The sequence below is a fragment of the Kitasatospora sp. NPDC056184 genome (assembly GCF_042268405.1).
Classification (GTDB): domain Bacteria; phylum Actinomycetota; class Actinomycetes; order Streptomycetales; family Streptomycetaceae; genus Kitasatospora.
Map to the genome: position 1 here is coordinate 101760 of NZ_JBHJUI010000009.1, position 110169 is coordinate 211928.

General features: G+C 70.2%; 123 protein-coding genes and 1 tRNA gene (2 of these 124 running past the window's edge). 82 read left to right on the forward strand and 42 right to left on the reverse strand.

Annotated elements, in window-relative coordinates:
• The 8 genes from ACFC0B_RS19495 to ACFC0B_RS19530 form a co-directional block, all read left to right on the forward strand.
• Nucleotides 1-470: the 3' portion of an MFS transporter gene (locus ACFC0B_RS19495; RefSeq protein ID WP_376087063.1), read on the forward strand. It extends 739 nt beyond the left edge of the window; only the last 470 of its 1209 coding nucleotides appear in the window; the start codon falls outside the window, past its left edge; its stop codon occupies nt 468-470.
• Nucleotides 467-1315, forward strand: a complete 849-nt coding sequence (locus tag ACFC0B_RS19500; RefSeq protein WP_376087064.1) for a class I SAM-dependent DNA methyltransferase — start codon at nt 467-469, stop codon at nt 1313-1315. Before ACFC0B_RS19495 ends, ACFC0B_RS19500 begins: the two co-directional genes overlap by 4 nt.
• Before the next feature lie 5 nt (nt 1316-1320).
• Nucleotides 1321-2874 (forward strand): ABC transporter substrate-binding protein, encoded by a 1554-nt coding sequence (locus ACFC0B_RS19505; protein ID WP_376087065.1) that lies wholly within the window; start codon nt 1321-1323, stop codon nt 2872-2874.
• The gene (locus ACFC0B_RS19510; RefSeq protein WP_376087066.1) at nt 2871-3818 is read left to right on the forward strand and encodes an ABC transporter permease; all 948 of its coding nucleotides are present in this window, start codon (nt 2871-2873) and stop codon (nt 3816-3818) included. Before ACFC0B_RS19505 ends, ACFC0B_RS19510 begins: the two co-directional genes overlap by 4 nt.
• A 565-nt stretch (nt 3819-4383) precedes the next feature.
• On the forward strand, nt 4384-5175 hold the full coding sequence (locus tag ACFC0B_RS19515) for an ABC transporter permease subunit (protein ID WP_376087067.1): 792 nt from the start codon (nt 4384-4386) through the stop codon (nt 5173-5175).
• Complete coding sequence (locus ACFC0B_RS19520; protein WP_376087068.1) at nt 5172-6596, forward strand: ABC transporter ATP-binding protein; 1425 nt, start codon at nt 5172-5174, stop codon at nt 6594-6596. Before ACFC0B_RS19515 ends, ACFC0B_RS19520 begins: the two co-directional genes overlap by 4 nt.
• Before the next feature lie 34 nt (nt 6597-6630).
• Nucleotides 6631-7026, forward strand: coding sequence for a hypothetical protein (locus ACFC0B_RS19525; protein ID WP_376087069.1), 396 nt, complete (start codon nt 6631-6633; stop codon nt 7024-7026).
• A 200-nt stretch (nt 7027-7226) separates the two neighbouring features.
• A complete protein-coding gene (locus tag ACFC0B_RS19530; RefSeq protein ID WP_376087070.1) occupies nt 7227-7982 on the forward strand; it encodes a VOC family protein in 756 nt (251 codons plus the stop codon).
• A gap of 27 nt (nt 7983-8009) precedes the next feature.
• Here the strand turns inward: ACFC0B_RS19530 and ACFC0B_RS19535 are convergent, their stop codons facing one another.
• Both ACFC0B_RS19535 and ACFC0B_RS19540 read right to left on the reverse strand, forming a co-directional pair.
• Entirely contained in the window at nt 8010-8570 is a 561-nt protein-coding gene (locus ACFC0B_RS19535; protein WP_376087071.1) for a hemerythrin domain-containing protein, read from the reverse strand.
• 144 nt (nt 8571-8714) lie between these two features.
• Nucleotides 8715-9311 (reverse strand): TIGR03086 family metal-binding protein, encoded by a 597-nt coding sequence (locus ACFC0B_RS19540; RefSeq protein ID WP_376087072.1) that lies wholly within the window; start codon nt 9309-9311, stop codon nt 8715-8717.
• Between the two features lie 192 nt (nt 9312-9503).
• Here ACFC0B_RS19540 and ACFC0B_RS19545 point away from each other — a divergent pair, with 192 nt between their 5' ends.
• Both ACFC0B_RS19545 and ACFC0B_RS19550 read left to right on the forward strand, forming a co-directional pair.
• The gene (locus ACFC0B_RS19545) at nt 9504-10076 is read left to right on the forward strand and encodes a DoxX family membrane protein (RefSeq protein WP_376087073.1); all 573 of its coding nucleotides are present in this window, start codon (nt 9504-9506) and stop codon (nt 10074-10076) included.
• Between the two features lie 336 nt (nt 10077-10412).
• Nucleotides 10413-12926 (forward strand): collagenase, encoded by a 2514-nt coding sequence (locus tag ACFC0B_RS19550; protein ID WP_376087443.1) that lies wholly within the window; start codon nt 10413-10415, stop codon nt 12924-12926.
• Nucleotides 12927-12991: 65 nt separating this feature from the next.
• Here the strand turns inward: ACFC0B_RS19550 and ACFC0B_RS19555 are convergent, their stop codons facing one another.
• Complete coding sequence (locus tag ACFC0B_RS19555) at nt 12992-13753, reverse strand: PP2C family protein-serine/threonine phosphatase (RefSeq protein ID WP_376087074.1); 762 nt, start codon at nt 13751-13753, stop codon at nt 12992-12994.
• Nucleotides 13754-13890: 137 nt separating this feature from the next.
• On the opposite strand from ACFC0B_RS19555, the gene ACFC0B_RS19560 reads away from it, so the two are divergent.
• From ACFC0B_RS19560 to ACFC0B_RS19575, 4 genes are all read left to right on the forward strand, one after another.
• Nucleotides 13891-14487, forward strand: a complete 597-nt coding sequence (locus ACFC0B_RS19560) for a TetR/AcrR family transcriptional regulator (protein WP_376087075.1) — start codon at nt 13891-13893, stop codon at nt 14485-14487.
• 95 nt (nt 14488-14582) lie between these two features.
• Nucleotides 14583-15827, forward strand: coding sequence for an MFS transporter (locus ACFC0B_RS19565; protein ID WP_376087076.1), 1245 nt, complete (start codon nt 14583-14585; stop codon nt 15825-15827).
• Between the two features lie 45 nt (nt 15828-15872).
• A complete protein-coding gene (locus ACFC0B_RS19570; protein WP_376087077.1) occupies nt 15873-16997 on the forward strand; it encodes an LLM class flavin-dependent oxidoreductase in 1125 nt (374 codons plus the stop codon).
• On the forward strand, nt 16994-17638 hold the full coding sequence (locus ACFC0B_RS19575) for an FMN reductase (RefSeq protein WP_376087078.1): 645 nt from the start codon (nt 16994-16996) through the stop codon (nt 17636-17638). Before ACFC0B_RS19570 ends, ACFC0B_RS19575 begins: the two co-directional genes overlap by 4 nt.
• A gap of 68 nt (nt 17639-17706) precedes the next feature.
• On the opposite strand, the gene ACFC0B_RS19580 is transcribed toward ACFC0B_RS19575, so the two are convergent.
• A complete protein-coding gene (locus ACFC0B_RS19580; RefSeq protein ID WP_376087079.1) occupies nt 17707-18126 on the reverse strand; it encodes a winged helix-turn-helix transcriptional regulator in 420 nt (139 codons plus the stop codon).
• A 227-nt stretch (nt 18127-18353) separates the two neighbouring features.
• Here ACFC0B_RS19580 and ACFC0B_RS19585 point away from each other — a divergent pair, with 227 nt between their 5' ends.
• The 5 genes from ACFC0B_RS19585 to ACFC0B_RS19605 all read left to right on the forward strand — a co-directional run bounded on the left by ACFC0B_RS19585 (nt 18354) and on the right by ACFC0B_RS19605 (nt 23792).
• Nucleotides 18354-19700 (forward strand): MFS transporter, encoded by a 1347-nt coding sequence (locus ACFC0B_RS19585; RefSeq protein WP_376087445.1) that lies wholly within the window; start codon nt 18354-18356, stop codon nt 19698-19700.
• A 182-nt stretch (nt 19701-19882) separates the two neighbouring features.
• On the forward strand, nt 19883-20923 hold the full coding sequence (locus tag ACFC0B_RS19590) for a Dyp-type peroxidase (RefSeq protein WP_376087080.1): 1041 nt from the start codon (nt 19883-19885) through the stop codon (nt 20921-20923).
• A complete protein-coding gene (locus ACFC0B_RS19595) occupies nt 20920-21720 on the forward strand; it encodes a family 1 encapsulin nanocompartment shell protein (RefSeq protein WP_376087081.1) in 801 nt (266 codons plus the stop codon). Before ACFC0B_RS19590 ends, ACFC0B_RS19595 begins: the two co-directional genes overlap by 4 nt.
• Before the next feature lie 250 nt (nt 21721-21970).
• Complete coding sequence (locus tag ACFC0B_RS19600) at nt 21971-22756, forward strand: electron transfer flavoprotein subunit beta/FixA family protein (protein ID WP_376087082.1); 786 nt, start codon at nt 21971-21973, stop codon at nt 22754-22756.
• A 73-nt stretch (nt 22757-22829) separates the two neighbouring features.
• Nucleotides 22830-23792: an electron transfer flavoprotein subunit alpha/FixB family protein gene (locus tag ACFC0B_RS19605; RefSeq protein ID WP_376087083.1), complete on the forward strand. Its 963-nt coding sequence runs from the start codon at nt 22830-22832 to the stop codon at nt 23790-23792.
• An 88-nt stretch (nt 23793-23880) separates the two neighbouring features.
• Here the strand turns inward: ACFC0B_RS19605 and ACFC0B_RS19610 are convergent, their stop codons facing one another.
• Complete coding sequence (locus tag ACFC0B_RS19610; RefSeq protein ID WP_376087084.1) at nt 23881-24315, reverse strand: hypothetical protein; 435 nt, start codon at nt 24313-24315, stop codon at nt 23881-23883.
• A 155-nt stretch (nt 24316-24470) separates the two neighbouring features.
• Between ACFC0B_RS19610 and ACFC0B_RS19615 the strand changes: the two genes are divergently transcribed.
• From ACFC0B_RS19615 to ACFC0B_RS19655, 9 genes are all read left to right on the forward strand, one after another.
• Nucleotides 24471-25622 carry an acyl-CoA dehydrogenase family protein gene (locus tag ACFC0B_RS19615; protein ID WP_376087085.1) on the forward strand — a complete coding sequence of 384 codons (1152 nt, stop codon included), beginning with the start codon at nt 24471-24473 and terminating at the stop codon, nt 25620-25622.
• 78 nt (nt 25623-25700) lie between these two features.
• The gene (locus tag ACFC0B_RS19620) at nt 25701-26465 is read left to right on the forward strand and encodes a TetR family transcriptional regulator (RefSeq protein ID WP_376087086.1); all 765 of its coding nucleotides are present in this window, start codon (nt 25701-25703) and stop codon (nt 26463-26465) included.
• A 179-nt stretch (nt 26466-26644) separates the two neighbouring features.
• A complete protein-coding gene (locus ACFC0B_RS19625) occupies nt 26645-28129 on the forward strand; it encodes a chloride channel protein (protein WP_376087087.1) in 1485 nt (494 codons plus the stop codon).
• Nucleotides 28130-28490: 361 nt separating this feature from the next.
• On the forward strand, nt 28491-29750 hold the full coding sequence (locus ACFC0B_RS19630) for an ATP-binding protein (protein ID WP_376087088.1): 1260 nt from the start codon (nt 28491-28493) through the stop codon (nt 29748-29750).
• Entirely contained in the window at nt 29747-30148 is a 402-nt protein-coding gene (locus ACFC0B_RS19635; RefSeq protein ID WP_376087089.1) for a roadblock/LC7 domain-containing protein, read from the forward strand. The genes ACFC0B_RS19630 and ACFC0B_RS19635 overlap by 4 nt, the downstream gene beginning before the upstream one ends.
• Complete coding sequence (locus ACFC0B_RS19640; RefSeq protein ID WP_376087090.1) at nt 30145-30528, forward strand: DUF742 domain-containing protein; 384 nt, start codon at nt 30145-30147, stop codon at nt 30526-30528. Before ACFC0B_RS19635 ends, ACFC0B_RS19640 begins: the two co-directional genes overlap by 4 nt.
• Entirely contained in the window at nt 30503-31096 is a 594-nt protein-coding gene (locus ACFC0B_RS19645) for an ATP/GTP-binding protein (RefSeq protein ID WP_376087091.1), read from the forward strand. The genes ACFC0B_RS19640 and ACFC0B_RS19645 overlap by 26 nt, the downstream gene beginning before the upstream one ends.
• An 8-nt stretch (nt 31097-31104) precedes the next feature.
• Nucleotides 31105-32427 (forward strand): cytochrome P450, encoded by a 1323-nt coding sequence (locus ACFC0B_RS19650; RefSeq protein ID WP_376087092.1) that lies wholly within the window; start codon nt 31105-31107, stop codon nt 32425-32427.
• Nucleotides 32394-33512 carry a tryptophan dimethylallyltransferase family protein gene (locus ACFC0B_RS19655; RefSeq protein WP_376087093.1) on the forward strand — a complete coding sequence of 373 codons (1119 nt, stop codon included), beginning with the start codon at nt 32394-32396 and terminating at the stop codon, nt 33510-33512. Before ACFC0B_RS19650 ends, ACFC0B_RS19655 begins: the two co-directional genes overlap by 34 nt.
• 28 nt (nt 33513-33540) lie before the next feature.
• Here the strand turns inward: ACFC0B_RS19655 and ACFC0B_RS19660 are convergent, their stop codons facing one another.
• Nucleotides 33541-34839 (reverse strand): flavin-containing monooxygenase, encoded by a 1299-nt coding sequence (locus ACFC0B_RS19660; RefSeq protein ID WP_376087095.1) that lies wholly within the window; start codon nt 34837-34839, stop codon nt 33541-33543.
• A 649-nt stretch (nt 34840-35488) separates the two neighbouring features.
• Here ACFC0B_RS19660 and ACFC0B_RS19665 point away from each other — a divergent pair.
• On the forward strand, nt 35489-36739 hold the full coding sequence (locus tag ACFC0B_RS19665) for a DUF3987 domain-containing protein (RefSeq protein WP_376087097.1): 1251 nt from the start codon (nt 35489-35491) through the stop codon (nt 36737-36739).
• Nucleotides 36740-36793: 54 nt separating this feature from the next.
• Here the strand turns inward: ACFC0B_RS19665 and ACFC0B_RS19670 are convergent, their stop codons facing one another.
• The 22 genes from ACFC0B_RS19670 to ACFC0B_RS19775 form a co-directional block, all read right to left on the reverse strand.
• Nucleotides 36794-37135: a hypothetical protein gene (locus ACFC0B_RS19670; RefSeq protein ID WP_376087099.1), complete on the reverse strand. Its 342-nt coding sequence runs from the start codon at nt 37133-37135 to the stop codon at nt 36794-36796.
• A complete protein-coding gene (locus ACFC0B_RS19675; protein WP_376087101.1) occupies nt 37132-38844 on the reverse strand; it encodes a LysM peptidoglycan-binding domain-containing protein in 1713 nt (570 codons plus the stop codon). Before ACFC0B_RS19675 ends, ACFC0B_RS19670 begins: the two co-directional genes overlap by 4 nt.
• Nucleotides 38828-39109: a hypothetical protein gene (locus tag ACFC0B_RS19680; RefSeq protein WP_376087103.1), complete on the reverse strand. Its 282-nt coding sequence runs from the start codon at nt 39107-39109 to the stop codon at nt 38828-38830. The genes ACFC0B_RS19675 and ACFC0B_RS19680 overlap by 17 nt, the downstream gene beginning before the upstream one ends.
• 3 nt (nt 39110-39112) lie before the next feature.
• Nucleotides 39113-39355 carry a hypothetical protein gene (locus tag ACFC0B_RS19685; RefSeq protein WP_376087105.1) on the reverse strand — a complete coding sequence of 81 codons (243 nt, stop codon included), beginning with the start codon at nt 39353-39355 and terminating at the stop codon, nt 39113-39115.
• 9 nt (nt 39356-39364) lie between these two features.
• Nucleotides 39365-39886, reverse strand: a complete 522-nt coding sequence (locus tag ACFC0B_RS19690; protein WP_376087107.1) for a hypothetical protein — start codon at nt 39884-39886, stop codon at nt 39365-39367.
• Nucleotides 39852-41060, reverse strand: a complete 1209-nt coding sequence (locus ACFC0B_RS19695) for a hypothetical protein (RefSeq protein WP_376087109.1) — start codon at nt 41058-41060, stop codon at nt 39852-39854. The genes ACFC0B_RS19690 and ACFC0B_RS19695 overlap by 35 nt, the downstream gene beginning before the upstream one ends.
• A complete protein-coding gene (locus ACFC0B_RS19700; RefSeq protein WP_376087111.1) occupies nt 41057-42181 on the reverse strand; it encodes a hypothetical protein in 1125 nt (374 codons plus the stop codon). Before ACFC0B_RS19700 ends, ACFC0B_RS19695 begins: the two co-directional genes overlap by 4 nt.
• Before the next feature lie 10 nt (nt 42182-42191).
• Nucleotides 42192-43040 carry a hypothetical protein gene (locus ACFC0B_RS19705; RefSeq protein ID WP_376087113.1) on the reverse strand — a complete coding sequence of 283 codons (849 nt, stop codon included), beginning with the start codon at nt 43038-43040 and terminating at the stop codon, nt 42192-42194.
• A 3-nt stretch (nt 43041-43043) separates the two neighbouring features.
• A complete protein-coding gene (locus ACFC0B_RS19710; protein WP_376087115.1) occupies nt 43044-46211 on the reverse strand; it encodes a tape measure protein in 3168 nt (1055 codons plus the stop codon).
• A complete protein-coding gene (locus ACFC0B_RS19715; protein WP_376087117.1) occupies nt 46211-46408 on the reverse strand; it encodes a hypothetical protein in 198 nt (65 codons plus the stop codon). Before ACFC0B_RS19715 ends, ACFC0B_RS19710 begins: the two co-directional genes overlap by 1 nt.
• 200 nt (nt 46409-46608) lie before the next feature.
• The gene (locus ACFC0B_RS19720) at nt 46609-46887 is read right to left on the reverse strand and encodes a hypothetical protein (RefSeq protein WP_376087119.1); all 279 of its coding nucleotides are present in this window, start codon (nt 46885-46887) and stop codon (nt 46609-46611) included.
• Nucleotides 46888-46970: 83 nt separating this feature from the next.
• Entirely contained in the window at nt 46971-47804 is an 834-nt protein-coding gene (locus ACFC0B_RS19725) for a hypothetical protein (protein WP_376087121.1), read from the reverse strand.
• A gap of 66 nt (nt 47805-47870) precedes the next feature.
• The gene (locus tag ACFC0B_RS19730; RefSeq protein WP_376087123.1) at nt 47871-48275 is read right to left on the reverse strand and encodes a hypothetical protein; all 405 of its coding nucleotides are present in this window, start codon (nt 48273-48275) and stop codon (nt 47871-47873) included.
• On the reverse strand, nt 48272-48592 hold the full coding sequence (locus ACFC0B_RS19735) for a hypothetical protein (RefSeq protein ID WP_376087125.1): 321 nt from the start codon (nt 48590-48592) through the stop codon (nt 48272-48274). Before ACFC0B_RS19735 ends, ACFC0B_RS19730 begins: the two co-directional genes overlap by 4 nt.
• Complete coding sequence (locus ACFC0B_RS19740) at nt 48579-48899, reverse strand: hypothetical protein (RefSeq protein WP_376087127.1); 321 nt, start codon at nt 48897-48899, stop codon at nt 48579-48581. The genes ACFC0B_RS19735 and ACFC0B_RS19740 overlap by 14 nt, the downstream gene beginning before the upstream one ends.
• 29 nt (nt 48900-48928) lie before the next feature.
• A complete protein-coding gene (locus ACFC0B_RS19745) occupies nt 48929-49348 on the reverse strand; it encodes a hypothetical protein (RefSeq protein ID WP_376087129.1) in 420 nt (139 codons plus the stop codon).
• Between the two features lie 17 nt (nt 49349-49365).
• Nucleotides 49366-50424, reverse strand: coding sequence for a hypothetical protein (locus ACFC0B_RS19750; RefSeq protein ID WP_376087131.1), 1059 nt, complete (start codon nt 50422-50424; stop codon nt 49366-49368).
• 68 nt (nt 50425-50492) lie between these two features.
• A complete protein-coding gene (locus ACFC0B_RS19755; protein ID WP_376087133.1) occupies nt 50493-50999 on the reverse strand; it encodes a hypothetical protein in 507 nt (168 codons plus the stop codon).
• A 44-nt stretch (nt 51000-51043) separates the two neighbouring features.
• A complete protein-coding gene (locus tag ACFC0B_RS19760; RefSeq protein WP_376087135.1) occupies nt 51044-51796 on the reverse strand; it encodes a hypothetical protein in 753 nt (250 codons plus the stop codon).
• A complete protein-coding gene (locus ACFC0B_RS19765) occupies nt 51793-53334 on the reverse strand; it encodes a phage portal protein (protein WP_376087137.1) in 1542 nt (513 codons plus the stop codon). Before ACFC0B_RS19765 ends, ACFC0B_RS19760 begins: the two co-directional genes overlap by 4 nt.
• Nucleotides 53331-54980: a terminase gene (locus tag ACFC0B_RS19770; protein ID WP_376087139.1), complete on the reverse strand. Its 1650-nt coding sequence runs from the start codon at nt 54978-54980 to the stop codon at nt 53331-53333. Before ACFC0B_RS19770 ends, ACFC0B_RS19765 begins: the two co-directional genes overlap by 4 nt.
• Entirely contained in the window at nt 54980-55405 is a 426-nt protein-coding gene (locus ACFC0B_RS19775; protein WP_376087141.1) for a hypothetical protein, read from the reverse strand. Before ACFC0B_RS19775 ends, ACFC0B_RS19770 begins: the two co-directional genes overlap by 1 nt.
• 1270 nt (nt 55406-56675) lie before the next feature.
• Between ACFC0B_RS19775 and ACFC0B_RS19780 the strand changes: the two genes are divergently transcribed.
• From ACFC0B_RS19780 to ACFC0B_RS19945, 34 genes are all read left to right on the forward strand, one after another.
• Complete coding sequence (locus tag ACFC0B_RS19780; RefSeq protein WP_376087143.1) at nt 56676-56963, forward strand: hypothetical protein; 288 nt, start codon at nt 56676-56678, stop codon at nt 56961-56963.
• Nucleotides 56964-56966: 3 nt separating this feature from the next.
• Complete coding sequence (locus ACFC0B_RS19785) at nt 56967-57287, forward strand: hypothetical protein (protein ID WP_376087145.1); 321 nt, start codon at nt 56967-56969, stop codon at nt 57285-57287.
• 530 nt (nt 57288-57817) lie between these two features.
• Nucleotides 57818-58138: a hypothetical protein gene (locus tag ACFC0B_RS19790; protein ID WP_376087147.1), complete on the forward strand. Its 321-nt coding sequence runs from the start codon at nt 57818-57820 to the stop codon at nt 58136-58138.
• 11 nt (nt 58139-58149) lie between these two features.
• Entirely contained in the window at nt 58150-59004 is an 855-nt protein-coding gene (locus tag ACFC0B_RS19795; RefSeq protein ID WP_376087149.1) for a hypothetical protein, read from the forward strand.
• Entirely contained in the window at nt 59004-59225 is a 222-nt protein-coding gene (locus tag ACFC0B_RS19800) for a hypothetical protein (protein ID WP_376087151.1), read from the forward strand. The genes ACFC0B_RS19795 and ACFC0B_RS19800 overlap by 1 nt, the downstream gene beginning before the upstream one ends.
• A 236-nt stretch (nt 59226-59461) precedes the next feature.
• Complete coding sequence (locus tag ACFC0B_RS19805; RefSeq protein ID WP_376087153.1) at nt 59462-59722, forward strand: hypothetical protein; 261 nt, start codon at nt 59462-59464, stop codon at nt 59720-59722.
• Nucleotides 59722-59925, forward strand: a complete 204-nt coding sequence (locus tag ACFC0B_RS19810; RefSeq protein ID WP_376087155.1) for a hypothetical protein — start codon at nt 59722-59724, stop codon at nt 59923-59925. The genes ACFC0B_RS19805 and ACFC0B_RS19810 overlap by 1 nt, the downstream gene beginning before the upstream one ends.
• Nucleotides 59922-60215, forward strand: coding sequence for a hypothetical protein (locus ACFC0B_RS19815; RefSeq protein WP_376087157.1), 294 nt, complete (start codon nt 59922-59924; stop codon nt 60213-60215). The genes ACFC0B_RS19810 and ACFC0B_RS19815 overlap by 4 nt, the downstream gene beginning before the upstream one ends.
• A gap of 1108 nt (nt 60216-61323) precedes the next feature.
• The gene (locus ACFC0B_RS19820; protein WP_376087159.1) at nt 61324-61533 is read left to right on the forward strand and encodes a hypothetical protein; all 210 of its coding nucleotides are present in this window, start codon (nt 61324-61326) and stop codon (nt 61531-61533) included.
• Between the two features lie 695 nt (nt 61534-62228).
• Entirely contained in the window at nt 62229-62801 is a 573-nt protein-coding gene (locus ACFC0B_RS19825; RefSeq protein WP_376087161.1) for a hypothetical protein, read from the forward strand.
• A gap of 56 nt (nt 62802-62857) precedes the next feature.
• Nucleotides 62858-63220, forward strand: coding sequence for a hypothetical protein (locus tag ACFC0B_RS19830; protein WP_376087163.1), 363 nt, complete (start codon nt 62858-62860; stop codon nt 63218-63220).
• A 1-nt stretch (nt 63221) separates the two neighbouring features.
• Entirely contained in the window at nt 63222-64034 is an 813-nt protein-coding gene (locus tag ACFC0B_RS19835; protein WP_376087447.1) for a RecB family exonuclease, read from the forward strand.
• Nucleotides 64035-64115: 81 nt separating this feature from the next.
• Nucleotides 64116-64922, forward strand: a complete 807-nt coding sequence (locus ACFC0B_RS19840; RefSeq protein WP_376087165.1) for an AAA family ATPase — start codon at nt 64116-64118, stop codon at nt 64920-64922.
• Nucleotides 64923-65127: 205 nt separating this feature from the next.
• On the forward strand, nt 65128-65511 hold the full coding sequence (locus ACFC0B_RS19845) for an endonuclease VII domain-containing protein (RefSeq protein WP_376087167.1): 384 nt from the start codon (nt 65128-65130) through the stop codon (nt 65509-65511).
• Nucleotides 65508-65669 (forward strand): hypothetical protein, encoded by a 162-nt coding sequence (locus ACFC0B_RS19850; protein ID WP_376087169.1) that lies wholly within the window; start codon nt 65508-65510, stop codon nt 65667-65669. Before ACFC0B_RS19845 ends, ACFC0B_RS19850 begins: the two co-directional genes overlap by 4 nt.
• On the forward strand, nt 65641-66006 hold the full coding sequence (locus tag ACFC0B_RS19855; RefSeq protein ID WP_376087171.1) for a CHC2 zinc finger domain-containing protein: 366 nt from the start codon (nt 65641-65643) through the stop codon (nt 66004-66006). Before ACFC0B_RS19850 ends, ACFC0B_RS19855 begins: the two co-directional genes overlap by 29 nt.
• On the forward strand, nt 65891-66490 hold the full coding sequence (locus tag ACFC0B_RS19860) for a toprim domain-containing protein (protein WP_376087173.1): 600 nt from the start codon (nt 65891-65893) through the stop codon (nt 66488-66490). The genes ACFC0B_RS19855 and ACFC0B_RS19860 overlap by 116 nt, the downstream gene beginning before the upstream one ends.
• Before the next feature lie 70 nt (nt 66491-66560).
• Nucleotides 66561-67001, forward strand: a complete 441-nt coding sequence (locus ACFC0B_RS19865) for a DUF3310 domain-containing protein (protein WP_376087175.1) — start codon at nt 66561-66563, stop codon at nt 66999-67001.
• Nucleotides 66998-67765, forward strand: coding sequence for a hypothetical protein (locus tag ACFC0B_RS19870; RefSeq protein WP_376087177.1), 768 nt, complete (start codon nt 66998-67000; stop codon nt 67763-67765). The genes ACFC0B_RS19865 and ACFC0B_RS19870 overlap by 4 nt, the downstream gene beginning before the upstream one ends.
• Nucleotides 67766-67799: 34 nt before the next feature.
• Complete coding sequence (locus ACFC0B_RS19875) at nt 67800-68459, forward strand: hypothetical protein (protein ID WP_376087179.1); 660 nt, start codon at nt 67800-67802, stop codon at nt 68457-68459.
• A gap of 10 nt (nt 68460-68469) precedes the next feature.
• On the forward strand, nt 68470-70491 hold the full coding sequence (gene nrdJ, locus ACFC0B_RS19880) for a ribonucleoside-triphosphate reductase, adenosylcobalamin-dependent (RefSeq protein WP_376087181.1): 2022 nt from the start codon (nt 68470-68472) through the stop codon (nt 70489-70491).
• Nucleotides 70469-70636 carry a hypothetical protein gene (locus ACFC0B_RS19885; protein WP_376087183.1) on the forward strand — a complete coding sequence of 56 codons (168 nt, stop codon included), beginning with the start codon at nt 70469-70471 and terminating at the stop codon, nt 70634-70636. The genes nrdJ and ACFC0B_RS19885 overlap by 23 nt, the downstream gene beginning before the upstream one ends.
• Nucleotides 70637-70643: 7 nt before the next feature.
• The gene (locus tag ACFC0B_RS19890; RefSeq protein WP_376087185.1) at nt 70644-71126 is read left to right on the forward strand and encodes a hypothetical protein; all 483 of its coding nucleotides are present in this window, start codon (nt 70644-70646) and stop codon (nt 71124-71126) included.
• An 86-nt stretch (nt 71127-71212) separates the two neighbouring features.
• A complete protein-coding gene (thyX, locus tag ACFC0B_RS19895; RefSeq protein WP_376087187.1) occupies nt 71213-71962 on the forward strand; it encodes an FAD-dependent thymidylate synthase in 750 nt (249 codons plus the stop codon).
• Nucleotides 71959-72120 carry a hypothetical protein gene (locus ACFC0B_RS19900; protein ID WP_376087189.1) on the forward strand — a complete coding sequence of 54 codons (162 nt, stop codon included), beginning with the start codon at nt 71959-71961 and terminating at the stop codon, nt 72118-72120. Before thyX ends, ACFC0B_RS19900 begins: the two co-directional genes overlap by 4 nt.
• Nucleotides 72120-72308 (forward strand): hypothetical protein, encoded by a 189-nt coding sequence (locus ACFC0B_RS19905; protein WP_376087191.1) that lies wholly within the window; start codon nt 72120-72122, stop codon nt 72306-72308. Before ACFC0B_RS19900 ends, ACFC0B_RS19905 begins: the two co-directional genes overlap by 1 nt.
• Nucleotides 72301-72540 carry a hypothetical protein gene (locus ACFC0B_RS19910; RefSeq protein ID WP_376087193.1) on the forward strand — a complete coding sequence of 80 codons (240 nt, stop codon included), beginning with the start codon at nt 72301-72303 and terminating at the stop codon, nt 72538-72540. The genes ACFC0B_RS19905 and ACFC0B_RS19910 overlap by 8 nt, the downstream gene beginning before the upstream one ends.
• Before the next feature lie 94 nt (nt 72541-72634).
• Nucleotides 72635-72898: a helix-turn-helix domain-containing protein gene (locus ACFC0B_RS19915; RefSeq protein ID WP_376087195.1), complete on the forward strand. Its 264-nt coding sequence runs from the start codon at nt 72635-72637 to the stop codon at nt 72896-72898.
• Nucleotides 72899-72967: 69 nt separating this feature from the next.
• Nucleotides 72968-74725, forward strand: coding sequence for a DNA polymerase (locus ACFC0B_RS19920; RefSeq protein ID WP_376087197.1), 1758 nt, complete (start codon nt 72968-72970; stop codon nt 74723-74725).
• Entirely contained in the window at nt 74725-75000 is a 276-nt protein-coding gene (locus ACFC0B_RS19925; protein ID WP_376087199.1) for a thioredoxin family protein, read from the forward strand. The genes ACFC0B_RS19920 and ACFC0B_RS19925 overlap by 1 nt, the downstream gene beginning before the upstream one ends.
• A complete protein-coding gene (locus tag ACFC0B_RS19930) occupies nt 74997-75536 on the forward strand; it encodes a cytidine/deoxycytidylate deaminase family protein (protein ID WP_376087201.1) in 540 nt (179 codons plus the stop codon). Before ACFC0B_RS19925 ends, ACFC0B_RS19930 begins: the two co-directional genes overlap by 4 nt.
• Before the next feature lie 64 nt (nt 75537-75600).
• Nucleotides 75601-75990: a histone-like nucleoid-structuring protein Lsr2 gene (locus tag ACFC0B_RS19935; protein ID WP_376087203.1), complete on the forward strand. Its 390-nt coding sequence runs from the start codon at nt 75601-75603 to the stop codon at nt 75988-75990.
• Between the two features lie 58 nt (nt 75991-76048).
• The gene (locus ACFC0B_RS19940) at nt 76049-76198 is read left to right on the forward strand and encodes a hypothetical protein (protein ID WP_376087205.1); all 150 of its coding nucleotides are present in this window, start codon (nt 76049-76051) and stop codon (nt 76196-76198) included.
• 62 nt (nt 76199-76260) lie between these two features.
• A complete protein-coding gene (locus ACFC0B_RS19945; RefSeq protein WP_376087207.1) occupies nt 76261-76491 on the forward strand; it encodes a hypothetical protein in 231 nt (76 codons plus the stop codon).
• A gap of 60 nt (nt 76492-76551) precedes the next feature.
• Here ACFC0B_RS19945 and ACFC0B_RS19950 read toward each other — a convergent pair whose 3' ends face one another.
• The 6 genes from ACFC0B_RS19950 to ACFC0B_RS19975 all read right to left on the reverse strand — a co-directional run bounded on the left by ACFC0B_RS19950 (nt 76552) and on the right by ACFC0B_RS19975 (nt 81170).
• Nucleotides 76552-77106, reverse strand: coding sequence for a GNAT family N-acetyltransferase (locus ACFC0B_RS19950; RefSeq protein ID WP_376087209.1), 555 nt, complete (start codon nt 77104-77106; stop codon nt 76552-76554).
• A gap of 13 nt (nt 77107-77119) precedes the next feature.
• Nucleotides 77120-77851: a lasso peptide biosynthesis B2 protein gene (locus ACFC0B_RS19955; protein ID WP_376087211.1), complete on the reverse strand. Its 732-nt coding sequence runs from the start codon at nt 77849-77851 to the stop codon at nt 77120-77122.
• On the reverse strand, nt 77844-79640 hold the full coding sequence (locus ACFC0B_RS19960; RefSeq protein WP_376087213.1) for an albusnodin/ikarugamycin family macrolactam cyclase: 1797 nt from the start codon (nt 79638-79640) through the stop codon (nt 77844-77846). The genes ACFC0B_RS19955 and ACFC0B_RS19960 overlap by 8 nt, the downstream gene beginning before the upstream one ends.
• Before the next feature lie 72 nt (nt 79641-79712).
• Complete coding sequence (locus ACFC0B_RS19965) at nt 79713-79853, reverse strand: albusnodin family lasso peptide (RefSeq protein ID WP_376087215.1); 141 nt, start codon at nt 79851-79853, stop codon at nt 79713-79715.
• Between the two features lie 111 nt (nt 79854-79964).
• Entirely contained in the window at nt 79965-80423 is a 459-nt protein-coding gene (locus tag ACFC0B_RS19970) for an ATP-binding protein (RefSeq protein ID WP_376087217.1), read from the reverse strand.
• A gap of 321 nt (nt 80424-80744) precedes the next feature.
• Nucleotides 80745-81170, reverse strand: coding sequence for an ATP-binding protein (locus tag ACFC0B_RS19975; RefSeq protein WP_376087219.1), 426 nt, complete (start codon nt 81168-81170; stop codon nt 80745-80747).
• Nucleotides 81171-81515: 345 nt separating this feature from the next.
• Between ACFC0B_RS19975 and ACFC0B_RS19980 the strand changes: the two genes are divergently transcribed.
• Both ACFC0B_RS19980 and ACFC0B_RS19985 read left to right on the forward strand, forming a co-directional pair.
• Nucleotides 81516-82382 carry a helix-turn-helix domain-containing protein gene (locus ACFC0B_RS19980; RefSeq protein WP_376087221.1) on the forward strand — a complete coding sequence of 289 codons (867 nt, stop codon included), beginning with the start codon at nt 81516-81518 and terminating at the stop codon, nt 82380-82382.
• Between the two features lie 5 nt (nt 82383-82387).
• Nucleotides 82388-82633 carry a DUF397 domain-containing protein gene (locus tag ACFC0B_RS19985; protein WP_376087223.1) on the forward strand — a complete coding sequence of 82 codons (246 nt, stop codon included), beginning with the start codon at nt 82388-82390 and terminating at the stop codon, nt 82631-82633.
• A 59-nt stretch (nt 82634-82692) separates the two neighbouring features.
• On the opposite strand, the gene ACFC0B_RS19990 is transcribed toward ACFC0B_RS19985, so the two are convergent.
• Nucleotides 82693-82863 carry a helix-turn-helix domain-containing protein gene (locus ACFC0B_RS19990; RefSeq protein ID WP_376087225.1) on the reverse strand — a complete coding sequence of 57 codons (171 nt, stop codon included), beginning with the start codon at nt 82861-82863 and terminating at the stop codon, nt 82693-82695.
• A 299-nt stretch (nt 82864-83162) separates the two neighbouring features.
• Between ACFC0B_RS19990 and ACFC0B_RS19995 the strand changes: the two genes are divergently transcribed.
• Together ACFC0B_RS19995 and ACFC0B_RS20000 are read left to right on the forward strand one after the other, a co-directional pair.
• Nucleotides 83163-83591: a hypothetical protein gene (locus ACFC0B_RS19995; protein ID WP_376087227.1), complete on the forward strand. Its 429-nt coding sequence runs from the start codon at nt 83163-83165 to the stop codon at nt 83589-83591.
• A 32-nt stretch (nt 83592-83623) separates the two neighbouring features.
• Nucleotides 83624-84868 (forward strand): tyrosine-type recombinase/integrase, encoded by a 1245-nt coding sequence (locus ACFC0B_RS20000; RefSeq protein ID WP_376087229.1) that lies wholly within the window; start codon nt 83624-83626, stop codon nt 84866-84868.
• A gap of 83 nt (nt 84869-84951) precedes the next feature.
• Here ACFC0B_RS20000 and ACFC0B_RS20005 read toward each other — a convergent pair.
• Nucleotides 84952-85039: transfer RNA gene (locus ACFC0B_RS20005), tRNA-Leu, on the reverse strand.
• 254 nt (nt 85040-85293) lie between these two features.
• Here ACFC0B_RS20005 and ACFC0B_RS20010 point away from each other — a divergent pair.
• The 3 genes from ACFC0B_RS20010 (at nt 85294) to ACFC0B_RS20020 (ending at nt 88258) form a co-directional block, all read left to right on the forward strand.
• The gene (locus tag ACFC0B_RS20010) at nt 85294-86637 is read left to right on the forward strand and encodes a M20/M25/M40 family metallo-hydrolase (protein WP_376087230.1); all 1344 of its coding nucleotides are present in this window, start codon (nt 85294-85296) and stop codon (nt 86635-86637) included.
• Between the two features lie 185 nt (nt 86638-86822).
• Nucleotides 86823-87068: a chaplin gene (locus ACFC0B_RS20015; RefSeq protein WP_376087232.1), complete on the forward strand. Its 246-nt coding sequence runs from the start codon at nt 86823-86825 to the stop codon at nt 87066-87068.
• A gap of 242 nt (nt 87069-87310) precedes the next feature.
• Nucleotides 87311-88258, forward strand: a complete 948-nt coding sequence (locus tag ACFC0B_RS20020) for a chaplin (protein ID WP_376087234.1) — start codon at nt 87311-87313, stop codon at nt 88256-88258.
• A 71-nt stretch (nt 88259-88329) separates the two neighbouring features.
• Here ACFC0B_RS20020 and ACFC0B_RS20025 read toward each other — a convergent pair whose 3' ends face one another.
• Nucleotides 88330-88539, reverse strand: a complete 210-nt coding sequence (locus ACFC0B_RS20025) for a DUF5703 family protein (protein WP_376087236.1) — start codon at nt 88537-88539, stop codon at nt 88330-88332.
• A gap of 331 nt (nt 88540-88870) precedes the next feature.
• Here ACFC0B_RS20025 and ACFC0B_RS20030 point away from each other — a divergent pair, with 331 nt between their 5' ends.
• Nucleotides 88871-89479 (forward strand): hypothetical protein, encoded by a 609-nt coding sequence (locus ACFC0B_RS20030; RefSeq protein ID WP_376087238.1) that lies wholly within the window; start codon nt 88871-88873, stop codon nt 89477-89479.
• A 374-nt stretch (nt 89480-89853) separates the two neighbouring features.
• On the opposite strand, the gene ACFC0B_RS20035 is transcribed toward ACFC0B_RS20030, so the two are convergent.
• Nucleotides 89854-92001 carry a helix-hairpin-helix domain-containing protein gene (locus tag ACFC0B_RS20035; protein ID WP_376087240.1) on the reverse strand — a complete coding sequence of 716 codons (2148 nt, stop codon included), beginning with the start codon at nt 91999-92001 and terminating at the stop codon, nt 89854-89856.
• Between the two features lie 155 nt (nt 92002-92156).
• On the reverse strand, nt 92157-93137 hold the full coding sequence (locus ACFC0B_RS20040) for an aldo/keto reductase (RefSeq protein WP_376087242.1): 981 nt from the start codon (nt 93135-93137) through the stop codon (nt 92157-92159).
• Nucleotides 93138-93425: 288 nt separating this feature from the next.
• Here ACFC0B_RS20040 and ACFC0B_RS20045 point away from each other — a divergent pair, with 288 nt between their 5' ends.
• Complete coding sequence (locus ACFC0B_RS20045; RefSeq protein ID WP_376087244.1) at nt 93426-94484, forward strand: LLM class F420-dependent oxidoreductase; 1059 nt, start codon at nt 93426-93428, stop codon at nt 94482-94484.
• Between the two features lie 76 nt (nt 94485-94560).
• On the opposite strand, the gene ACFC0B_RS20050 is transcribed toward ACFC0B_RS20045, so the two are convergent.
• Nucleotides 94561-95553, reverse strand: a complete 993-nt coding sequence (locus ACFC0B_RS20050; RefSeq protein WP_376087246.1) for a magnesium and cobalt transport protein CorA — start codon at nt 95551-95553, stop codon at nt 94561-94563.
• Between the two features lie 123 nt (nt 95554-95676).
• On the opposite strand from ACFC0B_RS20050, the gene ACFC0B_RS20055 reads away from it, so the two are divergent.
• From ACFC0B_RS20055 to mshC, 6 genes are all read left to right on the forward strand, one after another.
• A complete protein-coding gene (locus ACFC0B_RS20055; RefSeq protein WP_376087248.1) occupies nt 95677-96384 on the forward strand; it encodes a histidine phosphatase family protein in 708 nt (235 codons plus the stop codon).
• Nucleotides 96385-96579: 195 nt separating this feature from the next.
• Nucleotides 96580-97149, forward strand: a complete 570-nt coding sequence (locus ACFC0B_RS20060; protein WP_376087250.1) for a DUF3090 domain-containing protein — start codon at nt 96580-96582, stop codon at nt 97147-97149.
• A 92-nt stretch (nt 97150-97241) separates the two neighbouring features.
• The gene (locus ACFC0B_RS20065) at nt 97242-98018 is read left to right on the forward strand and encodes an SCO1664 family protein (protein WP_376087449.1); all 777 of its coding nucleotides are present in this window, start codon (nt 97242-97244) and stop codon (nt 98016-98018) included.
• Between the two features lie 124 nt (nt 98019-98142).
• Complete coding sequence (locus tag ACFC0B_RS20070) at nt 98143-99060, forward strand: helix-turn-helix domain-containing protein (protein WP_376087252.1); 918 nt, start codon at nt 98143-98145, stop codon at nt 99058-99060.
• Between the two features lie 141 nt (nt 99061-99201).
• Nucleotides 99202-100077: a carbohydrate-binding protein gene (locus tag ACFC0B_RS20075; protein WP_376087254.1), complete on the forward strand. Its 876-nt coding sequence runs from the start codon at nt 99202-99204 to the stop codon at nt 100075-100077.
• Between the two features lie 241 nt (nt 100078-100318).
• Complete coding sequence (gene mshC / locus ACFC0B_RS20080; protein WP_376087256.1) at nt 100319-101548, forward strand: cysteine--1-D-myo-inosityl 2-amino-2-deoxy-alpha-D-glucopyranoside ligase; 1230 nt, start codon at nt 100319-100321, stop codon at nt 101546-101548.
• Between the two features lie 82 nt (nt 101549-101630).
• Here mshC and ACFC0B_RS20085 read toward each other — a convergent pair whose 3' ends face one another.
• Nucleotides 101631-102581: a PAC2 family protein gene (locus tag ACFC0B_RS20085; protein WP_376087258.1), complete on the reverse strand. Its 951-nt coding sequence runs from the start codon at nt 102579-102581 to the stop codon at nt 101631-101633.
• A gap of 318 nt (nt 102582-102899) precedes the next feature.
• On the opposite strand from ACFC0B_RS20085, the gene ACFC0B_RS20090 reads away from it, so the two are divergent.
• On the forward strand, nt 102900-103424 hold the full coding sequence (locus ACFC0B_RS20090) for an SRPBCC domain-containing protein (protein ID WP_376087260.1): 525 nt from the start codon (nt 102900-102902) through the stop codon (nt 103422-103424).
• Between the two features lie 3 nt (nt 103425-103427).
• On the opposite strand, the gene ACFC0B_RS20095 is transcribed toward ACFC0B_RS20090, so the two are convergent.
• Complete coding sequence (locus ACFC0B_RS20095) at nt 103428-104528, reverse strand: hypothetical protein (protein ID WP_376087262.1); 1101 nt, start codon at nt 104526-104528, stop codon at nt 103428-103430.
• Between the two features lie 145 nt (nt 104529-104673).
• Between ACFC0B_RS20095 and metH the strand changes: the two genes are divergently transcribed.
• The 3 genes from metH to ACFC0B_RS20110 all read left to right on the forward strand — a co-directional run.
• A complete protein-coding gene (gene metH / locus ACFC0B_RS20100) occupies nt 104674-108183 on the forward strand; it encodes a methionine synthase (RefSeq protein ID WP_376087264.1) in 3510 nt (1169 codons plus the stop codon).
• Nucleotides 108184-108323: 140 nt separating this feature from the next.
• Nucleotides 108324-109025, forward strand: a complete 702-nt coding sequence (locus ACFC0B_RS20105; RefSeq protein ID WP_376087266.1) for an HAD family hydrolase — start codon at nt 108324-108326, stop codon at nt 109023-109025.
• Between the two features lie 290 nt (nt 109026-109315).
• Nucleotides 109316-110169, forward strand: partial view of an ABC transporter substrate-binding protein gene (locus ACFC0B_RS20110; protein ID WP_376087268.1) — the 5' portion only. 748 nt of this gene lie beyond the right edge of the window; only the first 854 of its 1602 coding nucleotides appear in the window; the start codon lies at nt 109316-109318; its stop codon lies off the right edge, out of view.

A 110169-nucleotide genomic window follows, 5' to 3' on the forward strand; every position in this document is an offset into this window, starting at 1 on the left:
TCAGCCTGGTCTTCCTCACCGGCACCCTCGCCAACCTGACCCTGCAACTGCGCATCACCACCCGGCTGCAACGGCACGGCCCGCCCTCCCGGTGGATCCCGCTCGGCCTCGCCGTCGCCGCCACCGGCTTCCTGCTGCCGCTCGCCGCCCCCGGGCTGCCCGGCGTGCTCGGCGGCGTGCTGCTGCTCCACCTCGGACTGATGACCGCGCAGCCGTTCGTCCTCGCGCTGATCCCCGCCTTCGCACGCGACGGCCTGACCGGCACCTACTACGGCCTCTACTACGTCGTCTCCGGCTTCGCCGCCGCGCTCGGCAACACCCTGGTCGGCCGGGCCATGGACAGCACCGCCACCGCGCCCTGGCTGCTCTGCGCCGCCCTCGGCCTCGGCTCCGCCACCGCCCTCGCCCGGCTGCACCGCACCGGACGACTCCCCGCCCCCGCCCGCCCCCTCCCCAGCGAGGCCCGATGAACCACCGCACCCCGGCCGCCGTCCCGGCCGCCACCCCCGACGCCGCCCGCCGCAACCTGCTCACCGACCATCCGGAACTCTACGAACTCCGCTTCCCCGACCCAGGGTTCACCGCCGCCCGGTGGGCCGAGTCGATGCTGCGCGAGCACGGCGCCGGACCCGACGTCCTCGACCTCGGCTGCGGCACCGGCCGCGACGCCGGCTGGCTGCACCGGGTGGCCGGCCGCAACGTCACCGGCCTGGACAGCTCCCCGGCGATGATCGCCCACGCCCGGGCCCGCCACCCCGGACCGGCCTACCACGTCGGCGACATGCGGGACTTGGCGCTGCCCGGGCGGTTCGACGCCGTGCTCTGCCTGGACAGCGCGCTGCTCTACTGCCACACCAACGCCGACCTCGACGCCCTGTTCGACCGGCTCCGCCGCCGACTGCGCCCCGGCGGCCTGCTCGTCGCCGAGATGCGCAACGGCGCCTTCTTCCTCGGCCGCACCGAACTCCTCGACGCGCCACGGCTCGACAGCATCACCCACGAGGGCGTCACGCACACCTCGCGCACCGTGCTGCGGATCGACCACGCCGCCCAACTGCTGCGCCGCACCCGCAGCTGGTCGAGCGACGACGGTGCCCCGCCGGTCGAGCAGCACTCCGCCTGGCGGCTGCTCTTCCCCCAGGAACTGCGCCACCTGCTCGCCCACCACGGCTTCGGCGTCCTCGCCCTGCACGACCGGCCCGGCCCGCGCACCGAACCGCCCTGGACGGACGGCGACCGGCCCGCCGACACCGCCGACGGCGACCGCCTCCACCTGGTCGCCCGGCTCGACTCCCCCGACCGGAAGAGGCACTGACCCCGATGCCGCTCACCCGCCGCACCCTGCTCGCCGCGTCCGCCGCCGCCCCGGCCCTCGCCCTGCTCTCCTGCGCACCGGACCGCGCCGGCACCGCCGCCGACGGCGCGCCCGCGGCCGCCACGCCCCGGCGCGGCGGCCGGCTGCGCGCCCTGTTCGCCGGCGGCGGTGCCAACGAGACCCTCGACCCGCACCAGGTCAACCTGTTCGCCGACGCCGCCCGCGCCAAGGCGCTCTACGACAAGCTCGCCGACTGGGGCCCCGACCTCGCCGCCGTCCCCCGCCTCGCCGCCGGCTGGGAGCCCGGCCCCGGCCTGGACGTCTGGACCGTCCGCCTGCGCGAGGCGCGCTTCCACGACGGCCGCCCCGTCACCGCCGCCGACGTCCTGTACAGCTACCGCCGCATAGCCGACCCCGGGCGCGCGTTCCGGGCCCGGGCCTCCCTCGACCCGGTCGACCTCGTGGCCAGCCGCGCCGTCGACCCGCGTACCGTCGAGTTCCGGCTCAGCCGGCCCTGCGCCGAATTCCCCAACGTCCTGGCCGCGTTCGGCGCCTACATCGTCCCGGACGGCGCCGAGGACTTCCAACGGCCGGTCGGCTCAGGCCCGTTCGCCTTCGTCGCGTTCAAGCCCGGCAGCTCCCTGCTGCTGCGGCGCTTCGACGACCACTGGGACGGCGCGCCGCACCTCGACGAACTGGAGATCCTCGCCGCCGCCGAGGAGTCCGCCCGGGCCAACGCCCTGCTCGCCGGACAGGCCGAGTACGCCCACGAGCTGACCCCCGCCACCGCCCGCACCCACGAGTCCGGCGGGCGGATCCGCATCGTCCGGCTGCGCAACAGCGCCATGCAGGGCTTCGTCATGAAGACCGACCGGCCGCCCTTCGACGACGCCCGCGTCCGCCAGGCGTTCTTCCACCTCGTCGACCGGCGGGAACTCGTCGACGGCGCGCTCTCCGGCGCCGGGGAGATCGGCAACGACCTGTTCGGCAAGGGCGGTCAGTACTACCCGGCCGACCTCCCGCAGCGCACCCGCGACCTCGACCGGGCCCGCGCCCTGCTGCGCGCGGCCGGCGCCGAGGGGCTGCGGGTCACCCTCGACACCTCGCCGGTCGCGGCCGGACTGGTCGAGGCGGCGGGCATCCTCAAGGACCAGGCGGCCGAGGCCGGCATCACCATCGAGGTGCGGGTCGGCAGCAAGGACACCTACTGGAAGGACATCCTGGACGGCGGCGTGCTCGCCTCCTTCCGCTCCGGCGCGATGCCCATCGAGTCCCACCTCTCCCAGCGGCTGCTGTCCGGCTCCACCACCAACGCCACCCACTGGCGCCACCCCGACTTCGACGACCTCTACACCCAGGCCCAGTCCACCGCCGACCCGGCCGCCCGGGCCGCCCTCTACGGGCGGATGCAGCGCCGGCTGCACGAGGAGGGCGGGCTGCTGGTCTGGGGCTTCGCCGACTGGATCGTCGGCACCGCCCCGCGGCTGCGCGGCGTCGCCGCCGACGCCCCGGCCAACACCCTCGACTGGGCCAGGTTCGACAAGGTCTGGCTGGCATGACGGCGCTGCCGCGCGGCTGGGCCCGGCGCCGGCTGCTGCTCGGCGCCGGGCAGATCGCGGCCGTCCCGGTGCTGGTCTTCGCCCTCACCGAGGCCCTCCCCGGCGACGCCGCCGTCACCCTCGCGGGCGACGACCCCGACCCGGCCCGGATCGCCGCGATCCGCGCCGCGCTGGACCTCGACCGCCCGGCCGTGCAGCGGTTCGCCGACTGGGCGGGGGACCTCGTCCACGGCGAGCTGGGCCGCTCACTGGCCGGCGGCCGCCCGGTCGCCGAGCAACTGGCCGACGGCCTGGTGCCGACCCTCCTGCTGGCCTCGCTCACCCTCGCCCTGCTCGTCCCGGCGGCGGTCGGCCTCGGCCTGCTCGCCGCCCGCCGCGAGGGCGGCCCGCTCGACCGCACCCTCAGCACCGTGACCCTCGGGCTGTACGCCGTCCCGGAGTTCGCGCTCGGCGTGCTGCTCACGGCGGTCTTCGCGCTGCGCCTCGGCTGGCTCCCGCCGACCGCCGTCGGCGGCCTCGCCCGGGAACCGGCCGCCCTGGTGCTGCCCGTCGCCGTACTGCTGGCCCGCCCGGTCTGCTCCACCGCCCGCCTGGTCCGGGCCGGGCTGGTCGACGCGATGGCGGCCCCCTACGCCGTCCACGCCCTGCGCTGCGGCGTCCCGCCCACCCGCGTCCGCCTCACCCACGCCCTCCCCAACGCGCTCGCCCCGGCCGTCCAGCACCTCGCCCGCACGGCGGACTGGCTGCTCTGCGGCGTGATCGTGGTCGAGGCGCTGTTCGTCGTGCCCGGCCTCGGCACCGTCCTGCTGGACGCCGTCGCGGCCCGCGACGTCCCCGTCGTCCAGGCCCTGGCCGTCCTGTTCGGCACCGTCACCGTCCTCCTCAACCTCGCCGCCGACCTCACCGCCCGCCGCCTCGCCCCCCGAACGGAGCTCGCCGTATGACCCCCCACCGCCGCCCCGCCGCCCCGCCTCCCGTCCGACGGCCGATCGGCCACCGCGTTCGCCACGCCTCCGGCGCCGTGGGGCCACCGCCCGTTCCCACCGGCGAGCCCGCGCAGCGGCCGCACGCCGTCCCCGAGCGCCGCCCGGCCGCCCGGCCCGCCTTGCCGCAGCGGGGTGCGGTTCGTCAAATACCGTTCGGGGAACGTGGGTTGACCGACGTCCTGCCCGTCACCCCGCCGGGGAGTGCCGTGGGTCGCCACGGAGAGGCTCCGCAGCCGTCTCGCGCTCCGGCCCGCGAGAGCCGGGGTGTGTGGCGCGGCATCCGCCGACGGCGTCGGGCCGGTGGCGCGGGCCGGGCTTCCGGCGGGGTGCGGGCGTGCCGGGACTCGGGCGGAGCCGGTCCGCGCCGAGGTTCCCTCCCGGTCGGCCCGCCGCCCGGGGGCGCGTTCGGGTGCGGCGTCGGCCGGGTGGTGGTGCGGCGCTGTCGGTGGCTGGTGCGCCGGGCGGTTGCGGTGGCCGGGCGGCGGCCGGCATCCGGCGGGGCCGGGGCGTGATGAGGCGGTACATGCTCGGGCTGGCGCTGATCGCCCTGCCGTTGCTGCTCGCGCTGTTCGGACCGCTGGTGGCGGGGGAGCCCGGGCCGCGCGGGGTGTCGTTCACGGCGGGCGGTGACGGCCACTGGCTCGGTACGGACTTCACCGGGCGCGACGTCTGGCGGCAGATCCTGCTCGGCGGGCGGTCGGTGGTGCTCGTCGCGGTCACCGCGACCGTGCTCGCCCACCTGATCGCCCTGCCCCTCGCGCTGGCCGCCGCGCTGACCGGGCGGGCGTGGCTCGAAGAGCTGCTGCTGCGGCCGCTGGACGTGCTGATCGCCGTCCCCGCCCTGCTGCTCGTCCTGCTGGTCGCTACCGCGCTGGAGCCCGGACCCGCCGGGCTGGCGGTCCTGGTGGGGGTGGCGGCGGTGCCGGACGCCGCCCGGGTGGCGCACGCGGCGGCGGTGGCGGCGGCGTCCCGGCCGGTGGTCGAGGCGCTGCGGCTGCACGGCGAGTCGTGGGCGCGGATCGCGTTCGGGCAGGTCGCGCGGACGATCCGGCGCACCCTGGCCGCCGATGCCGGAACCCGCCTGGTCGGCGCGCTGTACCTGGTCGCGACGGCGGCGTTCCTCGGGGTCGGGGTGCGGCCGGACGCCGCCGACTGGGCGGTGATGGTCGACCGCAACCGGCCGGGGCTGTTCCTGCAACCCTGGGCGGTCGTCGTCCCCGCGCTGCTCGTGGCGGCGCTGTCCACCGGCACCAACCTGCTGTTCGACGCCGCGCAGTACCGCTCCGCGCCGGCGGGCCGGAAGGCGGCGGCATGACCGGCGACGACCTCGCGACGGTGGACCGGCTGCGGGTACGGGTCGGCGCGCGCGTGCTGGTGGACGGGGTGTCGCTGCGCGTGCGGCCGGGCCGGGTGACGGCGCTGGTCGGACCGTCGGGCAGCGGCAAGACCACGACCGCGCTCGCCCTGCTGGGCGCGTACCCCGACGGCGCGGCGGTGTCGGGCACGGTCGTGCCGGGCCCCCGGGTCGGCTACGTGCCGCAGCACCCGGGAGCCGTGCTCAATCCGGCCCGCCGGGTGGGGGTGCTCCTTCGCGACCTCGCCCGGGTCCACGGCGGCGGCCCGGAGGCCGTCGCGCGTGCGCTGCGGGACGCCGAACTCGCGGACGTGGACGGTGTGCTGCGCCGCTTCCCGCACCAGCTCTCCGGTGGCCAGCAGCAGCGCGTGGTGCTCGCCCAGGCGTTGCTGACCGGCGCCCGGGTGATCGTGGCCGACGAGCCCACCACCGGCCAGGACCCGGTCACCACCCGCCGGTTGGCCGCCCTGCTCGGCCGGCTGGCCGCGCGCGGCACCGGCCTCCTCCTGCTCAGCCACGACCTCGACCTGGTCCGGGAGCTGGCCGACGAGGTGATACTGCTGGCGGACGGCCGCGTGGTGCGCACCGGCCCGCCGGCCGACGTCCTCCCACGACCGCGACCGCGACCGCGAGCACAGCCCACCCCGCCGACACCGTCCCGCCCCGCGCCCGGACCGCCGCGCCCGGTCCGCCTCGACGTCTCCGGCCTCACGGCCCGCCACCCCGGCGGCGCCGTCGTGCTGCACGAGGTCGGGCTGACGCTCCGGCCGGGGGAGTGCCTCGCCCTGACCGGCCGCTCGGGCAGCGGCAAGACCACCCTGGGCCGCTGCCTGGCCGGACTGCACCCCCGCCACGAGGGCACCGTCCGGCTGGACGGCGCGCCGCTGCCGCGCAGCGTCCGGCGGCGCGGACGGCGGGAGTTGGCGGCCGTGCAGTACGTGTTCCAGGACGCCCGGGCGGCGTTCGCCGAGCACCGCCCCGTCCTGGACCAGGTGGCCAGGGCGGCGGTCCGGCTGCGCGGCCTCGCCGCACCGGCGGCCGCGGAGGAGGCGGGCGAACTGCTCGCGGGGTTCGGCCTGGACCGGGCGAAGGCGGCCCGCCCGCCCGCCGGGCTCTCCGGCGGAGAGTTGCAACGGGCTTCACTGGCACGGGCGTTGATCGTCCACCCGAAGGTGCTGGTGTGTGACGAGGTCACCTCGGGGCTGGACGCGGCGACCCGGGCGGCGATCCTCGCCGACCTCGGCGACCGCCGGGACCGCACCGGCCTCGCGCTGCTGTTCGTCTCCCACGACCCGGCGGCCGTCGCGGCCCTCGCGGACACGGTGGCCACCCTCGCGGACGGACGGCTGCGGGCGGCCGGGCCGGCCCACCCGTCCGGGTGAGGGGCCGGCGGAGCCCTCGGCCGGCGTCTCCGCCATGACCACCGCGTCCGCAGCCGTTCCCACCCCCGAGGCGATCACCGCGCTCCTCGACGTCCTCGACGTCGTCGATGCGCAGGCCGTCCGCCGGGCGTTCGAGGCCGAGCGCCCGGGGCCGCTGCCCGACCACTGGTGGCCGGCCGTCCCGGGCGCGACGTACGAGGAGGCGTTCGCCGCGCCGGGCCTGGTGGCCGAGCGCCTCAGCGCCGCCTGCGGCCGCGCCCAGGTGTACTTCCAGGACCCGTTCGCCGATCCCGCCGTCCGGGCCGCCGCCGGCCTCCCCGTGAACCCCGCCGCGATCACCGCCGGCACCCCGGTCCGCGGCCACGGCCGGCCGGCCCCGACCGCCCCGGGCGCCGGCCACCACGGCTTCGGAGGCGCGCCCGTGCTCTGAACCACCGGAGCGCGGAGCCGCCCGCGCACGCCCCCACCTTCGTCGGCCCGCGCGCTGATCCGCCCCGAACCGTCCGGTACGTCCTAGGCTGAACCCGCCCGGACGGCCGGACGGCCGTGGGAGTCGGGAGGGGCCCGGCGGCCGGGGTCTCGGAGGTGGTCGCGATGGTCAGCGGTGGGACAACGACCGAGGTGCGCTGCGTGGCGGCCGTCCCGTGCTGGGTGAGCCTGATGGCGCGCGACCTCGACGCGGCCAAGGCCTTCTACGGGCCGCTGCTGGGCTGGGAGTTCGAGCCGGGGCCGGACCGCTTCGGCCCGTACGTGCACGCGGTGACCGGCGGGGAGGCGGTGGCCGGGCTGGGGGTGGCGAGCGGCGGCTGGGACATGCCCGTCGCCTGGACCAGCTACTTCGGCACGGAGAGCGCGGACGCCGCCGCCGACGCGGTCCGCGAACGCGGTGCGACGCTCGCGGTGGGGCCGCTCTCCTTCGACGCGGGCCGGGTGGCCTTCGCCGCGGACCCGGCGGGCGCGGTGTTCGGCATCTGGGAGGGGCCGCTGGGCCGGGCCCGGCGGCTCGACCTCATGGGAGCGCCGGTCTGGATCGAGCTGCGCACCCCGGATCCGTTCGCGGCCGCGCTCTTCTACGGCGAGGTGTTCCGCTGGGACGGCCGGGACCCGGAGCGGTTCGAGGTCCGCTGGGAGCACGACCGGGTGGTGCTGCGGGCCGAGGGGCACAGTGTCGCCGCGCTGGCCAGGGAGCAGGCGGGCGGCGCGGCGGGGATGCCGCCGCACTGGGAGGCGTCGTTCTCGGTGCCGGACACCGACGCGGCGGTGGCGAGGGCGGAGGAGCTCGGCGGCCGCGCGCTCGGCCCGGCGTTCGACTCGCCGTACGGGCGGGTGGCCCGGCTCCAGGACCCGGAGGGCGGCCGGTTCGCGGTGATCAGCGCCAAACCCTGATCCACCGGACCCCGGTACCGCGCAGCCTCACGGCCCGGCCTCGGCGATCTCCGCACGGTCGGCCCGCAGCCGTTCGGCGAGCGCGTTCCGGGCGGCGGCCGGCAGGGCCTTGCGGGCGGCGGGGAACAACTGCTCCTCCTCGGTCGCCAGGTGCCGGCGCAGCAGCTCGGCCAGTCCGCCCAACAGGGTGTCCGCCGCCGGGTCGCCGGGCGGGAGGGCCTGCAGATCCGCGAGGTACTGGCCGATCGCGAGGTGGTCGTGGATGCACCGGAACACCATCGCGCCGCCGTCCGGCACATCGTGCTGGACGACCGGGAACAGGTGCTCCTCCTCCGCCGCGCAGTGGCTGAACAGCAGGTCGGTGAGCTGCCCGATCAGCTGCTCCGAGGCCGCTCCGCCGTCCTGCCCGGTCCCGCCGTCCTGCCCGGTCCCGCCGTCCTGCCCGGTCCCGCCGCCCTGCCCGGCCGCTCCGCCGCCCTGCCCGGCCCCGCCGGAGGGCGCCGGAGCGGGCTCGATCCGGGCGAGCAGGTCCTCCACCGCGCGGTGCTCCGCGGTGAACTCGCCGAGGATGTCCGGCCTGCGGCTCATGGCGCGCCCGCCTCTCCCGTCTGCTGCGGCTCCGCCCCCGCTACCTCCAGTATCCGGCGACGCGCCCGTCGCCCGGGCGGCGCAGCCGCGGGCGAGCGGGCGAAGCGGTCGGCGGAGGAGCCGGCGGGCGGTGAGAACCGCAGGTCAGGGGCGGTCCCGGCGCCCGGTGAGCGCGAGCATCCGGGTCTGCGGGGAGGCGTCGTCCGGCACCGGCAGCGGCGCGTCGAAGTACCCGCTGCCCGAGAGGTCCCCGTAGCCGGTGAACTCGGCGAGCGCGAAGTCCACCAGGTCCTCCGGCAGCCGGGTGAGCCGGCCGGTGCCCTCGGCGAGGTCCCAGGTGTGCACGACGGCGTCGGCGGTGAGCTGGTCCAGGTAGTACTGGCCGGAGACGTCGCCGAAGGAGAGGTGCACGGTGAGCTCGGTCGCGCCGGGGACGGCGAAGGCGTCGCGCGCGGCGTTCGCGGCGGCGGTCCAGGCGCCGACCGGGTCGTCGCCGAGGACGTCGCCGTCGAAGCGGGCGCCGACCTCGCCGATGGTGGCGCCCATCAGCAGTTCGGGCACCCAGAGCTGCTCGCCGGTGAGGTGGTTGACCAGCTCGCGGACGTTCCAGTCGGTGCAGGGGGTGGGCGCGTCCCACTGGTCGGGGGTGATCAGCCGCACCCGTTCGGTGAAGGCGGCGAGGGCCTCGGCGTGCGGGGTGCCCTTGCTGTCCGCCCGCCGCTGTTCGTTGCGATGTGCCATGACCTGAGCCTGCCCCGCCCCACGCCTCCGTACGCCGGTCTACACCACTACTGACCCGATCACGCCAAAATCTACTGTCCGGCTGGTTGTTCAAATTCAAACTTCCAGGTACGGTCGCATCACCCCACTGGTTCGAATTTGAACAAACCCGGGCCAGTATCGACGAACCCCCCTTTTTCGATGGAGACGCGCATGCCGAGCGGCAGCCCGAGCACGACCGCCCCCACCACCCCCGCCGTCGCGGCCGGAAGAACCCCCGGACTCGCGACCACCTCCCCGCACGCCTACGACGCAGGCCTCCTGCTGCTGCGCGTGGCCCTCGGCCTGACCATGGCCGCCCACGGAAGCCAGAAGCTCTTCGGCTGGTTCGGCGGCGGCGGGATCGACGGCACGAGTGCGTTCTTCGACTCGAAGGGCTACCCGGCGTCCAAGGCGATGGCCGTCGTGGCCGGCCTCACCGAGACCGGCGGCGGACTGGCGCTCGCCGTCGGCCTGTTGGCCCCGCTGGCCGCCGCCGCGATCCTGGGCACCATGCTCAACGCCCTCGCCGTCTCGTGGAGCGGCAGCTTCTTCGCCATGAAGGGCGGCAGCGAGTACGAGCTGCTGCTGATCGCCGCCGCGGCGGCGCTGGCGCTGACCGGTCCCGGCCGCTACGCGGTGGACCGCTACCTGCCGGTGGTGCGCGAGCACCGGCTGGTGTACGGCGCGGCCGCCGTCGCGCTCGGTCTGGTCACCGCGGGCGTGGTGCTCCTCGTCCGCAGCTGACGCACCGCGGCGGCCGTGCCTGCCGCCCGTGAAGGCCGCCGGTCAAAACCGGCGGCCTTTGTCGTTCTGCGGGCGTTCCGTGAAGTTCCTGTGGGGAGGCGGCAGTTGTCGGTTCTGGGCCTTCCTCGAACATGTGATGTATGCCATTGTACATGTCACACCCCCCACCGATGATCGGCGAGCACCTCCCCAACGGTGCCGTCGCAACGGTCCTCACCACCCCCACCGGCCGCGCCCTCACGCGGCCGACGAAGGCCCGGAGGCCCCCACGTGAGTACCGCACGTCCATTGCACCAACACCCCCATGTCGCGAGGCTGTTGACGCTCGTCCTCGCGATGTTCGTGGCGGTCGGCCTGTTCGCCCCGCGCGCCCAGGCCGCCCCCGCCCCGGTCCCGTCGCCGTCCGGCGCGGGCTCGCCCGCCGCCGGTCCCGCCGGTCTGGCCCCGCAGCCCGCGGTGGGCGGCGCGCCGGACACCCACGGCACGAAGAAGTCGGTGCCGGCCCGTGAGCGCGCCCCGTTCTCGACTGCGAACCCGGAGCGCACCGAGACCCTGTCGCCGGTGGAGCGGAAGTCGGAGCAGAAGGCCGAGCTGGCCAAGGCGTTCGGCGAGGGTGCCCCCACAGCCCTCGCCGAACAGCCCTGCAACATCCCCGACTTCAGCCGAACCGGCGGCGCCCTGGTGCAGGCCGTCAAGTCGGCCGACATGGGTTGCATCAACGACCTGTTCCTGCTGACCGGCGGTGACGCGAGCGGAACCTTCCGCGAGTCCCAGATGGTCACGGTGGCGGACGCCCTGCGCGACAACGCCGCGAACTACCCGGGCGACAACTCCGCCTCCACCGCCCAGCTGGTGCTGTTCCTGCGGGCCGGCTACTACGTGCAGTGGTACCACGCGTCCGACGTCGGCACCTACGGCACCGCCCTGCAGACCTCCATCCGCGGCGCGCTGGACGCCTTCTTCAACAGCGCGCACTCCCGTGACGTCTCCGCCGCCAACGCGGGCACGCTCGGCGAGGCGATCACCCTGATCGACAGCGCCCAGGAGAACGTCCGCTACCTGCCGGTGGTCAAGCGCCTGTTGGGCGCCTACGACGCCGCCACCCACAACCCGGCGAACATGGGCAACGCGCTCAACAGCGTGTTCACCGTGCTGTGGCGCGGCCACCAGACGAAGGGCTTCGTCGAAGCGGTGCAGGCGGACCAGAGCGTGCTCGACGCGCTCTCCTCCTTCGCCCTCGCCAACGGCGCCCTGCTCGGCGGCGACTACACCTTCCTGGTCTACAACGCGACCCGCGAGCTGGGCCGCTTCGTGCAGTACCCCGCTCTCCAGCCCAAGGTCCGCCCGCTGCTCAAGGGGCTGGCCGACAAGTCCTCGCCGAGCGACCGCACCGCCTACCAGTGGGCGGCCGTCGCCGAGATGACCGAGGCCTACGACGCCGGCAACTGCTCCACCTACGGCACCTGCGACGCCCCCGCCCGGCTCAAGTCGGCCGTCCTGACCGTCGACCACAGCTGCAGCCCGAGCATCCGGGTCCTCGCCCAGAAGCTGGACGCCGCGCAGCTGGACACCACCTGCTCCAGCCTCAACGGCCAGGACGCCTTCTTCCACTCCGTGGCCAAGGACGGCGGCCCGGTCGCCGACGACCGCAACACCACCATCGAGGTCGTGGTCTTCCACACGCGCTTCGACTACATCGTGTTCGCCGCCGGCATCTACGGCATCGACACCAACAACGGCGGCATGTACCTGGAGGGCAAGCCGAACGAGGCCGGCAACCAGCCGCGCTTCCTCGCCTACCGGGCCGACTGGACGCCCGACTTCCAGATCTGGAACCTCAACCACGAGTACACCCACTACCTCGACGGCCGGTTCGACATGTACGGCGACTTCGACGCCGGCATGACCACCCCGACCGTCTGGTGGGTCGAGGGCCTCGCCGAGTACGTCTCCTACTCGTACCGCAAGGAGACCTACAGCGCCGCCATCTCCGCGGCCGGCCAGCACACCTACCGGCTCTCCGACCTCTTCGACACCGCGTACGGCGACCAGGAGCGCGTCTACCGCTGGGGCTACCTGGCCGTCCGCTACATGCTGGAGCAGCACCGCTCCGACATGGACGCCGTGCTCGCCAAGTACCGCACCGGTGACTGGGCCGGCGCCCGCACCATCCTCAAGACCACCATCGGCACCCGCTACGACGCGGACTTCGACCGCTGGCTGACCGACTGCGCGGCCGGCGCCTGCGGCGTCGGCACCAACCCCGGCGACAACCAGGCGCCGACCGCCGCCTTCACCAGCGCGGTCTCCGGCCTGGCGGTCACCTTCACCGACCGTTCCACCGACCAGGACGGCACCGTCGCCTCCCGCAGCTGGGACTTCGGGGACGGCACCACCGACACCGCGGCCAACCCGGCCAAGACGTACGCCAAGGCCGGCACCTACACCGTCACGCTCACGGTGACCGACGACAAGGGCGCCACCGCGAGCACCCGGCAGGACGTCGTCGTCGGCTCCTCGGCGGAGTGCACCGGGGCCGACACCCGCCAGCTGGACAGGAACTGCGGGCGCGTCAACGTGGCGGCGACCACCGGCAACTACGCGCACTTCTACCTGTACCTCCCGGCCGGGGTGACCCAGCTGAAGCTCACCAGCACGGGCGGCACGGGCAACGCCGACCTGTACTACAACGGCGGCGGCTGGGCGTACACCGACGCCTACACCGCCAAGTCCGGCAACGCCGGCAACGGCGAGACCCTGACCATCACCAACCCGCCGGCCGGCTACGTCTTCCTGAGCCTCCACGCCCAGGAGGGCTTCTCCGGCGCGACCGTCAAGGCCGAGTACTGACCGAGGAGCGGTGAACCGACCGCACTGACCGAGGGCCCCGGCGCCGAGCCGCCGGGGCCCTCCCGTCATTCCCCGATCCGTACCAGGGCGAGCGTGATGTTGTCCGGCCCGCCGGCCTCGATCGCGGCCTTCCAGAGCGCGAACGCCGCCCGCCCGTCGGCCCGTTCGGCCTCCTCCGGCGGCCGGGTGAGCAGTACCGACAGCTCCTCCTCCGGCACCGGGTCGGTCAGCCCGTCGCTGCACACCAGGTACCGGTCGCCGACGGCCAGCGGCGCGCTGCGGACGTGCGGTTCGACGAAGGTCAGCCCGAGCGAGCCGCCGAGGGTCTGGGTGACCATCGCGGTGGTGCGCCGCCCGGGCGGCAGCGGCGGGCTGTCGTCCACGCTGACCCGCCGCAGCGTGCCGTCGTCGATCCGGTAGACGCGGCTGTCGCCGATGTTGAAGACCACGGCCCGGTCCGCCAGCATCACCAGGCCCGCCACCGTGGTGCCCATCGCGGCCAGTCCCGGGTCCTCGCCGGCGGCCGCGTACACGTCCCGGTTGCAGGTCTGGAGGGCGTCCCGGACGCTCTCCTCGCCGTCGAGCGCGGGCCCGGCCTCCGCGAGCCGCCGGGCGACCAGGGCGCTGGCGACCTCACCGCCGGGGTGGCCGCCGAGCCCGTCGGCGACCGCGACCACGCAGGGCGGGCCGAGCGGGAAGAGCAGCGTCTGCGGGTTGGTGGTGACGGTCGCGCAGAGCGTCCACGGTCCGACGGCGAGGCTGTCCTCGTTCCGCTCGCGCACCAGGCCCTCGTGGCTCAGCGCGCTCACCGCGATGTACGCCGCCATCGGTTCGCCGCCCTTCGGGTGCTCCGGCCGACCGCTCTCCGGCTCCTCCCATTGTCGCGCGCCGCCGGCCGGCCGGGGCGGGGGAGCGGTCCCGGCGGGTATTGCATCGGTCGGTCCAAAACGGCTACGGTGCTGCCATGGCGAGACCGCGCACCTTCGACGAGGACCGGGCGCTGGACGCGGCGATGCGGGCGTTCTGGGCGAACGGCTACGAGGCCACCTCCACCCAGGACCTCTGCGAGGCGACCGGCCTCGGGCGGAGCAGCATCTACAACACGTTCAGCAGCAAGCGCGACCTGTTCCGGAGGTCGCTGGAGCGCTACAACGCGCTGATGACCGTCCCGCAGGTCGCCCTGCTGGAGGACCTCGACGTGCCGCCGCTGGAGCGGATCCGGCTCCTGCTGGCGCGGGTCGTCGACGGAGAGTTCGAGAACCGCCCGCAGGGGCGCAGCCTCGGCTGTCTGACCGTGAACACCGTGGTCGAGCCGGCCGGGCGCGACCCGGAGGCGGCCGCGGTGCTGGAGCGGGACCAGGAGGTGCGGCTGGCCGCGCTGCGGGCCGCGATCGAGGCGGGGCAGCGGGAGGGCGGGATCGCCGGGCGCCGGGAGGCGGGTGAGCTGGCCCGCTTCGTGAACGCGGTGATCGCCGGGATGCGCGTCGCCGCCAAGGGCGGGGCCGACCGGGCCGCCGTCGAGGCCGTCGCCGCCACCGCCGTGGACGCGCTCACGCCCTGAGCTCCGCCCGCCCGCCTTCCCGGCCGATCGGTCGGGTGCTCTCGCCTGCCCCAATTTTGAACCGATCAATCCAAAACTATCGGGGGAATGCTCCCATGCCACGTGCCGTGTACGTCCTCGCCCTCGGCATCTTCGCGATGGTGACCAGTGAGTTCGCCGTCGCCGGGCTGATGCCGCAGCTGGCGGAGGGCCTCGACGCGACCGTCCCGCAGATCGGCTACCTGATCACCGCCTTCTCCGTCGCGATGTCCTTCGGCGGTCCGTTCCTCACCGTCTCACTGCTGAGGATTCGTCAGAAGCACGCACTGCTCCTGCTGTTCGCGGTCTTCCTGGTGGGCAACCTGCTCGCCGCGACCGCCTCCGGCTATCCGGTGATGCTGGTCGCCCGGGTGGTCGGCGGGATCGCCGCGCAGGCGTTCTTCGGCATCTCGATCTCGCTCTGCGCCCAGCTGGCGCCCGCCGAGCTGCGCGGTCGCTCGATCGCCGTGCTGATGAACGGCCTGATGCTCGGCACCCTGCTCGGCCTGCCGCTGGCCACCGTCATCGGCGAGCACCTCGGCTGGCGGGCGGCCTTCTGGGCGATCGCCGTCCTCACCGTGCTGGCCGCGCTGGGCACCGTCGCCGGCGTGCCGGACGCCGACCACGCCGAGGGCGGCGGCTCGCTCCGCGCCGAGCTGGGCGTCCTGCGCAACCGGCGGCTCTGGCTGGCCTTCGTCACCAGCACCCTGATCATCGGCGCGACCTTCTCGCTGTTCAGCTACGTCAACCCGGTCCTGACCGAGATCGCCGGCTTCTCGGCCGGCTCCGTCCCGCTGCTGCTCGTCGCCTACGGTGCGGCGACCGTGATCGGCAACACCGTGGTCGGCCGGCTCGCCGACCGGTACGCGCTGCCGGTGCTCGCGGTCGGCCTGGCGCTGAACACCCTCTTCCTGGCCGGCCTCGCGCTCTTCGCCCAGCTCCGGGTGCCGGCGGTCGGGCTGCTGCTCGGGGTCGGCCTGGTCGGCGTCACCATGAACCCGGCGATGGCCTCGCGGGTCCAGCGGATCGGCAACGCCCGTCCGCTGGTGAACACCGTCCACAACTCCTTCATCACGCTGGGCGTCATCCTCAGCTCCCTGCTCGGCGGGCTCGCCATCGACGCCTGGGGCCTGCGCGCCGCCCTCTGGCTGGGGGTCGCGCTGGCCGCCGCGGGCCTGCTGACCCTGCTCCCGGACGCGCTGAGCGCCCGGCGCGCGGTTCCGGGCGGCAGTGCGGCCTCGGAACAGCGCCCGGGCGCGGAGGGGAATAACACCCGGGTGGCGGATGCTAAAGTGGTTGAAACTTTGACGATCGGATCCTGAGCCAGGTTTCACCTGCGGGATTCAACCTGGAGTGTGGTGAGCAACATGCAGTTCGGAATCTTCACCGTCGGCGATGTCACCCCCGACCCGACGACCGGCCGCACCCCGACCGAGCACGAGCGGATCAAGGCGACCGTCGCCATCGCGCGCAAGGCCGAGGAGGTCGGCCTGGACGTCTTCGCGACCGGCGAGCACCACAACCCGCCGTTCGTGCCGTCCTCGCCGACCACCCTGCTCGGCTACATCGCCGCGCAGACCGAGCGCATCATCCTCTCCACCTCGACCACGCTGATCACCACCAACGACCCGGTGAAGATCGCCGAGGACTACGCGGTGCTCCAGCACCTCGCCGACGGCCGGGTGGACCTCATGATGGGCCGCGGCAACACCGGCCCGGTCTACCCCTGGTTCGGCAAGGACATCCGCCAGGGCATCCCGCTCGCGATCGAGAACTACGCGCTGCTGCACCAGCTGTGGCGTGAGGACGTGGTCGACTGGTCGGGCCGCTTCCGCACCCCGCTGCAGTCCTTCACGGCCACCCCGCGCCCGCTGGACGACGTCCCGCCGTTCGTCTGGCACGGCTCGATCCGCAGCCCGGAGATCGCCGAGCAGGCCGCCTACTACGGTGACGGCTTCTTCGCGAACAACATCTTCTGGCCCAAGGAGCACTTCAAGAAGCTGATCAACCTCTACCGCGAGCGCTTCGCCCACTACGGGCACGGCACCCCCGAGCAGGCCATCGTCGGCCTCGGCGGCCAGGTGTTCATGCGCAAGAACTCCCAGGACGCGGTGCGCGAGTTCCGCCCCTACTTCGACAACGCGCCGGTGTACGGACACGGGCCGTCGCTGGAGGAGTTCACCGCGGAGACCCCGCTCACCGTCGGCAGCCCGCAGGAGGTCGTCGAGAAGACCCTGGCCTTCCGCGAGACCTTCGGCGACTACCAGCGCCAGCTGTTCCTGATGGACCACGCCGGCCTGCCGCTGAAGACCGTGCTGGAGCAGCTGGACCTGCTCGGCGAGGAGGTCGTGCCGGTGCTGCGCGAGGAGTTCGCCAAGGGCCGGCCGGCCGACGTGCCGGACGCGCCGACCCACGCCTCGCTGGTCGCGGCCGACCGCGCCCGGCGGGAGCAGCAGCGGAACACCGAGGAGAACACGGAGGCGACCAAGTGACCGCGTACCGACTCGTCGTGATCAGCGCCGGCCTGAGCAAGCCGTCCTCGACGCGCCTGCTCGCGGACCGGCTGACCGACGCGACCGTCCGCCGGCTCGCCCGCGACGGGCGCGAGGCGGACGTCACGGTGGTCGAGCTGCGTGACCTCGCCACCGACATCGCGCACAACTTCGTCACCGGCTTCCCCGGCGGCGCGCTGCGCGAGGCGATCGACGCGGTCACCCGGGCCGACGGGCTGATCACGGTGACGCCGATCTTCGCCGCCTCCTACAGCGGGCTGTTCAAGTCGTTCTTCGACGTGCTCGACCCCGACGTGCTCACCGGCAAGCCGGTGCTGATCGCCGCCACCGGCGGCACGCCGCGCCACTCGCTGGCGCTGGAGCACGCCGTCCGGCCGCTGTTCAGCTACCTGCGCTCGGTGGTCGTCCCGACCTCGGTCTACGCGGCCACCGACGACTGGGGCAGCACGGGCGACCGGCTCACCGACGGGCTCCCGGGCCGGATCGAGCGGGCCGCCGGCGAACTCGCCGGGCTGCTCGCCGGCCGCGCCCCCAGCGGGCCGGCGGCGGACGGCGGGTCCGAAGAGGAGGAGGAGACGGTGGTCCCGTTCGCCGAGCAGCTGGCGGCCCTGCGGGTCTGACGGCGGCGGCGCACGCGCACCCGGCAGGGGGCGGACCCGGGCGACCGGGTCCGCCCCCTGCCGTACGCTCAGCCCACCCGGGCGTCGTACGAGGCGCGGGCCGCCGCGATCTCGCGCTGGTGCGTCTCCGTCCAGTCGACCAGCGAGCGGACGGTCTCGTGCAGCGTCCGCCCGAGCGGCGTCAGCGCGTAGTCCACCCGCGGCGGCACCACCGGGTGCACCGTCCGCTCGACCAGGCCGTCCCGCTCCAGCTGGCGCAGCGTGACGGTCAGCATCCGCTGGCTGACGCCGTCGATCTCCCGGCGCAGCTCGGTGAAGCGCAGCGAGCCGCGGTCCAGCAGGGCGATCACCAGCAGCGACCACTTGTCGGCGATCCGGTCGAGGATCTGCCGGACCTCGCAGTCCTCCCGGGTGTCCCACTGGAAAACGTCGTAGTCGTCCCCGGTATCCGCGCAGTGCGTCGGTGACTTCGAAGTGCCTTCTTCCATGGCTCCTGATGCTGCCTCAGGATGGGCAGTGGTTACAAGAGGGAACCGACCGGACGAAGGGGAACCGCCCCGTCCGGTGTCCCCGCCTCCCCGCGCACTCCCAGGAGACCTCCGTGTCCGCGTCCTCCGCCGTGCCCGAAACCGGCACGCCCGCCCTCGCCCCCGTCGTCCCGCCACCGCCCCCGCCGCCCTCCGCCCGCCTCACCGGGCGCGAGGCCGCTGTCCTCCTGGTGCTGTGCGGCGCGATCTTCCTGGAGGGCGTCGACGTCGCGATGCTCAACGTGGCGCTCCCCTCGATCCGCGCCGACCTCGGCATGGACACCGGCGCGCTCAGCTGGGTGCTCAGCGCCTACGTCCTCGGCTACGGCGGATTCATGCTGCTCGGCGGCCGCACCGCCGACCTGCTCGGCCGCCGCCGGATGTTCCTGCTCTGGCTCACCGTCTTCGTCCTCTTCTCCGGACTCGGCGGCCTCGCCGGAGCCCCCTGGGTGCTCGTCCTGGCCCGCTTCGCCACCGGCCTCGCGGCCGCCTTCATGACCCCCGCCGGCCTGGCGATCATCACCACCGCCTTCGCCGAGGGCCCGCGCCGCAACCGCGCGCTGCTCCTCTACGCGGGCACCGCGGCCGCCGGCTTCTCGCTCGGCCTGGTGGCCGGCGGCCTGCTCACCGCGATCAGCTGGCGCTGGGTCTTCTTCGCCCCGGTGCTGCTCGCCGGCGGCCTGCTGCTCGCCGCCCTGCCGCTGCTGCCGCGCGACCAGGCACCCGCCCGCCGCCCCGGCGAGCGCTTCGACCTGGCCGGCGCCGCCACCGCCACCGGCGCCATGCTGCTGCTGGTCCACACGGTGGTGCGGATCGGCGAACCGGACGCCGCCGCCGGTCGGACCCTCGCCGAGCTGGCCGGCGGCCTCGCCCTGCTGGCGGCCTTCGCCGCGATCGAGCGGCGCTCCGCCGCCCCGCTGGTCCGGCTCGGCCTGCTGCGCTCCGGCCCGCTGCTGCGCGCCAACCTCGGCGCACTGCTGTTCGCCGGCTCCTTCTTCGGCTTCCAGTTCACCGTCACCCTCTACCTGCAGGACCTGCGCGGCTGGACCCCGCTGCAGACCGGCCTCGCGCTGCTCGCCGTCGGCGTGGACGCGGTGCTCGCGCCGACCCTCACGCCCCGGCTGGTGGAGCGGTTCGGCACCGTCCGGGTGATTCTCGGGGGCTTCTGCCTGGCGGTGGTGTCCTACGCGCTGTTCCTGCCGGTGGGCCCGGACTGGAGCTATCCGATGATGTTCCCGACCATGCTCCTCACCGGCCTGGCCTTCGCCCTCGCCTACGGGCCGCTGACCATCGCCGCCACCGACGGCGTCGCCGAGGAGGAGCAGGGGCTGGCCGGCGGGCTGCTCAACACCGCCTTCCAGTTCGGCGCGGCGCTCGGCCTCTCCGCGGTCACCGCCGTCCACCTGGCCGCCACCGGCCCCGGGGACTCCGGGCCGGACGGCTTCCGGGCCGCCCTGGCGGTCCCGGTCGCGGCGGTCGCCCTCGGCGCGCTCGTCACCGCGTCCGGCCTGCGCCGCCGTCGCGCCTCGTCCTGACCGGTTCGTCCTGACCGGCTGGTCCTGGGAGTCCTGTCCCGGCCGACCCGTCAAGCCCCTCACCGGCGCCTCCCGGTGAGGGGCCGTCCCCTGTCCCCTCCCCGGTCTCCCGGCCGTGCCGAAATGTCCACTCTGGGGTGTAATCGTACGGATGATCAGACCCCGGAGACCGGAGTCCGCCGATGCCGCAACCCGTCCTCACCCCGCTCACCACCGCCGCGATCTTCCTCGTCCTCACCGTCGACCCCGGCGGTGAGCCCGCCGTCCGTTCCCTGCTGCCCGACCTGGCGGGCCTGCGCCGCGCGGTCGGCTTCCGCGCCCCCGACGCCGGACTGGCCTGTGTCACCGGAATCGGCTCGGACGCCTGGGACCGGCTCTTCGAGGGCCCCCGTCCGGCCGAGCTGCACCCCTTCCGGGAGGTCGCCGGCGCCCGCCACCGGGCTCCGGCCACCCCCGGCGACCTGCTGTTCCACCTGCGCGCCGCCCGGATGGACCTCTGCTTCGAGCTCGCCGGCCAGCTCACCGGCCGGCTCCGCGGCGCCGCCACCGTGGTCGACGCCGTGCACGGCTTCCGCTACTTCGACGACCGCGACCTGCTCGGCTTCGTCGACGGCACCGAGAACCCCGAGGGCCGGGCGGCGGCCGAGGCCGTCCTGATCGGCGCCGAGGACCCGGAGTTCGCCGGCGGCAGCTACGTGATCGTCCAGAAGTACCTGCACGACCTGGAGGCTTGGAACCGCCTCCCCGTCGAGGCGCAGGAACGCGCCGTCGGCCGCACCAAGCTCACCGACATCGAGCTCGCCGACGACGTCAAGCCCGCCGACTCGCACGTCGCGCTGACCGGTGTCACCGGCCCGGACGGCGAGGAGCGGCAGATCATGCGGTTCAACATGGCGTTCGGCTCCTTCACCGGGGGCGGGGAGTTCGGGACGTACTTCATCGGCTACTCGCGCACGCCGGCGGTGACCGAGGAGATGCTGGAGAACATGTTCGTCGGCCGCCCGCCCGGCGCCCACGACCGCCTGCTCGACTTCTCGACCGCGGTCACCGGCACCCTGTTCCACGTCCCGACCGCCGACTTCCTGGACGACCCGCCGCCCGCGCCGGCCACCGCCTCCGCCCGCGTCCCCGCCGCCGTTCCCTCCTCCGCCCCCGCCCCCGCCCCCGCCTCCGCCGACGGCTCCCTCGCCATCGGCAGCCTGAAAGGCACCCCCGCGCCATGAACAACCTGCACCGCGAACTCGCCCCCGTCTCCGCCGCGGCCTGGGCGGAGATCGAGGAGGAGGCCCGGCAGACCTTCACGCTCCACCTCGCCGGACGCCGCGTCGTCGACCTGGGCGGCCCCGACGGCCCCGCCCTCGCGGCCGTCGGCACCGGCCACCTCACCGCCATCGACCCGCCCGGCCCGGGCGTCGAGGCCCACGCCCGCGAGGTGCGGCCGCTGGTCGAGCTCCGGGTGCCCTTCCCGGTCGACCGCTCCGCCGTGGACGACGTCGAACGCGGCTCCCGGGACTCCGACTGGCAGCCCGTCAAGGACGCCGCCCGCACCCTCGCCCTCATCGAGGACCGCGCCGTCTTCGACGGCTACCCCGCCGCCGCCATCGAGGGCATCCGCGCCGCCGCCACCAACCCCGCCGTCCCCCTCCCCGCCGACGTCCGCGAGTACCCCGAGGCCGTCAGCCGCGCCCTCACCACCCTCCGGCTGGCCGGCGTCGGCGGCCCGTACGCCCTCCTGCTCGGCGCCGACGCCTACACCGCCGTCAACGAGACCTCCGACCACGGCTACCCCGTCGCCAGCCACATCGCCCGCCTCCTGGACGGTGAAATCATCTGGGCCCCCGCCCTCGAAGGGGCCCTCCTCCTTTCCACCCGCGGCGGCGACTTCGAGCTCCACCTCGGCCAGGACGTCAGCGTCGGCTACCTCTCCCACACCCCCGACACCGTCAACCTCTACCTGACCGAGACCTTCACCGCCCGCATCCTCACCCCCGAAGCCGCCGTCCCGCTCACCGCCCCCTGACCGCGACCGGACAGCGGAGCGCTCCCGCCCGCCCGGCCCGCCGCGGCGGCCCCGGAGGCCAGGAAGGGTACTGAGTTCCTTTACGAGGGGTACTGAGTGCCGTATTCTCTTCGGAGAGCCTCGGAGGCTGTCGAAGAGTGCCGACGGGCCGGATGCGGTCAAAGGCCGATCTGGCACTCAGTACCCTCGGCGTGGACGAGGCCGTGGACCAGTGCATCCGACCAGTGCACCCGTACCAGGAGAACCGCTCATGAGCTTGAGGATCGTTGTCTGTGTGAAGTACGTGCCGGACGCGACGGGTGACCGTCGTTTCTCGGACGATCACACCACCGACCGGGAGGGCGTGGACGGCCTTCTGTCGGAGCTGGACGAGTACGGCGTGGAGCAGGCGCTGCGGATCGCGGAGGCCAACGAGGGCTCCGAGGTGACGGTGCTGACGGTGGGGCCGGACGACGCGAAGGACGCGTTGCGCAAGGCGCTGTCGATGGGTGCGGACAAGGCCGTGCACGTGAACGACGAGGACATCCACGGGTCGGATGTGATCGGGACGTCGGCGGTGCTGGCGAAGGCGCTGGAGCGGACCGGGTTCGACCTGGTGATCGGTGGGATGGCGTCGACGGACGGTTCGACGGGCGTGCTGCCGGCGCTGCTGGCGGAGCGGCTGGGGGTGCCGCAGGTGACGCTGCTGTCGGAGGTGTCGGTCGAGGGCGGCGTGGTGCGGGGCCGTCGGGACGGTGACGCGGCGACGGAGCTGGTGGAGGCGGCGCTGCCGGCGGTGGTGTCGGTGACGGACCAGTCGGGTGAGGCGCGCTACCCGTCGTTCAAGGGGATCATGGCGGCGAAGAAGAAGCCGGTGGAGTCCCTGGACCTGGACGACCTGGGCATCGGGGCCGGCGAGGTCGGTCTGGCGGGTGCGTGGACGGCGGTGGAGTCGGTGGCGGCGCGTCCGGCGCGGACCGCGGGCACGGTCGTCAAGGACGAGGGCGAGGGCGGCAAGGCGCTCGCCGGCTTCCTCGCCGGCCAGAAGTTCATCTGATCATCCCCCCGCGCACAGCCCACAGCCCACAGCCCACAGCCCCCAGCCCCACGAATCACGGAGACATCGAGCAATGGCTGAGATCCTCGTCCTGGTCGACCACGCCGACGGCGCGGTCCGCAAGCCGGCCCTGGAGCTGCTGACCCTGGCCCGCCGCATCGGCGAGCCCTCCGCCGTCGTCCTCGGCGCCGGTGACAAGGCCGCCGAGCTGGCGGCCAAGGCCGCCGAGTACGGCGCCGCGAAGGTGTACGTCGCGGACGGCGCCGAGTTCGCCGACCAGCTGGTCGTCCCGAAGGTGGACGCCCTGGCCCAGATCGCCGAGGCGGTGGAGCCGGCCGCGGTGCTGGTCACCTCCTCCGGCGAGGGCAAGGAGGTCGCCGCCCGCGTCGCCCTGCGGATCGGCTCCGGCATCATCACCGACGCCGTCGACCTGCGCGCCGGCGACCAGGGCCCGGTGGCCACCCAGTCCGTCTTCGCGGCCTCCTTCACTGTCGACTCCCGGGTCAGCAACGGCGCGCCGGTGATCACCGTCAAGCCGAACGCCGTCGCCCCGGAGGCCGCCCCGGCCGCCGGCGCGGTGGAGGACGTCACCGTGGCGTTCACCGGCAACGCGGCCAAGGTCGTCTCGCGCACCCCGCGGGTCTCCACCGGCCGTCCGGAGCTGACCGAGGCCGCGATCGTGGTCTCCGGCGGCCGCGGCGTCGGTGCCGCCGAGGGCTTCGGCGTGGTGGAGGAGCTGGCCGACGCGCTGGGCGCGGCCGTCGGCGCCTCGCGCGCCGCCGTCGACGCCGGCTGGTACCCGCACAGCAGCCAGGTCGGCCAGACCGGCAAGCAGGTCTCCCCGCAGCTGTACATCGCCAACGGCATCTCCGGCGCCATCCAGCACCGGGCCGGCATGCAGACCTCGAAGACCATCGTGGCCGTCAACAAGGACCCCGAGGCCCCGATCTTCGAGCTCGCGGACTACGGCGTCGTCGGCGACCTCTTCGAGGTCCTGCCGCAGCTCACCACCGAGGTGAAGGCCCGCAAGGCCTGATCCGTCCGGACGCCGGGAGGGCGTGGCACCGAGTACCCCGGGTACTCGGTGCCACGCCCTTTCCGCGCTTCTCCCGCTGCTTCTCCCGCTACTCCGCGAAGGCCGCCAGGTGCTGGGTGAACCCGCCCTGGGCCGGCGGCAGCGGCCGCGGCTCGGCGGGCGCCGTCCGCTCCGGCTCCTCCGGCGACAGCACCGTGAGCTCCGGCTGCTCGGACCCGGCCGCCGCGCTGAGCCGCACCCGGGTGCCCACCGGCACCGTGGAGCGCAGGCCGTTGACGATGCACCAGACGTCGAACCCCTCGGCCATCCGGATCAGCGACTTCTGCCGGGCCAGCGGCGTCCGGGCCTGCTCGACGGCGCAGCGCCGCACCACACCGGTGCCCTCGCTGCGCTCCAGCCGCAGGTCGGTGGAGCCGCAGGTGGGGCAGAGCAGCCGCTGGAAGGTCGGGTTGTGGCACCAGGCGCAGCGCTGGAAGTACAGCGGGGCGCTCTCGGTGCGGACGTCGATGGCTGCGTGGACCACGGTGTCTTCTCCCTGCGCTCGTAGGTTCCGCCGGAAAAAGGATAGGGAACTCAGTACCACCCTGTGAAGGCACTGAGTTCCCTTTTTGTCGCGCGCGTGCATAATGAAGGGTACTGAGTGCCGTCTTGAACGTCGTGAAACAGGAGTGGCCGACCATGAGCCAGGACTTCGATCTCTTCCGGGTCTCCGAGGAGCACGGGATGCTCCGTGAGGCGGTGCGTTCGCTGGCGGAGGCGAAGATCGCTCCGTTCGCGGCGGAGGTGGACGAGCAGGGCCGGTTCCCGCGGGAGGCGCTGGAGGCGTTGCAGGCGAATGATCTGCACGCGGTGCACGTGCCGGAGGAGTTCGGGGGTGCGGGGGCGGACGCGCTGGCGACGGTGATCGTGATCGAGGAGGTGGCGCGGGTGTGCGCCTCGTCGTCGCTGATCCCGGCGGTGAACAAGCTGGGTTCGCTGCCGGTGCAGCTGTCGGGTTCGGAGGAGTTGAAGGCTCGGTACCTGGGGGCGCTGGCGCGGGGCGAGGGGATGTTCTCGTACTGCCTGTCGGAGCCGGAGGCGGGGTCGGACGCGGCGGGGATGAAGACCCGGGCGGTGCGCGACGGGGACTCGTGGGTGCTGAACGGGGTGAAGCGGTGGATCACCAACGCGGGTGTGTCGGAGTTCTACACGGTGATGGCGGTGACGGATCCGGAGAAGCGCTCGAAGGGGATCTCGGCGTTCGTGGTGGAGAAGGGCGACGCGGGGGTGTCGTTCGGTGCGCCGGAGCGGAAGCTGGGGATCAAGGGATCGCCGACGCGTGAGGTGTACTTCGACGATGTGCGGATTCCGGCGGACCGGATGATCGGTGCGGAGGGGACGGGGTTCGCGACGGCGATGCGGACGTTGGACCACACGCGGGTGACGATCGCGGCGCAGGCGCTGGGGATCGCGCAGGGGGCGTTGGACTATGCGAAGGGGTATGTGCGGGAGCGGCGGCAGTTCGGGAAGCCGGTCGGTGACTTCCAGGGTGTGCAGTTCATGCTGGCGGACATGGCGATGAAGCTGGAGGCGGCGCGTCAGCTGACGTACGCGGCGGCGGCGAGGTCGCAGCGGGGGGACGGGGATCTGACGTTCTTCGGTGCGGCGGCGAAGTGTTTCGCGTCGGACGCGGCGATGGAGATCACGACGGACGCGGTGCAGTTGCTGGGCGGGTACGGGTACACGAGGGACTACCCGGTGGAGCGGATGATGCGGGACGCGAAGATCACGCAGATCTACGAGGGCACCAACCAGATCCAGCGCATCGTGATGGCCCGCAACCTGCCGTAGTCCGCCGCCGCCCCGGGCACCCGGTCCGGCCGTCCGCGGCCCGGTCCGGGTGTTCGAGGCCGATGCTATGTTCCGGGAATGAGCGAGAAGGAAGAACAGGACCAGCCCATGAACGACGGGCACCCGAAGCCCGCGATGCGCGAGGCCCTGGTTGCCGCCGCCTTCGAGCTCTTCCTGGAACGCGGCTTCGAGCAGACCACGATCGACGACATCGTCTCGCTCGCCGGAGTCGGCCGGCGCTCCTTCTTCCGCTACTTCCCGGCCAAGGAGGACGTGGTCTTCCCCGACCACGAGCGCGGCCTCGCCGACATGACGGAGTTCCTCGAATCCGGCACCGGCGAGGAGGACCCGGTCCGGCACGCCGGCGACGCCGCCCGGCTCGTCCTGCGGATGTACGCCGAGCAGCCGTCCTTCTCCGTCCAGCGCTACCGGCTCACCCGCAAGGTCCCCGGCCTGCGCGCGTACGAGCTGTCCGTGGTCTGGCGCTACGAGCACACCCTCGCGCACTACCTGCGCGGGCGCTTCGCCGGGCGCCCGGACGGGCCGCTGCGGGCCGACGTGGTCGCCGCCGCCGTGGTCGCGGCGCACAACCACGCCCTGCGCACCTGGCTGCGGTCGGGCGGCGAGAGCGACTGGATGGCCGAGGTGGACCGGGCGATGGCCTTCGTCACCGACACCTGGGGCGAGCGCCCCGGCGGCGGGGGCGGCGCGGCCGAGGACGCCGGGCCGGGGGAGCAGGACGACGTCGTGGTGCTGGTCGCCAGCCGCCGGGCGCCGCTGTGGCGGATGGTGCAGGGCATCGAGAGCGCTCTCGGGGACTCCCGGCAGATCCGCCAGGACTGACCCGCCGCCACGGGCCCGCAGGCGTCGCGCCGCCACACGCCCTGCCCGCACTCACCCCGAAGGCGCAATCGGGGCGTGGCCCACCGGCGGTGACGTGCGGGCCCCCCGGGCGCGGGCGAGACTCGGTCGCAGGACGCGGCCGGAGCGGGACCGGCGCGGGAACGCGACGGAGGCGGACGATGCCCGAGCCGAGCGCTGGTCCGAGCGGCAGCGACGACCCGACGCCGACGACCGGGCCCGCCCCGACGGCCGGGCCCGCCCCGGCGACCGGCGCCGGCCCCGTGGGGGGAGCGGCCCCCGAGCAGGCGCCCGCCCCCGGCCTGCGCCAGGTCCTGCTGACCAAGGGCTACCTGGGCCTGCTGCTCGTCTCGGCCCTGGTCGGCGTCCCGGTCTCGCTGGCCGCCTTCTGGTTCGTCGGCCTGGAGCACGAACTCCAGCACTGGGTCTGGGAGAGCCTGCCCGACGCCCTCGGCCACGACCGCGCGCCCTGGTGGTGGCCGCTGCCCGCGCTGCTGCTGGCCGGCCTGCTGGTGGCCCCGGTCGTCACCCGGCTGCCCGGCCGCGGCGGCCACGTCCCGGTGGACGGCATGGGCGGTCCGCCGACCCCGCCGAAGGCCGTGCCCGGGGTCGTCCTCGCCGCCCTCGCCGGCCTGCCGCTCGGCGTGGTGCTCGGCCCGGAGGCCCCGCTGATGGCGATGGGCGGCGGGCTGGCGCTGCTCGCCGTCCGCCCGGCCCGCCGGACGGCCCGGCCGCAGCTGGTGCCGGTGCTCGGTGCGGCGGGTTCGACGGCGGCGATCTCCACCATCTTCGGCAGCCCGCTGGTGGCCGCCGTGCTGATGATCGAGGCGGCCGGCCTCGGCGGGCCGCAGCTCCTGCTGCTGATCATGCCGTGCCTGCTGGCCAGCGGCGTCGGCGCGCTGGTCTTCACGGGCTTCGGCCACTGGACGGGGCTGTCCATCGGCGCGCTCTCGCTGCCCTCGGTGCCGCACAGCGGGGTCCCGGACGCGGGCGACTTCCTGTGGGGCCTGCCGGTCGCCGCGGCCGTCACCGCGGTCTGCGTGGCGGGGCAGACGCTGGGCCGTCGGGTCAAGGCGTTCACCACCGGCGCCCCCGGGCGCGCCGCGCCGCCCCCGACCGCGCGGCGGACGGCGGTGCGCACCGTGCTGTGTGCCGTCGCGGTCGGCGCCTGCATCGCCGCGTACGCGCTGCTGACCGGCCGTTCGCCGCAGGAGGCGGCGCTCTCCGGCCAGGCGACCCTGGGGACGCTCGCCGCGGACCCGGCGGCCTGGTCGGTGTTCGCGCTGCTGATGCTGACGCTCTGCAAGGCGGCGGCCTGGGGCGTCGCGTTGGGCAGTCTGCGTGGTGGACCGATCTTCCCGGCGGTGCTGATCGGGGCCGCCCTCGGGCTGGCCTGCGCCCCGCTGCCGGGCCTCGGCACCGCCTCGGGCCTGGCCGTCGGCCTCGCCGCGTCCGCCACGGCGGTCACCCGGCTGCCGGTCACCAGCACGGTGCTGGCGACGGTCCTGCTCGGGACCGAGGCGTCCAACCTGCTGCCGTTGCTGCTGGTCACCGCGGTGACGGCGTTCGTCGTCGGGGAGCTGGTGCGCGGTCTCGGCGACCGGCGCGCCTCCCGCCGGTCCGCCCCGGCGGCCCCGCCCCGCTGAGCCCGACGACCGTCCCGCCCCGTTGAACCGGGCCGCGGCCGCTCCGCGTTCCCCCAGCAGCGGGAGCAGGGCGTTTGCCCGCGGTGACATGGTCTGGTCGAATGGGCGCCGCGGCGCCCGGGGGGCGGTGTTCGTTGCGGAGCGAACTGAGCGCACGTCAACTAGACGGCCCTGGTGGCGGGCTGCGGAGGGACGTTTCATCCGATGATATGATCACGGCGCTTGCCGGGGGGATCGGGCGGGTGTGAGACGGAATGTTCACAGGACAGTCCGGGCGGTGACCCCGGTGCGGACGTCCGCCGGTCCACCCCGCTTTGACGGTAACTCAGCAGCTGGCCTCCACTCTCCCGAAGAGAGTCCTATGACGCATTCCCTGCAGAATCCCATTCTCTGGGCTCTTCTCGTTGTCCTCCTCGGCGCAATCGCCGTCATTGTCCTCCAGCGCCGGGCATCAGCCTCGGCGCGTGAGGAGGCCGAGGGGCTCAGAGCCCACTACGCCGCCTTGGAGAGCGACTTCTCGCAATCCGTCGAGGCGGCTCACGTGCGTGCCGACGAGGAGACCAAAACGGTCCTCAAGTCCGCCATGCGAACCCTTCAGGGTCTCGCCGCCGAACAGCAGCTGGTCGTTTCCCGGCTGCAGACCAAGTACGGCGACTCGGTCATCCTGGAGGACCTCCTGGAGATCGACCACACGAACTCGCAGTTCGGGCGGCGTGCCCAGTCGATCGCGGTGCTGTGCGACGGCTGGCTCGGCCGGCAGCGCGAGGTGGCGTCGATCTACGACGTGGTCCGCAGCGCACAGGGCCGCATCCGGCATTTCCGGCGGGTGGAGATTCTCTCCCAGGTCAATTACGGAATCACCAGCCGGGCCGTCGAACCGGTGGCGCTGGCGCTCGCTGAACTTCTCGACAATGCTACCAGCTATTCCAGCCCCGACACGATGGTGGAAATCAATATCCGCGCCGTGCCGAAGGGTATTTGCATCGTCGTGGACGACGCCGGTATCGGCATGAACGACGAGGAGCGCACCCGGGCGGAAAAGCTGCTGTCGAGCGAGCGGGTCTCCGGCGTCTCCGCGCTCGGAAATCCGCCGCAGTTCGGTTTCGCGGTGGCCGGCGTGCTCAGCGAGCGCTTCGGCTTCGAGGCCTCGGTGGATTCCTCCTCGCCCTACGGCGGTGTGCGCGCGGTGCTCCTCCTGCCGCACGAACTCCTCACCGCCATGCCGGAGCAGAAGCCGGCCCCGGCCGGCCCCGTCGGCGCCGAGGCGTTCCGCAACCCGTTCGAGGCCGCCCCGGTGGCGGCCGAGACCGGGGCCGACGGCCTGCCGAAGCGGCGCCGCAAGCGGCCGATGTCCGTCGTACCGGCCGAGCCGGTCCCGGTCGGGGCCCAGGCTCCCGGCGTCCCGGACTTCGGCGCCCAGGGGCTCGGTGCCCAGGGCTTCGGCACGCCGGCCCCCGGCGCTCCGGCCCAGGCGACACCGGTCCGCTCCGGCGCGGAGACGGCGGCGATCATGGGCGCCTTCCAGCGAGGCACCCAGTCCGGCCGGGCGACGAATCCGGACGCCGCCGAAACGACGAGCGGTACAACCGCTGCCAGCAGTGAAGGACATGAGTACCCGTGAACAACGATCTGTCATGGATGCTTGACAGCGCCCTGGAGATCCCCGGCGCCCTGCACGCGGTCCTGATATCCGCCGACGGCCTGCTGATGGCCCGGACGAAGGAGATCGGCAAGGACGACGCGGACCGGGTCGCCGCCGGGATGAGCGGGGTGCAGTCGCTGAGCCGTTCGCTGGCCTTCTTCTGCAACGGCTCCCAGCAGCAGTGGCGGCAGACCCTGGTGGAGTTCGACGGCGGCTGGGTCTTCCTCATCTCGGCCGGCCAGGGTGCCTACCTCGGCGTCTCGGCCTCCCCGGACGTCGACATGGCGGACATCACCTTCCGGATGCAGCAGCTCGTCGGCCAGCTCGGCAAGGCGCTCATGGCGCCCCCGCGCGAGAACCTCGGCGCGCGCCCATGACCACCCCCGGTGAGCAGGCGCAGGACGCCGCCCCGCCCCTGGTGAGACCGTACGTCATCACCAAGGGGCGGGGGCTGCCCGACGACGAGCAGCTCTCCCTGGTCACCCTGGTCACGGCGGCGGGCGACGAACAGCAGCGTCCGACCCGCCGGCTCTCCCCGGAGGAGCAGGGCCTGCTCGAGTTATGTGCCGCGGGCTACCTCACGGTGGCCGAGATCGCCGGACACACCCGGCTGCCCCTGGGCGTGGTGAGGATCCTCCTCTCCGCCCTCAGCGAGGGCGGCTACCTTCTCGTCCGCCCGCCCGTCGCGCGGGCGGCCCAGGTGGACACGCGAATCCTCCAGGAGGTGCTGAATGGACTTGAGGCCAAGTTTGGATGAGCGGGCCTACGTTCGCGACGGTGCCCATCAGACCGCCGTGAAGATCCTGGTCGTCGGGCATTTCGCGGTGGGCAAGACCACCTTCATCGGCTCGATCTCCGAGATCACCCCGCTCTCCACCGAGGAGACCATGACGCGGGCCGGAGAGGCGGTCGACGACCTCAAGGGGGTCAGGAGCAAGACCACCACGACGGTCGCCATGGACTTCGGCCGCCTGACCCTGAGCGACCGCGTCGTGCTGTACCTGTTCGGCACCCCCGGGCAGTTGCGCTTCGTGCAGATGTGGGAGGACATGGCACGCGGCGCGCTCGGCGCACTGGTGCTGGTCGACCCCGACCGGCTGGCGGACTCCTTCGCCGTGATCGACTTGATCGAGCAGTACGGGCTCGACTACGCGATCGCCGTCAACCGCTTCGACGGCACGCCGGTCTACCAGGAGGCCGCCCTGCGGGAGGCGTTGGACCTGTTGGACGACACCCCCGTGGTCACCTGCGACGCCCGCGACGAGAAGTCCTCCGCCGAAGCATTGATCAGACTGGTCCGTCACTTGCTGGACCGTGTCCACTAGGAGCAGACATGGACGCTGAGTCCACCACCCTCGTGCCCCCGCCGGGGTGCCCCGCCCACGGCACCGGCGAGCGGATACCCCTCTACGGGTCGCAGTTCGCCGCCGACCCGCAGGCCTACTACGCCTACATGCGCCACTTCGGCGCGACCACCCCGGTCGAACTCGCCCCGGGCGTCGAGGCCACCCTCGTCACCGACTACACCGCCGCGCTGCAGCTGCTGCAGGACCCGGCCTCGTTCCGCAAGGACTCCCGCCGCTGGCGGGACCTCAACGAGGGCCGGGTCCCCGCCGACAGCCCGGTCCTGCCGCTGCTGGCCTACCGGCCCAACTGCATGTTCAGCGACGGGGTCGAGCACCTGCGGCTGCGCCAGGCCGTCACCGACAGCCTCGCCCGGGTCGACACCCGCCGGCTCACCCAGCGGATCGGGCAGATCTCCGACTACCTCATCGCCCAGTTCAGCTCCCGCGGCTCGGCCGACCTGGTCGGCGAGTACGCCAAGCAGCTGCCGCTGTTCGTCTTCAACGAGCTCTTCGGCTGCCCGGCCGACATCGGCGACCGGGTGATGTTCGGGATCTCCGGCATGTTCGACGGCGTCAACGCCGCCCGGGCGGCCGACGTCCTGCTGCAGGCCGCAGCGGACCTGGTGATCCTCAAGCGGAGCAGGCCCGGTGACGACGTCACCTCGTGGCTGATGCAGCACGAGGCGGCCCTGGACAACGAGGAGATGGTCCACCAGCTGGCCATCCTCCTGGGCGCGGGCGCCGAGCCGCTGCGCAACCTCATCGGCAACACCCTGCACCGGCTGCTCACCCAGGACCAGTACGCCCACAAGGGCGGGCTGATCGCCGAGGCGCTGGACGACACGCTGTGGGGCAACCCGCCGCTGACCAACTACGCGCCGCACTACGCCGCGGCCGACATGGAGTTCGCCGGGACGAAGCTGGAGGCCGGCGAGCTGGTGCTGGTCAGCATCGCGGCCGCCAACACGGGCGGGGCCGGCAGCAACCGGGCCCACCTGGCCTGGAGCGCGGGCCCGCACGCCTGCCCCTCCAAGGAGCCCGCCCGGCACATCACCGTGACGGCCATCGAGAACCTGTTCAACCGGCTTCCCGACGTCGAACTCGCGGTGCCGGCGGACAGCCTGACCTGGCGTCCTGGACCGTTCAGCCGGGCGCTCTCCGCGCTGCCCACCCGGTTCACCCCGGTCCAGGAGGCACCCCGGCCCGCCGCCGCGGCCCGGCCCGCCGCAACCGCCCGGGAGGAGCACGCCGGGGCGCCCCGCAAGGAGCGCGGCTTGTGGAGCTCCTTCCTGAGCTGGCTGGCGAAGTGACCGGCGACCCGGAAAGACGGGGCGTCGCGACGCTCGGGGAGTTCACCGCGGGTCAGCTGCGGCGACTGTGCGAGGTCGCGGGCCTCGGACCGGAGGACGCGCGGACCTACGCGGACGTCCTCACCGGGGCGCTGGGACCGGAGGCCGGACGGCGGCTCGACCTGCCGCCGTCCGGCCGGACCTTCCTGTCCGACGACCACACACCGGTGGAGTACTCGCTCGCCTTCCGGCCGGACGGCCCGCCGGACCTGCGGGTGCTGCTGGAACCCGGTTGCGGTGCCGGCACCCTGGAGGAGAACGGCCGCGCCGGTCTGGAGGCCGTGCACGCCATGTCCCGGCGCTGGGGGTTCGCCACCGCCTGCCTGGACAAGCTGGAGGAACTGCTCCTGCCGCCCTCTCCGGAGGGCCCGCTGGCCCTGTGGTGCGCGCTGGAACTGCTCCCCGGCGGCGTCCCCAGGGTCAAGGTGTACCTGAACCCGGCCGCCCGGGGCGCCTCCCGGGCCGGTGCGACCCTGCGCGAGGCACTGGAGCGGATCGGCCACCACTGGGCGTTCGAGGGCCTGCCCGAGGGGGACGGCTACCCCTTCCTCGCCCTGGACCTCGGCGGCTGGGAGCTGCCCCGGGTCAAGGTCTACGTCCGCCACTCCGGCCTGCCGGCCGCCGCGGTCGGCGAGCTGTCCCGGATGCCCGACGGCCCGCCGGCGGCCGTGCTCCGGGAGTTCGCCGCCGCGGCGGCCGGGACCGGGAACGCGGACGCCCGGTTCTCCGGCCTGCCCGTGCTGTCCTGCCACGCCTTCACCGACCCCGCGGACGACCTGCCGAGCGGCTTCACCCTGCACGTCCCGGTGCGCGACTACGTCCGGCACGACGGCGAGGCCCTGGACCGGGCGGTCGCCCTGCTCTCCCGGCACGGCATGGACCCGGACCCGCTGGTGCGCGCGCTGTCCGCGATCACCGGGCGGCGGCCGCAGGACGGCGTCGGGCTGATCGCCTACCTGGCGCTCGCCCACCAGCGGGGCCGTCCGCCCAGGATCACCGCGTACCTCTCCGCGGAGGCCTACACCGTCCGGCCGCCGGCCGGTTGACCGCCGCGCGGGCAGGGGCCGGGGCGCCCTACGTGCGGAGGTCCCGCACGTAGGGCACCACGTCGATCTGGATCGAGGGGCCGAGCCCCTGCCCGTAGCGCGCGGTGATGCCGGCCAGGTAGTCGTCGATCTCCTTGCGCATGACGTCCTCGGCGGGAAGCGCCTCCTCGCCGCCGACGAGCCGCGCGACCCAGTCCGCCTGGGCCTCAAGGGCGCGGGTGATGGCCCCCACCGGGCGGATCAGGCCGACGAAGTACAGCCCGGGCCGCTCGGGCGCGGCGATCCGCCGGTACAGCTCCACCCGGCCGCTCGGGCCGATCGGGCAGTCGGCGGGCAGGTACGGGTAGGACATCCGGTAGCCGGTGCACCAGACGACCGCGTCGGCCTCCACCGCCGACCCGTCGGTGAACCGGACCAGGCTCCCGCGGAAGGACTCGATCTCCGGCTTCGGGGTCACCGTGCCGTGCCGGATCCGGCTGAGGATCTCGTCCGAGATCGTCACGGCGGAGGAGAAGATCGGGTGGTCGGGCTCGGGCAGGCCGTGGTCCGACAGCCGGCCCCGGGCGACCAGCAGGGCCTGCTCGATGTACTCGCGCTGCTCGGCCAGCGACATGCCCGTGAACCACGGCGACTCGGCTATCACGTCGCACGGTATGCCGTAGAGCTGCTTCGGGACGATGTGCAGCCCCCGGCGGACCGACAGCACGGTGCGCTCGGCGATCCGGGAGAGGTCCGTGGCGACGTCCACGGCGGAGGCGCCGAGGCCGACCACGACGACCCGCTGTCCGCGGAACTCGCCGCCGTCCAGGTAGTCGACGGCGTGCAGCATGCGGCCGGTGAACGACTCGGCGCCCTCCGGCGCGGGGTCCGGCAGCAGCGGTTGCGCGTTGGCCCCCGAGGCGACGACCACCCGCGCGAACCGCCGGGTGGTGGTGACCCCGTGCGCGTCGCGGCTGCCGACCAGCCAGGAACCGTCGAAGTCCGGACGGACGGACAGCACCTCGGTGCCGAACTCGATGCGCGGCGACAGGCCCGCCCACTCGGCGAAGGCCCGCAGGTAGCCGGCCATCTGGTCGTGCCGGGGATAGGTCGGGTAGGAGTCCGGCATCGGGAAGGCGGTGTAGCCGGTCAGCTCCTTGGCGGTGTTCAGGTGCAGGGAGCGGTAGCCCGGTCCGCGCTCACCGGCGGCGGGCTTGCGCCAGATCCCGCCGACCTCCGGAGCCCTCTCCAGGCAGACGAAGTCGATGCCCCGCACCGCGAGCGCGTGCGCGGCGGCCAGGCCCGACGGCCCCGCGCCGATGACGCAGACCCGCTCGGCTCCACGCACGTCAACGGCATACGACCCACCCGGGAAGTTCCCCACGGAACACCCGCCCTTCCCTCGACCGGCATGGACACCCCCGTTGGCACCGCCCCTCGGCGGGGCGGCGCCGACAAAGTAAACCTCAGGTCACGGCGGTCGAACAGTGACCAAGGGCGTACAAATGGTGCGCCGACGGGAAACAGTCAGGGCAAAAGCGGACGGAAACGGGCGGAAGGGCAACACGAAAAGCGGGCCAGGATTTCTCCTGGCCCGCTCAGCGGTGTCCGAGGGGGGACTTGAACTCTCCTCTCGGGCGCCAGCGGGCCACCGCCCTGACCTGCGAAAACGTGGGCGACACGCCGTCTGGCTTGACGCTCTGGCGTCCACGTGCGTACCCCCCGTTCCGGCCCGTTCCGGCCCGCTGTTGGTCATCCGTTGGTCACGCTACCGCATGGGGTTGGGCTCGGGCTGGGGGCGCGTGGCGGCGCGGACCCGCACCCCTGGTGCCCCGTCGCGCCGGGGCTAACTAAGTAACTAAGTTACTGGGCTCGGTGCCCGCCTGCTAAGGTTGATCCTGTTGAGGGGGTCGGGGGTTTGTCCTGTCATGACTGCCCCGGCTCCTTCCTATCCACTGTGGGGAGAAGTAGTGAGTCTGAGGCCCGTAGATGCTCCTGTGCTGGCGAACGAGGCGTACGCCGGCCTGGCGGGCAGGATCGTGCGGCACGTCGAGCCGATGACCGAGGCCGACAATGCCGGCATGCTGGCGAGCCTGTTCGCGGGCTTCTCCGCCATGATCGGCAAGGGACCGAAGGTCCGAGTCGGCCGGCGGGCGCAGAGCCTCGCCATCTGGTCGCTCATGATGGGTCCGACCGGTGAGGGGCGCAAGGGCACCGCAACCGACGAGATGGAGGAGTTCCTTAAGGCTGCGGAGCCCGAGTTCTTCGAGGGCAAGAACGTCTCCACCTCACTGAACACTGGCGAGGGCCTGATCTACTCGGTTCGGGATCACCGGCTCAAGAAGGTGAAGGACCCGGAGACTGGCGAGTGGGACGAGGAGTGGACCGGCGGCGTCGATGACAAGCGCCTCCTGGTGATCGCCACCGAGTATGTGAACGTGATGTCGAAGTCCGGGGGCGGCATCCTCGGCGGTGTCCTACGAGACGCGTGGGACGGCAAGAACCTGGTCATCAAGACCAAGGAGTCCGAGACGGCCAGTGGTGCTCACATCGTCGTCCTTGGGCATGTCACGCCGACCGAGTTCGATGCCAAGATGAAGCCGTCCGACTTGGCCGGTGGCTCGTACAACCGCTTTCTTCCGCTGTTCACCCACAAGGACAAGGATGTTCCGATTCCGCCGGACATCCCCGGGTGGGAAGAGGAGACTGACGCACTGGCCGAAGGGCTGCGCGCGGCGGTGGAGTCCGCCAAGAAGGTCACCGAGGTCACGATGACCGGCCCGGCACAGAAGCTCTACGTGGATCAGCTCTACGCCGATCTCTCCTACCGGGATGAGAAGGACCCGGTGATCAAGGAGTTCGTCCAGCGGCACATTCCATACCTCATGCGCCTGGCGGCCGTGTACGCGCTGCTCGACCAGCGCGACAAGATCGGAGTGAAGGACCTGAAGGCCGCGAAGGCGGTCCTCGACTACTCCTATGCCACGGTCGCCTACCTGCGACAGAACCGCGCAGTCCCGGTCAATCGGCAGTGGGAGAACGCGAAGGAGAACGTGAGGCTTCACCTCGAAGAGGCTGGCGAGGAGGGGCTGAAGCGGATGGACCTGATGAAGCTCACCCACTACAACTTCAGCGGCGAGCGCTTCGATGAGCTGATGGCCAGTGTCGGCGCTACCGAGACGAAGGTGGCCCGGGGTGGGAGGCCGACCAGGATCTACAGCCTGCCGGCCGCCCGCGTGGCGGAGTAACGAGAAGCGGCCCCCACCGGCCGGAAGGCTGGTGGGGGTTCTCTCATGTCCGGATCACTCGGGGAAGCGGATGCTGACACTGCCGGTGTCCAGGTCCACGCCGGTCACGATCGGTCGCGTGCCGGCGGTCTCCTCGGTCGCGGCCTGGCGGCCGGCCTCGGCCTCCGCAAGGGCCTGCTGGCGCAGTGCGGCGGCCTCGAACGGGCTCATCTGGTGGAGTGCGGCTTCGGTCTTCGCGTCCTCGATCCGCTGGGCCTTCACACCGCCCAGGACCAGGGCCGAGACGACACCCAGGATCGCTTCCTGCGGCAGGCCCGGGACGTACACCGCGAGCAGCGTCAGGAGTGCGCCGACGAAGCTCACGATCGAGGCCGGGTTGTCCTTCAGGTACTTCACTGGCTACCTCCCTTGGCGAGCTGGGCGACGATCTGTGCGGCGGCCCGCTCGTACTTGGCCGGCGCCTCCGGGCTGCCGGAGAGCTGGACGATGTGGGACACCTGGTAGAGCGGGACCTTCGTCAGGTAGTCCGGGCCGAACTTCCCCGGAGCCAGCTCCTTCATCGTGGTGAAGAACTTCCGGGCCGCGTAGTGCGGATCGGTGACCTGTGCCACGGTTCCCCAGCCCATCGAAGGCCGCTGCTGGAACAGTCCAAGGCTGTCCTGGTCCCCGTATCGGAGGTTCTTCAAGCCGCTCTCCTGGATGGCGGTAGCGACGCCGATCACGGCGGCTCGGTCACCGAGGCCGGCACCGAAGACGGCGTGCGCCTCCTGCCGGATGATGGCGGCGTTCTCTCGCATCTCAGGCGTGAAGTCCCAGCTCGACTGAGCGTGCGTCAGGGGCAGGGGCAGGAGTGAATCCGCAGTGGCCCCGCCACTGGGCTCGGGCTGCTTGCTCGGCGGCGTGGCGGGTGTCGGTCGCTGATCCACCGGGGGCTTCGGCTTGGCCGGAGGGTTGGGTGTCTTGCTCCGGACGGGCAGGAAGACGCGCTGACCCGGGAAGATCAGATCCGGGTCGGGGAAGCGGCCGGCGTTGGCCGCCAGGAGCGCGGGCAGCTCGATGTGGTGGGCCCGAGCGATGCCCGAGAGGGTGTCACCCTTCTTCACGGTGTAGATGCCGCTCTCGGTCGTGGTGGGGGGCGTGGCCGGCCGGGTGGGCGGCTTCGGGGTGGACGGCTTCGCCTGCGGCTTCTGGGCGTTCCCTGCGGGGATCGTGACCTTCTGGCCGGGCTCGATGAGGTCGGGGTTCGGGAAGCGTCCGGGGTTGGCCTTCAGGAGGGCCGCCAGGGTCACGCCGTGGGCCTTGGCGATGACACCGAGGGTGTCACCCCGCTTGACCGTGTAGGAGTCGCCAGAGGGCCGCTCGACGGGCTTCTCCGTCGGCTTGGGGGTCGGCTTCTCGGTTGGCTTCTCCGTGGGCTGCGGAGTCGGCTGCACGGGCTTCTGCGGGACGTTGATCACCTGGCCCTCGGTGATCTGGTCCGGGTTGCGGATCTCGGGGTTGGCGGCGAGCAGATCCGCGAGCGGCACGCCCAGGGCGGCGGCGATGCCGAGCAGGGTCATGCCGGCCGCGACCTTGAACTTCGTGCCCTGCCCGCCGTTGGGTGGGGTGGTCTGGCCCCCGCCGGTAGCCGAGTAGGCGGGGTGGCCGAAGCCGTGGATGCGGGTGGTGGAGGCCCAGTTGTTGTACCGCTTGCGGTAGACGCCATCACCGTTGGCTGACTGACCGGAGTTGGTGTTCCCGCCGATGGTCTCGATGTCCCGGCCATCGTTGAAGACGGCGATGACCAGCTCGACGTGTGAACCGCCATCGGTGCCGAAGAGGGCCTGGTCGCCGACCTTCGGCGTCCGGTCGAAGCGGCCCCGGCTCGTGAACCACTGTGTTGCGCTGGCGCATGCGGCAGTCCACGGGTAGTCGGCATCCGGGCGCATGCCGGCGTCCTTGAAGATGATCGACTGGAACGACTGGCACCAGGGGTAGCCGTAGCCGTCCGCCGGATAGCCGGGAATCCGGCCGAACCGCCGATTGAACACGGTGTCGTTGTTGGGGCCCTCGCGGTAGTCAACGTGCTTGAGGGCTTGGGTGATTACGTCATTCGGAGTCGGCATTGGCACCTCGGTTAATGGTGAACATCAGGATTTCGCGGCGGAGCATCTGGTTCTCGGCCCGCAGGGCACGCAACTCGTCTTTGATCTCCTGGAGTTGGGCCTTCAGGCGGTCTGACTGTTCCTTGAATGCGTCTCGCTCCTCGGCGAGAACGCGAACGGTCTCGGTCTGCGTGCGGGCCTTGTAGCTGACGTAACAGGCGGCGAAGAGGCCGCCGACGCCGAAGGCCGCGGTGGTCATCTCGGCGAAGTCGGTGAATCCCGTCACGGATCAACTCGCCGGAGTGGAAGGGGCGGTGACGGTGACCGAGGCGGCCAGCGGCCGGTACGGTGCCGAGCGCGCGAGGAGTCCGGACACCTCCGACTCGATGAGCCGGTGAACGTGTTCCCGGACCACATCGACGCTCTTGTCCGGGTTCCAGTACTCGGCCGTCGAGTAGCCGAGGTACTTCGCCACGGCCTTCACGTCGTCGGCGGTCAGGACGACGGAAAGGTCAAAAGTCTGTCCCTGCAATGGTTTTCCTTAGATGTACTGGAACGCTCCCGCATCGGTGGCGGCGTTCCATTCCTCGGGGGCAAGGGCGACGGCCCAGCGGGCGGACATGCGCTGATTGGCGGCGTCGCCGGTGGTGTTGCCCCACATGCGGATCTCGATCGGGGTCGCGGAGTTGGTGAGGTCGGTCTGCCAGCCCACGGGGCGGCCGTGAATCCACGACAGGCGAAGGCGCCTGGCGCCCAGTGCCTCGTTGGTGAAGTGGGAGGCCGAGCGGCCCGTCACGGGGTCGTAGAGCTGAAAGCCGGCCATCCATCCGGCGCCGAGCTTGGTGATGTCGAACTCGGCGACCAGGGCCCGGCTGGAGACGCCCCACATGTTGATGAAGCCCTGGCTGGTCGGGTTGGGCATCTGGCCGGCGGCCTGCGGGGCGTTGGCAACAACGAGCTGCTGCTGACGGGCCGCGCGCTGCGGGGTGCGTTCCAGGTTAGAGAGGCGGCGCTTCAGGGCCGCCAGTTCACCAGCCAGGCTGGGGGTCGTCAGTTCCGACATAGGTGAATACCTCCGCTGGACAGAGTTCGAGGGTTACGTCTTCGGCTCCCTCTCCGGCCTTGGCGGACATCTGCATGACCTTGTACTTGCCGGACAGGCCCGGCCAGTTGGGCGTCTTGGCACGGACCTCGACCAGTTCGCCGACACGGATGTCCGAGACGGAGGGGTACAGGCCGGGGATCAGCCGGACAGAGGGGATGGTGATCGGAGTCTGCCCCTGGGAAATGAGCTTCCGGGCATAACCGTTGATGGTGTCGATCTCCGTCACGTTGGCATGTGACTCGACCTGGTAGAGCCGGGGAATCCTCCGGTTCGGGTCCTCTTCCAGGTCGCGGTTGTACCACCAGTTGACGAGCTGATCGTGTCCCTCTCCAGCTCCCGTCACGGTGGCGGCCGTCGTCATCGCAGTGCCGTCTACCGAGATGTTGACGACATCGCAATTGGCTCGGTGCTCTAGCACGATGCCGGATTCCTGACCGAGGACGGGGACAAGGAAGTTGAAGTCATTGCGGATCTTCGTGCCTTCCCATCGGTGGTCAATCCGGAAGTCGAATCCCCCTGGAATGTTCGGAGTCGGGGAGAACGGATTGGATCGGATGGCGGCTAGCTGCTCTACGGCCTCGCCGACCGAGCGCCACTCATAGCGCCAGTAGGTTCGATCCCGCAGGACGCCCGATCGGGCATTCATGTCGAAGGTCAGTGCGCCAACGCCGTTGCCGTACGGGGCTCCGAGGTCCCACCAGCGCTGATCGGGCTGCTGGCCGTCGAGCCGCGCGCCCTGGCCGTCCGCGAAGCGCATCAGCAGCTCGCGGGCGATCACCAGCTCATCACGTTTCGTGGCCAGGTAATGCCAGTTGATGACCCGGCGGCGGTAGTAGGACCACAATCCCTCACAGGAGAGCTGGAGTTCTTCCTTCTCCATGTCCACGCGGTAGGTGATGAGCGGACCACCCCAAAGGATCTGCCGGCCGCGCTGCACGAAGATCAGCGTCCGCCACGGCGACAGGGCCGAGAAGGGCAGGCCGACCAGGGGAGTGCCGGCCAGGGGAAGAGTGAAGGTGGCCGATCCCGGGGCGTTGAGGATCGTGGTGAACTGAAGCTCGGAGACGGGGAGTTCCGCCCAGATGACGCCTGAGCGGAACTCGGCCATCAGTACCCGGTACTGGTCGCTCACGTCATGCTGCCCGGTGTGACGACGGCCTCGGCGTAGCTCGTCCAGGCGGCCGTGAACTTCGCGTTGTAGGCCGCCGTGTTGTCCGACTGGATGCCGCTGTAGACGGCCAGGGGAGTGCCGGCGGGCACGCGAATGGAGGCGCACCCCCGGGCGTCGCGGCCCTCGTTCGCCCGGCAGTACTGCGGCCGTCCGGCCCGGCGGCGCTCACCGTGGCCCCAGACGACGGGGGTGTACCAGCCTTCGCCGAAGTAACCGTTGTAGGTGCATTCGAAGGTGACGGTGATGATTCGCGGGTATGCGGCGGCGGGAGCCGTGTAGTGGTGCCAGCCTTCATTGCCCCACGCGCCTTCCGGGGACTGGTAGGTCGCATCCATGCGGAAGGCCCTCGGGAATGCCTCGGCGACATCGCCGGAGGTCTCCTTGCGGTACCACAGGCCCGAATCGGTGTGGTAGACGAGCTGGCCCGGGAAGAGGCCGCCGGCCAGGGCGCTCGGGGCCTGCCCGGGAGCCGTCTTGGCCGGGTACATGCACGTGGTGTCACTCTGCCCGTAGAGGCCGCGAGCGTCCTGGACGGAGGCGGCACCGAGGGTCGAAGCGGTGCCGGCCTTCACGGTGACGTGGGCCAGGACGATGCAGGACTCGGGTATCCGCTTCTGCACGTCGGCGAGCTTTTCGCCGACCGTGCCGGAGACCACCTTGATGCCCCACAGGGCCACCCACGACCCGGGGTCGTAGTCGGCGGCCGGGCTCTCCGAGGCGAGGGTGATGGTCGTGGAGTCGTCGGCGTTGGGGTGGACCTGGGCAACGATGATGTCGATCCGGTCGCCGCCACTGCTGGAGCCGGTGAGGTTGAACGAGATGTCGTTGAGCAGCCGGACCCGGGCCATGGACTTCGGGTTCTCCCGGTGCTCGACCCATACCGGCACCCAGGCGTCACCCGCGTACACCCGGACTCGGGCGTTGGCGTCGGCGACGGCTTCAACCTTCAGGGCCTTGGGATTGTCCTCCCAGATGACGCCCTTCTGCCGGCCGCGAAGGTCGGCGAAGGCGCGCCGGAAATCGCTGGCGTCGTACTCGCCCTGTGTCACCAGGGCAGGCGGGCGGAAATTCACGCTTGCCAAGAAAGTCTTCCTAGATCCAGGCCGAGCGCCACAGCGCATCGGCAGTCATATCCTTTTGCACGCCCGACCCGGACAGCTCTACTCGGTTGGCTCCCGGACTGAGGGGAAACCACTGCGAGGTATAGTCGAGCGCGCCGTACCGCGATGCGCCGTTGTAGAGGACCGTGCGGCGGCGACTGTCCAGTTCGAGGACTTCGCCGACTCCGAGATAGAGATTCAGGATCAACCGCTGTTGCGTCAGCGTGTTGTGCAGAATCGGATTTCCCATCGGGCCGACCATACGAAAGACGGGCCAGGTGTCCGCAGTACCCTCGTTGATCAGCGCCATCCGGTCGGAATAGCTCGCATCCTTCGTCCGCAGGTTGAACGGGAACCGCAGCGGGAAAGCGCGGACGCCGGGCCGGTCCCGGGGCGGTGTAACCAGGCCCGTCACCTGCTCGTCGGAGTAGATGAAGGGGTCCGCACAGTAGAACTCGACCATCAGCTTCGCCAGCCCCTTGTGATAGAGGTTGTCCGCCTTGATCGAACGCTTCCGGACCTTCCCGTAAACCCTCACGGTCTGCCCGCCGGCCACCCCGGGAAAGGAGAATCGCAAAGGCTTCTGAAGACCGGGCTTGAGGGCCCGCAACAGGCTGTCCAGCGTTCTGCCGTCGTCCAGGACGTTGGCCGTGACCGTGATGGTCCGCGCACCGTAGTAGTCATCACCGGGAATCATCCCGTCGCGCTGCATCAGCCCGACATCGGAGACCCGCATATCGGGGGCGTCGTGGAGGCCGTCCACTTCTTCCAGGTAGATGGGGGAGGGCCCTCCGAAGAGGGCCCCATTGAACTCCATCGTGAATGGCTCAAGAGCCGTCACGGATCACACTCCACTCGTCTTCATCTGCCAAACGACCTCCCGGCCGATATCCACCGCATTCGCGTCCGTGCGGGCATTGACCGTCACGTTGTACGAGCTGCTGGCGGAGCCCTCCTGTCGAGCGCGGGGCAGACGGAAGTCACGCGAGCTGATGCCGGTGGAGAATCCGGCGGTGATGGCCCCGCCAAGGTCCTCGGCGGCCCCTGCAAGACCCCCGGAGCGGTAGCTGACGGCCACGGGGGCGGCGAAGTCCGCGAAGTCCGCAAGCCCCGCCAGCTCGGGCGGACTGTCCAGGCCGCTGGTGTCGAATTCCGCACTGAAAGGCATCGAGAAGGAACTGAAGGGATTGATGGCGTCGAGAGCGCTGCTGGCCAAGGATTTCGCCTTGCTGGCCAGACTTCCCGCCATCGAGCCAAGTCCCTCGATCAGCTTCTTCACCATATTCGCGCCGGCCTCGAAGAGCTGGCCGCCGGCGTCCGCCAAAGCCTTGACGATCTGCGGCACCGATTTTGCGAAGGCCGATGCGATCTGGGGCAGATTCTGAACCACAGAATTCACGATCTGAGGGATCGCATCAACGAAAGCGCGAACAATCTGCGGGAGGTTCTGAGTCACCGCGGTGACGATCAGGGGAATCGCTTTTGCGAAAGCCGCTACGATTTGCGGCAGGGCGACAAGCACGGCTGTCACGATTTTCGGAATTGCATCCGCAAAAGTCTGGATCACCGAAGGCAGGGCGCGAAGCAAAGCGTCTACGATTTTCGGGATCGCATCGGCGAAAGCCGTCACGATTCCGGGTATCGCATTTACGATCGCTTCTACGATTTTCGGAAAAGCTTCCGCGAAAGCGGACACCAAAGCCGGTAGCGCAGCAGTCAAGGAATTGACCAAAGGCGGGATAATTCCCACCACCGCGGCTATGATTACCGGCAGCGATTGAGCCACCGCATCTACGATTTTGACCAGGCCGTCAGCGAAAGCCTGAACCAAACTCGGCAGCGCCATTCCCAAAGATCGGACGATCTGAGGGATCATGTCCGCAAAAGCCTTGATCACGACCGGCAAAGCCGAAGTGATCGAGGAGATCAGCATCGGAAAGACGCTGAGTACCGTTTGTACGACTCCGGGTAGGAGTTCGAGCAAACGCGTTATGATCTGCGGTACGACGGTACCGAAGATATTTGCGATAGCCGGTAGCGCGACGGTCAGCGCAGAGGCTATTGCCGGTATCGCCATCGTGAAAGCGGTGGCGATTTCCGGTATGGCGGAAGTTAGTGACTGAACGAGTTCCGTCACCATTCCCGGCAGCTTTACCGCTACGGTATTTATTACCGCCGGGAGATTACGCAGAAAAGATGTAATCTGATTGACCATTCCGTCAATCGCGGGGCCTACGTCCTGGCCCGACGCCACGAAGGCGAACATTCCGACCGACGCGCCGAGAAGGCCCGTCTTCAGCATTCCGAGGGCGCCGCCGCCGAGCTTCTTCAGCCCGTTGCCCATCGTGATGGCGCCCCGGCCCGCGAGGTCCATCCCGCGCACGAGCCCGCGAAGGCCGGCGTCGAGCCCGCGACCGAGCGCGCCCCGGAGGGCGTCCAGGCCGCTGACGGCATGCTCCCGCAGGCTCAGGCCGAGCAGCCGCGCAGAGGTGATCGGATGCCGCAGGACATCGGCCGCACGCGTCGCTGCGGACGCCAGGCCGGAGCCCAGCGAGGACGCGACCGCCCCGAGGGTGGCCGGCAGGCTGCGGAACCGGATGTCGAGCTGGAGGGCCGCAGAGCGGAGCCGATCGAAAGCCCGGGTCGCCCCGTCCCCGATAGCGTTGTATGTCAACCTTAGGCGCGTAGAAAGGGCGCTGAAGCCCTCCTGGAGGGAGGTGATCGGATGGCGGACGGCATCCATGGCCCGCCCGATGAAGGGGAAGCGCTCCGACAGTGCGGAGGCCGCATCGCGTACCGACTGGATCGGATGAAGCAGCCGATCGAAGGCATTGGAAAGGCTGTAGGTCCCGGTGGCTACACGGGCCATCACCCCGTTCCAGCGCTCCAGTTGGGAAGCGGTCGGCTGGATGGAGGAGCCGAAGGCGGACACCCGGCCGGCGGCCTCGCCGACCCGGGCGCCGAACGATCCCAGCGAGCGGAAGACCTTGCCCAGGATCAGCGCCAGGGGGCCCATGACGACGGCGGCCAGGGCGAGCTTCGCAATGAACGCCTGAGTGACGGGACTGAGGTTCCCGAACCAGGTGGCGAGCTTCACGAAGCCGTCGATCATCGGCTGAAGGAACCGATCGACAACCCCTGAGTCCCGGATGTTCTCAAGCGCCTTGTTGATCGCCTGGAAGGCGTGGACCAGCTTGTCATTGTTGGCGATGAACGGCCCGGCGAATATCTCCCTCATGTTGTTGCCCAGATTCTTCATCTGGCCGTTGAGGGTCTTCGCGTTGGCCGTCGCCTTCCCCGCGAACTCCGGGTTCTCGTTGAGGTACTTGTAGACCTCCGGAAGGGTGTCCTTGGCGAACAACTTGCCGGTCTGCGTGAGCTTCTGAAGCTCGGCCACGGACTTGCCCGTCGCCTTTGCGAAGAGGTCCCAGCCGTTCACGCCGTTCTCGGCGAGCTGAAGCATCTCCTCGGCCTGGACCTTGCCCTTCTGCTGCATCTGCACGAAGGCCCGGGTCACGCCGTTGAGCTGTTCCGTATTCAGCTTGTACTTGCCGGTCATGTTGGCAAGGCCGGACATCGCGTATTCGACCTGCTTGACATCACCGCCGAAGCTCGTCATGAGGGATCGAGCCGTCATGATGGTGCTTCGGTTGTCCTGCCCCCACGCAATCGCGTTCTTCTGGAGACGGCCGACAAACGCGTCGGCATCCTGCACGGAGAGCCCGAACTGTTGGAACATCATGCTGGTCTGACCGACCAGCACGGCGAAGTCCCAGCCCTGCTTCACGGCGTTCTTGAACGCCATTTCGAGGGGGAGGAGAGCCGCAGTCGCCTTGAGGCCGAAGGCGGTTGCAGAGTCCGCGGCCTTGTTCATGGCCCGCTGGAAGCCGGACTGCATCATCGCCTCGGCCCGCGCCATGACACGGCGAACGGCGGCGTCCGTCGCCTGCATGAAAACCTGCTCGTTGCCGATCCGGATCTCAACGAAACCCGTGGCGAGCTTGTAACCCACTAATAAGCCCCTTCGGCTCCTAGCTTGCTGATGATCGCCCGTAGACCGGACTGCTTCGTACGGGCCTGCACGCCAGGCCGGGGAATGGGCTCGGGCATCTCCACGGGGTTGTTCTTCATCCCGTGGGCCTGAAGGAGGAAGCCGGTCAGGTAGTTGCCGACCCGAACCGTGTCGGCGATACCGGCGAGGAGCTGCATTTCGGCCGACCAGTTGAGTCCGTGTCGGCCCTCGACCGCGCGGAGTGTGTTCGACTCCGGCGGGAGCCGCTTAAGCAGCTCGCGGAAGCGCCCCCAGGAGAGGGAGGCCGTACCGAGGTTGCGGATGTCCAGGCCGTAGATGGCGAGGAAATCGGCGTCGATGTCGGCCTCGTACTCCCGGAGGTCTTCAACGAGCCCTCTTATTCCCCCAGGGTCGCGCCCTGCTCGGCCGCGTAGGCGTCCAGGATCAGCGGGAGGTCCAGGGATCGGCCGCCGGCCGCGATGAACGGCTCGTACTGGCCGCCCAGCAGGGCCTTGCCCATGGCGACGACATCGGCGTCCTTGCCCGCCAGGAGCACGGCGTCAGGCCAGCGCTCGGGGGTCGGGATGTGGAAGGTCTCGGCGCCGAGCGTGAACGGGATGTCGGCGGCGACGGCGCCGGCCTGGCGGGCGCGCAGCTCATCGAGGGAGTAGGCCATGGTGATCTCCTGAGATCGAAAACGGGGGGAGAGGGGGCCTAACTCAGTAACTAAGTTACTGAGTTAGGGGAATGCCGGGCGGCTTACGGGAAGGCGACGATGACGGCCTGGCGGGCGTCGTCCAGGCCGGCCTTCGTGGCGGTGACCAGGACGCGCGCCACCTGGCCCTTGACCAGGCCGGAGGCGATCTTGTCGGGGCCCGCCGTGGCGGTGACGGACTTCGCGCCCACGGTGATGGTCGCGCCGGGGGTGGCGCTGACACTGATCGTGCCGTCCGTGCTGATCTGGTCGTCCGCCCACAGGGAGACCGCGTTGCGGGACTGCATCGCCTCGTCGTTGGTGACGAGCTTGAGCAGTGCGCCGGAGGCGCCGGCCGCACCACCGAGGGCGCTGAAGGTCATGCCCCAGGTGATCGCCTCGCCGGAGGTGAACTTCGGGCTCTCGACCTCGGAGACCTGGGCGAGGGGCATCACGATGCGGAACACGCGCTCGGTCGAACTGCCCTTGAGGTTGCCGTCCTTGAACTCGAAGACGACGACCATGCTCGGGCGGGCCACGGCGGCCTGGACGTTGAAGACGCCACCCTGGATGTCCTGCGGGCGCAGGCCGTAGAACAGGGACACGGCGTCGCGGCTGGTCTGGAGGGCGGCGAGCTTGACGGTTGCCTCGCGGCTCTTGACCAGCGTCCGAACGTTGCCGGACTGCCAGGAAGCGGTGGACTCGGTCTCGTCGGAGAAGTCCGACTCCAGTGCGTCTTCGGAGAGCACACCGAGGCTCTTGAACCGGGGGTCGGCGCCCAGGTCGAACGTCACGTCCTCGACGGCTGTCTTCACCGTGGCGAAAGACAGTTCGCTGTAGAAGACATTGCCGGTGATCGCAACGCGAACGGCGTCCGGATTGAAGGTGTAGTCAGGCATGTGGTCTTTCTGGGGATGCGAAAGCCCCCGGCCGGCATGCGGTCGCGGGGGCTGAATTGCTTACGATCAGGCGGACTTGGGGCGGCAGTACACGGCGACAGTGGAGATCCAGCGGTGTTCGCCGCTGGCCTTGTCGGGGAAGTACTGCGGGGCGCTCTCCACGAAGACCCGAGCCAGAACGATGCCGTCGAACGAGACATAGTTCTTGTGGTTGGCGACGTGGAGCCATCCGATGACCTCCTGGATGGCGTCTTGAGCGAGAGCCCGATCGGTTGACCATGCCTCGATGGAGAACCGGGCGTAGTCGATCGCCCGTTGCTTGTAGTTCCCGCCGTACCGGCGCACCACGATGTGAGGGGTCTTCGACTCCGACTCGGGGAAGTCGGTGGAATAGGTGTAAGGCGTCGGAACGTGGGCCTTGAGGAACTGAATCGTGGCGGCCTCGGCGTCGCCGAAGATGACCGGCTTCACTCCTCGACCACCGATCCCAAGGCCCGGGACATCGTGTGATGGGCCTTGCTCGGGCCCTTTCGCCAACCGCCTTTGCGGGTGCCCCACTCGATGTGGGCTGCGGCCGGATCGTCGTTGCCGACGTACACGATCGCGGTGTTCTCGCGGGTCTTCCCGCCTGAGATGTGGAACCGGCTGGCGTAGTCGCCGGAGTCGCGTGGCGCGGTGGCCTGAGCGCGGGCAAGGACCTGGCGGGCCTTGACCATCAGCACGGCGTACGCCTCGGGGCCCTGGGCGAGACGCTGAAACTCGGAGCGGTTGACCTCAACTCGGGCCATCGGTGTCCCACCCTTCAACGGCTCGGAGGCGGACGGTCAGGTGATGCGGCCGGCCGAGCAGGCGCCGGGGCTGGACCGAGAGGACTTCGAAGCGCCGGCCGCCGCAGAGCAGCCGGTCATGGTGGGTGATCACCGCCGAAGGCGGGAGCAGCAGCGTGAACACGTCCACGGCGGCGTCCCGGTACTTCTCCTCTTCCCGGCTTGCCGTCATGAACAGCCGGCCGACGTACGGCCGGCGGATCGGCCGGTCCCACACCGGGACCTTGTTGCCGTACCGGTCGGCGGACCACGACGGTTCCAAGACCACGACAGAATCGGTGAGTTGGTGCCGGGAGATCACTGGTAGTACCGCCGATCGGCGGCTACCCGGCCGCCCCAGAACGCGCGGTCCTCGTCCGTGATGCCCGACCCGATCCGGTGCGAACGCAGAGGGGATCGGCGGGTGGCCTTGTCGAGCATGGTCTTCTCCGCGTCGGTCAGCGTCATGCCGGCCACGCTCGCGGCGGAGCGGCGCATCGACGTGTCGCCGACCGTTTCCGAGGTGATCCCGAGCGGGTTCATGTAGACCCGCAGGGCCATCGACAGGCAGACCAGTCGGACCGCTCGCGGCGGATTCGGAAGTACATCCCGACCGAGGTAGCTCAGGATGACGGTGGTCGCGTCTTCGAGGAGCGCCCGAACCCGTACCTCGTCCGCCTCCGTTACCGGGACGGTGGTACGGGCCAGGAACTCATCCCGAGAGGCAAGCGTGTCCAACTGGCCTCCCTGGTCGATTACTTGGCGACCGGGGCGACGACCTTGATGCTGGTCTGGAGCCCGCGGATCTGCTTGGCCAGGGTCGCCGGGTCGATGTCCTCGACGGCCGCCAGGCCGTTCTTCGAGTTGCCGGCCGCGTCGAAGAGCTTGTCCAGCTCCTTGACGGGGATGTCCTTCACCTCACCGCAACCGATGTAGGTGTTGATCAGGCTCCGGTCGGTGGTGGTCTCGATGTCGTAGTCCTGGATGTACCGCAGGGACACGCCGTTGGCGGACAGCGAGGAGGCGAAGGAAGCGCCCTGCGGGCTGACCGGCGCCATCGAAACGAGCTGGAGCGCCGACGACACGAAGGCGTAGATGTCGTTCTCGCCGACCGCGTTCGAGCTGACGATGGTGAAGGAGTAGAGCTTGCCGATCACGGCCTCGCGGAGCGCGGTCGTGGTGCCGGACTCGTCCATCTTGGTCAGGTGCGGGTCGTTGAGAAGCAGGCGCTCGACCTCGGAGCCGACGACGAGATAGCGGCCGTTGGAGCTGACGTTCTCGTCGTTGAACTGCTTGCGGAGCCTGGTGATGAGGTTGCGGATGCCCTTGCCGGCCTCGAAGTCGTCGGCGGCGGTGATGGTGGTGACACCGCTCGCGCCGACCGGCGAGAAGGACGCCTTCATCTTCGCGGCGACGTAGTTCTCCCATGCCTCCGCGATGGCGCGCACCTGCGGGGCGATGACCTGCTCGGCCTTGGACTGGAGATCCATGGTGGCGAAGTCGTCCGGCAGGGCGACGGTGGTGTACAGGTTGTCGTCCAGCGTGACGGGGATCGACCACTCGTTGAGCTGGTTGACGAAGGTGTACACCTGCTTGGAGCGGAACTTGTTGCTCTTGGCCTTGAGCACGGTCGGGCGCTTGATGTTGATGGTGTCCTTCACCGCACCCTTGAACTCGCCCTCGCCGCGCTTGTCGAACAGCGCCGGGAGGATCAGGGCTCGCTGAAGCAGGGCCAGGCCGGTCGCGGCGAGCTTGCCGTTCTGGACGATGACGCCGTTGTTCTTGCCGACCGTGTTGGTAGGGGTGTTAGCCACGAAGAGGTGCGCTTTCTGGTGGAACGACGAAGGCCCCCGGAAAGCCGGGGGCCCGAAGTCGGGTTAGATCAGAGGGAGATGGAGGCGGCGAGCGCTGCCGGGTCGAAGTCGTCGCCCTGGTCGTCCGGCGCCTGGCCGGCACTCTTCAGGGCCTCGACCGGCTGACCCTTCAGGGCCTCGCCCTTGGCGGCCGTGGCGAGCTTGGAGAGCTTGGCGGCGGCGGCCCGCATCGCGGCCTCGTCGCCGACCAGGAACTCCGCCAGGTCGTCAGTCAGGCCGGCCTCGCGGACGATGGCCGCGCGGGTCACCTGGTGGCGCAGCGCGGCGGCCTCGGCCTTCGACGCCTCAAGCGCCTCGGTGAGCCGCTGGGCCTCGGACTTGCCGGCCTCTTCCAGCTCCTTCGCACGGGCGACGAGCGGTTCGGCCTCCCGCAGCTTCTCGCGGTAGCCGGCCGCCTCCGTGCGGGCCTTGCGAAGCTGGTCCTGAGCCCACTGGGGCAGGGACTCGACGCCGGCCTTCGCGTCCGCCTCCGGGGCGGTCTGGGCGGTCTCGGCGACGGGGGTGTTCTCGGACATGGGGATGCCTCCGGGGCAGGTAGATGGAGGAGTGGGCACCGGGCCTACTCACCGCGCTGGGCGTACAGCTCGCGGCGGAGCTGGTTGAGCCGGTCGTTCTCCGGCTTGGCGTCCGCGTGGCCACCGCCACGGCCCTTCGAGTCGGCGTACACGTCCTCGGCCCACTCGGTGACCGAAGAGGTCTTGTCGCCCTCGAAGACGGGCCTCGGGTAGCAGTGGCAGTGCGGATGGGCCCTGAAGCCGGCCGTCAGCTTGGAGCGGTAGACCGCGCCGCGCGAGGCCAGCATCAGGCAGAAGGCGCAGGCCCTCGGCGAGGCGATCCGGGCGACTCCGCGCGCCGCACTGTCGCGCCTGGCGTTGTCGATGATCTGGTCCCGGCCGCCGTTCAGGATGAACTCGGCGGCGACGCCGGCCGAGACGACGAAGGCGTTGGCGAGGGCCCGTTCCAGGCTCCAGCCCTTCGCCAGGGCCTGCTTGATGGCGAGCGGCCCGCGCAGGGCCAGGGCCTTGACGAAGTGCTCCTCATCGAGCGGGGAGAGCGGGCCGGCCGTCCACAGGCCCGGCACCTCGGCGGCCTCCCGCATGCCGGCGTAGTACCGGTTCCCGATCGCGGACATCTCGGATCGGTAGGTCTTGACGAACGAGAGCATCGCCGAGTGGTAGCCGGGGAAGGCGGCCGTCAGGTCGTCCGGGCTGAGGAGCTGCCACAGGGTCACGAACTCGCGGACGGCTGCCGACCGGATCGCGGTCTGCTGAGCCGCGTACCCGGCCGACAGGGTGTCGGCCACGGTCGTCAACGGTGGTAGTCCTTCCGGTCAGAAGGCGTCCCGTACCCGGCCTTGGCGGTGCTGGCCTTGCCCGGCACGTTGGTGCCGGCCTTGGCGTTGTCCTGGCCCTTCTGGGAGGGCACCGCGGCCTGGCCGGCAGTGGCGGCCTGGTCCTGGAGCATGCCGAGCATGTTGCCCAGCGAATCGGCTTCCTTCGCCAGTTCCTTCCAGGCCGCCACGTCCGAGGAGGTCACCCCGGGGACGCGCTCCCAGAGGGCTTCCGGCGGGACCTGAAGCATCTGCGTGAGCTTGCCCAGGGCATCGACCGTGGACGCGAGGCTCCGGGCCTCCGTGTCCCGCCAGACGATCCGGTTGTCGAACAGGTCGTCCAGCTCGCCCTTGCCGTCATCGGCGACGGCCGCCAGGCGCATCGTCTGGGCCCACGCCTCACCGAAGATCGTGCGCTTCTCCTGGACCTTGCGCTGAAGGCCGGCCTCCGAGGCGGCCAGGGCCTCAGCTGAGAGCTGCACGATGTCGCCGAGCAGGTAGACCGGCGGCACCTGGCTGACGCTGGACATCTTCTTCACGGTGGCCTCGATCGCGGCCAGCACCTTCGTCACGTCGCTTTCGGAGAACTCGCCGAACTTCGTGCTCGGGTCCTCCGTGGACCACAGGCGATTCACAGCCGCGTCCGGCGCGGCGCTGACGGTGATCCCGGTGTCCGGATCGGTGAAGTCCTCGGGCAGCTCGATGCCCGCAATCCACTTCTGCTTCCACGACGCGAAGTGCACGATCATCGACTCGGACAGCGTGTAGGAGTTGATCCGGTCCTGCGTGACGATCAGCGGCTCGACCTCGCCCCGCACGGGGACGTTCGGGGAAGTGGTGAGGCGGTTCCGCATCCGCACGACGGGGCAGACGCCAAGGCCGTGCTTCTCGATCCCCTTCAGCTCGAACGAGTCGAGATTCGTGAAGGTGTGGATGTAGTCGCCGACGTACGTGTACACGTTCTCGTCATCGAGCAGCTTGACCCGGGAACGCTTCTTGCCGGTGCTGTAGTCGATGCTGTGTTGCATCGCCCACTGCGGCCATTCGTCGTGGATCGGGTCGTTGTAGAGCGCCGCCATCGACAGCGGGGAGACAGGCTTGATGACCGGTGCCTTGTCGCCGGGAAGCACGGTGATGTACGAGTACCCGTACGACAGGGCATCCCGATGGGCGGAGTGCTGCCAGGCGTCCAGGGAGTTCCGGCGCCAGTACTCCCAGCACTTGTCATCGTCGGGGGAGTCCGGCTTGCGGTACCCCTCCACGTAGAGCTGCTGGGCGACGGCATCCACGATCAGCGGCAGAAAGTTCATGCACGACTGGTCAAGGATGGCCTTATACTCCCGGCTCGCACCCTTCGGCATGTAAGGCGGGTCCTGGTCGCCATTCAGGTACGACTCGATGTAGGAGAGACGAACGAAGTCGTCATTGAAGCGATTCAGCGAGGCTTCGAGAACCTGCTTCAGGTCGTTCTTCTTCTTGTCCCCGAGGGCGGGAGCCAATGAATCCCCTTCCAGGGTCAAGAGGTCAGTCTGAGCTTCGCGCTACGGCGCTTCCACTTCTCCAGAACGCCGCGCTCAAGCGCGACACGTCGGGCCCGGCGGGCGATCACGAGCGCGGTCGCGGCATCGACCTTGTGCTTCGAGCCCTTCGACTCCTTGTCGAACCGGACTCCGTACTCATTCACCCGGCGGCGGGCATTCTTCAGATGCCGGACCAGGGCCGGGTGCCGGCCGATGGTGATGTCACCGAGCTGGAAGGCCGCTAGCGTCATTTCGCACTCTTCGGTGAAGCCCTTCGTGGACTTCCGCATGTCGAAGGAGAGCGCGCCCTGCGGGGAGCCCTTCACGAACAGCTTTTCCCGGTGCTGGTCGGCCCACCGATCGACGTAGGACTCCCAGTAGGCGAGGTCACAGAACATCGCGGCCACGCGGTAGCGGCGGAAGAGGTCATGCACCGCGGAATCGACTTCGTGACGGGGAACCTCCCAGTCATCGAAGCCCGGGGCGTCGGGCTTCTCCCAGACGCCGGCCACCTCGCAATGACCCGTCTCCACGTCGGACAGAATGATCGCCGTAGCGTCGTCCGAGCGTGATCCGTCGAACCCGATGGCCACGATGCGGCCTTCTTCGATCGTCAGGTCACGGATAGCCGCCTCGACCTCCTGATGAGTCAGCCAGGAGTCGCCGGCCGCGACGATCTGATTGAGGAAGAAGCGGCGGGACAGCTCAGCGGAGATCGTTCCGTCATAGATTTCGGCAACGATGGTGTCGATGTCGAGCCATACCGAGTCGCCTCGGCAGTCGATCAGTGCCGCGCGAAGCGCGGCCTCGTCCCCGAGGTCCGGAACCGGGTCGCTGGACTCGATCGAGTCCCAGAGGATGCCGGTCGTGCGGGACCGGCCTTCCATCATCGCCTTGAAGCTCTCGTACTCCCGCTCAAGGACGGAATCCTCACCCGGAAGGAAAGCATTGGTGGTGATGATGAGGCGCGAGGCGCCGTTCTTCGACTTGGCCAGGTTTCGCTTGATGACTTCCATCAGGCGATGTCCGCCCGTGGAGGAAGTCCACAGGTGAGGCTCGTCGCAGATGACGAACGTCGGCCGCGCGCCTTCGAGGGTCTTCGACTCGGAGGTGACGGGAGCGATTTGGCGCTCATTGTTCGGCCCGGCGTAGATGCGAGTCAGGCCCGCATCGACGGGAATGCCGTCGATCTCGGTCCGGTCGCGGATCATCCCCCGGAGCGACTTGAAGACGTTCGCAGTCTGGTCCAGGGAGACCGCTGCAAGCTGCACCCACGCGGCTTCGTTGCGCTGGACCGTCCAGGTCCGAAACGTGCGGTTGTAGACCGGCCGGCAGGGGCCGAGAGCTTCGGAAAGCGCCATGGCGCCGGAGAACGGGCCCTTGCCGGAGCCCTTGAGTCGCTGATAGATGGAGCGGCGGTAGATCCACCGGTGCGAGCGGTTCGGATCGGTCGCGTAGAAGTGCAAGAGATGGCGCTTCTGCTCCGTGGTGTAGCGCCAGGGGAGCGGATTGCCGTCCTCGTCGTTCTCGTCCGGGTGGTACAGGTGCTCTTCCGCCCAGCGGATCAGCGCGAGGCCGACCATCATCGAATGGCCCTGATCGAGCGGGCTCACGGCCGGCAGATTGCCGACCTGGAGCACGGCCATCAGAAGACCCCCGCGACGATCGCGGCGTCATCGGCCGGGCCCGCCTTCGCGGGCTCGACCTTGGCGGCCTGGACCTTCACGCCGGCACTCACGCGCTCCTTGTGGGTCATCAGGAGCGTGCCTTCGAGCTGCCGGATCTCGGAGGCGTACTTCAGGCGGGTCGAGTGGTCGCCGGCATCGAGGCTGTTGAGCGCTTCGCGGAGCTGGAGCACGTCCCGAACGCGCTGCCAGTCGGACGGCTGGTAGACCTCGGCCTGGGCGGAGGTGACGACGGAGACCAGCCACTCACGGGACTTGTGCTTGAGGCGGGACAGGTCCCCGAAGTCCGGGGCAGCCACCGCGGCCGACTCGATCGCCAGCTCAGCCTCGTCGGCGAGCGAGACGTTTCGTCGGCGACGCTCAGCCTTCGGCAGCGGACCAGGCACAGGGGACCTCCGGGGTCTCGACGGACGAGCCTCCGGGGGCTCTGAGGGGCAGCGGCCCAGTTACTTAGTTACTCGGTTAGCGCTGGCCGCATCGGCGGCCAGGACCAGGCCGGCGGGGACCGTCGGCAGCTGCACCGGGGAACCCTTTGGGGACTCCGACTCCAAAGGAGGAGACCCTTTGGGAGGGGAGGAGGGCCGCTTCGGGGCGGCCCCTAAGTAAGTAACTAAGTAACTAGGTTGGGCCCCCTTGAAGGGGCCCTTGGAAGGAAGGAGGGGAAGGGCTCGGTCGGTCGGTCGCTTCGCTCCCTCCTTCCCTCACCCAGAGAGAGGGGGCACTGAACCGAATTTCGGCACGCGGGCCAGTGTGACGTGCACCACAGAGGGGATGCCGGCCTCCCGCCCGCGCGTAGGGCGGGAGTTTTCCCAGGTCAGGCAGGTGGCCGGCCGGAACTTCGGAACCCGTACATCGAGGTTTTCGCTAACCGCAGCAGTCCCCGAGAGAGCCCCCGAGGGGGGTATCCCCAGGGTGCCCAGAGTGCCTGATCGGACACGGAATGGAATCAATGCAGATCAGACGCACTTTCGTTTCTCAATGCAGCAGAGCAAGCACAATGAGTAGTTGAATGATGATGACGTGAATCACATTCGAATGCCATTGACAATGATGCACGCATAAGGTTCGAGATGATGCGAGTCGATCACTCAATGTGTTGTGATGATTGCAATGCAATGAGTGATGATGAGTGAATGTATGAGATCCACATCACAACGCACTCAATGCGCGTGAGTGGTCTAGCTGTGCATCCATTGCGTGATGGGCATCACATCAGCCCTGGATGCCTCTCCGGGGGCCGGGCATTGCGGCCCCCCTTCCTGGGCCCCCTTCCGGGCATCCCCTTGTGCACTCTCCCCCCGCCTTCACCCCCCGTCTTGGATGCGTGATGGTGTGCGCATAGGGCCCGTAGGTTGTCCACCCCGTGTGATCCCCCCGGGGTGATGTGGTCCACCTGGTTTGCCACGGCCCCGCACGGTGCCCCCGTGTCGGCACGGATGGCTCGGCATTGGTAGCCGTCCCTTTGGAGCACCACCGCCCGCCTTAGCGGCCAATCGGCGGGCAGCTGGGATCGGCGATTGGTCGGGCGTTCTGACCATCCGGACAAGGAGTCTCCTAGTAGTGTGATCGGCATCACATGCCATTGAGTTGACATGCAACGCTGCGGATTGCGAAGGTTTAGCCACAACGAACGAACGAGGGAACGGAGTGGGGCGAATGGGAGAGGACAAAGCGCAATGGGACAGACTCCGGAGCGCAACTACTGAGCTGACCGGCATGGGGCTGGAAGTCATGTATGACGCCCTTTCCATGGGTGTAAGTCGGCTCTATGGATGGCGGGTGGGCATGTGGGAGTGCCGCACCATCCGAGTCCGCGTGACGACCGGCCTTGACTTCGAACTGTCGGCCCGGGAGGTCGAGGAACCGATCCGACTCGAAAGTCTGGATGAGCTGCATGACGCTGTTGCGGCATGGGCTCATTCGATCCGGCGTGAAGGGAAGTAGGGCATGGGTAAGCGACTGCTGACGATGGCGGCCGGAATGGTCGTGGCAATGACCGTGTCTTGGGGTGCCTACGCAAGCGCACCGAAGGATGCGCCGACCGCTCCGGCGGCCGTCCTGGATGACGAAGCGCTAGGTCCCATTGACGACCGGATTATGAGTGCGCTCTACGACATCGGCGCATTCGTCGGGGAAGAGTGCTACAAGGGCCCCGACAAGTGCCACAAGGCACTGAATACCGCCAATGGCATGGAACTTGGCTATGGCGGTGACCCGATCACGTTCTATGAGGACGGATCGTTCTCCATCGGCAACTACGGCAAGTGAGGCATTCCTAATGAAGCTCTGCACCCGCGCTACCACCCTTCGTGACAGCTACACGACGTTTGCGAACGTGGACATGGAAGCATCTCTCAACCGGCCGGATGACCGTACGGCTAAGAGCCTGTTCTCTACGTCCTATGCGACCCGCCGTGCTATGGCGCGGAAGCTCAATGCCCATGTGGCACGTTGCCGCGAGTGCGGGTGATCCCAATCACATCGCCTTAGGTTGACATGCAACGCGATGTGCGACAGGATTAAGAACGTAAGAGAGAGCGGAACGGGAGAGCAAAAAATGTGCGACGCGAAGATGTACATCATTGAGAACGGGGCCCGCAGTCGGGGCAAAGCGCAGAAGCGAATGTTTGCCGGTAAGCGCTATTCGGCCGACCTGTGGCGGGCCTATGTCGAGTCGGACCGATACCTTGCGTCGCTCTACCGGCGACTCGCTGACATTCACGCGCTGGACTGCGCGGACTGCTGCACGGCCTGATTTTCGCTGGCTGTAAGGTTGACATACAACGAAGGGATGCCGAATGGCAGCCATGAAATCGGTCCTCCTGCAAGCTGCCGAAGCGCACGGGATCGGCCCGGGAATGCTGGACGCCTTCACGGAGTACACGGCCTACGTCGGTGATGCCGACTTGGCGGCGAAGCAATTCGAGTCGGCATTCGTCGGGCAGGCCACGCCGGACGAGACGTTCGAGGATTTCGCACACCGGCACACCCTTGAGACGGACCCGATCTATCGGGCCGCATTCGAGGGAAACCTAGGGTGGAGTCCTGTAATCAACATGGTGGACTTCTCATGCCACCACCACATGACCCGATCCGGGTACGTCTTCCAGGCCGTCTGAGAGGTTTCACAATGACTGTCAGCCTTTACAAGGACTACGTCCAGCTTGCTCCCCGAATCATCAGCAGTGAGCAGACGGTCAAGCACATCGAAAGCAACTTCCGAATCCGTCTTTGGCATGCGACGGATACGGCGGAATTGCAGGAATGGAAAGGCTTTGCCCTGGTCTTCGAGCCGGGCGGGGATGCGATGGCCTGGACTAGCGAAAGCGATTCCTACTACGGCCATTTCTGCGAGCATGCAATGAGCGTCGCCAACTGTGAAACCGTGTTGGCCGCATTGGATGACGTAGACGAAAAGGTCGGCCGACCTACGTACGTTTTCTGGAACGGCAAGATTGCTTACGACTACTCGTGCCCGGAAGCACGGGAAGCGGTAGAGGGTCTGGAAGCGTCCCTAGCTCATTACCCGTGCTTGGATGACTCCCGCATGAGTGAGCTTGAGTACGACTACGCCATAGACCGACTGGAAAGCGACTACACGTTCCCGGAAGGCGTGGAACCGTCGGACATTCTCCAGGCATTGCACGATGCCGGAGAGAGTGACTGTGACGACTGCTCATGCTGGGATGTGCAAAAGGTCGTTGAGAAGATGGATTACCGGCAGTGCGCCGACTGTGACGAGTGGATTCCGTCTTCCAGTCTCGTGCCAATCCTTTGCCTGGATTGCGTGGCGCTTTCGGGGGAGTGCTCGGAGTGCTCCGGCACGGTGGCCGACTCGTTCCGTGGATTCTGCTCCGGGCTGGCGCAGGAACTCGCCAACAATCTGGAATGCCAGTGTGACAGCGGGAAGCGTCACACGGATGCAATGCCTTCCCCGCGTATCGAGGTTCCCGGTCAGCTTGAGCTTTTCGAAATGGTGGCGTGATGTCTGAAACGTATTGGGTTCCCGTAGACATTATTCGGGTCTACGTGGTGCCGGTGGTGGCCGATTCCGAGGATGAGGCATACCGATGGGTGGAAATGCAACTCCAGGGGAATCGGCGCAAGTACTTCGTCCATGAGACGGAACCGGTGATCGGTGACGCTGTGACGGGCCTTAAGAATGGAGCTGAGTACTTTGACTACTTCAACCGCGCCGGTAGCTGAAACCGACGATTTCCAGTGCACCACGCTGGGGTGTGATGGGACATTGGAAGTGGGGGCGGAATGCTGGCTTGATCTCTCCCGTGGTGAGGATGGAAAGCCTGAGCTTTCCATACACTACTTCAGCGAAGTTGGATTCCGTATCATCTGCAAGGAATGTGAGTCGGAATCATATGACGGGGCTTTGGATGATCAGATCGCGCGAATCTTCTGGGGAGACGGCGGAAGGAACTGGTTCCGTGGTTGATTACATCATCGGCATTGACTGGTGCGACAGTGGAACGTCCGAGACTCCCAGCCCGTTCACGGTGATCATGCGCGCACCGAAGGACATCGGTGGTATTTCCTTGTGGGAGGCAGTCACGGCCTTTGCAGAGGACTACGTTAATGGTGAATACGAAGCATTCACCACCATGATGGTTTCGGTGCCCGCTGGTACTGAAATCACGGACTGCAATGACGCTTCCGGTCCGGTCCGATTCGAGTACAAGGCGGCATGATGACCTACAGCATCGGATTGCTTCGGGCGGCTCATCGCGGTTCGAGCGTGGCTCTGGAAGTCCGATTCAACGTGCCGGACGGCCCGGCCGGAACCGGTTGGGTGATCGGGATCGGTTCCAAAATTGCCGTCAAGGTCCCCGGGGCCGGTCTAGTGGAAGACGTTAGGGCGGAGTGGATCGAATGGGCGGACGTGGCGGAATGACCTACGCGGTTGAGTACGTGGACAGCACTTGCAAGGTGGAAGAGGTGAACACCTTCGTTCACCTTGACCGACTGGAAGTCGTATTCACAGCGGCCCGGCGGTGGCACGAAATCGCCAAGGGGAGTCATCCCCGAATCTGTGTCTATGTCCAGCCGGAGGCACGACCGATCACGCGGGACGACAACCCGGATTACACGATGTCCGTCACGGAAGGCGGATACATCAAAGTGGCGGACTACCGGAATGAGCTTCCGGCCGTCGTGATTGAGCGAAAGGCGGTAGAGGCGTGATTTCCAGCATCACGACGTACGACGTCAAGGGCAATCCGATATGCCACCGGTTCGGATGTGAGAACCTGGCAACGGTCTGGGAAGACTGGGAGCGCTACGGAGACAAGCGGTTCCTGTCCACCCCGTATTGCGACACCGACGAATGCGGGAAGCGGCCCCGCGATGAAGAGGAAAAGACTCTGCGACCGGTTCGGCGAAAGGCTTGAATCTGAAGGCGTACGCCAATCCGACAACCGTCACTTTCCCCGACCCGAACAGCGACCGCATCGCGGTTCAATGGAACCGCTACACGAAACGACTGTGGCTCATCTTCGGTGACAGCATCACGAAGATGGATCACCCGAAATATCGCTATGCCGAGAATGCCGGGCATGCGAAACGCCTAGCGGCGGAATTCTTCAGTCCAAGAGACGGGACTTAAAAGACAGACTCATTGAGCCCCATGGGTGACCCGAATTACCGGGTACCCGTGGGGCTCTTTTGCGTTCCCCGAGCGACAGAAAGATGTGACCCGTGCCACAGACTCCGAGAAAGCCCATAAAGGACCCTAGGAAGCTCTCGACCCGCACTCTGGTCTCTCACTCCAGGGGCATCCTGACAGGCCGCGAGAGGGGCGTTTCTGGCCTTCCTGGACTGCCTTTCGGGCGGGCGGTTCGCGTCAGATTCCAAGCCGGTCGGGAAGTGTTGGCGGGGCGCCCACGAAAAGCCCTGGAAGGGCCATAGAAGCGCCCGAATCGCCTAGCCGGTCTCCCAGTCCAAGCACCCGTGTTACCGGCGGTATTTGGCCGTTTCTGGCCATTCTTGGGCCTGGTTTGCGGGCTCCGTCCGATGCCGGATCACCCCGTGGACTTTCCGGCGAATCGGCGCGGGAGCTGCTGGTGTGACGGGCCTCACTCTGGCGTAGAGCGACTACTAGGTGAGGCGTCACCATCACACCACTTTGCGTCACCGAGGGTGGGCGGCCTGGCTCGTCGGCGCCGAGCTGCCCGCCGGCACTGTCCTGGTCGAGGCCAGGGAAGCCAGCAAGTCTCTCGCGCGCGTATACGCGCGTGTATATACGCGCGCGAAGGAGGCCGGCAGTCGGCCGGCAGAAATTGAAAGGATCGAGATGGAAGAGGCCACCAGGTTGACCCGAGAGCAGAAGGCCGGCATCGCTGCGGCCCTGATCCACCAGGCCGGCACCCTGGTCGAGTTCTGGAGCGAGATGCAGCCGGAATTGGCAGCCGAAGGGGTCACCGCGGAAATGGCACGGAGCTGCCTCGCGGCCTGGCTCGGAAAGCTGCCCGGAAACGTCTGGGACATCCGACTCGACGCCTGACTGATGAAGTGGCTCATGGTGGCAGTTAGTTGGTGATCTTTCAGTGGTCCAAACCAATTCGGGGCACCCACGATACCCGCTCTGTCTGATCTGTCCACTTCGCCCTCCTGTGCCCCCTCCCTCCCCCTCCGCCCCCCTCTCCTCCTCCCCCTGCCCCTCCCTCTCCCCTCCCCTCACCCTCTCCCTCTCCCCCCCCCCGTCCCTCCCTCCCCCTCCCCGGCCGGCACCCCCTGCCTTGGGTACCCCCGGATTGGGTACCCCCCGGCCGGGTACCCCCCGGTTGGGCACCCCGGGCTGGGGCCTCCCGCCACCTGGATGCCCGGCTCGGGTACCCGGGTGGGGTGGCGGCCGGCATCTGCGACAGAAGGAGCGTCATGTCTGTGCACCACGTCACACCGAGTGCGAGCGACAGGGCTTACTGGTCAGTCGGCAAGGGGGTGCCCCGACCTTTGGCGGGGGTCACCTCCTCCGCAGGTAGTAGGCCGTTGGTCTGGACTTTGCCATTTCATAGTTTCTGTTTGGTGCACGGAGCGACCAGAGATGATCACTCTCCGTTCACTTTCGACAGTTTGTTCGTACGGTGGGTCACCTCTGGAGAGGTGTCCCGCCGCCCCACCTGGGGTACCTGTGGCCCACGACACCCGCCGAGTGTGTTTGACTACGTTGCATGTCAACCATAAGGTGGGGGTCGCAACGTGATGGAGATACCTTCGAGGAGAGAAGAAACGGGGCAAGTCATGAACGGTGATACTTCTGGGAGGAAGGAACTCTCCGAGGAGCAGCTACCCGAAGGGCCGATGACCCCGAGCGGCATCAAACTGCTGAAAGACCACGGCTGGAATCAGCAGCAGATCGGCAAGCACTTCGGGGTGAGCCGGCAGGCCGTGAGCAAGATGTCTGATGTCTATGACATTCCTTGGGAAACCAAGAGGCGTCAGGCACTCAAGATGTTCCCGTGCAAGGTGGTGTCCGCCCAGCAGAGGTGTGCGCCGTTCATGCGAGTGCGGGACTACATGGTGAGCGTCTTCGCTCCCGGGGAGTTGAGCGAGGATGGAGAGAAGAGAGTCGAGTGGTTCATTCGGAAGCTGACTGACGAGAATGTCATCGTCGTCTTCGATCCGAGTATCCCGCCTAAGCCGGGGATCTCTCCGGCCGGCGGATGGGACTACTGTCCACGCGAGGCCAGTGACGGGGACCTGATCATCCGAGCGAACGAGCACACGGTGATCACCCCACTCAACCGGCCTCTGCTAACCCTGCCAAAATAGAATGATGACCATGGCCGGGGGGACGCCGGAGTTCCCCCGGTCTGAAATGGATACCCATGCATTTCCACTTCGAACTGCTTCGCCTTGGGCTTCTCTGGATTCACCATCCGATGGTGATTGTGGGGTGGAGGCATGCGATGGGTAGTGCTGAGGTCGTGGCGATCTCGGCGAGTGCCCTCTACCTAGACATGGCTGAACTCTCGCCTGACCTGGCAGAGTTCATCGGCCGTGAAACCTGCTACCTGTTGAGCAGAGTCGAGTGTCCCGACGACGAGTTCGGGGGGAATCGGCGCATTGACTGGGTGTACGCGGACTTCGGCCGCGTACTCACCGTGGACCAGCTCCAGGCCGAGGCCGAGCAGATCGCGGCGTTGACGATGAAGAAGATGACGAAGGGGATGGTGACAGTCGTTGGCTGAAGTGGGAACGATGCACCGCTCGGTGTCCCAGGTGAAGGCGTACGACAAGTGCCCTTACGCCTACAAGCTGGAGCGGGTAGACAAGGTGTGGGCCAGGCCGGCGGCCTGGCTCGCCCAGGGGCTTGCAGTCCACGAGGCCGCGGAGTGGTGGGAGAACACCATGCGGAGCGGCACGACCGAGGAGACCCAGGAGCGATACCGGGACGCCTACGCGGCCCACACCAACCGGATGTGCAAGACCACGCCGAACCTGGACTACTGGTTCGCCAGCGGCCCGTACAAGGGAGAGCAGGACATCGAGCGCCGGTTCGCCATCGGGCTGGACCAGGTGGCCGGGTACATCGAGTACTACGAGGTCCGAGCACCGGAAGAGAAGGTGTGGATCACACCTGACGACGTGCCGGCCGTGGAGTTGCGCTTCGACATGGAGTGCGACGGTGTGAAGGTGGTGGGCTACATCGACCAGCTCATCGACCACCCGGAGTACGGGGTGATCCCGCGCGACATCAAGACGGGCAGCACCCCCGGGGACGACTTCCAGCTAGCGGTGTACGCCCGCGCGGTGGAGGACATGTTCGGGGCCGTGCTGCCCGGCCTGCGGCTGGACCAGGGCGACTACTGGATGGGGCGGACGAAGAACCGCAAGGGCGGACCGACGAAGCCGTACGACCTGGCCGACTGGGGCCGGCCGGAGGTGGACGCCGTGTTCAAGCAGATGGACCAGGCGGTGAAGGCCGGGGAGTTCGAGCCGAAGCCCAGCCGGGAGAACTGCAACTTCTGTCCGGTCAGCCTCTCGTGCGAGTTCGCGGTGTAGGGAGGCAAGACCTCTTCTTCGCTCGCAAGGTTGACATGCAACGTAACTGGGTAACTAAGTAACTAGGTTGGAGGGTCGGGGTTGTACACCCTGAAACAGAGTCGCCGGGTCCGGGGATCGGCCGGCGAGCCACTGCCTACCGTGTGGCGGGGACTGGAGGACGCCGGCACCCGGTTCCTGCGCGGGCAGCTCGCACTTGTCGCGGCCGGGCCGGGAACCGGCAAGAGCGCCCTGGTGCTGGCCTACGCGCTTCAGGCCGGTGTGCCTGTGCTGTACTTCTCGGCGGACAGTGACGCCTTCGTCCAACTCGCCCGCTCCATCAGCATTCTGACGGGCCGGACCATGCGCGAGTCGATCAGGGCTGTGCGGGACGACGACATGGAGGTGATGGCGGAGCTTCCCGGCCGGCCTGTCCGGATGATCTACGACGCGAGTCCAGACCTGTCAACGATCGAATCGAGCATCGAATCGTGGGAGGAAGTCTTCGGTGAATACCCGTGGCTGGTAGTCGTGGACAACATCACCAACGTCCGGGGCGCTGGGGAAGGGAACGTGGATGACCCCTTCAAGGGCTTGGAATCCTTGATGGACTACCTTCACACGATGGCCCGCGCCACGATGGCGTGCGTGATCGGTCTGCACCACGTGACCGGCCCGTACAACGATGCCGACAAGCCCATTCCCTTGAGCGGTGTGAAGGGTCAGATCGGCCGAGTTCCCGAGATGATCCTGACGCTCCACAAGATCGAAGGGATTCCCGGGGTCGAGTCCGACAAGCTGTGCGTGTCCACGGTGAAGAACCGAGGGGGCCGGGCTGACCCGAGCGGGCAGACCTTCGTGGAACTCGACTTCGACGGCGACCGCATGCGGATCGCCGATCCCGTCTGACGAAAGGTTGACATACAACGATGAAGGCTAAACGGTGCGCTCGCTGCGGTGAGCGCAGTTTCCGAAGCCGGGGCGCTGCGGCGGCCGTGGCTCAGCGGTCTGGGGTGCGGCTGGTGCCGCGTAGGTCGTGCGACTCCTGGCACCTGGTGAGCGGGTGACACGGGCCGGGTACCGGCAGTGCTCGAAGTGCGAGCGGAGCCGCGCAGTGCGCTTCTTCGAAGGCCAGCGTGGGCGGGTCTGCTCGACCTGCCGGAAGACGACCAGGAGCAAGGCCAGCCATGAGGCCCGGATGCGGGAGGTCTACGGCCTGGCCCCGGGGGAGTACGACCGGCTGTTCGCGGCCCAGGGGGGCGTGTGCGCCATCTGCGGTGGAACCCGCAAGCAACGCCTGTCGGTTGACCACTGCCACAAGACGGGGGCGATCAGGGGACTGCTTTGCCGGATGTGCAACGGCCGGCTGCTGACCGCAGCCCGGGACAAGCCTGATCGACTGCGGGCGGCTGCTGACTACCTGGAGTCGTACCCCTGTGATCGCATCCTCGGGCGCCGCTGGTACGGCGGGGCCCCGATGAATCCAGAGGAGACATGACCAACACCTACGACGAAGCGTTCGGGCCGGGCATCGGCCGGCCGAAGCGGTTCGATCCGACCTGGCAGCTCATGAGCGAGGCAGGCCGGGAGTTCCCCGTCACTGTGAGGAAGAAGGACGAAGGCGAGGATGACGGCGCCGATCGTGAGAGTGCTTGAGCACTACTTCGAGGGATGGGAGCCGCCGGCCGAACGGTCCGGCTGGGTTCCGACCCTGTGTCCCTCGCATCCGGAGTCGCGGCCGTCAGCGGCCGTCAACTTCGGTAAGGGGGCGGTCCGTTGTCACTCCTGCGGATTCCGCGGCGATGTGATCAGCATCATTCGAGAGATGGAGGGTGTCAGCTTTGCCGATGCTCAGCGCCGAGCAGCGGAGCTTTCTGATGGAAGCCACCAGCCGCTACGCGGCCAGCCTGAAAGGCAGTCCGGCCGAAGAGTATTTGGTCGGCCGGGGACTGGGGAGCGTGCACAGCCCGTTCCGCCTTGGCTACGTCGATGACCCGCTTCCCGGGCACGGCCAGTACCGGGGATGCCTGGCGATCCCTTACCTTCGAGTCGCCCCGGGAGACCGGTGGGCGGTCGTCAGCCTGCGCTTCCGGCGCCTGGTCGGCGACGGCCCGAAGTACATGACCGTGGCGGGGGACACCCCGCGCCTGTACAACACCAGGGCCTTGCTTCAGGACGCCGACACGATCGCCATCTGTGAAGGCGAGCTGGATGCGATCACCGCGCAGGCGTGCGGAGTTGACGCGGTGGGCGTGCCCGGTGCGGCGAGCTGGAAGCCGCACTTTCGGGAACCGTTCCTCGGGTACGAGTGGGTGTACATCCTGGCGGACGGCGACGACGCCGGCCGCGACTTCGCCGACCATGTGAAGGCGCAGCTCCCCAACGCCCGGGTCATCGAGATGCCGGCGGGCCAGGACGTGAACTCGCTGGTGCTCTCCCAGGGCCGCCAGGCACTTCTTTCGCGGATCGGAGGTTGACATGCAACGTAGCCGATTCGTTGAAGGTGACGTGGTGGAGGTCGTTCGCCCCGGGCGTGGCCTGGCTCACATGAAGGGCCTCAAGGGCGCGGTGGCGGCGGTGCGGCCCGGTGATCACTGGGGCGTCGATGTGGACCTCGCCGGAGGCGGGCAGTGCGTTTTCGGTGAGGACGAACTGAGGTTGTTCGAGCGGCCGTTGAAGGCGGCCCTCGGTACGAACAGAGAACAGGAGATCATGAGGTTGGCCTTCAAGGGGGAGCGCGAGGAGCGCGCCGGCCTGGATGACCAGGACCACGACGCGGTGAACCATCCCGCGCACTACACGGCCTATGCCGGGCTCGAAGTCATCGACCTGACTGAGCAGTTGAACTTCAACCGGGGCAACGCGGTGAAGTACGTGGCCAGGGCCGGACTGAAGTCCGCGGCGACCGAGGTGGAAGACCTGCGGAAGGCCGTGTGGTACATCGGGCGGGAGATTGCCCGGCTGGAGAAGGCGGAGGCTGGCCGATGACGACGAAGCGCTATGTGGTCGTCTCCGACCTTCAGATGCCGCTGCACGACCGGCGGGCCTGGAAGGCGGTGCTGAGGTTCATCGCCGACTACAAGCCCGACGAGGTGGTGAACATCGGCGACATCAACGACTACACCTCGCCGGGGCGTTGGACGAAGGACACCCGGGCGGAGTACCAGGAGAGCGTCTTCGAGGAAGCCGCCTTCGCTCGCAAGCACTACTGCGTGGAGCTGCGGAAGGTGTTCGACGGCCCCTCGGTACTGCTCGGCTCCAACCACGGCGAGCGGCCGATGAAGTACGCCGAGAAGTACGCGCCGGCCATCGCCGACGAAGGCGTGTTCTCCGAGCGGGCCCTGCTGCGGCTCGATGATTTCGGCATCCAATTCATCCCGGACTTCTACCACTTCGCGCCCAGGTGGACGATGACGCACGGGCACCTGGGGAAGATCGGGCTGTCCCAGATCGCCGGGAACACCGCGCTGAACGCGGCGAAGAAGCTCGGGCGGAACATCGTCATGGGGCACACGCATCGGCTCGGCGTGGGCTCCCACACGACCGGTGTTGACGGGATGTCCATGACCCTGACGGGCATGGAGGTCGGCAACCTCATGGACCGGAAGAAGGCCAAGTACCTGGCCGGGTACTCCGGCAACTGGCAGCAGGGCTTCGGCCTGGTGGACGTGAACCACGAGCACGTCCAGGTGACTCCGGTCCGGATCGGGCGGGGGCAGTTCATCGTGGACGGCTCGGTCTACCGCCTTTAGGTTGACATGCAACGTAGCGCCTGAGAGGATCGGAATGCAGGGCAGCGAGATCACTGCGGAGCAGTGGGAGGGCCTTCAGGGGAAGGTCCGGCGGGCATCGGTCACCGTTGCTCGGAGCTGGGGCACCGCACTGGATGCCGGGGACATCGAACAGGAAGTCCTTCTGAAGATGGTCGAATCCCCGGGATTCGTCCGGAAGTCGCTGGACTACGGTGAGGCTTCGACTGGCCGACTGGTTCGGATGATGGCGGATCAGTGCGCGTCGCAGTTGATGAACGAGTACCGGCGGTTCACCTTCCAGCACTACTACTCGACGTGGGATGTGCGGAGGCTTCTCGAACGGGGCCTCCTGGAAGGCCCGGAGGCAGCCAGCCTGATGGACGCCCAGGTCGAAGTGCTGGTGACGGGGCGGAAGTCGAAGAAGGACCTCGCCGAGCGCGTCACCCATGACGACAAGATCGACCTGGAATACGGGATGGGCCGACTGAAGGAGGCTTACCGTCAGGTCATCATCGACCGGTACGTCCTGGGCGTGGAGATCCCTAGCCGTGGGACCCTGAGCCGGGCGATCGAAGCCCTGGCCAAGCATATGAACACCAGTCGGGCCCGAGCGGAAATCGACTATGAGGGCGTCGGAAGCCGGGCCTGTCTGGGCGGCACCTCTGCCCGCCGCGCGACCGATACGAACTACTGAGAGGACGGCAATGCACTTCCCGCATCAGACGGGCCAGGATGTCTACGAGCGGACGTACTCCCGCAAGAAGCCGGACGGTACCCGCGAGGAGTGGCCGGAGACGGTGACCCGAGTCGTGGACGGGAACCTGAAGCTCAACTCCGCGCATCTGCTGGAAGGCGAGCGTGAGCGGCTGATCGACATGATGACCGGCTTCAAGATCCTTCCCGCTGGCCGGCACCTGTGGGCCAGCGGCGTCAAGGGACGGCAGTACCTCTTCAACTGCCATGTGAGCGGCTGGAGTTCGACGCCCGCGGAGCACTTCGACTTCACGTTCATGCGGCTCATGGAAGGCGGAGGCGTCGGCGCGAACTACTCGAACCGCCACCTCGACGGCTACGGCCTGGTGCAGCGGGAGCACGAGGTTCACATCGTCTGCGACCCGGCCCACCAGGACTACGAGGAGATGCAGGCCGCCGGCCTGATCTCCGGCACCTACGATCCCGACTGGGACGGGGCCTTCGAGGTGGAGGACAGCCGGGAAGGCTGGTCGGCCGCGCTGGTCGATCTGATGGGCACGTACTACTCGGCCGACGTGCAGCACCGGAACCGCGTCTACGACGTGTCCCGGGTCCGCGCGGCCGGGGCTCGGCTGAAGACCTTCGGCGGTACGGCCTCGGGGCCGGGGCCTCTGGCGAGGATGCTGCGGGAGGTCCAGGCCGTCATGAACGAGGTGGCCGGCCGGCCGAACGCCAAGATGCTCGGCCTGGACGCCATGGCGATCGACCACGCGATTGCCGAATGCGTCGTCTCCGGCGGCGTGCGACGCTCCGCCCGCATGGCCATCATGCGGTGGGATGACAAGCAGATCGGCGAATTCCTGGACTGCAAGCGGGACTTCACCCGCCACTGGACGACGAACATCTCCGTGGAGGTGGACAACGCGTTCTTCCGGGCACTGGCCGAGGGCGACCAGGCCGCGACCGCGACCCTGCGCCGGATCTCCGAAGGGATGATCGCCAACGGCGAGCCGGGGATCTGGAACTCGGAGTACGCCAACCAGGGCGAGCCGAACCCGGTGATCGCCACGAACCCGTGCGGGGAAATCGGCCTTGAGGCGTGGGAGAACTGCAACCTCGGGCACGTCAACCTGGCGGCCTTCGTGGACGAGGCCGGCCGCCTCGACAAGGCCGGCCTGATGGTCGCGCACCGCCTCATGACCCGGTTCCTGATCAGGGCGACCTACGGGGACGTGAACGACCCCAAGCAGGCCGCCACGCTCGCCCGCAACCGGCGCATCGGTGTCGGGCACCTTGGGCTGGCCGGCATGCTCGCCAAGCTGGGCATCCGCTACTCGGACGCCCCGCACCACCCGGAGATCATCGCGCTCCTGGAGGACATGGCGGCGGTGGTCGATGAGGAAGCGGACTGCTACAGCCACGACCTTCGCATTCCCCGGCCGGTCAAGACCCGCACCGTGGCGCCGACCGGCACCATCGCCAAGCTCGTCGGGGTGAGCGAGGGAATCCACGCGATCTTCGCCCCGTACTTCCTGCGGCGCATCCGCTTCTCGACGGTGGACGAGGACCAGGCCAAGCAGCTCGCCGAGTACCAGCGGCTCGGCTTCCACGTGGAGCCCTGCCAGTACGCCCAGAACACGGCCGTGGTCACCATCCCGACGAAGGACAGCCTGTTGGCCGAGGTGGAGCAGATCCACGGGCCGGAGGCCGCCCAGGTCATCGTGCAGTCGGCTTCCGACCTGACGCCGGCCGAGATGCTGAGCGTGCAGCTCCTCTACCAGGAGCACTGGGCGGACAACGCGGTCAGCTACACCGTGAACGTCCGGCCCGAGCGGTACAGCGCACTCCAAGTCGCGGACCTGATCCGGGAGTTCGGCCCCGTCCTCAAGGGGACGACCGTCTTCCCCGAGCAGAGCCGGCCGCAGAGCCCGTACGAGCGGATCACGCAGGCCGAGTACGAGCAGGCCGCCGTGCGGGCCGTCGCCGATGGCGTCGATGAGGAGTGCAGCAGTGGCGCTTGCCCAGTGCGCTAGGAGCGACGCGGGATTTCCCTGGCTGGCGGACTGCGAGGTCTGCACCGCCAAGGAGGTCCCCGAGGAGGACATGACGCCCGTCGATGCCGGCGGCGTCGAAGCCCTGGCGTGCCCGAGGTGCACGCCGAACTACGACCCGATCTGAGGACCCGATGACCTACGACCCGTTCGCCGACAACGACACCACCACCGACCCCTTCGGCGGCTCCACCGAGCCGGCCGACACCACCAGCACCACGAAGGAGACCACCGTGACCACCACCACCCCCGAGCACTCCGAGACCGGCGTCAGCATCACCCTGAAGGGCGGCAGCGGCTACGACGCGCCGTGGATCGTCTTCCGGGGCGCGAACCTGCGGGACGCCCACGCCCAGATGGCCGACAAGGAGGCCCTGAAGGCCCTGGTGGACGACGTTGCCAAGGTCGGCGCGTACTTCGCCTCGACCGGGGCCCCGAAGGCGGCCCAGGCCGCCAGCGGCGGCGGCAACGAGGCGTCGGCCCAGCAGCCGGCACGCCCGGCCAACGTGCCCGCGCACTACGTCTTCAAGTCGGGCGTCTCGAAGAAGTCCGGCAAGGCGTACCGGATGTGGATCGACCCGAACGACCGCGACGCCAAGCCCATCTTCGAGAACTGATCCTCGCCAGCACCCGAGGTTGACATGCAACGTGGCGGCCGGCTCCGGCCGGCCGCCCGTCCCTTCCAGCTGACAAGGAACGTCCCATGCAGGTCCATTTCATCGCCTCGACCATGCTCAGCGAGGAGTTCGACGAGCTGTGCGAACAGCTCGGCTACGACCCAACTCCCAGGAACGTGTGGGGGATTGCGGACGGCGGGACCACCGCGGAACGGCTGACCGAGTTCGCCGGCCGCGCCTGCTACAAGTCGTGGCAGCGGCCCAACCCGGCGACGGCCCACGTGGACGGCTACATGGCGAACATCATCGACCAGGGGCACTTCTCGATCATGGAGCACGCCAGCGCGACGTTCTACGTCCAGGGCGTCAGCCGCGCCCTGCTTGCCGAGCTGTCCCGGCACCGGCACTTGTCGCTGTCAGTGGAGTCGCAGCGCTTCGTGGACTACAGCCAGACTCGCCCGGTCATCCCGCCGGCCGTCGCCGAGGTGCCCGGCCTGGCGGAGGAGGTCATCGAGCCGCTGTACGAGAAGCTGACCGAGGAGTACGCCGCTCTCGTCAAGACCCTCACCGAGGGCGGCCTGAAGCGGAAGCAGGCCCGGGAGGCGGCCCGCGCGGTCCTGCCGAACTGTGCGCCCGTCGATCTGGTGGTGACGGGCAACCTGCGGGCGTGGCGCGAGGTGATCGCCAAGCGTCACCACGTCGCCGCCGATGCCGAGATCAGCCGCTTCGCGGCCGAGATCCTGTCGTGGATGAAGGCGCTGGCCCCGTCCTGCTTCCAGGACATCCCGGAGCGTCCGGCCGGCCAGGACTACGACTTCGCGGAGCTGACGAAGTGAAGTGCACGTGGTGCCTCGACGGCTACGCCGAGATGACGGCGGACTGCCTGAACTGCGGCCGGCGCGCGGTGCCGGCCAACTACACACCCGAGTTCGACGGGCCTCTCTACCTCGACAAGAAGAGCCTGGCCCGACTGCGAGAGGAACAGAGCAAGTGATGAAGGTCCGCGTGACGGCCGTCATGGAGTACTGGGCGGACGCCGAGCACTACCCCGGGTGCTCGACCGCCCAGGAGATGGCCGACTTCGACGCCCGGCACAACCCGTTCGCGCAGATGCCGGAGGAGTACGTCCCCGACCTGGTGAGCGTCACCTTCGAGGGCATCGCGGAGGAGTCCGGTGTCTGACGACTTCGACAAGGTGTTCCGCGAACTGGCCGATCAGATGGACCAGGCCGCAAGCGGCGCCATCCGCGACGAGGCCGCCAAGGGCCTGGCCCTGGCCGGCGACCTGTACCGGCAGGTCGCCGACTCGGCGGCCGGCCTCTACGCCCACGCCCGCACCGGCCTGCCGGAGGACCTGGCGGCGCACCTGGTGCTGACGTTCATCGACAGCGCGACCTCGGGCGGTGCGGAGTGAGTGACGCCCTGGTGCACGTGCTCATCACCACGAACCTCCTGCTCGACCTCCTCCTGATCATCGGCCTGGCCTTCGGCCGGAAGGGAACCACGAAGTGATCTTCGGACCGTCCAACCGCCTGCTGCGGCGCGAACTCGCCCAGACCCAAGTCCGCCTCCGGGCGGCCCAGCGTGACGCCGAGCTGCTGCGTGCGGAGCTTGAGACCCGCACCAACCGCAAGAAGCTCAGCCGTGAGGACGCCGAGCGCATCCGCCTCGCCTACGACTCGGACGGCTACACGCAGAAGGAACTTGCCGACCTGTACGGCGTGAACCCGGCGACGATCAGCCGCATCATCCGGCGCAAGTACTACGCATGACCGACGCAGCACCAAAGGTTGACATGCAACGCAATGAAAGGTGGGTCGGTGCGTAGCTGGTGCTATCGGATGGCCGGCCAGCCCATCACCATGCATCGAGTCGAGCACCCCGAAGACCTCGATGCGTTCCGGGAGTTCATCCGGCGCAATCAGCGCGGCCTCGGATTCGACCTGGAAACGACCGGGCTGGAGGTCTTCCAGCCGGACTACAGGGTGAGGCTCGCCCAGTTCGGCAATGCCGACGAGTCGTGGATTCTCCCCGTCGAGCAGGGTGCGGAGTTCCAGGCCGAGACGATCGCAGCGCTCGGGCACCTCGCCAAGGTGTTCATGAACAACGGGACGTTCGACTTCCTGTCCATGGATCAGGCATGGGGGGTCAAGGCTGAGACGATGTTCCCGAAGCTCGTGGACAATCGCATCCTCGGACACCTGGTGGACTCCCGGGGAAAGAAGGACGGCTTCGGTCACGACCTGGAGTTCATGACCGGCCGCTATCTCTGCAAGGAGACTGCGGAGCGGGTCAAGGGCTCCATGGGCGGGCTGGCGAAGGCGTACAAGACCACCAAGGCGAAGATCTGGCGGATCGTGGATCTCCAAGATCCCGTCTTCAACCTCTACGCCGGAATGGACCCCGTTCTCTCCTACCGGCTGGCGATGAAGCTCGGTCCGATGGTTCCGGCGTCCAGTCACCGGCTCATCCCGTACGAACACAAGCTCGCGGAGATATGCGCCTACATGGCGCGCACCGGATACCTTCTCGACCGCGATTACACGAAGACCGAGGCCATGCGCCTGCGGATGCAAGAGGACTTCTGGAAGGCCAAGGCCCTGTTCTTCGGACTGGAGAACATCAACTCCCCGAAGCAGGTCGCCGAGGCGCTGATCGGTCGCGGAATCAAGATCAAGGACCGGACTCCCTCCGGGGACTACAAGGTGGACAAGGTTCTCCTGAGCGCTCACCGGGATGACCCGCTTGTCGAAGCGATCATCGAAGGGAAGAGGGCCGGGAAGTGGGCCAAGACATGGTTCGAAACATTCCTTGAGACCGCCGATCCCAACGGAAGGTGCCATGCGTCGATCAACTCGATCCAGGCCCGCACGGCGAGGATGAGCATCACCGGCATTCCGGCCCAGACGTTGCCCTCGGGCGACCCGTACGTCCGCAACTGCTTCATCGCCGACGAGGGGCACGTCACGGCCGCCGTGGACTACAAGGCCCAGGAGCTTCGCGTCGCGGCGGCGCTCAGCCAGGACCCGGTGATGATGCGGGCCTTCCTCGAAGGCGCGGACCTCCACCAGATCACGGCGGACGGCGCGAAGGTCCCGCGCGGTATCGGCAAGATGACCAACTTCCTCAGCGCGTACGGCGGCGGGGCGAAGGCCCTGACCGAACAGAGCGGACTTCCCTTCAGGGAGGCCGCGGCGGTCATCAAGGCGTTCTGGAAGACCTATCCGGGCCTCGCCAAGTACAACGAGCTGCTGTCGAAGAAGGCGATCCGGAGCGGCCACGTGGAGACGCCGGTCGGCCGGCGGCTCGTGGTCGATGACGACCGCCCATACTCCGCCCTCAACTACATGATCCAGAGCACCAGTCGGGACGTGACCGGCTCGGCGCTCATCCGGCTCCACGAAGCCGGATACACGCCCTTCATGCGCCTTCCGGTGCACGACGAGGCGGTGTTCTCCTTCCCGGCCGGCCAGGCACACGAGATGGGCAAGGAAGCCGCCCGCATCATGCGCCAGCAGATGACGGGCGTGCTCATCGACACCGACCTCGAAGTTGCCGGCCGCTCCTGGGGCAGCAAGTACGAGCAGAAAGCAGCCTGATGACCGAGCACACCACCCGCTATCTCCTGTTCACCTCCGACACCTGCACGCCGTGCGCCAAGGCCAAGCCGGTCGTCCAGCAGGCCGCCGAGGAACGCGGCCTCCTGGTCCAGGAGGTCAACCTTCAGAAGTCCCCGGAGCTGTTCGCCGAGTACGACGTTCGCGGGGTGCCGGCCCTGCTCGGCTTCGACCTGGACGCCGAGATCGGCCGCAAGGTCGGCGGCCTGGACGCCAAGGCCGTCCGCGACCTCTTCGACCAGGGCGAGGCACTGTGAGCGGCCGGCCGAACTGGGAGCTGTACTTCCACACCATCGCGGCGGCCGTCGCCCTGCGGGGCGACTGCATCCGCAGCCAGGTCGGCGCCGTGCTCGTCTCGCCGGACAAGCGGATCGTCTCCACCGGCTACAACGGATCGCCTCCCGGCGGGCCTTCCTGCCATGAAGGGCAATGCCCGCGATGCCTGTCCGCAGTGCCCTCCGGATCGTCCTACGACGGATGCGTTGAGATCCATGCCGAGGCGAATGCCCTGCTGTACGCCAATCGGGCGGATTGCATCGGTGCGACTCTCTACGTCACTCGGGAACCCTGCGAGTCCTGTTCGAAGATGATCCGAGCGGCAGGGATCGAAACGGTCCGATGGCCCTATCAACCGGACGACAGGTTGACATGCAACGCGGCCATGACTAAGGTCGAAGACATCGAGAGCGCGCCGCTCACGGAGGACGAAAGCCGGGCGCTGTCGCATCGAGAAGCCTACGAACTCGCCCGGGGAACCGTGGCCCGCCGATACCGCACGAGCGGCATCCAGTAGACCGAATAGTCATTCTTTTCACGTTCCGGCATCCATTCGGATGTCTGGTATTACCATTCACAGCATGGAAGACGAAGGAGCAAGCAACATCATGAAGGTTGTCCAGGTTGTGACCCTCGACGTGAACGGCACCACCTACAAGGGCGAGGTGGACGACCCGAAGGTCATCAAGGACCTCCAGGCCAAGAGCGAGGCGTACGAGAAGGCGCTTCAGGCCGTCGAGGAGAGCATCGAGGCCGCCGGCCTGGCCGTGGAGCGTCCCCAGCAGGCCCCGGTGCAGCAGGCCCGCAGCAACGGCGGCCGGCAGGCCGGCAGTGCCGGCAGCGGCCGTACCTCGGAGGAGAACGACGCCATCCGCGCGTGGGCCAGGGAGCACGGGTTCCCGAACGTGAAGGCGCAGGGCCGCGTGCCCCGCAACATCGTCGAGGCGTACGAGGCCGCGCACACCAACTGACCTGACAACCGCTTCGGGGGCCTCCTCGGAGGCCCCCTTCGTCATCCAAGGGAGAGACATGAACGACTGGACCGTGTGGGGCGTCAGCAGCACGCCGTACGCCGAGAACCTGACCCGCGAGCAGGCCGCCAACGAGGTGGAGCGGCGCCGCGCTGCCGGGGACGATGACGTGTACGCCGAGAACACCGAAGGCGACGTGATCGAGTAGTGCGTTTTCGCATCGAGTTCGCCCCCGAGGGGCACCCGCACTGCCCGTTGGAGCACGGCCACGTGGATGGCATCCACGAAGCCGAGCTGCACGCCTCGATCGGCTTCCTGATCGACACCATCGCCAACCGGATGCCCGACCCGGCCGGCTTCCGCGCGACCTATCACGACCTGCTCAAGGGGTTCACCCCTGGAGCTGCCGCCCGCGCCCGTGAAGGCAAGGCCGTCCTGGCGTCGTTCACAGGCATGCCGGAAGGCGGTGATCTGCAAATGATCATCACGGCATCCAGCTAAGTTTGTACGCGAAAGACCCCCTCTGGTGCTAGCCAGAGGGGGCCTTCGTTGTTTCTCGGGTCAGCTCCGGGTGGGGGTCTTGGGGAGCAAGGACACGCCCGTGAACTCCTCGGCAAGCGCATCCATGACCAGCTCGTCACACACCTTCCCACGCCAGTAGCCGGCCTGGCGGAGGGTGCCGGCCTGCTTGAAGCCGGCCTTCTCGTAGGAGCGGATCGCCGCAACGTTCGGTGCGAGCACCTTGAGCCAGATCATCCGGAACGCTGAGACGTGGAAGCCATAGTCCAAGGTCAGGCGCGTTGCCCTGGCGGCCATGCCACGACCGCGCGCCTCGGGCGCGATGAGAATCACGAACTCCGCGGTGCGGACCGAGTGATCGGGCAGCAGGGTTGCCACGCCGACCGGGACCGGCGGCTTCTCGTCGGCGGTGTCGTAGATCGTGAAGCGGACGTTCGAGCCGGCGAGCTGGTGACGCATGCCCTCGGTACGAGCCTCAAGGGACTGCGGCACCTGCTGGCCGTAGCCGATGAGCGTGCTCGGGTCCTGCTCCCACCGCCAGTACGCTTCCACGAGATCGCCACGGTAGGGCCCCAGCCCACAGGTGAAGTCGTCCATCCAGATAATCGGGTCAGTGTCGATGGGGGGCTCCAGTGATCATGAGGACCGGCGTGTACGCGGCCGTCGAATCGGGCTCTGCGGTAAGGGCGTCACCCGTCTGAATCCAGGCGTGCAAGCGTATCGGGTCACACGCCAGTCCGTGACACCACGTCACTCCCTGGCGACGGGCAGCGAGAAGGAGTACGGCGGCGGCCGACTCCTCAAGGCATGCGGTACGGCCGGGGGAGTACCAACCCGCACGACGTACGGCCTTCACCGCCTTCTCGGCCTCCTCGGGAGTGGCCGGCAAGAGACAGGTGGAAGCCGCCCTGTGGATCAGGCGGACGACCCTGAGCATCGCCTCACTGGGCGGTCCGGCCGCCTTCACTGCCAAGACCGTGCCCAGAGCGATCGAGGCGGTCACGGCGGCGCCCAGGGGCACGCGCGGGGGCGGGACCAAGCCGGCGCGGTGCTCGTCTCCTCCCCAGCTCGGCTTCCAAGCCTCCAGAGGGCGGCGCGGGGGCGTCCACGGGACGGGGGCCTCCGTGGGCATCAGGAGTCCCGAGGCCAGCAGCGAGGCCAGGAGCCGGTCCGGAAGGTCACGGGCCCGGCCGGTGCGGGCGGCCTTGGCGAGGTGCCCGGCGGCAGCGGGTAGCAGCGTTCGAACCTCTCCGCTGCGGTAGTCGATCAGCGCCAGTGCATGTCCGAAGTCCGCGCCACGGATGTGGCGGGGCTGGGTGATGAAGGCCGGCTGATCAGGCATGGACGTTTCCTTCCGGGGCGGGGGCCCAAGCCGGAGCCGGCCGTTCGCGGTGGGAGCACAGCCACGCCTCGACGGACAACGCCTGCTCCAGCGTGGCCAGGGACATCGGGATGCCGGCGGCGGCCTGGCGCAGGGTGCGCCGAAGCGTCGCGGGCTCGACCAGGCCGAGCACGGCGAGATGACCATCGGCAAGCTCCAGCAGGCTCTTCAGGTTGGCGCGCATCCCTCCGAAGTGGTCGGCGTTGAAGCTGCCCTTCGTCGTCCGGGCGGCAAGCCGCGCCGGCAGGAGGTCACCCATCGCGCTGACAAGGACCGGCTTGTACAAGTAGACAGGCGGGCGCCGTTCAAGCGGGGTACGGAGCAGGGCGTCCACCACGCAGGGATCAAGGAACGGATTGTGCAGCTCCAGCCCCAACGACCGGGCGAGGTCGGCGTCGGCCTGAGCGGTGCGGGAAACCTCGCGGATCTCGTCCACCAGGGCGCGAACGCTGTAGTCGAGCCCGAGGAACGGATCGGGCTCCCCGGCCGCGCGGACGATTTCAGCCCGGAGCCTCGGGAGGGCTTCAGGCCCGGCCCACCCGGGGAAAGGCACTGGATCGAACCACCGGACACGGCTCTGAGTTCCACCGAGGTCTTCGGCCAGTTCCGTCAAGGCGCGGAACCTGCTGGTGCTCGCTGATCGCACGGCATCACGTACGACCGGGGCGAAGGGGAGATGACGCAGGCGGGCCCAGCCGGCCGCCTCCTTGACGGCAGCCGTGATCCTCCGGTGCCGGAAGAGATCCGCGAGGTGAAGAGGGTGCTGGAACAGAACCGAGTCGCCTCCGTCGCCCGTGAGGTGATCTGAGGCACTGAACTCGCCGAGCATCCATCGGAACTGCCCCAAGAGCCGGGCTTGCGTGATCGTGGACGGCGCGGGCTCATCCGAAGCCGGGACATCCGTCATCGCGGTGTAGGGAAGGTGCTCCGTTCCGAGTGGCATCAGGTGATGGGCAATCAGCCGCGGATTCGACGCCGCCACCAGGCGGGCATATCGGAGATCCGCGCCCGACTCGTCGCCCTTGGGGTGCACGGTGATCGCCCGTAGTCCCTCGGGCGTGTGCCTGGACGCCAACAGCGTGATCGTGGAGGAGTCCAGCCCTCCGGACAGGTCACTCGTCGGCGATGCGGCCTGGTTCACGCGGAGCTGCACTGACCTCTCAAGAGCCCGGCGGAGGTGTCTCGCGGGGTCGTGGTCGTGGCGGGACTCCGGGCGCCAGAGGATGGTGACCTCTGGCGTACATCCCGAGGCGAGCCGGACCCTGCTGCCCGGAGGAAGCTGCTCGATCCCATGGAAGAACGTCCGGCCGGCGACCAGGCCGGGGAGGGAGGGCGCGAAGACGGCGGTTGCGAGCCGGGTCGAGTCGATCGGTGCCCGGGTGAGGGAGGCCAGGAACCGCGACGACGACGACCAAGCCCATCGTCCCCCGTGCGCCGTGAGGTAGACCGGCTGGGCGGCGGCCGGGTCGGTGTAGAGGGTGGTCCCGGCGTCGCTCTCCTCGACGACCACGTACGCGCCGGCCCACCGCCATGCCAGATCCGGCGGCAACGAGGAGTCGGCGAGGGTCTGAAGCTCGAAGTCCGTCGCGCTGTTCGGCCCGAGCACGGAGAGACGCCGGCCGCCAGACTCGGACCTGGCGGTCCGGATCATGACCTCGCCCCACGTCCAGACCGAGGACGCATCGCTGGGCCGCACCGCTCCGTCCGGCACCGGAGTGCGGATGCGGCTGCTGAACCCTCCAAAAGGCATGCCATACCTCCTAGGTAGAAACGGAGCGGTGCGGCCCCGCCGAGCAGGGCCGCACCGCCAACCGGTAGAGGATCAGGCGCAGTTGTACGCGCGCCGCTTGTCCTCGCTCGACCCGCCGCCCTGGCCCAGGGTCAGCTTCGCCGCGTCGCCGATCAGGGTGACGTCGAACTCGTCGTCCCCGCCGGCCTCGATGGTGCTGTCACGCAGGTCCATCAGGAACCGTCCTTCCGGTAGGTGGTGCAACGATCCGCCAGGAGGCCCTGGCGGAGCCTGGACCCGGCCCAGAGGATGACCCTTTCCTCTCTGGGCCGGGAGATTTGGGAGTCAACGCCGAGAACGGCGAGGAGCATGGATCTCCGCGTACACACACTTCCCCAGGGGACGGAGGTCGATCCCCCAGCGCTTGCACAGACCGTCTACGATCACCAGGCCGCGACCACCCGCCGGAACCCGGTCCGGGTCGGCCGGCAGACCGGCCTTGATGAGGATGGGCGGGTAACGCGACCCGTCCTCGACGGAGATCCGAACCCCAAACTCGCTGATCCGCTCAACGGACAGGGCGAGTTGGAGCCGACACCCCGTCTGTATGGCGTTCGACACCAGCTCGTCGGCCACCAGAACGGCGTTTTCGATCAAGGTGTCCAACTCCCAGGAACGGAGAGCCCCTTCGACCAGGCCGCGGGCCTTCCTGGCAGACTCGGGCGCGTAGGGCAGAAGCGCCTTGAACTCCAGTACGGGAGCGGGCGAGGCCGCTTCGACAGGGGGCTCGGCGACGGAGGTCACGACATCCCCGCTCGTAGCTGTCTCAGGCCGTCCAGCACCCTCACGATGACCTCCCGAGGGGTTCCGGAGTCGTACGCCGCTCGACGCCGGATGATCTCGTCAGGGGCGAGAGAAGACCTCCTGTGTTGCCCCATCGGCGGTAACCGGGGCTTCACCATCAGAAGCTCTGGAGCGGGAACGTTGGCGAGTTGGATTACCTGGATCTGCTGCCCAAGGTCGTCCAACAGCTTTCGATCGAACCGCAACTCCAAGAGGGGAGGCGGACGTTCACCCCCGGTGGGGTCAGGAACGATGCCGCTGACCGTCAGTCGGATCGGAAGCTCAGGCTGGCCGAGGTGCTGCAACTGCTCGAAGGACAGCTCTTCGATGTAAATCCGGCTGCCGGGCCGAGACGAGGCGCTGTTCTCCGGCGCCAGTTGCGTGGACGTGGTACCCGTCTCCGGCGCCATCGCAGTCCCCCTTGAGAGTGATGCAGACGATCTTGAAGCCCTCGGCCTTGTTCACGTCGGTGTGCCACCGTGCGGCCTCGGACTCGATCAGCTCGAACCCTCGGCCGCCTTCGTCGTCCGGGCCGGCGGCTCGGGGCGCCGGCATGGACAGCGACCAGTCGCGGACCTCGATCCACGGCGGCCTCCCGATGAGGGAGACGAACGCCACGGAGAAGGGTGTCTTGGCGTGACGGACGGCGTTCGTCGCCAGTTCGCTGGCGAGCAGCATCGGCGTGTCGGGGTCGATGCCGATCTCCAAGCAGCACGACTTGATGAGCTGCCGGACGCCGCGAGCCGACGTGGGGTCGGGTTCGAAGACTTCCGATCGGATCAGTCGAACGATCGAACTGACATGGACGTGAACGGACTCTCTTTGCACAGCTCCTCCACAGATCGGCCGGAGGGAGCCATGCGTCATCGCGGACGCACTACACTCCGCAGATGGCTCGTAGCGGTTGGTGCAGGTCGAGTCTGCTAGTACTAGTCGCTGGTACGCAAGCCCTTCGTGATGACCCATCAAAGTTCACTCCTCAGGGGCATGGGCATTGCTGTGCGCGCTACTCTCACTCCAGGTACATCTATGCTGAGTTGGGAGGAGCGGAGCGTGGCGAAGCCGCAGGCGAGCAGGGCTATGGTCAGCGTCGGCCGGCGACTGAAGGCGCTTCGCACGGCCGTGCGCCCGCGTTTGACGCAGGGCGCGGTGGGCGATGCTCTCGGCAAGAGCCAGGCGCTTGTCTCGTTGATGGAGATGGGTGGGCAACTGCCCACCGACCACCAGTTGATGACAATGCTCGACCTCTACCAGGTTCCCGAAGCCATTCGTCTTGACCTGCTTGCTGAGATCAGGGAGGCAAGGGCATCGCAGACGGTCTGGTGGGAGGAGTATTTGTCCGCCTTGCCTCGCAGTTTGGTGCGGCTGATCGAGCTGGAAGACCCGGCACGGAAGGTCAGCATCGCAACGGGCGCGCTGGTTCCGTGGCCCGCACAGACCTTGTCGTACATGCAAGAAGTGGACGAGTTCCACGTGCGGGAGAACGGCGTTGAGCGAACGGCGACTCAGCACACTGTGCGGCTTCGGCGACAGCAGATCTTCTTCCGCCCCGACAGCCCAGCCGAACTTGACGCGCTTTGTTCGGAGGCTGCCGTCCGGGCGCAGGTGGGCGGTCCGGTGGTGATGAAGTCGCAGCTTGACCATCTCGCCGAGTTCATGCAGCGGCCCAACGTGACCCTGAGAATCATCCCGTTCTCGGCTGGCGCGGCTGCGGCTACTCAAGTGAACCTGAACGTCTTGGACTACCCGACTCCGAATGATCCCGGCGTAGCCACGATGGACACCGGGACGGGCGTGGCGGTCCATGAGGACCCGAAGGAGGTACGCGCTCGTCGGCGGCGGTTTGACTACCTAGCGTCCAAGGCGTTGACTCCGGATGGTTCGCTGGAACTGATCGAGAAGCTGAGCAAGGAACTGTGATTCCAATGGAGAAGCAAGACCTGTACGACATCACTCCGCCGGTGGAGGAGCGCTTCAAATCGCCGCTCAGCGAGGGTAACGGCGCATGCATTGACTTCGCCGCGACCGGTCGGGACGGCAATGGCCGGGCTACCGGGGTCGCCATCTTCGACAGCCAGAACCCTGAGCTGATGGGCACCCGGTACACCCCGGAGGAGTTCATCGCCATGGCGGATGGCATCGAGGCCATCCGGAAGAAGCTCGGCCTCTGAGGAGGCTCGAACGCGACCGCCCCGGGACCGTTTGGTCCCGGGGCGGTTGTCGTTGATGGTCAGGCGCCCGGCTGCCTGTCGATCCAGCGTTCCAGGTCGGTCGGCCGGCAGCGTAGGGACTGCCCGATCTTCCGGAACGGGATGCCCTCGGTGCGCCAGTTCTCGTACACCCAACTCCGTGGCTTACTCAGGTAGTTGGCCACCTGCTCAACGTTCATCAGGTTGTTCATCGTCCTCCGTGGGGTCTTCCGGCGGGGCGGGCAACCCACACTCTACGTGATGCCGAACTCGAATCAATCAGAGTTCGGTATGGCGTGACTCACGTAGTCCGAACTTGAATTCACTGGAGTTCGGCTTCTAAGGTGTCCCCATGACACCGAAACGATCAGTACCCGCAGCGGCCCCCGAGCCGCTGCCGGCCGGGTGGTCCAGGCGTGAGGACGGCGCTCTGCTCTGGCACCAGGAGCATGGCCCGTGGCGTGTCGAGATGACCTGTTCCCCGGGCGGGGCCTTCAGCGGCCCGCAGGAGATGAAGGTCTGGCTCGCAGCGGGCGGAGACAGGGCCTCCGAGGCCCTGATCGCGGCGGAAGAGACGGACGGCATCCCCTCGGCCCTCCTGGTCGGCCTGCCGCTGGCAGAGATCAAGATGACCGCTCGCCGCCTGGCGGCCGGCGTCTCCACCGAAGGGGCCTGGCCGGTGCCGGCGCGTTGCCGCACCGAGCTGGACTATGCCCTGCTCGCCGCCGAGCTGGTGAGGATCGACGCGACCGGGGCCAGCGCTCCGCAACAGGTACTCGCCGAACGGCTCGGCATCGGTAAGGCCACGATGTCCGAGCGGGTGAAACGGGCCAGGGATCTCGGCCTTCTCGCTGCCGGCGGACTGGAACTCACCACGAAGGCCGGCACCCTCCTTGCCACCCACACCGAGCACGAAGAGGAAGACCAGCACAACCAGTGACGAAGCGCGGCAACGGGCTCGGGGGGACTCCAGTGGAGATCCCGCGCAAGGGCCGACCGAACACCTGGGGCGTCCGTACGCCTCTCCACCTCAACCCCGCCACCGGCAAGCAGGAGCGCTATTGGATAGGTCGGGACTACAAGAACAAGACCGAAGCGGAGAAGGCGCTTCGCACGTGGCACAAGGAGTTCGAAGAAGGCGACCTCACCCCTCGATCGGACATGACCATGGGGCAACTCATGGATCGGTGGCTGAAGCAGCACCGGGGAGAGGACACCACGAAGCAGGGATACGAGCCGAAGGTGAGGCTTCACATCAAGCCGCACCTGGGCGCCGAAAAGGTGGTCGAAGTCACCGATGATCGGTTGGACGACTTCTATCGGATGCTTGAGACGACTCCCAGTCGGACGAACAACGGGAAGCCGCTGGGGCCGAAGAGCGTCCGGCACATCCACAACGCCATCTCGGCGGCCTTCGAGACCGTGACCGGTCCCCGGAAGCTCCTGAAGGCCAATCCGGCACACACGGCGAGCCCTCCGACCGAGCGGCAGATCAAGGCTGCGGAACCCGACTTCCCCACCCTCAACGACCAGGAGACGGCTCACTTCCTCGGCGAGATATGGAAGCCCTGCGGCAATCGGGCCTGTGATGGCGGGCTTACCCACCACTGCCTTCGGGACGCACCGCTCTGGACCTCCTACGCGGCAACATCGTGCCGGCGGAGTGAAGTGCTGGGGTGGATGTGGGACCTCATCAACTGGGATGAGGGCTCGATCGAACTCGCGTGGGTGGTGGTCGAGGAAGGCAACACGTTCCGGCTGCGGAAGCTCACCAAAGACGGTGACGACAACGCGGTGATCTACGTGGACCAGGGGCTCTTGAAGGTCCTCCGGTGGCAGTGGGAGCGCCAGCAGCGGGAGAAGGCCCGGCTGGGGTCGGCATGGGTGGACCACGGCCTTGTCTTCGCCAGGGACGGCTTCAAGCTCCACAGGGGCAAGGAGGCCGGAGGGCCGCAGGACCCTGAGAAGGTGTCCGCCCGCTGGCGGACCGCCCGCAGCAGGCTGCACCTGCCGGAGGACTTCCGGTTGCATGACTGGCGGGGATCGAAGATCACGAACGACCTCGACAACCACGAGAACCCGGTAGAGGTCTCCGCCAACGCCCGGCACCACTCGCCGGGCTACACGATGGCTCGCTATGGCCGTCGTCGCGCCGAAGGCGCCAAGAAGCTGGCGGCCTCAAGCGCCAGCCGGATCGGGCTCGGGGCCCTGGTCTAAGCAAGATCGTTTCTGTTGGTCACGTGGTTGGTCACGCGAGTGCCCAGAAACGCAAAAAACCCTTGATAAACAAGGGTCTCTGCTGGTGTCCGAGGGGGGACTTGAACCCCCACGCCCGATAAAGGGCACTAGCACCTCAAGCTAGCGCGTCTGCCATTCCGCCACCCGGACGGGGTGTTGTCCTCGCGGCTTCCTTCTGTTCGTCGGCCGCGCTGACAGATGTAACTGTAGCAGTGATCGGCTTCCGGCCCCAAAACGGCTCCGGACGGGGGACCGCAGGTTGCGGCGGTGTGTCGGCCCGTTTCGTGGGGGTGGATCCGGGTCGGGGGCTGGGAGAGGATGGTCGGACGTGCTCGTGCGACCCGGGCGGAGGTCCCGGGGGTTGGCGCTGGGGCGCCGGTGCGGGCTGGAGACGAGGAGTGACCGTGAGCGAGCGGAGCGAGTCGGCGGAGCGGGCGGCGGCGCCGAAGGTGACGGGCGAATCCGAGGTCGCCGACCTCTGCCGCGACCTGATCCGGATCGACACCAGCAACTACGGCGACGGCTCCGGCCCGGGGGAGCGCAAGGCGGCCGAGTACGTGGCCGAACAGCTCGCCGAGTTCGGCCTCGAACCGCAGATCATCGAGTCGGCCAAGGGGCGGGCTTCCACCGTGGTCCGGATCGAGGGCGAGGACCGCTCGCGTCCGGGCCTGCTGATCCACGGGCACACCGACGTCGTGCCGGCCAACGCCGCGGACTGGACGTACGACCCGTTCTCCGGCGAGATCGCCGACGGCTGCGTCTGGGGGCGCGGCGCGGTCGACATGAAGGACATGGACGCGATGACCCTCGCGGTCGTCCGCGACCGGCTGCGCACCGGCCGCAAGCCCCCGCGCGACCTGGTGCTGGCCTTCCTGGCGGACGAGGAGGCGGGCGGCACCTACGGCGCCCGGTACCTGGTGGACAAGCACCCGGGCCTCTTCGAGGGCGTGACCGAGGCGATCGGCGAGGTCGGCGGCTTCTCCTTCACCGTCAACGACCGCACCCGGCTCTACCTGGTGGAGACGGCCGAGAAGGGCATGCACTGGATGCGGCTCACGGTCGAGGGCCGGGCCGGGCACGGCTCGATGGAGAACGACGACAACGCCATCACCGAGCTGTGCGAGGCGGTCGCCCGCCTCGGGCGCCACCAGTTCCCGCTGCGGATCACCAAGACCGTGCGGGCCTTCCTGGACGAGCTGTCGGACGCGCTCGGCGTCGAGCTCGACCCGGAGAACATGGACGAGACGCTGCGGGTGCTCGGCGGCATCGCCAAGATGATCGGCACCACGCTGCGCAACACCGCCCAGCCGACCATGCTCGGCGCCGGCTACAAGGTCAACGTGATCCCCGGCCAGGCCACCGCGCACGTGGACGGCCGCTTCCTGCCCGGCTACGAGGAGGAGTTCCTGGCCGAGCTGGACAGCGTGCTCGGCCCGCGCGTGAAGCGCGAGAGCCTGCACTCGGACAAGGCGATCGAGACCAGCTTCGACGGCGCCCTGGTCGAGGCGATGCAGACCGCGCTGCGCGCCGAGGACCCGATCGCCCGCGCCGTGCCGTACTGCCTCTCCGGCGGGACGGACGCCAAGTCGTTCCAGGACCTCGGGATCCGTTGCTTCGGCTTCGCCCCGCTGCAGCTGCCGCCGGAGCTGGACTTCGCCGGGATGTTCCACGGCGTGGACGAGCGGGTGCCGGTGGACGGCCTGAAGTTCGGCGTGCGGGTGCTGGACCGGTTCATCGACGCCTGCTGAGCGCCCGGCGACGGCCCGCTCCCGGTCGGTCCGGGGCGGGCCGTCGCCGTTCTGACAGATCGATTTCCTGTTCGTCGTATCACCGGTCTGGGTGAAGGCGGGCTCCGCTCCGTACCCCGTTTGCCGCACCCTCGTTGCTTCCTCTGACGGCCCGGAACCGATATCCGGGTGTTCATACAGGAGGAATGATGAAGGTCAAGAAGATCGCCGCCGTGACCGCCGCCGCCGGTGGCCTGGTGCTCGCCGTCACGGGTGTCGCCTCCGCCCACGGCGGTGCCGGTGCCGAGGGCGTGGCCGCCGGCTCCCCGGGCGTCCTCTCCGGCAACCAGATCCAGATCCCGGTGCACATCCCGGTCAACGCGTGCGGCAACACCATCAGCGTGATCGGCGTGCTGAACCCGGCGTTCGGCAACACCTGCTTCAACGTCTGATCCCGGATCGGTCGTTGGGCCAGCCCCCGGGCGGCGTGCGCGCCGTGCCGGGGGCGCCTGTTTTTCCTGCGCGCCCTGCGGCCGGTCCATGGGACCACTCGAAAGGGTGAATGGGGGATCCGCCGGCCAACCTCCCGGCGGATTCCTTCGTTTTCTCCCATGCAGCCGAGGACCTCTCCGCCCGATCGGTAATTCCGACTTTCGGAGGGTCGTCACGTCGTCTCGAAATGTCAGGGGAAAATATGAGGAACGCAGCCAAGAAGGGGCTCCTCACGGCCGTGGCCACCGGCAGTGTGCTGGCCTCGACCGCCGGCTACGCCCATGCGGGCGCCGGCGCGGAGGGTGTCGCGGCAGGCTCGCCGGGCGTCGCCTCCGGCAACTCGGTGCAGGTGCCGATCGAGGTGCCGATCAACGCCTGCGGCAACACGGTCGACGTGATCGGCTTGCTGAACCCGGCCTACGGCAACACCTGCGCCAACGCCTCCGGGCGTCCCGGCGGCGGCGCCCACGCGGGCGGTACGCACACCGGTGGCGGCCAGGCGGGCGGTACGCACAACGGCGGGGGCCAGTCCGGCGGAAGCCAGTCCGGCGGCGGTCAGTCGGGCTCCGGCCAAGCGGGCTCCGGTCAGGCGGGTTCGGCCGCGGCGGCGGGCACCGCCGCGGCGGCTGCGGCCTCGGGGGCCGCGGCCTCCGGCACGGCCACCGGCTCGCCGGGCGTGATCTCCGGCAACAGCGTCCAGGCCCCGGTGCACGTCCCGGTCAACGCCTGCGGCAACTCCGTCGACGTGGTCGGCGCGCTCAACCCGGCGTACGGCAACACCTGTGTCAACGCGGTCGCGCCGGCGCCCAGCAAGCCCGTCGTGCCGGAGGAGGACTGCCCGGAGGAGCACACCCCGCACAGCGCGCCGCCGCCCGTCGTCACGCCGCCGGTCACCCAGACCGCGGCCGAGTCCGTCCAGGGCGTCCCCCGGGCGGCCGGTCCGGCCGAGGCGGCTCCCGTCGAGCAGAAGGCCGCCCCGGCCGAGGCGGCCCCGGCCGTCGAGCGGGCCGGCGGCCCGGCCACCGCGGAGGCCGGCCACCAGCTGGCCGCCACCGGCGCCGGCAACACCGAGCTGTTCGGCGCGGCCGGCCTGGCCCTGCTGATCGGCGGCGGCGTCCTCTACCGCCGGGCCCGCGCCGGCGCCCGCTGAGCCCCCCCGGGCACAGCGCACACCCCGGACGTACCGGACGCGCGGCGGGCCGAGCCGCCGCGCGTCCGCGGTCACCAGCTCCGGATCTGCCGGATGATGCGCCGGCGCAGCAGCACCGTGCGGCTGCCGTCCGGGAACAGGCGGAGCCTGTCCAGTTCCCAGTGCCCGTACTCGGCGTGATCGGTGAGCAGTTGGCGTGCCGCGTTGCGGGACGTCCCGCGCGGCATGCGCAGCGACTGGTACTCGTACTCCGGCTGGCGGACCGGCTTCGGTGGGGTCAAAACGCTCCTCCTGTGGGACGCCTGCGGGCAAGCCTACGGCCTGCCTCCGACAACGGGCCCGGGGTTTTCCGGCCGCCCCGGCCCGCACCGCACTGACAGCGCATCAGTTCCGTTGCTCCTGTGGGCGGCATACCCCCGGTGCGCCGTGCGAAGCGGCACCCGGACGGCCCGCGCGGACCGGGCGGGCGGGCGCCGGGCGCGCGCGGCCGGGCGACACCCCGGGGGACAGACCTGCACGGAACGGACATCGTGGGGGAAGTTGCGGTGAAATCGCGGGTGTAGGTGACAACCGCTGTGCGTACCGGCACCGAGGGGAGATAGCGTCTGCTCCATGTCTGATGCCGCGCAGCCCACCATTGCCGAGGTACGCGCCGCCGCCGAGGCGGTCAAGGCCGCCATCGACCGTCATCTGGAAGCGGTGTCAAGCCACAGCGCAGCGGACGACGCCGCTGTGTCCACCGCCTACGAGCAGCTCGCGACGGCGGCCATCGCGTACGACCAACTCCTGTACGAGGTCTACGACGAGGTGACCCCCTTCGAGGTCCCCGGTGACGAGGGTCCGGGCGGGTACCACGGCCCGGAACAGCCCGAGGCGATCAGCGTGCTGATCCGCCGCGACTACCACGTCGTCGACCCGAAGCGGCTGCGCGCCCAGGCCGAGCGGCTGGACGAGTCGCTGACCCCGGGCGGGGGCTCGGACGGCGGCGGGGTGAACGCCGCGATCGGCGTGCTGTTCGGCGAGTTCGAGCCGGACGAGATCGCCGCCCGCAGCGAGGAGTTCGGGCTGGAGGAGGCCGACTCCACGCTCTGGGTGGCGGCCGCCGAGCCGAGCGAGCCGGGGGAGTGGCTGCCGGAGCCGTTCGAGCACGCGGATCCGCAGCTGCTGATCTGCCGGTTCGACGTGAGCGAGGTCTACGACGACGAGGACCCCGACGACTGACCCCGGTCGGGCCGCGACGCCCGAGCCCCGCGCGACCGGCGCGCGGGGCGGCGGGCGGGGCGGCGGGCGGTTCAGCCGACGGCGGCGCCCAGGTGGCGCTGCTCCCGCGGCGTTCCAGAACGTGTGGAGCCGGCGGTGGCGGGGCGGAACGGGTGCTTCAGGCGCATGGTTTCGGACGTTCCTCTCGACGGACGGCGGGTGCGGCGCGCGCGGCGGACGTCCTCCACCCTCCGCCGGGCCCCGGCCATGCGTCCCAGGCTTGCTTTCTGCCGGAACCATGAGCGCTGTTCATGGCTGCCGGGCCCGCAACGGCCGGAGGGCCCCCTCGGATCCGAGGAGGCCCTCCGGCCGTTGCGGCGCGCGGCGGCGTGGCGTCAGTAGGACTCGGCCGCGTTCTCCGCGAGGATCGCCCGCAGCCGGGTGGTGCGGGGCGCGGCCGGGCGCCCGGCGACGGCCTGCGGGAGCGCGGGGCCGGCGGCGTGGACCACCGAGAGGTGGCGCTCGCCGCGGCCGAACGCCGTGTACACCCACTGCCGGGTGAGCGCCGCGCCCGCGTCCTCCGGCAGCACCACGACCGCGCCCGGCCAGCGGCGGCCGACCGCCTGGTGGACGGTCAGCGCCCAGCCGTGCCGCAGCTTCCCGGCCTCGGCGGGCGGGACGGTGCGGCGGGTGCCGTCCGCGTACTCCAGGTGCAGACCGGTGGCGTCGCCGTCGGCCACGCGGGCCGGCCGGACGTGGCCGGGCGCGGGGGAGTCGATCACCCGGTCGCCCGGGTCGAAGCCGCCGAACCGGCCGGGGCCCGGGTTGAGCCGGGCCTTGGCGGCGGCGTTCAGCGCCCGGGTGCCGGCCCCGCCGCCGTGCCCGGGGGTGAGCAGCACGACCTGCTCGGACGGGATGCCGAGGGCGCGCGGGATGGAGTCGGTGAGCAGCTGGATGGCGCGGTGGACGGCCTCCCCGGCGTCCTTGGCGGTCAGGATGACCACCTCCTTGTCGGGCGCCTCGACCGGCTGGAGCTCGCCGATGCCGACGCCGGAGACCAGCTCGCCGATCGGGCCGAAGTCGGGCGTGCGGGAGGCGACGGCCGGGCAGGCCTTGGCGGCCAGCAGGTCGGCGAAGAACCGGCCGGGGCCGGCCGACCAGAGCTGGCCCGGGTCGCCGCTGAGCACCAGGCGGGTGCCGTCCGCCAGCGACTCCAGCAGGGTGGCGGCCAGTTCGACGTCCAGCAGCGGGGCGTCCAGCACGATCAGCAGGTCGAGCGCGAGCGTGCCGTCGCCGGCCCGGCCGGGGCCCGACGTGCCGGCCAGCAGCTCGGCCAGCGTGGCGACGGGCGCGGGCGCGTCGGCGGGGGCGTCGGCGAGCGGGGGGAGCGCGGTGAGGGCGTCCCGGCCCTGGTCGGTCCAGGTGGCGGCCCAGGCCCGCAGGCCGAGGCCGGTGGCGGCGGCCAGCAGGGCGGCCGGTTCGGCGCGGGCGGCGTCGCCGCCGGTGTGCAGGACGAGCGCGCTCTCGGCGACGGTCCGGACCAGGGCGGTCGCGGAGGAGGACGGGGCGGCGGCCGCGGCCGCCTCCCAGGCGGCCGGCCCGGGCGCGGCGGGGGCCTCCTCGGCGGTCTCGGCATCCTCGGAGTCCTCGCCGGTTCCGGCGCCGCCGTCGGCGTCACCGTCCTCGGCCGTCTCCTCGGCCGGGTCCGCAGCCGTCTCCCCGGCCTCCGCCGGGTCCTCGCCGGGAACGAAGGTCGACATCAGCCGGATCAGGCCCTCGGCCAGGCTCTCCTCGGCCAGTGCCAGCCGCTCCAGGGCGAGCAGGGTGCGGGTCGGCGGCTCGTCGTCCTCGCCGCCGCCCGCCGCGTGCGCCTCGGCGCCGGTGAGCTCCTCCTGGAACGGCATCGCGTGGCCGTCGACCACGACGGCCTGCACGGCGGCCGCGCAGTCCGGAACGCCGAGGCGCTCCAGCCCGGTGGTCAGCTCGCCGATCTCCACGGCCGAGTGGCCGCGCAGCGCCGCCTGCTCCAGCAGCCAGCCGACCAGCGCCCGGGCCCGCCGCTGGTCGCCGGGGCCGGCCTGCGGGCCGAGCAGGCCGCGGGCGAAGCCGTCCGCGTGCTCGGGGCGGACGCCGGGCAGGGTGAGCACGGCCCACGGGTCCTCGCGCAGCTGCTCGGCCGCGCCGTCGCCGAAGGCCGCCACGGCGGCCGCGGCCAGCTCGGCCGGGGCGCCGCCCGCCGCCAGCACCTCGGTGGCGGCCGCGAGCGCCCGGGCCCGCTGCTCGTCGGTCACCGGCTGGTCGGCCCGGGCCGCGGGCGCCCCGCCCCCGGCCGCCGGGCCCTCCTCGCTCCCGGCGGACCGGCCGACCGAGCGCACCCGCTCCGCCAGCGCCGCGACCGCCGCCGCCCGGTCCGCGCCCGCCGGGCCGTCCGACCCGCGCCGCTCCGGCGACGCCTGCCCGGGAACGGCACCCGCGCCACCGGCCGCGCCGCCGCCCGAGCCCGCCGAGGCCTCCTCGGGAGCGCCGTTCTCCGCGTCAGTCATCGTCCGCTCCACAAAAGCTCAACTCCACATGCTGGGCGCCGCCCGCCCCGTGCTGGGGGCGGTCGGCCGGGTCGGGCCGGTCCGGGGCCGCGCGGGGCGGCCGGGCCGGCGGTCGGTCGGTTCGGGAAGGCCTGGGTCGCGGGGTCGAGCGGCCGCTACAGCTCGCTCCACCCCTGGTCGGGGTAGCGGTGGACCGGCGCCGAGATGTCGTCGAGCGCACCGCGGATCTCCTCCGGAAGCGTAAGCTCCTCCACCGACAGCGCCGCCTGCAGCTGCCCGACGGTCCGCGCCCCGACCAGCGCGCTGGCCACCCCGGGGCGGTCCCGCACCCAGGCGAGGGCGACCGCGAGCGGGCTGCTGGCGAGCCCGTCGGCGGCGGTGGCGACGGCGTCCACGATCCGCCGGGCGCGCTCGCCGAGGTAGGGCTGGACGAACCCGGACAGGTACGGCGAGGCGCCGCGGGAGTCCGGCGGCAGGCCGTGCCGGTACTTGCCGGTGAGCACGCCGCGCCCCAGCGGGGAGCCGGCCAGCAGGCCCACCCCGGTCTCCCGGGCGGCCGGCAGGGCCTCGCGCTCGATCCCGCGCTGGAGCAGCGAGTACTCCAGCTGCGCCCCGGCCAGCGGCACCCGGCCGTGGTGGGCGTGCTGCCAGGTGGCGGCCCTGGCGAGCTGCCAGCCGCTGAAGTCGCAGACCCCGACGTAGCGGGCGCGGCCGGAGGCGACGGCGATGTCCAGGGCGCTCAGGGTCTCCTCGGCCGGGGTGGCCGGGTCGAAGGCGTGCACCTGCCAGAGGTCGACGTAGTCGGTGCCGAGCCGGCGCAGCGAGGCGTCGAGCGCGGACAGCAGGTGGCCGCGCGAGCCGTCGAAGCGGCGGCCGGAGGCCGGGACGCTGCCCGCCTTGGTGGCGATGACCAGCTCGGAGCGGGGGACGAGGCCGTCGGTGAGCCGGGAGAGCAGGTACTCGGCGTCGCCGTCGGCGTAGACGTCGGCGGTGTCGACGAGGTTGCCGCCGGCGTCGACGAACTCCTTGAGCTGTTCGGCGGCCTCCTGCTCGTCGGTGTCGCGACCCCAGGTCATGGTGCCGAGGCCGAGCCGGGAGACCTGCAGCCCGGTGCGGCCGAGGTGACGCTTTTCCATCGGACGGGCCCTCTCACTGGCCGAAGGTGCGGTGGCGGAACGCTGCGGGGCGGCGTGCGCGACGGAGGCAAACCCGCAGGTGGGACGCGGCGCCCCACGTCGGCTGAGCGTAGCGGCCGGTGCCCGGGCAGGGGTGCAGACCCGCAGGGCGACCACCGCCGGGCCGCGCCGGGGCCGGGTGCGGCGGCCTTCGACCGGAATGTGACCCGGACCACCCCTACCGGCCAGTAGCATGTCGGCCGGACGCGTCCTCGCGCTCACGAGCAACCCGACTGGAAGGCAGTGCCCATGCGACTCGGCATCAACCTCGGCTACTGGGGACTCGGCATGGACGCCGACAACATCGCCGTCGCCCAGGAGGCCGACCGGCTCGGCTACGCGGTCTGCTGGGCCGCCGAGGCGTACGGCTCGGACGCGGCCACCGTGCTCTCCTACGTCGCCGCCAGGACCGAGCGGATCGACGTCGGCTCGGCCATCTTCCAGATCCCGGCCCGCACCCCGGCGATGACCGCGATGACCGCCGCCACCCTGGACACCCTCTCCGGCGGCCGCTTCCGGCTCGGCCTCGGCGTCTCCGGCCCGCAGGTCTCCGAGGGCTGGTACGGCGTGAAGTTCGACAAGCCGCTGGCCCGCACCCGCGAGTACGTGGAGATCATCCGCAAGGCGATGTCCCGCGAGCGGCTGGTCCACGACGGCGCCCACTGGACGCTGCCGCTGCCCGGCGGCCCCGGCAAGCCGATCAAGCTCACCGTGCACCCGGTGCGCGAGCACATCCCGCTGTACATCGCCGCGATCGGCCCGAAGAACCTGGAGCAGACCGGCGAGATCGCCGACGGCTGGCTCGGCATCTTCTTCGACCCGGCGCACGCCGCGCTCTCCCTCGACCCGCTGAAGGCCGGCCGCGCCAAGGCCGGCGCCGAGCCCGGCAAGGAGTTCGACGGCTTCGACGTCTGCCCGACCGTGGCCATCGCGGTCGGCGAGGACATCGAGGCCGGGGTCGACTCCCAGCGGGCCTACACCGCGCTCTACATCGGCGGCATGGGCAGCAAGGAGAAGAACTTCTACAACCAGCTCGCCCGCCGGATGGGCTACGAGCAGGCCGCCGACGAGGTCCAGGAGCGCTACCTGGCCAGGGACTACGCGGGCGCGGCGGCCGCCGTCCCGCGCGACCTCGTCGACGCCACCTCGCTGATCGGCGACACCGCCCGGATCGCCGACCGGATGCAGGCCTACGCGGACGCGGGCGTCACCACGCTCACCCTGGCCCCGGCCGGCTTCACGCTCGACGAGCGGATCGCGGCGCTGCGCACCGGCGTCGAGGCCCTGGAGCGCGCCGGCCTGGCGTGACGGGTCCGCCGCGGCGGCCGCCGTCCCCTCGCCCGGGCCTCCGGGGAGGGGGCGGCCCGCGGACCGGAGGCGGGCCCTACAGCCAGTCGTGCCGTTTGAAGACCCGGTGCAGCAGCACGCAGACCACCACCATCAGCGAGACGGCCGCCGGGTAGCCCCAGGGCTGGCGCAGCTCGGGCATGTGCTCGAAGTTCATCCCGTACACGCCGGCGATCATCGTCGGCACGGCGGCCAGCGCCGCCCAGGCGGAGATCTTCCGCATGTCGTTGTTCTGCTGCACGCTCACCTGCGCCAGGTTCGCCGACAGGATGTCCGACAGCAGCCGGTCCATGCCCTCCACCTGGTCGTTGGCGCGGGCCAGGTGGTCGGCGACGTCCCGCAGGTAGGGCAGCGCCTCGGCCCGGACGTACGGCACGCCGCCGCGCTCCAGCCGCAGCATCGGGTCGAGCAGCGGGCCGATCGCCCGGCGGACGGTGACCAGTTGCCGCTTGTAGCCGTAGATCCGGCCCGCGACGTCCCGCCCCACCCGGCCGGGCGCGAAGACGTCCGCCTCCAGCTCGTCGAGGTCCGCCTGGATGCCCACGGCCACGTCGACGTAGCCGTCCACCACCGTGTCGCAGACCGAGTGCAGCACCGCGCTCGGGCCGTACGTGAGCACCTCCGGCCGCTGCTCCAGCTGGGAGCGCAGGCCGCCGAGCGGGCTGTCCGCGCCGTGCCGGACGGTCATCACGAAGTCCTCGCCGACGAAGATCATCACCTCGCCGCTGGTCACCGCGTGGCCGCCGGGGTGGTAGCCGAGCGTCTTGAGCGACACGAACAGCGAGTCCTGGTAGGCCTCCACCTTGGGGCGCTGATGGGCGCCGACCGCGTCCTCGACGGCCAGCGGGTGCAGGCCGAACTCGGAGCCGACCCGGTCGAGTTCCTCGGCGGTGGGCTCGAACAGACCTATCCAGACGAAGCCGCCCGGGCCCGCGCTCCGCGCGGCGGCGAGGCTGCCGGCGGGGTCCGCGGGCGTCGCGACCGGACGGCCGTCGCGGTAGATGGCGCAATGGACGATCATGCGGGCCATTGTCGCCCCTGCCGAGGGTCCGGGACATCCCCCGCGAGCGCGGTGCGCCGCGGGACGGCACCGTCCGGCTCCCGGGCGGGACGGGAGGGCGGGCCCGGCCCGGGAGGCCGTAGGGTAGGCCCCATGCCCACCCTGCTGCTCGTCCGCCACGGCCGCTCGACCGCGAACACCGCCGGAATCCTGGCCGGTTGGACGCCCGGGGTGGACCTCGACGACACCGGCCGCGCCCAGGCCGCCGCGCTCGCCGACCGGCTCGCCGCGGTCCCGCTGGTCCAGGCGGTCAGCAGCCCGCTGGAGCGCTGCCGGCAGAGTCTGGAGCCGCTGCTCGCCGCCCGCCCCGGCCTGTCCGGGCCCGCGCTGGACGAGCGGCTCGGCGAGTGCCACTACGGGGAGTGGACCGGCCGGCCGCTGGCCGAGCTGGCCAAGGAGCCGCTGTGGCGCACCGTCCAGGACCACGCGTCGGCGGCCGTCTTCCCCGGCGGCGAGTCGCTGCGCGAGCTGAGCCACCGCACGGTGGGCGCGGTCCGCGAGTGGAACGAGAAGATCGCCGCCGAGCACGGCGAGGACGCGGTCTGGATCGCCTGCTCGCACGGCGACGTGATCAAGGCGGTGGTGGCCGACGCGCTCGGCCTGCACCTCGACCACTTCCAGCGGATCAACGTCGACCCCTGCTCGGTCACCGCGATCCGCTACACCGCGCGCCGGCCCTTCGTGCTGCGGATGGGCGACACCGGCGACCTCGCCCCCCTCGCCCCGCGGCCGGCGGACCGCGGCGGCCGGAGCGCCCCGAGCGGGGACGCGGTGGTCGGCGGCTCCACCGGCGCGGCCTGAGCCGCCGGCCCGGACCCCGCCCGGAGCCCCGGCCAGGGCCTCGGCTCCCCGGCGCGGCCCCGGAGGTCGTAGGGTGACCAGTGGGTCCCCGCGCCGCGCGCCCGGGCGCCCCGGACCACCCAGCCCCGACCCCCGACCGACCCCAGCGGCGTCCGCGGGACGCCCACGACGATCGATACGACCCGGAGCGAGAGCGTGACCCGTCAGGTCTTCTTCTACGACCAGCCCGAGCGGTTCGTGGCCGGCACCGTCGGCCAGCCCGGCGCCCGGGCGTTCTACCTGCAGGCCAGCGCCCGTGGGCGGATCACCAGCGTGCTGCTGGAGAAGACCCAGGTCGCCGCGCTCGCCGAGCGGATCGAGGAGGTCCTCGACGAGGCGCTGCGCCGCAGCGGCGGCGAGGCCACCATCCCGGCCACCGCCCCGCAGGACCTGCTCGACACCGCTCCGCTGGACCTGCCGCTGGAACAGGAGTTCCGGGTCGGCACGATGGCGCTCGCCTGGGACAGCGTGGACAGCTGCCTGGTGGTCGAGGCCCAGGCGCTGGTCGAGGAGGAGGAGGGCGAGGAGGAGGGCGCCGCCGTCTTCGAGGACGACGAGAACGGCCCCGACATGCTCCGGGTGCGGCTCTCCGGCGCGATGGCCCGGGTGTTCGCCAAGCGCGCGCTGGACCTCGTCGCGGCCGGCCGCAAGCCCTGCCCGTTCTGCAACCTGCCGCTCGACCCGGAGGGCCACCTGTGCCCGCGCGCGAACGGGTACCGGCGCTGAACACGCCGACCGCCCGGCCCGCCGACCCGCCGGAGCCGCCGCGGTCCGACCCCGCCGAGGCCGCCGCCCTCGCCGCCGACCAGCCCGCTGCGCTGAGCCTGCTGCGCGAGGGCGCGCTGACCGTGCACGGCCGGCTCACCGACGCCTCCAACGCCGCCCTCTACTGCACCGTCACCGCCGCCGACGGCCGCGCGGCGCAGGCCGTCTACAAGCCGGTGGCCGGCGAGCGCCCGCTCTGGGACTTCCCCGACGGCACCCTGGCCGGCCGCGAGGTCGCCGCCTACGAGCTGTCCGCCGCCACCGGCTGGGGGCTGGTGCCGCCCACCGTGCTGCGCGAGGGCCCGCACGGCCCCGGCATGGTGCAGCTGTGGGTGGAGCCCGACCCGGACGCCGCCCCGCTGCTCGCGCTCCAGGACCCGCGCGGCCCCGAGGAGGGCTGGCTGCCGATCGTCCGGGCCGAGGTCGGCGACGGGCGCACCGCGCTGCTGGTCCACCCCGACGACGCGCGGCTGCGCCGGCTCGCGGTGCTGGACGCCGTCCTCAACAACGCCGACCGCAAGGGCGGCCACCTGATCCCCGCGGCCGACGGCCGGCTCTACGGCATCGACCACGGCGTCACCTTCAACACCGAGGGCAAGCTGCGCACCCTGCTCTGGGGCTGGGCCGGGCAGCCGCTGCCCGCCGGGGCGGCCGCGGTGCTGACCGGGCTGGCCGAGCAGTTGGACGGAGCGCTGGGGGAGCGGCTGGCCCCGCACCTGACCGCCGCCGAACTGGACGCCGCCCGCGCCCGGGTGGCCGCGCTGCTCGCCACCGGCACCCACCCGCTGCCCTCCGAGGACTGGCCGTCCATCCCCTGGCCGCCGATCTGACGGCCGGTCGGCCCGCCGGACCGAGGGTTCGAAGGCGCTCCCACCTCTCGACCAGGAGGACCGCGGGGGTGCTCAGCCGGTAATGGTCTGGACCGGTGTGCACCCCGGGCAGCACACTGCGACGATGGACGAGCGACGGACCACCCCCCACCTGGACCTGCCGCTGCACCGCCTCCAGGTACCGCTGCCGCATCTGCTCCCGTTCGCGATCGGCAGCTTCGACGCCATCGGCCCGCTGTCCCGGGCCGGCTTCCCCCACCGGCACTCCTTCTACGAGATCGTCTTCGTCACCGGCGGGCGCGGCGCCCACGTCCTGGACCTGGTCCAGCGGCCGGTGCAGCCCCCGCAGCTGTGCGTGATCGCCCCCGGCCAGGTGCACTACTGGGCGGACGCGGCCGAACTCACCGGCCAGGTCGTGCTGTTCAACGAGGACTTCCTGCTGGCACACCCGCAGGACCTCGCCGCGCTGCGCACCCTGGCCTCCCGCCCGGCGGTGCGGCTGGGGGAGCAGGCCGCACCGATCGCCGGGCTGCTGGCGGACATGGAGGCCGAGTACCGGGCCCGGCCGGCCGGCTACCCGGGCGTGCTGCGGGCCAGCCTGCACATCCTCATCGTGCGGGCCCTGCGGGCCTGTTCGCCCGCCGGCGGGGGCGCGCTCCCCGGCCGTACCGGGGACCTCGCGGCCGCCTTCACCCGGCTGATCGCCATCCCGGGCGGGGTGCAGCGCTCGGTCGCCTCCTGCGCGCACGAACTCGGCGTCTCCTCGGGGCACCTCCAGGCGATGGTCAAGCAGGCGACCGGCCGCACCCCGGGCCGGCTGATCCGCCAGCAGCAGACGCTGGAGGCCAAACGCCTGCTGGCCTGCACGGAGCTGACGGTGCGGCAGGTGTCCAGGGAGGCCGGCTTCGGTGATCCGGCGTACTTCTGCCGGTTCTTCCGCCGGGAGACCGGGATGACGCCGGGGGAGTTCCGGACCAGGGTCGGAGGAAATCACCACGATCCCCGGATCACGTCCATCGCGGCGGCCCCGGACGGCCCGTAGTTTGACTGCTGGCCACCGGCGGACCGCCCGGCGCGAGCGGGCGGCCCGCCGGCCCGGTCCTTGTCATGCCCCCACCATGGCAAGGGCCGCCCCCGGACAGCACCACCAGATCCCCCACACTCACACCGAAGGAGTCGGCGCATGCCCGCTTCCGAAGAGCCCCTCACCGGGACGGACGGTCCGATCGACCGCCGGATCAGCCGCAAGACCGTCCTCAGGGCCGCCGCCGTGCTCGGCACCGCACCGCTGCTGGTCGGCGGAGGCGTCGCGCTGGCCCGCGACCGCGTCGGCACCGGCGAGATGCCGGAGTTCACCCCCGAGTGCCACGACGGCGACGCCCCGACCATCGAGCAGACCGAGGGCCCCTACTTCAAGCCCAACTCCCCGCTGCGCACCTCGCTCATCACCGACAGCACCCCGGGCACCCGGCTCACCGTCAGCGGCTACGTCTTCGGCCGCGCCTGCCTGCCGCTGGCCAACGTCCTGATGGACTTCTGGCAGGCCGACGTGAACGGCACCTACGACAACACCGGCTTCGCCTTCCGCGGCCACCAGTTCACCAACGCCCAGGGCGCGTTCAGCCTCACCACGATCGTGCCCGGCCTCTACCCGGGCCGCACCCGGCACATCCACGTCAAGCTGCAGGCGCCCAACCGCCCGGTGGTCACCACCCAGCTGTACTTCCCGAACGAGCCGCGCAACAGCACCGACACCATCTACGACGCCCGGCTGCTGATGAACGTCCGCCAGGTCGGCTCGGCCAAGGAGGGCACGTACGACTTCGTGCTCAACGTGGCGCAGACCCCGACCCCGACGACCACGCCCACCACGCCGACCAGCACGCCCACCACGCCGACGCCGACCCAGACCGGCGGCGGCACCTGGGCCGCGGGCACCTTCTACAACGCGGGCGACCGCGTGACCTACGGCGGTTCCTCCTACCGGTGCCTCCAGGGGCACACGGCCATCGTCGGGTGGGAGCCGCCGAACGTGCCGGCCCTCTGGCAGCGGTTGTAGCGGCTCCGGCCGCGGCCCGAGGGTCGCGGGCGCCCGGTCGGCGGCAGGGCCGACCGGGCCGCCCGTCCGCCCGGTCCGCCCCGCGAGGCCGTGCGCGGGGCGGATCCGGGACGGCTCGCCCGGCGCTGTCAAGCGCCGGGCGCCAACGGTCCGGAACCGCTCGGGCCACGAAAAGAAGCGAATCCAGTCGATCTTGCCGACTGGTTAGGCTTTCAAATGTTCTCACGGTTAAAGTCAATCCATGCATGCCTGGCCCGCTTCCGAGGTTCCCGCCCTGCCTGGTCAGGGGCTCCCTCTCCGAATCCACGACACCGCGACGGGCGGCATCCGGGAGGTCGTCCCGCAGGACGGCACCGCCCGGATCTACGTCTGCGGCATCACGCCCTACGACGCGACCCACATGGGCCACGCCGCCACCTACAACGCCTTCGACCTGGTGCAGCGGGTGTGGAAGGACGCCGGCCACGACGTCCTCTACGTGCAGAACGTCACCGACGTCGACGACCCGCTGCTGCAGCGCGCGGTCGAGACCGGCCAGGACTGGGTGGCCCTCGCCGAGCGCGAGACCGCGCTCTTCCGCGAGGACATGACCGCGCTGCGGCTGCTCCCGCCGGCCCACTACATCGGCGCCGTCGAGTCCATCCCGTGGATCGTCCCGCTGGTGCAGAAGCTGCTGGCGAGCGGGGCCGCCTACGAGCTGGACGGCGACATCTACTTCTCGGTCGAGGCCGACCCGGGCTTCGGCGCGGTCTCCGGCCTCACCCGCGAGGCCATGCGCCCGGTCTTCGCCGAGCGCGGCGGCGACCCGGACCGCCCCGGCAAGCGCCACCCGCTGGACGCCCTGCTCTGGCTCGCGGCCCGCCCCGGCGAGCCCGCCTGGGACACCGAGCTCGGCCACGGCCGCCCCGGCTGGCACATCGAGTGCGTCGCCATCGCGCTGCAGTTCCTCGGGATGTCCTTCGACATCCAGGGCGGCGGCAGCGACCTCTCCTTCCCGCACCACGAGATGGGCGCCTCGCACGCCCAGGTCGCCACCGGCGACCACCCGTACGCCAAGGCGTACGTGCACGCGGGCATGGTCGGCCTGGACGGCCACAAGATGTCCAAGTCCCGCGGCAACCTGGTCTTCGTCTCGGCGCTGCGCCGCGAGGGCGTGGACCCGGCGGCGATCCGCCTCGCCCTGCTCTCGCACCACTACCGCGAGGACTGGGAGTGGACCAAGGCCACCCTGGACGAGGCCGTCGAGCGGCTCGCCCGCTGGCGCGCCGCCGTCTCCCGGCCGGACGGCCCGGCCGCCGAGCAGCTGCTCGCCGAGGTCCGCGCGGCGCTGGCCGAGGACCTCGACGCGCCCGCCGCGCTGGCCGCGGTGGACCGCTGGGCCGCCGCGCAGCAGGCCGGGGGCGGCACCGACATCGGCGCGCCCGGCCTGGTCACCCGCACCGTGGACGCGCTGCTCGGCGTCGCGCTGTAGCGGGCCCCGCAACGGCGGAGGGGCGCCGGGACCACTGGTCCCGGCGCCCTTCGTCGTACCGGCGCCCACGCGCCGGGCCGGCTCACTCGTCCTCGGCGCCGTCCTGGCTCTCCCGGGCGGACGGCGGCTCCGGATCGGCGGGCCGCTCCGCGGTGGCGTGCCCGGCGACCGGCTTCTCCCCGGTCGGCCCGACGTTCTCCCGGCGCCGCAGGTAGCGCTCGAACTCCCGGGCGATCGCGTCGCCCGAGGCCTCCGGCAGCTCCGCGGTGTCCTGCGCCTCCTCCAGCTGCTGGACGTACTCGGCGACCTCGCTGTCCTCGGCGGCCAGCTGGTCCACGCCCAGTTGCCAGGCCCGGGCGTCCTCGCCGAGGTCGCCCGGCGGGATGCGCAGGTCCAGCAGGTCCTCCAGCTTGTTGATCAGCGCCAGGGTGGCCTTGGGGTTCGGCGGCTGCGCGACGTAGTGCGGCACCGCCGCCCACAGCGTCACCGCCGGCACCCCGGCGTGCGTGCAGGCCTCCTGGAGCACCCCGACGATCCCGGTGGGGCCCTCGTAGCGGCTCTCCTCCAGGTCCAGCCGGCGGGCCAGCTCGGGGTCGGAGGTGACGCCGCTGACCGGCACCGGACGGCTGTGCGGGGTGTCGCCGAGCAGCGCGCCCAGGATCACCACCAGTTCGACGCCCAGCTCGTGCGCGAAGCCCAGCAGCTCGTTGCAGAACGAGCGCCAGCGCATGCTCGGCTCGATGCCGCGCACCAGGACGACGTCCCGGGTGGTCGGCTCGGTCACCCGGATCACCGAGAGCCTGGTGGTCGGCCAGGTGATCCGGCGCACCCCGCCGTCCAGCCAGACGGTCGGCCGGTTGACCTGGAAGTCGTAGTAGTCCTCCGCGTCGAGCGCGGCGAACACCTTGCCGCCCCAGGTCTCGTCCAGATGCGCCAGGGCCGCGGAGGCGGCGTCGCCCGCGTCGTTCCACCCCTCGAAGGCGCAGACCATCACCGGGTCGATCAACTCGGGAACATCTTCCAGCTCGATCACCCAGCGTCTCCCTCCGGTCGGCCGCCTCCGCCCCGCCCGGCCGGGACTGCCCGGGCGCCGGCGGGCCGGATGCCGACGGTCGAACCTCTCGTCACCCATGGAACGCCTCGCTCCATGGTTCCCTACCTGCCCAGCCTACGGGCTTTGAAGCCCCGTTCCGCCGGGCCACCGGGACAGTCTGGGGGAGGGGGCGGCCGTGATCCACCGGTTATCCGGGCGCACCCGCACGGTCCGCGGCGGTCCGGGCGCGCCGCGGCGCGGCGGCGGCGCGATGATGGGAGGCGGGGGCCGGACGGCGCGGTGGCGAGGAGCCGGCGGATGAACGGATGGCGGTGGGCGGGCGCCGCGGCGGCGGCCCTGGTGGCCGGTGCGGCCGGGGTGTCGGCGGTGGCGTGGGCCGCGGGGCGGCGGCTGCCGGTGGAGCACCTCAGCGGGGGCGGCCTGGAGCTGGCGCAGCCGCCCGGGGCGGTCTGGGAGGTGCTGACCGGCGTCGACCTCTTCCCGGCCTGGCGCCCGGACGTCGCGCACGTCGAACGGCTGCCCGCCACCGCCGCCGGCCGCCCGCGCTGGCGCGAGGACGGCCGGCACGGGCACACCGTCTACGAGGTGGTGGAGAGCGAGCCGCCGCACCGCCTGGTGACCGGCATCGCCGACCCCGACCTGCCGTACGGCGGCACCTGGACGTTCGTGCTCACCCCGGCCGGCGGCGGCTGCACGCTCACCGTCACCGAGCGCGGCGAGGTGTACCAGCCGCTGTACCGGGCCGTCTCGCACTACGTGACCGGTGAGGGCGCCGCCGTGCACCGCTTCCTGGCCGCGCTCGCCCGCCGGACGGCCGGGTAGCCGTCAGCGCACCCACTCGCGGCGGTAGTCGGCCCAGTTCTGCTCGGTGGCGGCGAAGTCCACGTACAGCCCGACGCCGAAGTTCCGCCGCTGGAGGTCGTACCGGCCCAGGCCCAGCCGGATGCCGCGGATCCCGGCGGTCACCGTCTCGGCGGAGCCCCAGTGGCCCCACTTGTCGTCCCAGAAGAACGGCAGGCCCATCAGCAGGTCGACGTCCTCCGGCGTGGCCTCCAGGGCGAGCTCGGTCTGGTAGGCGTTGTAGCCGCCGTAGAAGCCCTCGGTGGGCATGCTGGAGTCGTAGGTCATCACCGCGACCTGGTCGACCCGGCGGGCGGTGGCGGCGAAGTACGCCTGGTCCCACCACTTGCCGTGGCCGGTGAGCGCGATGCCGACGGTGTGCTGGTACGGCAGCGGGTCGATCTGCGGGACGGCCACCGACAGCACGGCGCCGCGTCCGGCGGTGACCGGGCGGACCCGCTCCAGCAGGTCGAGCCAGCCCTTCGAGCCGGGCCGGATCGGCTCCATGTCGAAGTGCACGCCGTCGAAGCCCTGGTCCAGCACCTGGCGGGCGGAGGCGGTGACCCGCTCGCGGGTGGCGGTGTCCTCCAGGTCGAGGCCGTCCTTCTCCGGCTTCACCTCGTCGCCGAGCCAGCTCTGCACCCGGATCCCGGGCAGGGCCCGGTGCACGGCGTCGGTGAACCACCGCGCGCGGGGGTGCACGGAGGGCGGCAGCGAGCCGTCGTGCTCCAGCGGGCCGGTGTGCACGTAGAGGTCGCGGACACCGGTGCCGGCCAGCCGCCGGGCGAGCCCGTCGACGTCGGCGTCACCCTTCCGGCCGTCGACCCAGGCGTGGCCCAGCCAGACGGCGTCGCGTCCCCGGGTGCGGGCCTCGGGGGAGGGGTCCCCGACGTACTGCAGGCGCAGCGCGAGCGCCGCCGAGCCGATCGGCACGGCCACCACGGCGAGCAGCGCACCCACCGCCACCAGGGCCTTCCGCCACCGGGACCAGCCGCGCCAGCGGGCCCCCAGCGCCCCCGCCCGGTCCCCCGCCCGGCGCAGCGCCCCGCGCACCCCGTCTCGAATGCGCGTCCGGAATGTGGTCATGCTGTGGGCTCCCCCCTCATGGCCGAACGCTCAGGATACGGAACAGGTGGTCACGCCCGGGCGGGGGCCGGATACCCTGGCCACGTGCGTTCCCGATTCAGCGGGTCCGCAAAGCCGACAGCCGTCGCACCCAGGGAGAAGCCCCATGGCCACCGCAGCCACCCCGTCCGTCACCCAGCAGAGCCGCGCGAACGCGCTGCGCGAGGCCCTCGCCACCCGTGTGGTGGTCGCCGACGGGGCGATGGGCACCATGCTCCAGGCGCAGGACCCGACGCTGGAGGACTTCCAGAACCTGGAGGGCTGCAACGAGGTCCTCAACCTCACCCGGCCCGACATCGTCCGCTCCGTGCACGACGCCTACTTCGCGGTGGGCGTGGACTGCGTGGAGACCAACACCTTCGGCGCCAACTTCTCCGCGCTCGGCGAGTACGAGATCTCCGAGCGCGTCTTCGAGCTCTCCGAGGCCGGTGCCCGGCTGGCCCGCGAGGCCGCCGACGCGCACGGCGCCGAGGACGGCCGGCTGCGCTGGGTGCTCGGCTCGATCGGCCCCGGCACCAAGCTCCCGACCCTCGGCCACGCCCCCTACGAGACGCTGCGCGAGGGCTTCCGGCAGAACGCGGCCGGCCTGATCGCCGGCGGCGCGGACGCCCTGCTGGTGGAGACCAGCCAGGACCTGCTGCAGACCAAGGCCGCGATCCTGGGCTCCAAGCAGGCGCTGGCCGAGGCGGGCCTGGACCTGCCGGTGCTGGTCCAGGTGACCGTGGAGACCACCGGCACCATGCTGCTCGGCTCGGAGATCGGCGCCGCGCTCACCGCCCTGGAGCCGCTGGGCGTCGACTACATCGGCCTGAACTGCGCCACCGGCCCGGCCGAGATGAGCGAGCACCTGCGTTACCTGGCGAAGAACGCCCGGATCGGCCTGTCCTGCATGCCGAACGCCGGTCTGCCGGTGCTGGGCAAGGACGGCGCGCACTACCCGCTGAGCCCGGCCGAGCTGGCCGACGCGCACGACGTCTTCACCCGCGAGTACGGGCTGTCGCTGGTCGGCGGCTGCTGCGGCACCACCCCCGAGCACCTGCGCCAGGTGGTCGAGCGGGTGCAGGGCCGCCCGGTGGCCGCGCGCGACCCGCGCCCGGAGCCGGCCGCCGCCTCGCTCTACCAGTCGGTGCCGTTCCGCCAGGACACCTCGTACCTGGCGATCGGCGAGCGCACCAACGCGAACGGCTCGAAGAAGTTCCGCGAGTCGATGCTGGCCGGCGACTGGCAGGCCTGCGTGGAGATCGCCCGCGACCAGATCCGCGACGGCTCCCACCTGCTGGACCTGTGCGTGGACTACGTCGGCCGCGACGGCGTCGCCGACATGAAGGAGATCGCCGGTCGGCTGGCCACCGCCTCGACCCTGCCGATCGTGCTGGACTCCACCGAGCCGGAGGTGCTGCGGGCGGGCCTGGAGGCGCTCGGCGGCCGCGCGGTGCTCAACTCGGTCAACTACGAGGACGGCAACGCCCCGGAGTCGCGCTTCGGCCGGATCGCCTCACTGGCCCGCGAGCACGGCGCCGGCCTGATCGCGCTCACCATCGACGAGGAGGGCCAGGCCCGCACCGCCGACACGAAGGTGGAGATCGCCGAGCGGCTGATCGCCGAGCTCACCACCGACTACGGCATCGACGAGGGCTCGATCCTGGTCGACTGCCTGACCTTCACCCTGGCCACCGGCCAGGAGGAGTCCCGCCGGGACGGCATCGAGACCATCGGGGCGATCCGCGAGCTGAAGCGCCGCCGCCCGGCGGTGCAGACCACGCTCGGCCTGTCCAACATCTCCTTCGGCCTCAACCCGGCCGCCCGGGTCGTCCTCAACTCGGTCTTCCTGCACGAGTGCGTGGAGGCCGGCCTGGACTCGGCCATCGTGCACGCCTCCAAGATCCTGCCGATCTCGCGGATCCCCGAGGAGCAGCGCGAGGCCGCGCTCGACCTGGTCTACGACCGCCGCCGGGAGGGCTACGACCCGCTGCAGCGCCTGCTGGAGCTGTTCGAGGGCGTCTCCTCGGCCTCGGTCAAGGCGTCCAAGGCCGAGGAGCTGGCCGCGCTGCCGCTGGAGGAGCGCCTCCAGCGGCGGATCATCGACGGCGAGCGGAACGGCCTGGAGGCCGACCTGGACGAGGCGCTGACCGCCCGCCCGGCGCTGGAGATCATCAACGACACCCTGCTGTCCGGCATGAAGGTGGTCGGCGAGCTGTTCGGCTCCGGCCAGATGCAGCTGCCGTTCGTGCTCCAGTCCGCCGAGGTGATGAAGACCGCGGTGGCCCACCTGGAGCCGTACATGGAGAAGTCCGACTCGGAGGGCAAGGGCACCATCGTGCTGGCCACCGTGAAGGGCGACGTCCACGACATCGGCAAGAACCTGGTCGACATCATCCTGTCCAACAACGGCTACAACGTGGTCAACCTGGGCATCAAGCAGCCGGTCTCGGCGATCCTGGACGCCGCGCAGGAGCACAACGCGGACGTCATCGGGATGTCCGGCCTGCTGGTCAAGTCCACCGTGATCATGAAGGAGAACCTGGAGGAGCTGAACCAGCGCAAGCTGGCGGCCCAGTTCCCGGTGATCCTCGGCGGCGCCGCGCTGACCCGCGCCTACGTCGAGCAGGACCTGCACGAGATCTACCAGGGCGAGGTCCGCTACGCCCGGGACGCCTTCGAGGGCCTGCGGCTGATGGACGCGCTGGTCGCGGTCAAGCGCGGGGTGCCGGGCGCCGCGCTGCCGGAGCTCAAGCAGCGCCGGCACGCCCGGGTGGAGGTCGAGGAGCCGGAGGAGGTCAACCTCGGCCAGATCCGCTCCGACGTGACGGTGGACAACCGGGTGCCGGCCCCGCCGTTCTGGGGCGAGCGGATCGTCAAGGGCGTGCCGTTCGCGGACTACGCCTCCTGGCTGGACGAGGACGCGCTGTTCAAGGGCCAGTGGGGCCTGAAGGCGGCCCGGACCGGCGAGGGGCCGTCCTACGAGGAGCTGGTGGAGACCGAGGGCCGGCCGCGGCTGCGGATGTGGCTGGACCGGCTGCAGACCGAGGGCTGGCTGGAGGCGGCCGTGGTCTACGGCTACTTCCCGGCCAACTCCAAGGGCGACGACCTGATCGTCTTCCACGAGGACGGCACCGAGCGGACCCGCTTCACCTTCCCGCGCCAGCGGCGCGGGCGGCGGCTGTGCCTGGCGGACTTCTTCCGCCCGGAGGAGTCCGGGGTGCGCGACGTGGTCGGCCTGCAGGTGGTCACCATGGGCAACCGGATCTCCGAGGCGGCCAACGAGCTGTTCGCGAACAACTCCTACCGCGACTACCTGGAGCTGCACGGCCTGTCCGTCCAGCTGGCCGAGGCGCTGGCCGAGTTCTGGCACGCCCGGGTCCGCTACGAGCTGGGCTTCGGCGACGAGGACCCGCAGGACGTCAAGGACATGTTCGCGCTCAAGTACCGCGGCGCCCGCTTCTCGCTGGGCTACGGCGCCTGCCCGGAGCTGGAGGACCGCGCCAAGATCGCCGAGCTGCTGAAGCCCGAGCGGATCGGCGTGGTGCTCTCCGAGGAGTTCCAGCTGCACCCGGAGCAGTCCACCGACGCGATCGTGATCCACCACCCGGAGGCGAAGTACTTCAACGCCCGGTAACGCCCGTGTTGCGCATCGTTCGCCCGATCCGGGCGACCCGGGCGTAGTCTTGATGACCCTGAACGGGCCGGTCCGCTCACCAGCGGGCCGGCCCGTGCCATCCCCGGGACCGATCCGGGCACGGACGGAAGGATCCCGCCATGACCACCATCTCCACCGCCACCCAGACCCTCGGCGGCGACGACCGGGGCCTCCAGGCGGTGCTGCTGGACATGGACGGGACGCTGGTCGACACCGAGGACTTCTGGTGGCAGGCCGAGGCCTCGCTCTTCGCCGACCTGGGCTACCAGCTGACCGCCGAGGACCGCGCCCACGTGGTCGGCGGCCCGATGACCCGGGTGATCGACCACCTGCTGAGCACCACCGGCGTGGACCTGTCGCCGGCCGACCTGACCGTGCTGATCAACCAGCGCTTCGTCGACCTGCTGGGCGGCGGGGTGCCGCTGATGCCGGGCGCCGAGCGGCTGCTCAACACGCTGGCCGCGCACGGCGTGCCGGCCGCGCTGGTGTCCGCCTCGCACCGGCACATCATCGACATCGTGCTCCGCTCGCTGGGCGCCGAGCACTTCGTGTTCTCGGTCGCCGGGGACGAGGTGCCGCGCACCAAGCCGCACCCGGACCCGTACCTGGAGGCGGCCCGCCGGCTGGGCGCCGAACCGGCCCGCTGCGTGGTGGTGGAGGACGCGCCGACCGGGGTGCGGGCCGCCGAGGCGGCCGGCTGCCCGGTGATCGCGGTGCCCTCGGTGACGCCGATCGAGCCGGCGCCGGGGCGCCTGGTGCTCTCCTCGCTGGAGCAGGTCGACCTGGAGCTGCTGCGCTCCCTGGTGACCTCGCGAGTGTGATTGTCGTCTCATTGCGGAGCGGCCGTACCCGCCGGTAAGCGGACGGGCCCGGCCGGTCCCGGGGAGCGTCCCGGGAGAAAACGGGCATTGCCTGACAACTCGTCGGAGAGTGCTGACCAGAGCCCCGCCGCCGTGTCCCAACCGTCACCTTTGCGAGTGTCGGGGGGGCGTGTTCGATATGGCACGCTACTCGGGTTCGTTCCACCCCCGAGCCCAGGCACCGCCGCTGACGGGCACCCCCGTCGTGCCCGCGATCGCAGCCGGACCGCACCCCCAGAAGGACGCGACCCGTGAAGACTTCAGCTGAACGACTGGCCGTGCTCGGCTGTGCCGGAATCGTCGCCGCCTCGGTGGCCGGCTGCGGCTCGGTCACCGACGCCGTCAAGGGGGACGGCGACAAGGCCGTCACGATGGGCACCACCGCGCTGACCAGCGCCCTGGACCCGGCCGTCGCGTACGACGCCGGCTCCTGGCTGCTGATGCGCAACACCTTCCAGTCGCTGCTCAGCTACCCGGCCGCCTCCAGCGCGCCTACCCCGGACGCCGCCCAGTCCTGCGAGTTCACCGCCGGCGACGCCACCCAGTACCACTGCACGCTCAGGAGCGGGCTGAAGTTCTCCAACGGCCACGCGCTCACCGCCGCCGACGTCGTCCACTCGGTCCAGCGGACCCTGAAGATCAACGACCCGAACGGCCCGGCCGGCCTGCTGTCGTCGATCAAGTCCGTCGAGGCGATCAACGACACCGAGGTGGTCTTCCACCTCGGCCAGCCCGACGCGACCCTCCCGGCCAAGCTGGCCGGCCCGGCCGGCGCCATCGTCGACCAGGAGGTCTACCCGGCCGACAAGGCGCTGCCCAACGACAAGCAGATCGGCTCCGGCCCGTACAAGATCGACGCGGTCGAGGCGATGGCCAAGGGCGGCCCGGCGAAGGTCGTGCTCTCGCCGAACGACAAGTACACCGGCGACGCCAAGCTGCGGAACAAGAAGTTCACCCTGCGCTACTTCGACAAGCCGGCCGACCTCAAGGCCGCGCTGGACAGCGGCGAGGTCGACCTCGCCGACAACAGCCTGGAGCCGAACACCGCCGCCCAGATCCTCTCCGACCAGCAGGGCGGCAAGACCGACCTGCGCGTCGTCGAGGG

Excerpts from the sequence above, each read along its gene's own strand:
- ACFC0B_RS19500 (WP_376087064.1), top strand. The coding sequence starts at position 467 with ATGAACCACCGCACCCCGGCCGCCGTCCCGGCCGCCACCCCCGACGCC.
- ACFC0B_RS19505 (WP_376087065.1), top strand. The coding sequence starts at position 1,321 with ATGCCGCTCACCCGCCGCACCCTGCTCGCCGCGTCCGCCGCCGCCCCG.
- ACFC0B_RS19510 (WP_376087066.1), top strand. The coding sequence starts at position 2,871 with ATGACGGCGCTGCCGCGCGGCTGGGCCCGGCGCCGGCTGCTGCTCGGC.
- ACFC0B_RS19515 (WP_376087067.1), top strand. The coding sequence starts at position 4,384 with ATGCTCGGGCTGGCGCTGATCGCCCTGCCGTTGCTGCTCGCGCTGTTC.
- ACFC0B_RS19520 (WP_376087068.1), top strand. The coding sequence starts at position 5,172 with ATGACCGGCGACGACCTCGCGACGGTGGACCGGCTGCGGGTACGGGTC.
- ACFC0B_RS19525 (WP_376087069.1), top strand. The coding sequence starts at position 6,631 with ATGACCACCGCGTCCGCAGCCGTTCCCACCCCCGAGGCGATCACCGCG.
- ACFC0B_RS19535 (WP_376087071.1), bottom strand. The coding sequence starts at position 8,570 with ATGAGCCGCAGGCCGGACATCCTCGGCGAGTTCACCGCGGAGCACCGC.
- ACFC0B_RS19540 (WP_376087072.1), bottom strand. The coding sequence starts at position 9,311 with ATGGCACATCGCAACGAACAGCGGCGGGCGGACAGCAAGGGCACCCCG.
- ACFC0B_RS19545 (WP_376087073.1), top strand. The coding sequence starts at position 9,504 with ATGCCGAGCGGCAGCCCGAGCACGACCGCCCCCACCACCCCCGCCGTC.
- ACFC0B_RS19550 (WP_376087443.1), top strand. The coding sequence starts at position 10,413 with ATGTTCGTGGCGGTCGGCCTGTTCGCCCCGCGCGCCCAGGCCGCCCCC.
- ACFC0B_RS19555 (WP_376087074.1), bottom strand. The coding sequence starts at position 13,753 with ATGGCGGCGTACATCGCGGTGAGCGCGCTGAGCCACGAGGGCCTGGTG.
- ACFC0B_RS19560 (WP_376087075.1), top strand. The coding sequence starts at position 13,891 with ATGGCGAGACCGCGCACCTTCGACGAGGACCGGGCGCTGGACGCGGCG.
- ACFC0B_RS19565 (WP_376087076.1), top strand. The coding sequence starts at position 14,583 with ATGCCACGTGCCGTGTACGTCCTCGCCCTCGGCATCTTCGCGATGGTG.
- ACFC0B_RS19570 (WP_376087077.1), top strand. The coding sequence starts at position 15,873 with ATGCAGTTCGGAATCTTCACCGTCGGCGATGTCACCCCCGACCCGACG.
- ACFC0B_RS19580 (WP_376087079.1), bottom strand. The coding sequence starts at position 18,126 with ATGGAAGAAGGCACTTCGAAGTCACCGACGCACTGCGCGGATACCGGG.
- ACFC0B_RS19590 (WP_376087080.1), top strand. The coding sequence starts at position 19,883 with ATGCCGCAACCCGTCCTCACCCCGCTCACCACCGCCGCGATCTTCCTC.
- ACFC0B_RS19595 (WP_376087081.1), top strand. The coding sequence starts at position 20,920 with ATGAACAACCTGCACCGCGAACTCGCCCCCGTCTCCGCCGCGGCCTGG.
- ACFC0B_RS19600 (WP_376087082.1), top strand. The coding sequence starts at position 21,971 with ATGAGCTTGAGGATCGTTGTCTGTGTGAAGTACGTGCCGGACGCGACG.
- ACFC0B_RS19605 (WP_376087083.1), top strand. The coding sequence starts at position 22,830 with ATGGCTGAGATCCTCGTCCTGGTCGACCACGCCGACGGCGCGGTCCGC.
- ACFC0B_RS19615 (WP_376087085.1), top strand. The coding sequence starts at position 24,471 with ATGAGCCAGGACTTCGATCTCTTCCGGGTCTCCGAGGAGCACGGGATG.
- ACFC0B_RS19620 (WP_376087086.1), top strand. The coding sequence starts at position 25,701 with ATGAGCGAGAAGGAAGAACAGGACCAGCCCATGAACGACGGGCACCCG.
- ACFC0B_RS19625 (WP_376087087.1), top strand. The coding sequence starts at position 26,645 with ATGCCCGAGCCGAGCGCTGGTCCGAGCGGCAGCGACGACCCGACGCCG.
- ACFC0B_RS19630 (WP_376087088.1), top strand. The coding sequence starts at position 28,491 with ATGACGCATTCCCTGCAGAATCCCATTCTCTGGGCTCTTCTCGTTGTC.
- ACFC0B_RS19640 (WP_376087090.1), top strand. The coding sequence starts at position 30,145 with ATGACCACCCCCGGTGAGCAGGCGCAGGACGCCGCCCCGCCCCTGGTG.
- ACFC0B_RS19645 (WP_376087091.1), top strand. The coding sequence starts at position 30,503 with ATGGACTTGAGGCCAAGTTTGGATGAGCGGGCCTACGTTCGCGACGGT.
- ACFC0B_RS19650 (WP_376087092.1), top strand. The coding sequence starts at position 31,105 with ATGGACGCTGAGTCCACCACCCTCGTGCCCCCGCCGGGGTGCCCCGCC.
- ACFC0B_RS19675 (WP_376087101.1), bottom strand. The coding sequence starts at position 38,844 with ATGCCGACTCCGAATGACGTAATCACCCAAGCCCTCAAGCACGTTGAC.
- ACFC0B_RS19690 (WP_376087107.1), bottom strand. The coding sequence starts at position 39,886 with ATGTCGGAACTGACGACCCCCAGCCTGGCTGGTGAACTGGCGGCCCTG.
- ACFC0B_RS19715 (WP_376087117.1), bottom strand. The coding sequence starts at position 46,408 with ATGCAGCTCCTCGCCGGTATCGCCGACACGGTTCGGGTCGGCAACTAC.
- ACFC0B_RS19720 (WP_376087119.1), bottom strand. The coding sequence starts at position 46,887 with ATGGCCTACTCCCTCGATGAGCTGCGCGCCCGCCAGGCCGGCGCCGTC.
- ACFC0B_RS19725 (WP_376087121.1), bottom strand. The coding sequence starts at position 47,804 with ATGCCTGACTACACCTTCAATCCGGACGCCGTTCGCGTTGCGATCACC.
- ACFC0B_RS19735 (WP_376087125.1), bottom strand. The coding sequence starts at position 48,592 with ATGGCCCGAGTTGAGGTCAACCGCTCCGAGTTTCAGCGTCTCGCCCAG.
- ACFC0B_RS19755 (WP_376087133.1), bottom strand. The coding sequence starts at position 50,999 with ATGTCCGAGAACACCCCCGTCGCCGAGACCGCCCAGACCGCCCCGGAG.
- ACFC0B_RS19770 (WP_376087139.1), bottom strand. The coding sequence starts at position 54,980 with ATGGCCGTGCTCCAGGTCGGCAATCTGCCGGCCGTGAGCCCGCTCGAT.
- ACFC0B_RS19780 (WP_376087143.1), top strand. The coding sequence starts at position 56,676 with ATGGGAGAGGACAAAGCGCAATGGGACAGACTCCGGAGCGCAACTACT.
- ACFC0B_RS19785 (WP_376087145.1), top strand. The coding sequence starts at position 56,967 with ATGGGTAAGCGACTGCTGACGATGGCGGCCGGAATGGTCGTGGCAATG.
- ACFC0B_RS19790 (WP_376087147.1), top strand. The coding sequence starts at position 57,818 with ATGGCAGCCATGAAATCGGTCCTCCTGCAAGCTGCCGAAGCGCACGGG.
- ACFC0B_RS19795 (WP_376087149.1), top strand. The coding sequence starts at position 58,150 with ATGACTGTCAGCCTTTACAAGGACTACGTCCAGCTTGCTCCCCGAATC.
- ACFC0B_RS19800 (WP_376087151.1), top strand. The coding sequence starts at position 59,004 with ATGTCTGAAACGTATTGGGTTCCCGTAGACATTATTCGGGTCTACGTG.
- ACFC0B_RS19810 (WP_376087155.1), top strand. The coding sequence starts at position 59,722 with ATGACCTACAGCATCGGATTGCTTCGGGCGGCTCATCGCGGTTCGAGC.
- ACFC0B_RS19815 (WP_376087157.1), top strand. The coding sequence starts at position 59,922 with ATGACCTACGCGGTTGAGTACGTGGACAGCACTTGCAAGGTGGAAGAG.
- ACFC0B_RS19820 (WP_376087159.1), top strand. The coding sequence starts at position 61,324 with ATGGAAGAGGCCACCAGGTTGACCCGAGAGCAGAAGGCCGGCATCGCT.
- ACFC0B_RS19830 (WP_376087163.1), top strand. The coding sequence starts at position 62,858 with ATGCATTTCCACTTCGAACTGCTTCGCCTTGGGCTTCTCTGGATTCAC.
- ACFC0B_RS19850 (WP_376087169.1), top strand. The coding sequence starts at position 65,508 with ATGACCAACACCTACGACGAAGCGTTCGGGCCGGGCATCGGCCGGCCG.
- ACFC0B_RS19855 (WP_376087171.1), top strand. The coding sequence starts at position 65,641 with ATGACGGCGCCGATCGTGAGAGTGCTTGAGCACTACTTCGAGGGATGG.
- ACFC0B_RS19860 (WP_376087173.1), top strand. The coding sequence starts at position 65,891 with ATGGAAGCCACCAGCCGCTACGCGGCCAGCCTGAAAGGCAGTCCGGCC.
- ACFC0B_RS19865 (WP_376087175.1), top strand. The coding sequence starts at position 66,561 with ATGAAGGGCCTCAAGGGCGCGGTGGCGGCGGTGCGGCCCGGTGATCAC.
- ACFC0B_RS19870 (WP_376087177.1), top strand. The coding sequence starts at position 66,998 with ATGACGACGAAGCGCTATGTGGTCGTCTCCGACCTTCAGATGCCGCTG.
- ACFC0B_RS19875 (WP_376087179.1), top strand. The coding sequence starts at position 67,800 with ATGCAGGGCAGCGAGATCACTGCGGAGCAGTGGGAGGGCCTTCAGGGG.
- nrdJ (WP_376087181.1), top strand. The coding sequence starts at position 68,470 with ATGCACTTCCCGCATCAGACGGGCCAGGATGTCTACGAGCGGACGTAC.
- ACFC0B_RS19890 (WP_376087185.1), top strand. The coding sequence starts at position 70,644 with ATGACCTACGACCCGTTCGCCGACAACGACACCACCACCGACCCCTTC.
- thyX (WP_376087187.1), top strand. The coding sequence starts at position 71,213 with ATGCAGGTCCATTTCATCGCCTCGACCATGCTCAGCGAGGAGTTCGAC.
- ACFC0B_RS19905 (WP_376087191.1), top strand. The coding sequence starts at position 72,120 with ATGAAGGTCCGCGTGACGGCCGTCATGGAGTACTGGGCGGACGCCGAG.
- ACFC0B_RS19920 (WP_376087197.1), top strand. The coding sequence starts at position 72,968 with ATGGCCGGCCAGCCCATCACCATGCATCGAGTCGAGCACCCCGAAGAC.
- ACFC0B_RS19925 (WP_376087199.1), top strand. The coding sequence starts at position 74,725 with ATGACCGAGCACACCACCCGCTATCTCCTGTTCACCTCCGACACCTGC.
- ACFC0B_RS19935 (WP_376087203.1), top strand. The coding sequence starts at position 75,601 with ATGGAAGACGAAGGAGCAAGCAACATCATGAAGGTTGTCCAGGTTGTG.
- ACFC0B_RS19940 (WP_376087205.1), top strand. The coding sequence starts at position 76,049 with ATGAACGACTGGACCGTGTGGGGCGTCAGCAGCACGCCGTACGCCGAG.
- ACFC0B_RS19950 (WP_376087209.1), bottom strand. The coding sequence starts at position 77,106 with ATGGACGACTTCACCTGTGGGCTGGGGCCCTACCGTGGCGATCTCGTG.
- ACFC0B_RS19955 (WP_376087211.1), bottom strand. The coding sequence starts at position 77,851 with ATGCCTGATCAGCCGGCCTTCATCACCCAGCCCCGCCACATCCGTGGC.
- ACFC0B_RS19960 (WP_376087213.1), bottom strand. The coding sequence starts at position 79,640 with ATGCCTTTTGGAGGGTTCAGCAGCCGCATCCGCACTCCGGTGCCGGAC.
- ACFC0B_RS19965 (WP_376087215.1), bottom strand. The coding sequence starts at position 79,853 with ATGGACCTGCGTGACAGCACCATCGAGGCCGGCGGGGACGACGAGTTC.
- ACFC0B_RS19985 (WP_376087223.1), top strand. The coding sequence starts at position 82,388 with ATGGAGAAGCAAGACCTGTACGACATCACTCCGCCGGTGGAGGAGCGC.
- ACFC0B_RS19990 (WP_376087225.1), bottom strand. The coding sequence starts at position 82,863 with ATGAACAACCTGATGAACGTTGAGCAGGTGGCCAACTACCTGAGTAAG.
- ACFC0B_RS19995 (WP_376087227.1), top strand. The coding sequence starts at position 83,163 with ATGAAGGTCTGGCTCGCAGCGGGCGGAGACAGGGCCTCCGAGGCCCTG.
- ACFC0B_RS20015 (WP_376087232.1), top strand. The coding sequence starts at position 86,823 with ATGATGAAGGTCAAGAAGATCGCCGCCGTGACCGCCGCCGCCGGTGGC.
- ACFC0B_RS20020 (WP_376087234.1), top strand. The coding sequence starts at position 87,311 with ATGAGGAACGCAGCCAAGAAGGGGCTCCTCACGGCCGTGGCCACCGGC.
- ACFC0B_RS20030 (WP_376087238.1), top strand. The coding sequence starts at position 88,871 with ATGTCTGATGCCGCGCAGCCCACCATTGCCGAGGTACGCGCCGCCGCC.
- ACFC0B_RS20035 (WP_376087240.1), bottom strand. The coding sequence starts at position 92,001 with ATGACTGACGCGGAGAACGGCGCTCCCGAGGAGGCCTCGGCGGGCTCG.
- ACFC0B_RS20040 (WP_376087242.1), bottom strand. The coding sequence starts at position 93,137 with ATGGAAAAGCGTCACCTCGGCCGCACCGGGCTGCAGGTCTCCCGGCTC.
- ACFC0B_RS20045 (WP_376087244.1), top strand. The coding sequence starts at position 93,426 with ATGCGACTCGGCATCAACCTCGGCTACTGGGGACTCGGCATGGACGCC.
- ACFC0B_RS20050 (WP_376087246.1), bottom strand. The coding sequence starts at position 95,553 with ATGGCCCGCATGATCGTCCATTGCGCCATCTACCGCGACGGCCGTCCG.
- ACFC0B_RS20055 (WP_376087248.1), top strand. The coding sequence starts at position 95,677 with ATGCCCACCCTGCTGCTCGTCCGCCACGGCCGCTCGACCGCGAACACC.
- ACFC0B_RS20070 (WP_376087252.1), top strand. The coding sequence starts at position 98,143 with ATGGACGAGCGACGGACCACCCCCCACCTGGACCTGCCGCTGCACCGC.
- ACFC0B_RS20075 (WP_376087254.1), top strand. The coding sequence starts at position 99,202 with ATGCCCGCTTCCGAAGAGCCCCTCACCGGGACGGACGGTCCGATCGAC.
- mshC (WP_376087256.1), top strand. The coding sequence starts at position 100,319 with ATGCATGCCTGGCCCGCTTCCGAGGTTCCCGCCCTGCCTGGTCAGGGG.
- ACFC0B_RS20090 (WP_376087260.1), top strand. The coding sequence starts at position 102,900 with ATGAACGGATGGCGGTGGGCGGGCGCCGCGGCGGCGGCCCTGGTGGCC.
- ACFC0B_RS20095 (WP_376087262.1), bottom strand. The coding sequence starts at position 104,528 with ATGACCACATTCCGGACGCGCATTCGAGACGGGGTGCGCGGGGCGCTG.
- metH (WP_376087264.1), top strand. The coding sequence starts at position 104,674 with ATGGCCACCGCAGCCACCCCGTCCGTCACCCAGCAGAGCCGCGCGAAC.
- ACFC0B_RS20105 (WP_376087266.1), top strand. The coding sequence starts at position 108,324 with ATGACCACCATCTCCACCGCCACCCAGACCCTCGGCGGCGACGACCGG.